The organism is Bdellovibrio bacteriovorus, from assembly GCF_001592745.1.
In the GTDB taxonomy this organism is placed as follows: Bacteria; Bdellovibrionota; Bdellovibrionia; order Bdellovibrionales; family Bdellovibrionaceae; genus Bdellovibrio; species Bdellovibrio bacteriovorus_B.
This window is the reverse complement of the sequence record NZ_LUKD01000006.1, coordinates 115,122-230,119: the sequence shown is the minus strand read 5'-3', so window position 1 is coordinate 230,119 and position 114,998 is coordinate 115,122. Positions and strand designations below refer to the sequence as shown.

Genomic DNA, 114,998 nt, shown 5'->3' with positions numbered 1-114,998 from the left:
AGATAGATAGATAGATAGATCGGGCAGTAGAGCCGCACGTCATTCAGAGTAAAACATTTCTAACAGAATGTTACTCGGTCGAAATTCTTAGCGACCTGTTTGACGCAATTGCGTACTGCCACGATGGCAGTATAACCATTTATTACAAACCAAGATTTAGTCGAAATGCTCTTGACGAGTTTCCCTTGTCCGTAAAACGACCATGGTTACACGAATCCACTAATTTATTTTAAAAATGAATCTTGAATCAATATTGCACAGCCTGGGCAATGTGGAAGTGTTTGAAGGGTGGTTCATTTGTTCTCGAGGAATACGTCTAGAAAAGCAATTTAAAACCCATGATATGTTCTGCGCATTGGTGAGGTGTTGAATGTCGATTTCAAAAATGACAAACAATGAATTGGATTCAAGAATAAAAACTCTTGCGAGCAATGAACGCAAGCTTTTGAAATCTATTCTTTTCACTATATCCGAGATCGACGGTCGACGTTCCTATTTAGAGCTGGGATACCCCAGTCTTTTTGATTATCTCACCAAAGAAGTCGGTTATAGTGGAGGAAGCGCGCAAAGGCGAATTGATGCTGCTCGAATTCTTCGTGAAATTCCTGAGACAGCAGAAAAAATTGAATCTGGTGAGATAAAGTTGAACCAGATTTCGATGCTACAAAGAGCGGCAAGAGAAGTTGCTAAAGAACGTAATGTGGAAGTGAGTGCACACGATAAAAAAGAACTTTTGAGTCAAATTGCCAACCGGGGACACGAAGAGACGCAAAAAGAGATCGCCAGTTATTTTGATTTGCCCGTAATTGAAGCTCCCGTATCTAAAGTACAAGCTGACGAAAGTGTTCGCTTAGAATTCACATTGACCAAAGAACAATATGAAAAGCTGAAACAGGCACAAGCCCTTCTTGCACACTCATCATCTTCGTCTGATATTCCAAATTTTATTGAACATATTTGTGATAAAATTATCACTCAGAAAACTAAAGTTAGGCCTTTGAAAAATGAAAACGCGGATGGGTCGAGTAATGATGCCAGTGTCGAAAATTTTGTTACTGCCACCGTGGCAGTAAGCAATCGCGTCAAGAAGTTAATGCTCGCAAAACAACCCTGCTGTCAGTTCAAAATCCCATCAACAGGAAAAATCTGCGGAAGTACTTGGCTGTTGCAAGTAGATCATATTCAACCGCGCTGGAGTGGTGGTGATAATTCGTTAGAAAATCTCCAGGTACTCTGTGCCCAACATAATAGGTTGAAGTACCGTATGGAGTCTGGCCTGCGATTTAGATAAATCCAAGAGTTGATAGCGTATAGGTATATCTTGAGTACCTGTAGGAGTGAAAAATAAGAGAAAAGCCAGGACTGCTGCAATCGGAGTCTTGGCAATAGCACCTAAACCTCTTAAACAAACGCCTACTTCCCCCTCAAAATCTCCTTCGCCTTCACCCAATACTTATCCTTATCATCCATGCTCAAAGAGCCCCAATCAACCCCATCCGCAGCGGCCAATTCGACCATCTTATTAAACCGCGTCTCAAATTTCACATTCCCGCGACGTAGAATCTGTTCCGGTTCTAAATCCAAATGGCGACTCAGCTGCGCTAAAGAAAATAAAACATCCCCGAGTTCCGCCTGCACCTGTTCATCGGTGCCCTCATCGATCGCTTCACGAAGTTCGGCGAATTCCTCTTCCACCTTATTCATAGCACCTTCAGCATCTTCCCAATCAAATGCCAACTTCTCAGTGCGTTTGCCGATTTTGTAAGCGCGTTGCAAAGCGGGAAGGGGAGGCACATTCAAAGCATAAGGTGAAACAGGCGCCGCACCAGTTTGAGTAGCCGCCTTCTCAGCCTTTTTTATCTCATCCCAATTGCGAACAACTTCAGCAGAGTCCTCCACCTTGGTGTCACCAAACACATGCGGATGACGGCGTAAAAGCTTCTCTGCAATGGATGAAATCACATCTTCTAAAGTGAAAGCTCCACGTTCTGAAGCCAATTGCGCGTGCAAAACCACCTGGAAAAGCACATCTCCCAGTTCTTCCTTCATCTTTTGATCTTTTAAAGCGCCACTCGGATATTCAAGGACCTCCACCAGTTCATGGGTCTCTTCGATTGCGTACTGAGTCAAAGACTCGTGAGTCTGCTCTTTATCCCAAGGGCAGCCGTCGGGACCGCGTAGACGCGCCACGATCTCGACTAAGGACTCAATTTGACGTAAGTTAGTTGGAATTGCAGCCATAAGGAGCCTCGACTTTCTGATGGAATCTCTTCATAGCTAGCACAATTACAGAGTGATTTCGACAATTTTCGCAAAACAGGATACGGTAGAAAACTGGATATGCAGCGAGGTAAGCAAACTAAAAAAGGCGAGAGTCCTACGACTCGTGTTAACTATGAGGATCACAGTCTTAAGTTCTTAGACTGGGTGGATTCCATTGGCCTAGAGAAAACCTTCTTTGGTCGCATCGTTCAGGTGATGGAAGAAAAATTCTTCATCCGCCGTGCTGCCTTGATCTTCCTTTACTGCGTCCTTCTTTCTTACACGATTTTCTACCAATTTGATGTTCCTTATAATTTCAATGTCGGCGATGTCGCAAAATTCGATGTGGTTTCGCCAATCGGTTTTGAAATGACCGACGAGGTCACCACCGAGGAAAAGCGCTTTAAAGCCGAATACTCCGTGCCGATCGTTTACGATTACGACACAAGTGTCTTTGAAAGAGTTTCCGTCAATTTGATTCACTCTTTTAGAACCATGCGCGCTTACTATCGCGAAACGAAATGGTCATCGACACCGGCCGAGCACCGCCGTCAGGTGAAAGAGTTCTTCCAGCACAAAAAACAGTTCGAAAAAGAATTGGGAGTGGTGGTTTCTGACTTCATGTTCGAATGGCTTATTGACCTTAAATTCACTCCCAGAATTGAAGCTGTCATCATTCGTAACTTGGAAAGCTGGTACGATAAAAAGATCGCGGAAGCCCCAGATCGTTTTATCCCGGCCAATCAGGCTAGCGTTCTAGCCCGCGTCGTGCATAAAAACAACTTGGGTAAAGAGTTCCCCATCCCGCGCGAAGAAATCCAAGACCTGCAAGCGCCAGAAAATTTCGAGTTCGATTCAAAAAAAGACCTGAATAGATTTTCTGAAAGTGACCAGGCCAATCTTCTGTATTTTGCGAGATCGCTTTTAGTTCCGAATCTGACACTGAACAAACAAGAGACCGCCTCCCGCAGACAAGCCGCTCGCGATGCGGTGATTCCGGTAACCATCACGATTAAAAAGAACCAAGCCATTATTTCTCAAGGTTCCGTCATTCAGCCGGGTCAGATGGCCGTCATTAAACAAATCGAGAACATTCGCGCAGACAAACGCAAAGACATCATGGCGCTTTCAATGGCCTTGATGCTTTCCGTGGCGATTCTAGTTTTCTTCTCGTACCTAAAACGTTTCACGATGAACAAAGTGAAAATCGAGTTTAAAGATGTGACCGTGATGATGCTCATCGCGTTTGGCGCGATTCTTTTCACGAAGATCTACATGTTCATCACGGACGCGGCCTTCGCTTCAAAAATGGGGCATATCATTCCTCCGGCGATCTTCTTGTATGCGGCTCCGGTCGCAGCGGGACCTATGTTGGTGGGGCTCCTTATTTCCTACGGTGAAATCGTGTGGCTCTTCACGGCCTTCCTTTCGGTGTGCCTAGGTATCATGGTCGACTACAACTACAGCTTCATGTTTGTCAGCTTGGTCGGTGGTATCGCGGCAGCTCGCGGGGTTTTCAACTGCAAAACTCGTAACGACATTTACTTCGCTGGCGTCAGAACGGGCGTAGTCAATGCCCTGATGATCGCGTTCATTTTAACGATGACGAAGTTTGATCAAGAGGGCGGACTTAAGGAAATCCTTCTTTCAATCCCGGCGGGGTTCTTGGGTGGTATCTTCAGCGCGCTCGTCACGATGATGTTCATTCCGTTATTAGAATCTATCTTCAATTACACGACGGACGTAAAACTTCTTGAACTCAGCAATTTAAATCATCCGCTACTGAAAGAGATGATCGTCAAGGCTCCGGGAACCTATCATCACTCCATGATGGTGGGTTCGATGGTGGAGGCCGCAGCTGAAGAGATCGGCGCCAATCCGCTCTTAGGTAAAGTCATGTGCTACTACCACGATATTGGGAAGATGGAACACGCGAACTACTTCATCGAAAATCAAAAACCAGGACACAATCCTCACGATCATATTTCTCCGTTCATGAGTAAGACTTTGCTAGTGGCGCACGTGAAAGACGGTATCGAGATGGGGATGGCTTATAAATTAGGTAAGCCGATCTTAGACGGTATCGTTCAGCATCACGGAACGACGTTGATTTCGTATTTCTACAACAAAGCTTTGGATCTAAAAAAAGAAGACGACCCAGAAATCAGCGATCAAGACTTCCGTTATCCAGGTCCTAAACCTCAATTCCGTGAATCCGCGCTCTGCATGCTTGCTGACAGTATCGAAGCGGCAGCGCGTTCCCTCGATGAACCTACGCCCGCACGTTTGCAAAACATCGTCCGAAATATCATCCAAAGAAAATTCTCGGATGCACAGCTGGACGAGTGTAATCTGACCCTGAAAGATATTTCCAAAGTCGAAGCCGCCTTCGTGCGCATTCTTCTAGGTATTTACCATCAACGTATCGACTATCCGCGCAGCGCGGGTGGTGGATTGGGCGACACCAATGCAACTTCTGATCGTTAATGAATCTAAGCACGCCGTGCCTCGAAAATTTATCACCGAGTGGATGGAAGAAGTGGTCGGTGAGCTTAAAAAACGTCGCATTCTTAAAGCCGCTCACGCGAAAAAAGAACTGACTTTGGTGTTCTTAGATAAAAAGCCCGCGCAGAAAATCAATTTCGAGTTCCGCGGAAAAGACTACGCCACAGATGTTCTTAGTTTTGACTCGATGGACCCGATTTCTTTCGGGGAACTTGTCATGTGTCCTGAAGTTCTAAAGCGCCAGGCAAAGGAACATAAACTCAGCTTTCAACATGAATTGGGATACATGCTTTTGCATGGAGTTCTTCATTTATTGGGCTATGACCATGAGACCAATGAAAAGGACGCCAAAGAAATGTTCGACCTCCAGGACGCTGTTTTCGAAAAGCTTTTGAAAAAACTTTCTGCCTAAATCAGGCTCAATTCTTCTATATTGCTGCTTAAGATCAAAAAATAAAAGATCCCCTCGGAAAGGACACTTTGCGCTCCTTGATTTGATCAAGTTTTAAGCGAAACCGGGGTGGGTCCATCAGTTTCCGCTCTGAAACTTGTATATTTCGCAATTCGTCGAACGAGTACACCCTGGCATCGAGATTGTAATAGGGAAGTAGTGTTCTCCCTTGTCGCCTCCGAGAGCTTTCCCCTCCCTGCTCGCGGAGGCGTTTTTCTTGACAGACTAGGTCCCCCAGATACACTGGGGCCTATGTCTATCGTTACTGAATCATCGGAAATCAAAAGCAGAATCGGCGCTCTCGAAAGTTTCTCGACGGAACTTCGGGGGTATCTTTGACCTAGATAAAAAGAAAAAGCGTCTTGACGAGCTTGCGATCCAAGCCGAAAACCCCGCGCTGTGGGAAAAGCCTGCAGAAATGCAAAAACTCAATAAAGAAAAGACCCTGCTTGAAAGAGCCGTGGGAGAGTTTGATTCTTTCGCCAATCGCCTGAGCGATGCCAAAGTTCTTTTGGAAATGGCAATGGAGGCTCAAGATGAGGGCAGCTTCAGTGAAGTGAAAGCCGAAGTCGATTCGTTAGAAAAATACGGCCAAGATTTAGAATTAAAACGAGTTCTCAACGGCGAACTTGATACCAACAGTGCTTACTTATCGATCAACTCTGGCGCCGGCGGGACCGAGTCCTGTGATTGGGCCGAGATGCTGCTTCGTATGTACACACGCTATGCCGACAAGCACGGCTATAAAGTCAGCGTTGTCGAGATGACCGAAGGCGAAGGCGCGGGCATCAAATCCTGCACTCTTTTAGTCGAAGGACCTTACGCCTATGGTTACTTGAAAGCCGAATCGGGCGTTCATCGTCTGGTGCGTATTTCTCCGTTTGACTCCAATGCTCGTCGACACACTTCTTTTGCGTCCGTGTTTGCATGGGCCGAGGTCGACGACGACATCAATATTGAAGTTCGTCCGGAAGACACGCGCGTTGAAACTTTCCGCTCTAGTGGAGCCGGTGGACAGCACGTGAATAAGACCGACTCTGCCGTTCGTATGTATCATATTCCGACAGGCATCGTAGTGTCCTGCCAAATGGAACGTTCGCAAATCCAAAATAGAGAAAAGGCGATGAAGATGTTGAAAGCGCGCCTTTACGAATTGGAAATTGAAAAGCGCAACGCGGAAAAAGACGCGATGAACTCGCAGAAAAAAGCTAATGAATGGGGATCGCAAATCCGTTCGTACGTGATGCATCCTTACCAAATGGTGAAAGACCACCGCACGGACTTTGAAACCAATCAAGTGGACGATGTGATGGATGGAGATTTAGATGGCTTTATCATGGCTTATCTAAAATCCCAAATCACCACAGAGGCGAAACCTCAGTGAATAAGTCCTTAATGTGGATTGCATGGCGACTTTTGATTTCTCGGAAAACTCTTTTCGGGGGATCAGCACCGTTATCTCTTTTGGGACTTGTTTTAGGAGTGGCGGCTCTAGTGGCATCGATGGCCGTGATGAGTGGTTTTGAATCCACGCTGAAGCATGCGATGGCCGATGTTTCCGGACACGCTCAAGTTGTAAAGCGCTCGCGTTTTCCTGATGACTATAAAGAACTTGAAGAGCGGATTAAAAAAGCAGAGCCCACATTGGTGGGGTCTTCACGCTTCGTCTTTATTGAAGCGGTTCTAGCTCATCAAGGAAAAATCTCTGGAATCCTGATTCAGGGTGTGGACACTCAAGAAGTTGGAAAAGTTTTAAATTTCAAAAGTCGTGTGATGAGTGGCTCAGTCGATTTAAGTTCTTCATCCGAGGCCGAGGTTCCGTTGGTTTTGATGGGTAAGGGCCTGGCCGCAAAAATGAATTTAAAAGTCGGTGATCGTTTTCGTGTGGTCGTTCCTGTTGCTGACGCCGTAGATCCGTCAAAATTCCAGCGCCGTGTGGGGGAATTCCAACTGCAAGGCATTCTGGATTTAGGAAAATACGATTGGAACGAAAGATTCATTCTCAGCGATCTTGCAGCGACACAAAAACTAGCTGACATTGGTGATCGCTATTCCGGTTTACTTCTGCGATTTGAAGACGTGGACTATGCACGCCAAGCTGCTTTCAATTTAAGTCATGTCTTGGGTTCACCATACTGGGTGCGCGACTGGAGAGACTCTAACGAAAATCTTTTCGAAGCCGTCAGCGTAGAACGTCCCGGAATTTTCTTTGTTGTTTTGATTATCACTTTGGTGGCGGCGTTCAACGTCTCGTCCACGTTGCTGGTGAACGTTGTTCGTCGCTATAAAGACATTGCGATTTTAAAAACCGTCGGTCTTTCGCGAAAAGACATTATTAAGATCTTCGCCTTCCAAGGGCTTTTCATGGGCGGGATTGGTTTGTTCTTTGGGTTTATCTTAGGATTTATTCTTTGCCTGCTCTTCAACTTCGCGCAAAGTCGTTTAGGGCTTGTTGCCGGTGAAGTTTATCGTCTGGATTCTATCGACGTGAACATCCGTTTTGTTGATTCCATCGCGATTGTTATCGCTACACTTTTGATTTGTTTCATCGCCACATTGGCGCCAGCTCGTCGCGGCGGCCGATTGAACCCAGTAGAAGGGCTTCGCAATGAATGACACTCATGTATTTTTAAAAGCCGTTGATATTCACAAATCCTACAGCCAGGGCACGGGGGAATTAGAAATTCTTCGTGGAATCAGCCTAGAAATCAAAGAGGGCGAAGCTTTGGCCATCCTGGGATCCTCAGGAGCAGGTAAAAGTACGCTCCTCCAAATCATGGGAACTTTGGATCGTCCAAATAAGGGCGAACTTTTTTGTGAAGGCCGCGATCTTTTGGCGATGAGTGATGATGAGTTGTCTCGTTTTCGTAACGCAGAAATGGGATTTGTATTCCAGTTCCATCATCTGTTAGGCGAGTTCACGGCCTTAGAAAACATCATGATCCCTTGTCGCGTGGCGGGTGAAGCCCCGAAGGCGGCACGTGAAAAAGCTTTGCATCTTTTAGAGTTCATGGGTCTTGCTGAGCGTCGAGAACATTATCCCAATCAACTTTCCGGCGGGGAGTTGCAGCGGGTCGCGATTGCGCGTGCCTTGGTGCGACATCCGAAGATTCTTTTCGCCGACGAACCCACAGGAAATTTGGATTCGCAGACGAGCGGAAAGATTCAAGAGTTGTTCTTCCGCCTGAAGGAAGAAATGAAGCTCGCGTTGGTGGTGGTGACGCATGATTTGACCTTTGCGACAAAGTTTCCAAAAGTATACCGAATGAAAGATGGAGTGTGGGTCTGAGTGCGGAGGCGCCTAACTGCGCGCTTTTCCTTGGAAGCGCGGCGCGTCTTCTTTGACAGGACCTTGGTCTTAAGTTACGATTCCCCAATAAATTTGTAAGTACGCAGAAATCTTATAGATTTTCGAAAAACGCCTGGCGGGGAATAGACTTTGAGTAAGCTTCTTTGTGCATTGTTAATCACTTCGTTATCTTCGACGGTTTGGGCAGCCCCAGCTAAGAAGAAAACCGCTAAAAATTCTAAAGCTCCCGTGCAAGCGGCAGCTCCAGTTTCTTCAGGTCTGACGATCAAAAATATTGAAGTCACTGGAAATCGTAAAATCGAAAAGGATGCGATTCTAACCAAGATCACTTCCAAAGTGGGCGGAGAGTATTCTGCACTCAGCCTGCGCGAAGACGTCGAAGCTCTTTTTAAACTAGGATTTTTTAACGACATCGAAGTGGACCGCCAAGTTTCTGGTAAAGACGTCACTCTGACATATAAAGTTTTAGAAAAACCATCCGTCGTCGAAATCACCTATGAAGGTAATAGCGAAGTAAAATCAGAAGACATCGCCGACGCGACAGGAATTAAGCCCTACCAGCTTTTGAATATGGCGAAAGTAAAAGAAGCCGTTGAAAAAATCCAAAAGCTTTACGAAGACAAGGGTTACTTCTTAGCAAAAATCGAAGCTGAAGTACAAAACATCAACAAAGACGAAACCGTTCGTTTGGTGTTTAAGATTCGTGAAAACGACAAAGTAAAAGTAAAAAAGATCACGTTCCTGGGAAATCAAGCCTTGGGTGATGGCCAGTTGAAATCAAAAATGCTCACCCAAGAGGGCGGATTCTTCTCGGGACTTTCTGGTTCTGGTCAATACAAACAAGAGATGTTCGAGCGTGACGTGCAAATCCTTCGCTTCCTTTACTGGAATCAAGGTTACGTGCAAGCCAAAGTCGACCGTCCCCAAGTGACGGTGACTCCAGATAAAAAGAACATCTACATCACCATCCGTATCGAAGAGGGCGAGCAGTACGATGTTGGTGAAGTCGATTTTGCTGGCGACATCTTGTTCCCAAAACAAGAGCTTTATGAAGCGATCAAGATCGATGACAACGGCGTCTTTGCTTACGATGTTCTTCAAAAAGACATCAGTGAGTTGACGGCGAAATACGGTGATCTAGGTTATGCCTATGCCAACGTGATTCCTCGTACGGCGTTTAATGCTAAAGAACGTAAAGTGAATTTGATCTTTGAATTCGACAAGGGATCTAAAGTTTACTTCGGCAAAATCAACATGATCGGAAACTCCAAGACGCGCGATAAAGTCATCCGTCGTGAATTAAAAATCCACGAAGGGGAGCTTTACAACGAAACACGCCGTCGTCAGTCTTTGGAAAACATCCAACGCTTGGGATACTTCGAAGAAGTGAACTTCAAAACTTCGATCGATCCAGAGCGCACAGAAGTGATGAATGTCGACATCGCCGTGAAAGAAAGAAACACCGGACAAATTCAATTGGGTGCTGGTTACGGAACATCACAAGGTTTCACTTTGCAAGGTTCGATCAATCAGGCGAACTTCTTGGGTAAAGGACAAAACTTAGGTGCGTCTTTGAACCTAAGTAATACAGGAAGCTATTACAGTCTTTCTTTCACCGAGCCTTACTTCAACGACACTCTTTGGTCTGTCGGTGGAGACCTTTATCAAAGTGCCAACTCCGCACGTGCCGACTACGATGAAAAACACACCGGTGGAGCCATCCGTTTCGGTCACCCGTTGGCCGAGTTCACGCGTGGATACTTGCGCTACAAATACGATGATACTCAGCTGGAAGAAAAATTCGATAGTGAAGAGCAGTCTTTAACGGACCGCGATTTATTCCCTCTAGAAACAGCATCGGGTGTCACTAGCTCTATCACGGCAACGATTGATTATGACACTCGTAACGACCGTCAAATGCCGACGAAAGGGATGTATGCGAGTGCGTCTTATGAGTACGCAGGTCTAGGTGGAGACTTGAAATTCACTCGCATGAACACGAATTTCCGCTACTACAAAAACCTGTTCTGGGATGTGGTGTGGCGAAATAACATCAGTTACGCGCGCATTGATTCTTTAGAAGGCCAAGACGTGCCGTTCAGTGAATTGTATCTTCTTGGTGGTCCTTATTCTCTGCGTGGTTACCGTTCGTACCGTGTGGGAAAAATGAAACTATCCAACAAGATCAAAGCTAAGATTATCGCGGACAACCCAGGTATTAGTGACGAAGAAGCCACAAAACGTGCGATGCGTTTCTACGGTGGTACTCAACAGGCGATGTACCAGACGGAATTACAGTTCCCTTTAGTTAAAGATGCTGGCATCATGGGTGCTGGATTCTTCGACGTCGGTGCTGCGGATGATATCCTATCAGAGGATAATTTCTACGCAGACGTTGGCTTCGGTATCCGCTGGTACTCTCCGATCGGGGTCTTGCGTTTCGAATGGGGCTTCCCACTGAACCGCGATCCGCTCTACCACGACGCAACAGTGTTCGAGTTCTCGATCGGGCCTAGTTTCTAGCGCGCGAACGCGCAGGAGGTCGTAGCGCCTCTGGCGCGGAGACTGGACTAGCTCGGCCTCGCAGAGAGTAACAAAGAATTTAGTTTTAAACCTTTAAGGAGGATTGATGAAAAAAATGTTGATCGTGCTAAGCATGCTTATGACGGCATCCTTCGCACACGCGGAAGCAAAAGTAGGTTACGTGGATATGCAAAAAGCTATTCAATCTACTTCTGCAGGTAAGAAAGCAAAAACGGAACTTGAAGGCGAGTTCAATAAAAAGAAAAAAGAACTCGAGAAGAAAGAAGCTGATTTGAAGAAAATGGGCGAAGACTTGGAAAAGAAAAAGTCTGTTCTTTCTGAAGATGCTCTAGGTAAAAAACAAGCGGAATTCCAAGAAGAAATGTTGAAGTACCGTGATGTTGTTGGCAAAAGCCAAGTTGAAATCCAAAAGAAAGAGCGTGAACTCACAGCTCCTATCTTGGAAAAAATGAAAAAAGTCATCGCTAAAATCGCGAAAGACAAAGGCTACACAATGGTGATTGAGAACTCTCAGATGGTGCTTTATGCAACACCTGAGGCGGATTTAACACAAGAAGTGATCGCGGCCTTCGAAAAAGAAAAGTAGATCTCGGATAAAAACGAAAGGGCCTGCAAAGGCCCTTTCTAGTTTAAGGTAAAGTACTCATGGCAAATTATAAAGTTCATCCAAGCAGTGTCATCTCTCCCGAAGCTGAAATAGCAGACGATGTTGAAATCGGTCCTTACTGCTTGATTCAAGGTAAAGTTAAAATTGGTAAAGGCACGTTAGTAGAAGGTCATGTGACCTTGGGTTCTCGCCACGGTATTCTGGAAATCGGCGAAAACAATCACTTCTCTCCAGGTGCCGTTATCGGTGGTCCGCCACAAGACGTTTCTTACAAAGGCGAACCGACAAAATTGGTTATCGGAAAAAATAACACCTTCCGTGAATTCACAACGGTGAATATCGGAACTCCTAAAGGTGGCGGCGTCACTTCCATTGGCGACAACTGTCTTTTGATGGCTTACACGCACATCGGGCATGACTGTCATATCGCGAACAATGTGGTGATCGTGAATGGTTGCCACTTGGGTGGTCACTGTGAAATCGAAGAAAACGTAACTATCGGTGGGGTTTCCGCTCTGAACCAGTTCACAAAAGTCGGTCGTGGTGCTTTCATCGCGGGTTCTTCGATTGTGAACAAAGACATTCTTCCGTTCTCTCGCGCGCAAGGTAACTACGCGACGATCCGTGCGACAAATAAGATCGGTCTTTCTCGTAAAGGCTTCCCACGTGAAGAAGTCGCGAATGTCCACAAAGCCATTCGTATCATCATTATGGGATCTCACACGGTGGACGAAGGTATCGAGCGTATCAAACAAGAATGCGTTATGAGTCCTAACATTGAATACTTCATCAACTTCATTAAGTCTTCGAAACGCGGTATTGCTGTAGATAGAAGCCCTAAAGGATGGCAGGACGATGACTAGTCAGAAATTGCGTGCCGCTGTGATCGGCGTGGGTTACTTAGGTAATTTTCACGCTCAGAAATATAAAAACAATCCCCACGTCGAACTTGTGGGAGTCTGTGATCACTTCCCCGCACAAGCAGATAAGATTGCGGCAGAGTTGGGAGTTAAAAGCTTTCATCGTCCGCAAGATTTGCTTGGACAAGTAGATCTGGTGACTGTAGCTGCTAGCACCTTAAGTCACTACGAAGTGGCAAAAATGTTTTTGCAAAACGGCGTGCACGTGAATGTTGAAAAACCAATCACGGCGACAGTACCTCAAGCCGAAGAGCTTGTGGCTTTAGCAGAAAAAAATAATTTGAAATTAGCTGTGGGTCACATCGAACGGTTCAATCCTTCTGTGGTGGAAGTGAAGAAAAATCTTAAAAAACCGCGTTTGATCGAACTGACTCGCATGGCGACTTACAAAGCGCGCGGCGCCGATGTCAGTGTGTTGCATGACCTGATGATTCACGATATCGACATGTTGTTCTTCTTAAGCGGTACAAGCGAAATTGAATCTATGATTGGAACGGGTTCTAAACTTGTTTCCAAAGAACTCGACACGGCCTCGGTAACTATCAAGATGAAAAACGGTGTGGTGGGCGTGATCAACGTCAGCCGTGTTTCTTCGACGATGACTAGATCCGTGCGTGTGATCGAAGACGATTTCACTCTATTCGCCAACACGGGAGTTCATGAGCTTGAAAAAGGCGAAAAGGGACCCGGCGGAGACGAACTTGTAAAGTACACGAAGTGGACTTTAGAAAAAGCGGATGCTCTTCAAAAAGAAACCGACGCCTTTGTCGATGCTGTTATCAATAATAAAAAACCTGTGGTTACAGGAGTCGATGGTCTGGTTGCTTTAAAAGCAATTGAAGACGTGCAAAGAATGATCGAGGGCTAATGGATCAGGTTCTGTTTGTCGCGGCGGAAGCCTCTAGCGTCACCTATGCTCAAAGAATTCTCGAAGCTTGGAAAAAGCAGGGACGTCATATTCATGCTTTCGGTGTCGGCAGTCAGGACATGGAAAACATTGGCTTTGAACGTTTAGGAAAATCGGAAGAGATGGCAGTCGTAGGGGCGGCAGAAATCATCGCTCAATACAGCCACCTCAAAGGTGTTTTTGATAGCCTTGTCGCCGAAGCTGAAAAACGTCGTCCTAAAGTCGCCATCGTGATGGATTACCCAGAGTTCAACTTGATGCTTTCTAAAAAGCTTCATGCGATGGGCATTCCGGTTGTGTACTATATCTCTCCGCAAGTGTGGGCGTGGCGCAAAGGTCGTGTAAAGACGATCAAGAAGTACTGCAAAGAAGTCTTCGTTCTTTTTCCATTTGAAGTTCCGTTCTATGAAGAGCACGGTGTTCCGGTTGAGTTCGTAGGGCATCCTCTATTGGATGAGCTTGATGACAAACTTCTTAACGACAAAGAGTATCTCAAAATTCATCGCAATCAGTGTGGTATCCGTGATGATGAAATCGTTTTGGGTCTGATGCCGGGAAGCCGTCGTTTAGAATTAAAACAGCACTTTCAAATTCAGTTGGATACAGCCCGTGTGCTTGCTAAAAAATATCCGAACCTGAAAGTCGTGATCTTGACGGCTCCGACGTTCACGAAAGAAAAAATGCAAGAGTACCTGGAAGACTTCCGTCTGCCTTACGTGCTTTTGAAGGACGAACCTTTCCGTATGATTCATCTTGTGGACATGATGCTCGTGGCTTCGGGAACAGCGACACTGCAAGTGGGTATTTTGAAAAAACCGATGGTCATCATGTATCGCATGAAATGGCTGACGGGAGTTTTCGCCAAACTCGTGGTGCGCGGAACGAAGTATTTCGGTCTCGTGAATTTGATTTTGAACAAAGAAGCCGTGCCGGAAAGATTCCAATCGGAAGTAAATCCAGAACATCTGGCTTCTTTGTTAGAAAAATATATCGTGGATCCTGCTTACAAAGCGCAGGTCATTCATGACTTGGAAGAGCTTAGAAAATATCTTGGCGACCGCGGAGCCACTCAGCGTGTTGTGAAAGCATTGGATAAATATTTAACAAAATGAAGTATTACTTAAAGCCTTTTTCTTTTCTGTATAACCAAGTTGTCGGAGTCAAAAACTCTCTGTACAGCCGTGGAGTGATCAGTGTCTACAAAGCACCGGTCCCTGTGGTGAGTATCGGAAATCTGACAGTCGGGGGCACAGGAAAAACGCCTATCACCGACTATTGCTTAAAAGCTCTGGTCGCTGAAGGGAAAAAGGTGGCTGTCATCAGTCGGTCTTATCGTGCGGATGTCGAAAGCCCGTCGCAAGTGGATGTCGGTCATCCGTTTGCAGCACGTTATTACGGTGATGAGCCGGTTCTGCTTGCTCAAGCCAATCCTCAAGTGGCTGTCTTTGTGGGCCCCAGTAAATGGCAGACGGCGAAGTACGCTGTCAGCAAAGACCAGTTCGATTTACTTATTGTCGATGACGGTTTTCAACATCGCAAATTGCATCGCGATCTCAATATCGTGATTTTGGATGCGACAGAAAATATCGAAAATTACGCGGTTCTTCCAGAAGGCCGTGCCCGTGAATCTTGGGCGGGAGTGGACCGAGCAGATGTCTTGGTTCTTTCCAAATGCAATTTGGCTCCCGATGCCGATTTGAAAGTTCTGGAAAGCCGCCTGCCTAAAGATAAAGAAGTTCTTTATCTTGGTTATCAAATCAATCATCTGAAAAATGTCGCTACCAAAGCGGTGATCGCTCGCGAAGAACTTCAAGGAAAATCCTTATTCCTGGTGTCGGCGATCGCTCGTCCGGATGTTTTTGAAAAAATGATGAGAAATATCGGAGAGGTTTCTAAAAAAAGTCTGCACTACCGAGATCATCATCAGTATACGGCAGCCGATGTGGCACGCATTGAAGATGAGTTCCGCAAATCCAAGGCTGATTATCTTATCACGACCGAAAAGGACGCGGTGAAACTGCGCCAGCTTTTCTCAGACTCCTCGCTGCTATGGAGCGCCTCTTTAGAGGTGGCCGAGCAGGGAAAGAAGGGACGTCTTCATGAACTTATTAGTCAAATTCTTCGTTAGTGTAATGAGCTTTTTTAGCTCGATGTTTCCTCGCACCTGGCTTCGTAAATCGGGCTCATGGGTAGGGTTTCTTTGGTTTGATGTCTTCGGTTTTAGAAAACAAATCGTGCTGAATAATTTGCAGATCGCCTTCCCCGAATGGAGTGAAGAACAAAAACTCAAGGTCGGGCGCGAGTCCGTTTATAATTTGGGCTATAATTTCGGGGAATTTTTCTTCATCCCATCTTTGTCGCAAAAATGGCTGGATAAGAACGCCGTTTTTGAAGGCTGGGAAAATATTGAAAAGGCCCGCGCCGGTGGGAAGGGAATGTTCTTCCTGACGTTGCACTTAGGAAACGGGGACCTGGCGGCAAACACGCTGGTCATGAAAGGTCAGCCGACTTACATCATCACTAAGAAATTTAAAACTCAGTGGTTCAACGATTTGTGGTTTGCCACTCGCGGAGCTAAAGGTGTTCAGTACATCGACGCTCACGGCCCGAACAATGCTTTTGAGATTTTAAAAGCGCTTAAGAAAAATGCCGCAGTGGTGTTCGTGTTAGATCAATACATGGGAAAACCTTACGGAGTCGCGACGACGTTCTTCGGAAAACGCACGGGCACCGCCTATGGTCTAGCTCTGTTTGCGCAAAAGACGAAGGCTCCTGTTCTGCCGATTTACACCTTCGAGGGCCCTGATAAAAAACTGCATGTAGTTATTGAACCAGCTATAGACACATCTCAAAGTGTGTCCGAAGATAAAGATCAGACTATCTTGAACCTGACACAGTCCTTCAACAACAAATTGGAAGAGATTGTGCGTAAGCACCCTGAACAATGGATGTGGGTGCATCGTCGATGGAAGGATTTTTAGTGAAAGTGCCAAATCTTCTGGGATCAATCGTTGCGGTGATGTTTTTGGCTTCTTGTTCATCTTCGGTTTTGAAGTATGAAAAATCCGAGAATCTAAAAAAGAACGACGAGTTCGAAAACGCAGTCTCGATTGTAAAACCAGAAGCACCGGCTCCGGCACCGGCGGATCCGACTCAGCCGGCGGAAACGGCGGCGGCTCCGGTGACCACGGCTCCAGCTCCAAAGACTCCCGAGAAATCTTCAAGTAAGTCTACGGCGTCTTCTAGTAAAGGCGCTACGACAAAATCAAATTCATCGAAGGCTTCTTCCTCTGGAGCAGCTTCGGCGTCTGCGGTCTCTACCAAAAAAGACTCAAAGAAGAGTTCAGCAAAATCTGCGAAGTCTGCTAAGGCTGAACCTGCAAAAGCAGAGGCTCCTGCGACTCGTCAGCCAGACATTGAAGACTCTGTGGGATTTGAAGGCGCTAGCCGCCGTCCATTGAAAGATCCCTTCCGCGTGGGTGAAGAAGTCGTGCACGATGTTCACTACTTCAAAGTGTCCGCAGGTGAGCTTCGTTTAAAAGTTGAGCCCTTTGCGATGGTGAATAATCGCAAGTCCTATACATTCGCTATCGAAATCAAAACAAGTAAGTTGTTCAATAGTTTCTATAGCGTTGATGACCGCGTAGAAACTTTTGTGGATTTTGAAGACCTAGTGCCGCGTGTTTTCCAATTGCATGTCAAAGAGTCGAAGCAACTTCGCGAAGCCAAGATGCTTTTTGATACCGAAAAGAACACCGCGACTTTCTGGGAAAAGAAAGTGACTAAAGAAGACGGAGAAGAAGAAAAGCGCCAACAATGGGACATTCTTCCATTCACCCAGAATGTGTACAGCGCCGTCTACTACATGAGAAACTTCCAATGGGAGACTGGAAAAGAATATTCCTTCCGCGTCGCCAACGATAATGAAAATCTCGTTTTTTCCGGTAAAGCCATTCGCCGTGAAGTTCTCGACACTGAACTGGGCCCCATGAAGGCGATCGTGATTCAGCCCAATATCGTCCTCAAAGGGAAGTTCAAACCTATCGGCGATAACTTCATCTGGTTGTCCGACGACGACAGAAAATACGTGTTACGTATCGAATCCAAAATCAAAATCGGAACCTTGGTTTCCGAAGTGGTCTCAATCAATCCTGGCAAGCCGTAGCTGACTCGGAGCTGTTCGACCCATTCGGGTAGTCACAATCGATCTCGGATCGTCTCCATTCTTCGGACAAACCGTAGTGGTCTCTTGATTGCCGCTCGATCAGTAAAGATAGCTCTTGATTGGATTGGAACCCTCTAAGGTTTTACATTTCTCAGTGCATTTTGAAGAGGAGCCGTGTGGAATTTCCATAACGCTGATGCTTACTGCCATCGGGGCAGTAGATTAAAATACCAACGCAGCTGGTGAAATGCTCACCCCGCTAGGTCTCTTTCACTTCTGCCAGCGCTTGACGTTCCAGCTCAATCAACGACGGATGTTTCAACATCATCTGACGATATTCTTCAGCGGTACCCGAAAGCGTCACGCCGTAACTTTGAAAACGGAATACCACCGGCGCATAAAAGCAATCCGCAATCGACCAATCGCCAAAAAGATAGGGTCCGCTTGCGGCATGAGCGCTTCGGCATTCACTCCAGATTTGTTCGATGCGCTGAATGTCGGCAGAAATATCCGTGGCATCTTTCATGATTCTTTTTGCGATATTGCCTGGCATCGCTTTACGAAGTTCGGCAAAACCGGAGTGCATTTCCGCGACCACCGATCGTGCCCAAGCACGAGACTTCAGCTCTTGCGGCCACATTCTCTTTTCAGGATATTTTTCATTCAGATATTCCAAAATTGCCAGCGAATCCCAGATCGTTAAATCTCCATCGATCAAACAAGGAATGCGTCCTGACGGGGAGTACTTCAAAATTTCCTTCTGTGTCGAAGGCTTATCTAAAAGCACCACAGTCTCGACAAACGGAATGTTGAAAGAGTGAAGCGCCAGCCAAGCGCGCCAAGACCAAGTGGATAGATTTTTATCACCAATAATTAATTTCATAACAGTCCTCGAGTTGAAATACCGGGAACACAGACTCATCCCATATTAAATGAATAAGTTAGGCAGATGTATCAAAATTTTCGGAATAGATCTGCTGGATCTATGAATCGCCCTACACAAAATCTTTACTTCCTCAGCGCATCACTCTGCAAACGCTGATGTGCCAAAGTTTCGACTTCCTTCGCTAAGAACAGATTTTGCGCAAGCACACGATAAAAATTCTGCTGGCCGATTTCCAAAAAAACAGAATCCTGCTGCGTCGTCACGGTGGCCGTTCGTTGGCCGCCACTCATCAACAAAGAAATCTCGCCAAAGCAGGAACCTTGCCCAAGAACGTTGATGTTTTTTCCGCGCTGACTGATAACGACATTTCCTTGGACCAAAATATAACAGGCATTTCCCGGTTGTCCCTCTTGGAAAAGGGTCTGATGCGCTGGGGCCTGTTTCAATGTCCCGGAAAAAATCAAACTGTCCAAACTTTCATTCGGCAGATCTTTAAAGAAAGGGGATGAGGCCAAAGCCTGCAGTACCCAGAAACGATGCTGTAGACTTTGTGCTTTATCGGTCTTAATAAGTTGATCAAACTCTGGTAAGTGACGAACACGCAGGACTTCGCAGCCCATCGTGGTGATCACATCAGCCGTGCGAGGCTGATTTAAAAGAAAACTTCTTTCACCGAAGATGGAACCACTGCTTAAAGTCGCCACCAGTTGCCGACGTTTCTCGTCTAGCACGCGATAAATCGAAGCATGGCCTTTTAAAAGAATGTACAGATCCCGATCGTGCTGTCCCGCTTGTGTGATGCGAGTGTTTGCAGGAACTCGCAGACGTTCGGATTTTTGCAAAAGAAACTGCGCCAGCTGCGGTTCTAAAGATCGAAAGAAGGGGAGATCCTCGGCTCGTACGGACGTCGCTGTGCCGGGAGCAAAAGACGCCGATTGAAAACGGACCTCTTTTGGAGCAAGGCCTGAAAAGTAATTTTTAAAGGAGGCATTCATCAGAATTCCTTCCTCCACTAAAAATTGCAGCAATGAATAAAGCTCTCGAAAACTGACAAGCCATCCTTGTCCCAGGAAGAATTGAATCATCCCCTCGATGGAGCCTGAGTTTCTTAAAACATCCAAATATGAATAGTGCAGCGAATGCAGCCGGTAACTTTGACGGGTTTCAAGCACTGTCAGAGTTCCGCCGTCACCGGAAGGGGAAAGCTGCAAAGGTTTTAACTGGACCATTTCTTTTTCAAGCTTCATGCAACAGTCGTATCGGATAAAAACAGCTTTTAACTTACCGAACTTAAGTCTTGAAAGCGGATCCAGACTCGAGTCGATATGAAAACTCATCATACAATAAATTATGGCCATTACTGACTGTCGACATTTCTCGGGATACAAGCCCTGTGCAAAAAACTCAGACTGTACTCACAGTTGTCCTAAGAAAGACATTCCGCAAATATCTTTGCTGATCGTTCACTTGGGGGCTCTTGGCGCCGTCGTTCGCAGCACTTCGCTTTTAAAGGCCCTGAAACGTAAGTACCCAAGTTCGATGATCACCTGGGTGACAGATGCTCCGGCTCATCACTTGCTTAAAAATCATCCGGCTATTGATCGCGTGCTGACGACTGGTGAAGCCGATCTTTTGCAGTTGGGCGCTCTGGAATTTGAAGTCGCCTTCGTGATTGATAAATCTTTAAAAGCCGCGGGCGTACTGAAGCGCACCTCCGTAGATCAGGTTTTCGGATTCAAAGTCGATACTAGAAATGGGGCTATTCTTCCCGCGACAGAAGCAGCGACGGAATTGTGGGAGCTAGGACTTAACAATCACAAAAAATTCTTTGAAAATAAAAAACCCGAAACTCAGCTGATGATTGAGGCCCTGGAACTGGGACCTTATCAAAGAGATGACTACTGGCTGCCTTTGACGACGGACGAAGAAAATCTTCGCCAGCAGCGACGGTCTGCGTTCCTCGCGAAAAATAATAAAAGCTACGTTATCGGGTTAAACACGGGTTGCAGCAATGTGATCTCGTATAAGAAACTCACCGTTGAATATCACCGCGATCTGATCCGCCGTCTTCATCAGGAATTTCCCGAAGCGGAAGTGGTTCTTTTAGGTGGACCTGAAGATACGAAACGAAACCAAGAAATTGCGCAAGATTTAAACGTCATTTCCACCGCTACCGAGTCGGGCCTTAGAGATGGCTTGGTCAGTGTTGCCGCTTGCGATATCGTGGTTACCGGAGACAGCCTTGGAATGCACATGGCCATCTCCCAAAAAGCGCAAGTGATCGCATGGTTCGGGCCGACTTGTGCTCATGAAATAGACCTTTACGATCGGGGAGTTCACATTCTGACGAAAAGCCCTTGCAGCCCGTGCTGGAAGAGGACTTGTGAAAAAAGCATTATGTGCTACGATCAAGTGTCTTTAGAGGAAATAGTGAATGCCCTTAAATCTAGTCGTGCAAACAGCCTTTCTTGGAGATCTTCTGCTCTCCATTCCGCTGCTGAAGAAGTGCCGGGAGCAGTGGCCCCAGCATAAGCTTGCACTCGTCTGTCGTAAGGGATTTGGCGATTTTTTTCTTAAAACTCATCTCGTAGACCAAGTTTTTGAAATCGAAAAAGGAAATGCGGACTCCTACGCCAAAATCGTAGAGCATATTCGTTACGTGGAGGTCGACAATTTGATTTCTCCACACGAATCCTTAAGAACGGCGTTCTTTAACGCCAAGATCAAAGCCAAGCACAAAATCAGCTTTCAAAAATCCTGGAACTTTCTGATTTATTCAAAACGCACGCAGAAAAATGCACAGCTTCCCGATGCGATGAGACAGCTCAGTCTTCTCGCACCGGAAGACGCCAATTTGGCGAAGGATCTTTCCGATTACACGAAAGAGGCGAAACCTTTCACGGCGCAAGAATTTGGTAAGCTGTCTGCACCGCCAAAGTGGGCGTCGATGAGTTTGCGTCATCAGGTTTTAGAACTCACGGACGTCTATTCTTCGCTGAAACAGCGTTTTGACCTTCAAGGATTTGATGAAGGTAAAGCCGTTTTGATATTCCCTGGCAGTGTGTGGGCGACCAAACGCTGGACGGAAGAGGGCTTTATCAACACGGGAAAAGCCCTTCAACAAAAAGGTTTTAAAGTCTATGTGATGGGCGGGCCGGGTGAAGAAGAGCTGGCTGAAAAAGTAGCCGCAGCAATTCCGGGTTCTCAATCTCTTGCTGGAAAAACCAAGATCATTGAATCGGCTCAGTTGATTGCTCGCGCGGCTTTATTGATCGGCAATGACAGCGCATCGACACATCTCGCAGCCGTTTGTGAGACACCGTTGATAGCGGTATTTGGTCCCACGATTTTAGAATTTGGTTTTCGCCCTTGGTCTGCAGAAAGTTATGTCGTACAAACGGAAGGTTTGCCGTGCCGGCCTTGCGGCAAACACGGGCATAAAGTCTGTCCTATCGGCACCCATGTCTGTATGAAAAACATTTCTGCCGAAGACGTTCTGCGCACGGCAGGTTTTATTCTTCGGTCGTAAAATCCTTGACGTTGATACCGTACTTACGAATCTTACGCAGCAGCGTATTCTTAGGAATATTTGCCTGCGCCACTGTTTGATTGATGCGGCCGTTGTTGGCTTTCAAGGCACTCATGATAAATTCCTTTTCCATCTCTTCCTTGAAAGCATCAAAATCCAAAGGACCCGAATAACCAACGCTCGCTGTTTTATCAGGGCTTTCTTTCGGAGCTAGTTTCAAAGATTCTGGCAAAGAATCCACCGTAATCTGGTGAGAGTTCTCTACAATGAAAGCGCGTTCAATCACGTTTTCAAGCTCACGAATATTTCCAGGCCAACGATAAGCCTTCAACAAAGTTAAAACTTCGTCCGTTACGCCGTTGATAGTGCGACCGTGTTGTTTTGAAAACTTCTTAATAAAGTTTTGTGTTAATGCTTCGATATCATCGATACGTTCACGCAAAGGCGGCAGGAAAATAGGCATTACATTCAAGCGATAGAACAAGTCTTCGCGGAATGTGCCTTCTTCCATCATTTTTTCTAAATTTCGGTTTGTCGCCGCGATAATACGAGTCGTGGTCTTCACCTCGCGAGTCCCGCCGACCGGAGTGAATTTGCGCTCTTGCAGAACACGCAAAAGTTTTACCTGCATGTCCGGGCGAAGCTCTCCGATTTCATCAAGGAACAAAGTTCCGTTGTTCGCCATTTGGAACTTACCAATTTTTCTTTCTACCGCACCGGTGAAGGCGCCTTTTTCGTGACCAAAAAGTTCACTCTCCATCAAGCTTTCAGGAATCGCACCACAGTTGATGGCCACAAAACTTCCGGACTTGCGAGGGGAGTTGAAGTGAATGGCTTTTGCGACAAGCTCTTTTCCTGTCCCGTTTTCTCCGCGCACTAGAACTGTCGTGTCGACTTTGCACAGGCGATAGATCAGATTAAAGACCTCTTTCATCTTCGAGGAGCCGCCTACGAATTCACTTTCAATATCATCGTCAAAAACCGGGTTAGAAAGAGCCAGGCTAGAAACCAAGTCACGGGCTTCCTGAGACTTACGTACAATCTCCGTCAACTGTTGCGGGTTGACCGGTTTTTCAACGTAATCGTAAGCGCCTTCTTTAATCGCCACAACAGCGTCATGAAGATTGGAGTGCGCCGTCATTAAAACAACAAACGTACGAGGGTCGTGTTCTTTGATCGCCGTTAATGCTTCAATTCCATTCATCTCTGGCATCTTCACGTCCATTAGAACCAGATCCCATTGCTGTTGTTTTACTTTTTCTAGCGCTTCCTTGCCGGTGGAAGCTTCATCGATTGTAAAATCGATTTCCGGCATCGTAGATTTTAAAATCGAAATGACAGAGCGGCGTAACTCAGCTTCGTCGTCAACAATCAGAGTGTGGAGTTTGTTCATCATGCGATCACCTCGGTTTCATTTTCCATTGCGATTTCAGAGTCGAGCGGCAAAGTGAAGGACACCGTGGTTCCGTGTCCAACAGTGCTTTCCATTTTTACTTTTCCGCCATGCAGTTCAATAAAGTATTTAACTAAGTAAAGGCCTAGGCCGGTCCCTTTGGTTCGTAAATCCTGATCACTTCCGCGAGTGAATTTGCCCCAGACTTTTTCCATGTCTTCGGGTTTAATGCCTTCGCCAGTGTCTTTCACAATCACGTGAACCATGTCATCGGCCTCTAGCGACACCACTTCGATTTGACCATCGCGAGGGGTGTACTTAATCGCGTTTTCAACAAGATTAATGACCACCTCTTTAATCAGGGTGGTATCAAATTCTAAAGAAAACATAGGCTCAAGTGCCGTGTGAATTTGGATATTCTTTTCACGCGCCAAAGGACGAAGTGTTTGCAAAGCCTCTTCAATCACTTCGTTAATATCGCCTACTTCAGTGTGAATTTTAAAGTCACGGGATTCCACGCGCAGAACTTTTAAGATGGACTGAATATAGCGGTTTAGTTCGTCGCCATAAATACGCAGTGATCGTAAATCCTGACCCAATTCATTATCAGCATTCTGGGTTAACAGACGATCGACAATGGCTTGGATTTTCGCAATCGGAGTTTTCAGATCGTGAGAAATCAAGCTGACGAAATTATTCTTAAGCTGCTCTAGCTCTTGCAAGTACTGCTGTTCTTGTTGCAGGCGGAAGTTTTTCTTTTCGATCTTCGTGGCTTGATAGCCGATGAAAATGATCCAACATGCACCTAAAAGCACAAATGGAGAAAACGCCGGGGACCAGAAATAGAAACTATCAAAGACCCATGCTGAAAGAGCGGCTAATAAAGTTCCAATCCACAAAATACAGAACAGAGCTACGGATTGCGGATAAGTCGTAATTAAGAAGACCGCCATCAGCATCAAAACGAAAAAGCCCGCCGCATACCACCAGAATGAAAGGCGTTTGATCCACTTATTGCCTAAGAGCGTGTCTGTGACGTGCGCTAAGATCTCTGTGCGCGACAATGTTCCAACGGGGGTCATGTACACGGGGGCGGCGGACGTCTCGGCACCAATCAAAACGATCTTGTCGGAAAAAGCATTCGAGGGAATTTCGTCATACATGATTTCACTCAAAGTGTATTGAGTGAAGACCCGGCTTGTTCCCGCATAGTTGATCGGAAGTCCGGCCAGAGTGGTCGGAAATTTCTTACCCGTTAAACGCTCCACCAAATGAGGCATTTCCGCTCGTTGCGGGAAGACTCGGCGAACAACGCCGTCTTCATCGCGACGAACTTCATTGTTCCCCAAGTTGTCATGTTCACGGTTTGCAAATGCCGGCGTCAAAACACGCTCTAAGCTGTTCGTAGTTGAAGCCCATACAACGCGTTTATCTAAAAACAGACGTTGCTCTTCGGGATTTAAGCGCACGGTTCCGATGTTATCGCCAAAGTACAAGGTCACACCGACAGAGCGGGGATTTTGGCGCAGAATTTTTAGAAGCAGCTCATTCCAAACAGGTTTGTTCCAGAAAAAGCTGTCGGTGATATCTGTGACCTCAGACATGTTGTCCAGGAAGTTAGTCCTGCTGTCATAGATCGTTGCGAAGTCAGACTGACGGATGGTGATAAGGACGATCTGCTTTGAGGCTTTTTGGTCTCCGCGCAGTTGAAAGCGTTGGTCGTAGGATGTGATCTCGTCGTTAGAAAGGGCCAGGCCTCCGATGCTCCAACAAAGAAGGCAACGAAGCCAAAATCCGCGGCGTCGGGAAAAGAAGCGAAGCAGGACTTCGAGACGGATTCTGAGGTTTTGAAATGAGGCCTTTTGCACGCGTCGCAACATAGCAAATTTATTAAAAAATTCAACTATTAAAAGCACTTACCGCCGAGCCCAGAAAGAGGTATATTGAAAAATATGCATATCCTTCAAGGCGTTAAACAGTTGAGCTCCCCACTAGAGGCCTCTGTAGTCACTATAGGGAACTTTGACGGTGTTCATTTGGGCCATCAGCAACTCGTGGAAAATGTGGTCCGCGAAGCTCAGTATTTTGGTGTTCCTTCCGTGGTGTACACCTTCCATCCTCACCCTGTAAAAGTTCTGCATCCAGAGCGTGCGACGTACCGTCTTTTTGATTTGAAAGACCAGCAAGAACAGTTTGCTCAACGGGGGATTGAGTACGTCATTATCGAGGATTTCACGAAGGACTTTTCTAAAGTTTCTCCGCAAGATTTCCTAGAAAAATACATTGTCGAAAAATTGCATCCAAAAACTTTGGTCGTCGGCCATGACTTTTCTTTCGGCGCCGATCGTGCCGGGAATATTCCGTTTTTAGAAAAGTTCTGCGCCGAAAAAGGCATTCGCTTAATCATCATTCCGCCATTCCAATTTCAAGGGGCCGTGGTTTCTTCGACCCGCATCCGTGAAAAACTTAAGGACGGGGAGGTCGAAAAAGCCAATGAGCTTTTAGGCCGGACTTACTATGTGCGAGGTCATGTTGAAAAAGGATTTCAGCGTGGTCGCACCATTGGTGTGCCTACGGCGAATATTCACCCGGATGTTGAGTTCACTCCGCGCAAAGGTGTGTACTGCACTTTGACTAAAATCGGCAGTCACATGCATCCTTCGGTCACGAATATCGGAGTAAATCCGACGTTTCAAGAAAATGGCAAAGGACCGATCAAAATCGAAACTCATCTTTTTGATTTCGATGCTCATCTTTACGGCATGGAAGTGGAAGTTTATCTCTTGCACTTCATCCGCGACGAAATGAAGTTTTCTGGTATCGAAGAATTAAAAGCACAGATTCAAAAAGACATGATTGAAACCCGCAGGTATTTCGATGAACACCCTGAAGTTCGTTGATATTCGCCCGGAAGGGCCTAGCGTTTTTGCGAAGTATCTGGATTTTTTGTCTCGGCAAAAATCTTGGGGTTGGGTCGTTGAACATCACGCGACATTTTCAGCCGAAGTCATGGAAGGTGCAACGGCCGTGAAAATAGCGCCGTCGTTATCTGATGAAATTCTTCCGCAATTAAGAGTATTACCAACTCAAGTTCGCACTTCTCAAGTTTTAGATTCTTTTTTCCAGGACGAGGGAGGATGGTATCCGCGTCTTATTTTGCACGAAGCGATTCGCAGTGTTTTAGTGCAAGAAGCTCGGGACTTAGACATTCGTGCCCCGGGCTTTGTCGTTGGTGAAAGCAAAGAAGCTCGTGTGGCTGCTGGTGTGCTTGCTGAGATGGGAGTCTCTGAAATTTTTCTTGTCGGGGATCCCGCAGTTTTAGAACCTCAAAAACATGTTCTATCTCGTCAGCAATTGGGCATTCGCTTTAATATCCTCAACCCCGACGATCTGACTCTGCAGGCGGTGAGCGCCGGAGTGATGATTAACACCATGGATTTGCGTCAGAACAAAAGTTTGCTAACAGATCTGTCGTATTTCAATTTCATGAAGCGTGCGGGCTATGCACTGGATTTGAATTTGTTCCCTCTGGAAAATCTTTTATTGGAAGAAGCGGAGCGTGCGGATTTGAAAGTCTTGCCGCCTGTTTTAGTGGCAGAAACTTTCACGCGACTTTGGTTTCAGCGTTTGAAGTTGAGTGATGATATTTCAAACGATGAAATTCGCGCGACTTGGAATACATTTTTGAAAGAAAACTCTTCTTCGGTCTAGTTACAAAAAATGGCACCCTGTATTAAAGTAAGTCTAGTGACAGGAGCCATATGTCTTCACTCAAAATTGGTGAAATCTTAGTTAAGCAAGGTCTGCTGCGCGCAGATCAGTTGTCGCTTGCAATTGAAGAACAGAAAAAAGCCGGAAATAAACTGACGTCTGCCATCATTCAATTGGGTTTCCTTAAAGAAAATCAAATCCTTCGTGCGCTGGAAAAGCATTTCGCGGTTCCCGGCGTGGAAGTGAACACATTTGAAATTGATCAGTCGGTTATCAGCCTTATTCCTAAAGATGTCTGTGAAAAGAACACGTTGATTCCCTTGCAGAAGGCGGGAACCACACTGGTGGTCGCTTTTGCCGATCCTTCCAATATCATCGTTAAAGAAGACTTACGATTTATCACTCGCTGTCGTATTCAGGCCGTTGTAGGAACGGAAAGTGCGATTGCTTCTGGTATTGAAAAATACTATGGCGGTAGCATCAGTACGAAGTCTTTAAATGTGATCGGATCTGATGGGTTTGACGAAGAATTCAGTGTCAACAATCCTACGGCCGAAGTTATTGACCAAGACGGCGTGACAGACGATGCGCCTATCGTGAAGTTCGTGAACTCGATCTTAACGGATGCCATTCGTAAAAGAGTTTCAGATATTCACTTTGAACCCTACGAAAAGAAATACCGCGTGCGTTTCCGTATCGACGGTAACTTGCAAGAAGCCACGGCCCCTCCTGCGGGAACGGGTGCGGCTATTGCCTCTCGTATTAAGATCATGTCTAAGCTCGACATCGCAGAAAAACGCCGTCCCCAGGATGGTCGTTTGAAAGTCCGTACTTCCAAAGGGAAAGAGATGGATTTCCGTGTGAGTGTCTTGCCGACACTGTGGGGTGAAAAAGTTGTTCTGCGTCTTTTAGATAAATCGAATTTGCAGCTTGATATGACGAAGCTGGGATTTGAAGAAGACGATTTGAAACTTTTCAAATCGCAGATCAATCTTCCTCAAGGCATGGTTTTGATCACAGGTCCTACGGGTTCCGGTAAAACAAATACGATCTATTCAGCGCTTTCAGAGCTGAATCAGCCGGATGTAAATATCTCGACAGCAGAAGACCCGGTCGAATTCAACTTAGAAGGTATTAATCAGGTTCAAATGAACCCGGATATTGAGCTGACTTTCGCAAGTGCCTTAAAATCTTTCCTGCGTCAGGACCCGGATATCGTTCTGGTGGGGGAGATTCGTGACTTAGAAACAGCCGAAATTGCTTTTAAAGCGGCGTCAACAGGTCACTTGGTTGTAAGTACCTTGCATACCAACGATGCTCCTTCGACGGTGATTCGTCTGACAGAAATGGGCGTGGCTCCTTATATTATTACTTCCACCGTGAATCTTATCGTCGCTCAACGTCTGGTGGGTAAAATCTGTGAATCGTGCAAAGCTCCGGTCGATGTGCCCGCCCAAATTCTTTTGAACTTGGGCGTACCTCAAGCCGAAGTGGGTGATTACAAAGTTTTCCGCGGCAAAGGCTGCGCGAACTGCAGTAACACAGGAATCAAAGGTCGTACTGCCATTTTTGAACTTATGCACATGACCGAAAAGATGAAAGAGGCGATTCTTAAAGGAGCCTCGACAGGACAGCTTCGTTATCTAGCACGTGAACAAGGTATGAGAACTCTACGTCGTAGTGCCTTGTTAAAATTGAAGCGTGGTTTGACGACGATTGAAGAAGTACTCAATGCATCAGTGAAGGACACATAATGAGTTTGACGGAACTTCTTTTGCAGGCAAAAGCGAAAAAAGCTGAAGAGTTTTTATTTGTAGTGGGCAGTGAACCGCGTGTTCGTTTGTCTTCAGGGTGGGCGAGTCTTCGCACTTCTCCCGCATTAGTAACGGAATGGAATCTTCTGCAGCAAAGTCTTTTATCTAATCAGCAAAAGGCCGTTCTGGATACGACGGGTGTTGTTCAAGGCGAAGCCTCTTTTGAAAATGTTCGTATTGGTTTTTCTTTCTTTCAACAAGACACAACAATGAAAGCCGTCTTGGATATGGACTTAGACGGTGGACGACAGGAAATTTCCTTACCGCCTTCACTGATGGAAAGCTGCGCGCGCATGAAAGGCCTGGTTCTTCTGTCTGGTCCCGGTGAAGCGGGGCAGGTGTGGGCATTGCATAAAATCCTGCAAAAGCTCAGTGAAGAAAAAGCTTTTGTCGGCGTTGTTTTTTCTCGCAAAGCTTTTCCTCAAGTGAAGGAAGCGAAGGCTTGTTATCTTTACCACAACGGTGACTTTTCAAAACCTGAAGAACGCGAAAGCCTGATGGCGGGCGTAGATATGGTGGTCTTTGAAGGGTTCGCTGATGATGAATCGTTGCTTGAGGCTATGACATTGGCGGAGCGCGGTCTTTTTGTTATTTATTCGATGAAGGCTCCATCTCTTACGAATGCTCTTCGTCGCTCTTTATCAGTTCTTGGAGAAAAATATGGAGAGCATGGCGCGCCACGCTTTTCTGAGATTTTAAGTTTGGCGGCGGGACAATACGCTGTCAGCGGACTTGCCGGAGACAAAGTTTTTGCACACGAAGTTTTACTTATGAAGCCTCAGGTGCGCAGCCTCATTGAGACGGAGGACTTAAAGGGCTTAGACTCTTTGATGAATCACGCCCAAGAAAATTCCGGCATTTTAACTTTGAATCAGTCTTTACTTCAGCATCTTATTCGTCGTCGTGTAGACCTAAAAACAGCATTTGAAGTTTCTCGTGATCCCGACAATCTTGATCAGCTCTTGAAAAAGGTAGGTATCTAAGATGGCAAAGTTTCAATACCAAGCAAAAAACGCCTCGGGCCAAGTGGTTCAAGGTGAAATCGAAGCCGCCAACCAACAAGAGGCGATCATTCGTTTAAGAGCGCAGCAGCTGTTGCCTGTTCGTGTCGTGCAATTTGGTGGCGCGCGTGCGGCCGCAGGAAAAAGCAGCACGGGGCTTTTTGCTCCGCGTGTGAATGGAAAAGATCTTCAAGTTTTCACTCGACAGTTTGCTACTTTGATCAATGCCGGTATTCCCGTCGTGGACTCCTTAAAAATTCTTTCTGAAGGTCTGCGCCCAGGGCTTTTAAAAGAGGCCTCTGCTCAAGTAAAAACTTCGATCGAAGGCGGTCGTCGTTTGGCTGACTCTATGGCGCAAGTGCCGAATGTTTTCGATAAACTTTACGTGAACATGATCCAAGCGGGTGAAGAAGCCGGTATCTTGGATAGCATTCTGCAACGTCTTGCCAGCTACATGGAAAAATCTGAAAAGCTGAAAGCGCAAGTCAAAGGAGCCTTGGTGTATCCGATGGTCATCATCGTCGTTGCGATGATCGTTATCGCGGGTATCCTGGTTTTCATTATTCCAAAGTTCATGGAATTCTTTGCGTCTTCAGGAAAAGAACCACCTGCTTTAACTCAAATGGTGGTGAATCTAAGTAACTCGATGATTAATAACTGGTACGTATACCTGGTCGTTCTGATTGTCGGTCCTTTCGTGTTTGCGCAGTGGATCCGCACTGATGCGGGTAAAGACGCGTTTGATCGTTTCATCATGAAAGCACCGGTTTTTGGTGAAGTGGTGCAAAAGTCTGCGATCGCCCGTTTGACTAGAACACTTTCCACCTTGTTGTCTTCGGGTGTAGGGTTGATCGAGGCCATTGATATTTCTTCAAAAACTGCGGGCAATATCGTTATCGAGCAGTCTTTGCTTCGCTGTAAAGAGTCCGTAACCCAAGGTCGTACTTTTGCGGCACCTCTAGGAAAAGAAAAAGCCTTCCCCGAGATGGTCGTACAAATGATCTCGATTGGCGAACAGTCGGGTACTTTGGATATCATGTTGGGTAAGATCGCCGACTTCTATGAAGATGAAGTCGAAACCGCAGTAAAAGCTATGACCTCACTTCTAGAGCCTCTTTTGATGGTTGTTTTGGGTGGTATTATCGCCGTTCTTGTCGTGGCGATGTATCTTCCGATCTTCAATATGGCGGATGTGGTTCAATAGATGCGCCTAAGTTTTGCTTTGCAGAACAATAAAGAACAAGGACTGATGGTGGAGTTTGGCCGCCTCAGTCTTTTTGTTCTTATACTTGTTATCAGTGTTATTTCCAGCATCGTTCAAGAAGGATTCGTGAACTGGTCCATCTTAGGGCCGTTTTATTCCATTCTGACAGTGGCACTGGGACTTCATTTGATTTGGTTTTCCTTCTGGGACCAGTTGCTGCAACGTCCGCTTCTTTTGTTTTTGGGTTTTGTCGCCGACTCGCTGCTGATTTCACTTTTGATTTATCATTCGGGAATCAGTCAGTCCTTGTTTCTATTTTTGCACTTAGTAAATATCTTATTAGCGGGTATCGCGTGTCGCGGCGTGGGCGCGGTGACGTTGGCTCTTTTTACGAGCATCTTTTTTTCTGGGGCAGCTCTGTTTTCGCCAGAAATGAAAGCCCTGAATTTCTTTTTTCTTTTAGCTTTAAATAATATCGCGTTCTTCTCGGTCGCGGGATTGTCGGGATATTTAAGTGAACAGCTTCAATTTGTTGGTAGCGAACTTAAAAAAACCGGTCTAAGCCTTCGTTCTGCGCAAGAACTTAACGAAGTTTTGGTTGAGAATATTCCGACAGGAATGGTCTCATTCACTGAAAACGGAGAAATTGTAAAAGCAAACTCTTCGGCGCTCGAGATTTTAGGCATGCCCGATGTTTCGTCGGCGAACTTTTATCAGCTTTTTCCAGACGTTGATAAGGCAGAGTCTTTAGTCAAAAAAGACGTGAAGTACGCACCGTCGCCAGAAGCTCAGGCAAAAATCCTAGGTCTGACGGTATCCAAAATCTATAGTCCTGAGCTTCAATCACATCTTTCTATCGCGCTTTTTGATGACTTAACTAAAATTCGTCAATTGGAATACAACGCCCGTCAAAATGAAAAGTTGGCAGCGGTGGGCGGCTTGGCGGCGGGGATTGCCCATGAAATTCGCAATCCGTTAGCCGGTATCAGCGGCAGTATAGAGATGCTGACTCAAACAGTGACGAACGAAGATGATCGTAAACTGATGAAAATTGTTCTTCGGGAAATTGATCGCTTGAACAACCTAATCACTGAATTTCTGGATTACGCGCGCCCCGAAACGCCGCCGACAGATCCGGTGGATTTGTCTTCGCTTGTGACGGAAGTTTTGGACTCTATGCGTACCAACAATCAAGTGCGCGCCGATGTCGAGCAAGTCAGACAGTACGATGCCGGGTTAAAGATCTTAGGTCGTCGTGATAAATTGAAACAGGCTTTTTTAAATATCATTATCAACTCATACCAAGCGATGAATGAAAGTCCGCAACCGAAAATTTCCGTTCAAGCCGTGACGAAAGGCAATGAAGTGGAAGTGCGCATTCGTGATGCCGGATGTGGAATGAGCGAAGCGACGAAGAAGAAAATGTTTGAACCCTTCCACACGACGAAACCTAAAGGCACGGGCCTAGGTCTAGCTGTGACTCATAAGATTTTGGAAGGGCATGGAGCACAAGTCTTTGTCGAAAGCGAAGTCGGCGTAGGTACTGAGTTTATTTTGACTTTTCCCAAAGCAAACTGAGAGAATGAATAGAACACAGGACGTGGGAGCGTATACATGAAGTCGAGAATTCTTGTTGTCGATGACGAAGAATCCATTCGCGAGTTTTTAGAGATCATGCTTAAAAAAGAAGGCTATGAAGTGACTTTGGCTGAGGATGGCCAAAAAGCGAAAGACCTTCTAACGAAAAAAACTTTCGATATGATCATTTCGGATCTACAGATGCCGCATGTGACGGGTATCGAGCTTCTGAAACACGTCAAAGAATCTTACCCTGATACGGTCTTCATGTTGATCACGGCTTTCGGTACAACCGAAACTGCGGTTGAAGCCATGAAGATGGGTGCCTACGATTATTTGACGAAGCCGTTTAAGATTGATGAAGTTCGTTTGAACATTCAAAATGCTTTACGTTCTCGCAACTTGGAAGTTGAAAATAGATCTCTTAAAAAAGAACTCGTTAAAGAATACTCTTTCCAAAACATGGTCGGAAACTCTCCGGCGATGCACGCGATTTACGATATGGTTAAGCGTGTCTCTCAAACTCCAACAAACGTTTTGATCACGGGGGAGTCGGGAACAGGTAAAGAGGTCGTTGCAAAAGCGATTCACTACAATGGTCCTTTGAAAGACCGTCCGTTTGTGACTGTCAACTGTGGTGCTATTCCTGAAAACTTGATGGAATCTGAAATGTTCGGTCATAAGAAGGGCTCTTTCACAGGCGCTGTTTCAGATAAAGCGGGTCTTTTCGAAGTGGCTGATTCCGGAACTCTGTTCCTGGATGAGGTCGGTGAGTTGCCTTTGACGATTCAGGTAAAGCTTCTTCGTGCGATTCAAGAGCGTGTAATTCGCCGTGTGGGTGCGACGGAAGACATGAAAGTCGAAGTGCGTATCATCGCGGCGACAAACAGAAATCTTGAAGAGATGGTTCAAAAAGGAACTTTCCGTCAAGATTTGTTCTATCGCTTGAATGTTATCAATATCAAAACTCCGGGCCTTCGCGAACGCCGTGAAGACGTTCCTTTGCTCGCAAATCACTTCCTTAAAAAGTACAACGAGCGTTTGGGTAAAAACATCGGCGCAATCAGCGCAGAAGCAATGGAGATTTTAAAGAAGTATGACTATCCAGGTAACGTGCGTGAGCTTGAAAACTTGATCGAGCGCACAGTGGCTTTAGAAGGTGGCGCAACCATCCTTCCTGAATCTTTGCCACCGATGGTGAATACGGCATCGGGCCGCAAGATGGCCTCGTCCAATGAAATCGAAATCGGTGATGACGGTGTTGATCTTGATAAGGTGATGGGACAGATTGAAAAAGAACTTTTGGTGAAAGCGATTCACGCCGCCGGCGGAGTGAAAAAGAGAGCTGCCAAGCTTCTTCATATTTCATTCCGATCTATGCGATATCGCATAGAAAAATACAACCTCGGTGTTGTTGGTGATGATGAACTAGATGATGAATAAAATCTCAACAGATTTTAAAAAAAAGGGGAGTAAGAAGACTCCCCTTTTTTTATGGGAGCCGCGGAGTTTCGATTGAAAAAAGTTTTGATGCCTTTACCAAAAAAAGATTTTGATCCAACTGAAGCCGCGGTTCCCTGGAGAACTCTCTCCCGCGCGGGCGTGCAGATTTACTTTGCGACTTCGGATGGAGGCAAGGCGACTTGTGATGATCGCATGATCAGCGGTGACGGTTTGGGAGTCCTGGCTCCACTTCTTGTCGCCGACAAAAATGCCCAGGCGGCCTATGAGGATATGATTCAGTGCTCGGAATTTCGATCTCCGTTAAAGTGGGAAAATGCACGCGAAGTCGATTTTGATGGCCTTATTTTGCCTGGTGGGCATGCGCCGGGTATGAAAGAGTATTTGGAATCTCCGGTTTTGCAAAGCCAAACGGCGGCTTTTTTCGAAAGAGGAAAACCGGTGGGTGCAATTTGTCATGGTGTCGTTCTGGTGGCGCGAAGCAAATGTGGCAACGGTCAGAGCGTGCTTTATGGTAGAAAGACAACCTCACTGTTACAATCGCAAGAGTTGTTAGCTTGGAATCTGACGCGCTGGTGGTTAGGAGATTATTATCGAACCTATCCGCAGACAGTAGAGGCCGAAGTGCGCCAATCTTTGCAAGCTCCCCAGGATTTTTTAAGAGGCCCTTTGCCTCTATCCCGTGATAGTGACAGCAGTCTGAGTGCAGGCTTTGCCGTGTGTGATGAGAACTATGTTTCAGCGCGATGGCCCGGGGACGCCCATCTCTTCGCACGTAAGTTTTTAGAAAGACTTCTGACCTAAGGCTGGGTATGGGGTTTTCACTTGAGACTCTGTCCTGCCAATGTTCTTCTTAGAACTGTTTGGAGGCCTGCATGTCTAATGAAAATCAAAAAGTTGTCGCTTTACTGAATGAAATTATCGAGATGGAAATTTCCGGCGTAGTTCGCTATCTGCACTATGCATTGATGATCAAAGGGCCTAACCGTATTCCAATCGTTAAATGGTTCCATGACCAAGCGAATGAAGGTTATCAGCATGCTTCCATGGTCGGCGAAAAGATCACAGCTTTAGGCGGTCACCCTTCTTTGAAGGTGTCACCGGTTCCAGAAACTAAAACTCACAAGGTTTTGGATATTTTGAAAGAAAGCTTAGACTTCGAACAAAGCGCTTTGGCAAAGTATAAAGAAGTGCTTAAACACTGCGCAGACGACGTTGCTTTAGAAGAGATGATCCGCGGGATGATTCGTCTAGAGACCGAGCATATTGAAGAAGTGGTGAAGATGCTCGATGTGAACACTTAATCTTCCTATTTAAGTGAAGAGAAGAAAAGGCGGATAGTTCATCCGCCTTTTTTATTTACACTTTAACGCCACGATGAATTCATCCGCGTAAGAATATAAAATATCTTCCTCACCAATGTATTCGGGGCGACCCATCATCATTCCCACCAAAAGCTCACGTGGTAAATAACGAAGTTTTACGAACTCCGTCAGATCTTTGTCTTCAATAAGAATCGTGGTTCGTTGTTTGCCAAAAATTTTAAGCTTTCCCTCTTTGGGGTTGCTAAGGTCTGAGTAGCGTTGCAGCTTTTTATCCTCTAATGTCGCTTGGATGTCCTGGCCCACTTGATCGAACTTGAAGATATGGGTGTTGGTAATAGCTTCGCAGCTTTTCACTGGAAGAGTGTTCGCTACGGCCGATAGGGATGTGATTACAATCGCACAGATGGCGAAGATGTGTTTCATAGAAACCTCCGATGCGAAAGTTCTAGCAGAAAAAGTGAAGCGTCTTTAAATTAACAAGCTGTCATGATGAGCTAGTAACAGACGAAATCGGACGAGGCATGACCTCAAATAAAAAAGGCGCTGGGGGACAGCGCCTTTGAGTATCATTTTTTACTGCGATTAAAGAGTCGTAAATACCGCGCCAAAATCAGTGAAAACGGCGATAGTGCCATCTTCATAAGTCACCGTGGCGCTGCTGCTGTAAGGACGGTTTTTCTGACCACGAACCACGACACTGATGCGGCCTTCTTCGTTTTCCAAAGTCAGTTGTTCGGCTGTATAAAGCGGATTGATGCCACCATTGATTTTTGCGCGATGAACGATTTCATAAACTTCAGTTCCGTGTGCGGAAGAAAGAGAGGCGTAAGCCGTTGTGAAACCCACGCGGCGACCGAAGCAGAAAGTTTGAATTTCGTTGTAACCGCAAACAGAAGGAACGAATGTTCCCACAGGTTTTAATTCTGCCATTGCAGTGGACCCGAACAAAGCGACAAAAAGAACCAATGCTTTCATGATAACATCTCCTAAGAATGATTTATTATTTTAATGTTGATGTGTCTGTGCCAAAACCATGCCTGCTCATAAATAGCTTATGAGTCTTGAGCCTCATCCACAGGAAAAATCTATCTTAGGCAGTTCCAAAACGGATTCAATGTCTTCCTATTGTATTGCAAGAGTTTAACGACTACGTGCAACCACGAATGAGGAATAACACAATCAAAACTGGAACCGGAATGCCGATCGCCCAAAGAAGAATCCAACCAATTTTACCAGACTGATTCTTTAGATCCATAATTGCCCCTCTTGTTAAGACAGTAAGTGGCAAGAGTCCTCAAAAGCTTGAAGACTTTGCCCGTTCTTTTATAAGGAGCAAAATCAAAGCCACGAAGTATGGCTTTGCAGCAAACTGATGAATTACAAATTTCTTTGCAGGGGAGACTGTAGAACGGGCCAGGTGCTTTTTAAAACGGCAGGACGCCCTTTAAATACCAAGATACCAAAAGTCCCGTAGTGCGTGAGGCGCGACGCCCATTCGACAGGATTATTGTCCTTGCTCCAGCGCACCCACACTACTGTTTGCTGCGGATTGGATTTCAATCTTGTCACGAACACAGTGCTGGTGTCCGCAAGTTGGAATGTCTGTGAGTCGATGCGAACTGTCGTGTCAGTCAGTTCAAAATTTTGATCTTCCAGTTGCGATTTCATGAACTGCGCAAAGAGATCCTTTTCGCCAACAAAAACCAGGGCGCCTTGCGTAGGTAGATTCAAGGTGTCTGCCACGGAGTGAAAGCTGTCTTTTCCTTCTGTGGAGGCCGCCCAAGACTGCGCGAACTTTTCTGCCGTCGTTTGAGAGGGATCGAAAAAGAAATGGACCTCAGGGCTTCCAAATGCCGAAGACAACGTCGCGGGGCGTTCTTCAACGAAGAGCTTTCTAAAAACATGATAATCAGGATCCACCGCGACCTTGACGGGACGTGAGTGGCTGACAAGTGAAAAGACCTGAGATTTATCAAAAAGACGAGCGATCTGACGAACCACCTGGCCATTTTCTAAGGTCCATACCACCGGGATGTGCAGCTCGTAAGGGGGAGCGTTTTGGGTCTGAGCCAACACATAAGTGGTGCTGTAAGAACCATCCAACCAACGCATGACTTTCACATCAGGAAGTTCGATCTGCGGAGCTCCATCGCGGTCTAACCACTGCGTGAAAAAGCTATTTAAGTTCTGATTCGTGATTTTTTCAAAACTCTTTTGGATCTCGAAAAAAGAAACTCGCTGATACAGATTTTCCGTGTAAAAATCCTGCAACGCTTTTTTGAAAAGGTCTTTGCCGAAGCGGAACTCGAGCATATGGAAAATCATCATGGTCTTGCCATAACCCACGGCTTGCGAGCTGGAGTTGTGACGTCCACGGAACTGGCGCACTGGGAAATCGTTTTTTGGATTGGCCGCGACGAAGTCAGAGTAGGTGATGAGAGTATTTAGGCGATACCCGCGGTCATTTCCAGCAAGTTCTTGTTGCCAGTGATCGGCCATGTAGGTTGTTAAGCCTTCACTCCAGTTGCCTTTGTCATAGTCTACGTAAACGCTATTCCCCCACCAGTTGTGCAAAACTTCATGCGGCAGGGAAGAATTTAAGATGAACGGCAGGCGAATCACGGTAGGACCTAAAAGCGTAAAGCTCGGCATGCCGTAGCCGGTTTCCCAAAAATTCTCGACAACGGTGAAGGAAGAATACGGATAAGGAGCGATGCTCGAAGCATAGTGCTCAATAAAGCCCGGAACTAAAGAAATAAAACTTTGCGCTAAGGAGGGATCTTCTTTGCGCAAAAGGACCTGCACCTTTTTTCCGTCTTTCATTTCTTTTTCGTAGAATGAGAAGGGACCGGCGACCAGATAGATTTCTTCTTGGGGATAGATTTCAACAAATCGTGTCGTGCGAGAGGTGGAGTCCACCTCGGTGCTTGTGATTTGACCTTGGATTAAGGATCTCCAAGCCAACGGGGTTTTGACGGTGATATCGAAACTTTTTTGCGTGTCGAGGAAAGACGGGTACCAATAAGTGCTCCCGAAGAGAGTCGCTCCTTCCGGGGCAATCAAGCCGTTGGAGTTGTCATTCACGACAGCATCAAAGATCACACCTTGATAATACAAGGACACTTTGTTGTCCTGGCTTCCTAGTTGCAATCCGTATTCAGCGTAGGGTGCTTCCTTGGTTGCCGCATGCAATAAAATAAGGCTGTCGTCCGCACTGGTGACAGACACTTGAAGGTCTTTGTGAAGAACGAAGCTGAGCTTGCGAGGAGAATCCTTCGCAAAAGTCAGAGTGTCTTGGGCTTTAAGCATCTTAAGACCAGGAAGAAGTTCCACCTGCATCTTGTGATGCACAGGGGCTGCGTGAGACTGCATAGTCACAAGTAGAATTAAAAGAAGAGCCACCACAATCATGAGTTTGTGAAGAGCTTGCGCCTTAGACATTTTTTACCTCTGAAACGGCGGTCTTTTTACGCCTGTCTCAGAGGGAGGTCAAAGGGATTTCAGAAGGGCTTATTCCCCCTTGTCAGGAGCAAACAAGTTTTGAATTTTATTCCATTTTTCGCAGGGAGGAGCTTCGATTGTGACTCTTTCGCCACTCCACGGGTGGATGAACTCCAGGCGCAATGCTTTTAGACAAAGCCCCTCAATTCCCACATCATTGCGGAAAAAGCGGTTGTGGTGCGAATCGCCATGAACGGCGTCCCCTAAAAGAGGGTGTGAAATGCGATTAAAGTGACGGCGGATCTGGTGATAGCGACCGGTATGGGGAGTGACTTCCACCCATGAATAGCGTGCTGTTGGAAATTTTTTCCCGACAGCGACGGGGAATTCTTTTGTACCTAAGCGTTTAAACGAAGTTTTAGCGTCGACCAGTTCGCCCGTGGAATCGAGCTCTAAGGGGAGCTCAATCACGCCTTCTTCTTTGACGTAACCACGGACCACAGCTTGATATGTTTTCTGAGTGGCGCGGTCGGTGAAGAGTTTGCAGATCTCGCGCGCCGATTCGGATGAAAGAGCGAAAAGAAGGACACCGCTCGTTGCGGCATCCAGACGATGAACAGGATATACATGTTGTTTCATCATGCGACGGGCATGATAAAGACAGATTTTATCTCTTGAAACACGATGCTGGACATTTTCATGTGGATGAACGTGAAATCCCGACGGTTTATTGACGGCGATAAAGTAGTCATCCTTGTACAGCAGTTCCACTAAAAAATCCTAAGGTTGTCCCGCCCAAATATAATAAACACTTCCGCCTTTAAGCTGACTGACGACGGTGTTGATGTACTTTTGTTCCACCGCCGGACAGCCTTCACTGCGACCCAAGGGCTTATATTGAGGGTCAACATACCAGGCACCATGCACAACAATCGCGCGACTCATCGCTTGATCGTTGGTTTTTTCTAAACCCACTAGGCGCATAGAGCGGCCATGTTTACCACTGTATTCCGCCCCGGTCACGTACATACCGATGGATGACATCTTAGAGCCTTCGATATTGGAAAATTTCTTTGCCATTCCAGTGTGGCTGGGGTCAGAGCCGCGGCCATGCGAAACCAAGTAGCGAGTGACCAGCCCCGTTTTCATATCTATCAAGTACATACGTTTTTGATGTGACGCCTGGGTGAAGTCGATCACGGTCACATAGTTTTTATTGGCGATTTTATTATAATAAACATCGTAATAGGTGAGTGCTTTAGCCAGAGCCACCGTGGGCACTTCTTTTTTCGGATCAACATAATCATACTTGGATAAATCCACCTCGGGCGTCTGTGCAAAGGCAGAAGATATAAAGAAAAAACTGAGAAGAGATAAAATACGTAACGTCATAGTTGCTCCCGATAATTCCAGAAATGATGTGTTGATGATCAATCGGAGTTCGACGTCGGGACTTGACGCTTGGACTTGGCAATTTGGACTAAAGCCGAGTCGCAGTTTTTTCACACATGGCTGGTCAAGAAATTGAGTTCTGCTGAGCGATCCCTCATTCTGAATTAACACCTGCAAGGAGGACTTTTTATGACGAGTAAGAAGGTACTTTTTGTTTTAACCAGCACGGATCGTTTGGGGAATTCGGGGCATCACACCGGGGCATACCTGTCAGAAATCACCCATCCTTATGACGAACTTGTTCGTGCCGGCTATAGCGTGGATATGGTGAGTCCTAAAGGCGGTAAGGTGCCCCTAGATGGCGTCAAGATGGACGACCCCATCAATGCGACCTGGATGAACGACGAAGAGTTTCTAGAAAAAATCGAAAGTTCATTAAAACCATCGCAGATCAATGCCGCCGACTATGCCGCCATTCTGTATGTGGGTGGGCACGGGGCGATGTTTGATTTGCCCGACAATAAAGAGCTGCAAAATATCGCGATCGGTATTTTTGAAAATGAGGGTGTCGTGGCCTCTGTCTGTCATGGGGCTGCGGGGTTGGTGAATGTCCGCCTTTCTAGCGGACCGTATCTAGTGCAAGGTCATGAACTTGCAGGTTTCACAAATGATGAAGAAGAAACTGTGGGTATGGAAAAAGTCGTTCCATTTCTTTTGGAAAGTAAATTGAAGGAACGAGGGGCTTTATTTTCATCAGCTCCTAAGTTTACTTCGCATGTTATAAAAAGTGGCCGGCTTGTCAGCGGGCAAAACCCGGCTTCGGCGGCCGAGGTAGGACAGGCCTTGGTTGAAGTCTTAGATTTTATTTCTGAAGGAAGATCGGTACCTGAAAAGAATTGGTGTGAATGGGGGCATCCGTAATGTCGACGACAATGGAATCACAAGTAATCGCACACAGTCCGCGCTTTTTAAAAATCATTGAAATTGCAAAAAAAGTTTCTGCCAGCTCTGCCAATGTGCTTATCACTGGCGAAAGTGGGACGGGGAAGGAAATCATCGCACGCATGATTCATGATCTCAGTCCCCGCCGCAAAGAAGCTTTTGTGCCGATCAACTGTTCGGCCATTCCAGAACAACTCTTAGAGAGTGAACTTTTCGGTTATGCCAAAGGCGCTTTCACCGGGGCCTCCAATCAAAAAGCCGGACTTTTTGAAGAGGCTAACGGGGGGACTCTTTTCTTGGATGAAATCGGCGATCTGGATTTGCACTTGCAAGCCAAGCTCTTACGAGTGCTCCAGGAAAAAAAAGTCAAAAGAGTCGGCGAGAATCATTATCGTCCACTGAATATTCGCATTCTTGCGGCCACTCACAATGACTTGAGTGAGGATGTGCAGCAGAAAAAATTTCGTGAAGATTTGTATTTTCGCTTAAATGTCGTACCGATTGAAGTGCCACCGTTGCGGGAACGCATGGAAGACATTCTGCCTTTGGCTCAATACTTTCTGAAGAAATTTTCGCTACGTCATCATTCCGTGGAAAAACATTTCGCATCGGATGTGGGAAGTTATTTGCTGTCACATTCCTGGTGGGGAAATGTGCGTGAACTTGAAAACACAATCGAGCGCGCTGTTGTTTTAAGTTCTGGAAATGAAATCACCGTGAATGATTTGGATGGAAACCAAAAACGGTCCATCAGCATGGAGTCGGTTTTTGAGCGCCTTTGTCACAAAGAGGGGCGTTTGCTTTCGTTGGAAGAAATGGCTCGGCAGTATATCGAGTACGCCCTTCAAGTGAATAAGGGCGCACGAGAGAAAACTGCAAAAGACTTAGGGATTGACCGAAAAACTTTGTACCGCAAAACTCACCATCCGCATCAGCAACGTGCTTAGTGCACGTGCGAGCGGGGAGTTTCGCGGTTCGGTGCTGTGGTGCCACCAGCCACATTTTCACCGGCGTATGCCGATGTTTCGGGGCCTCGAGCTGCCCGACGGATTTCACGCTCTTTTACATAATCCATCACCAAAGCGGATAGAGCATGTTCTAAAGAGGTTGGACGTTTGCGATCCATTTCTTCTTCTTCCTGCTCGTGTTTATGCTTTCGTTTGATTTGTTGTTTGGCTTTTGTGGCTCCCGGCCATGCGCGCAGGAATACGACGGCAAAGGCTGCCGAGGCGAGCAAAATCAAACCGACGCCCGTGCTGAGGGTTGCGGACCAAACAATAGAACCTGTGCGATCCCACTGCATCGACAGATCCAAAAGAGAAATAAAAAGCCCACCGGTAAAAAAGATGACGGAGGCAACACCGACAAGAATAAGTGTCACCATGCGGCGACTGCGGAAAGAAACCTCATCAAAAATTTCAATGGCGGCATCCTTAAAGCCGCGGGGTCTCATGTTTAAGCGACCGAAAACGAACGACAAGACTAAAGCTAACCACTTCATTGGGACTCCCTGCGATGTTGAGGAGGTCTCGAAACCGGGACCTCCTAATTAATTATTATTTTGAATTATCTACGACGGATTAGCAGACCGGCCACCAGACCCACTGCAGCTGCGCCAAGGACTGTGTAAAAGGGATGAGCCTTAACAAATTCCTCCGAAGCGTCCATAGCTTCACGGGCTCTGTCTTGGGCCATATTGTAAGTGTCAGTCCAGCCACTTTTATCAAGTTCTTGCTTCACACCTTGTTTCACATTTTCTTTGATGTTGCCAAGGTTGCTTCTGAAATCGTTTGGGGTCGTTTCCATGAATCCACTCCTTTTTGTGTTGTTGGTAACCACTAATCAATGCAAAGCAGGAAGGATGCCAACTCGAAATCCGGTAGAGGCGATTTTGAGTTGCAGACGGAGGTAATAATCCCTTTTTCCTCTGGGATTCTTGCCCCATTTGACTTTTGTCGTTCGCCGGTTGACGATGTCGTGATGAAAAAAGCCCTAGTCCTTTTCGCGCATCCCTTTTCGAAACAATCCCGAGTTAATCGCGCCATCATGGATCAGCTTCGCGAACTAAAACATGTTCGTGTCCATGATCTTTATGAAGAGTACCCGTACTTCCATATTCAGGTTCAAAAAGAGCAGGAACTTTTGTTAGAGCATGATCTTGTAGTTTGGCAGCATCCTTTCTATTGGTTTTCGATGCCGCCTTTGATGAAGCTCTGGTGTGATGAGGTTTTACGCCGCGGCTTTGCCTATGGACCGGAGGGAAATAAACTTCACGGGAAAGATTTCTTTTTGTCGATTACGACGGGCGGTTGGGGGGACCCCTCTTCTCCTGGCTCTGTGGAAGATTTCTTCCCGCCTTATCGTCAGACGATTGAGCAGTGCGGAATGAAATGGCACAAACCTGTTGTGATGACCGGAACAGGAAGGGCTACAGAAGAACAAATCCTTCTTCATGCCGAAGCCGTTCGCCGAAGAATGATTGATTATTGTGCCACCGGTGTGTGTAAAGATATTTAGGAACAAAGACGATGGAATCTGGTTTGTTTTATATTTTAGTGTTCTTGGTTTCGGCTTTGATCTGCGTGCCGATTTGTAAACGCTTAGGGTTGGGATCGGTTCTGGGGTATCTCCTGGCGGGAATGATCATCGGCCCTTATGGTCTTAAGGTTATCGCCGGTGTCGAAGACATCATGCACATTTCCGAATTTGGTGTGGTGCTTTTGATGTTCCTGATTGGCCTTGAGCTTGAACCCAAAAAACTGTGGGACATGCGGGTGTCTATTTTTGGGTTGGGCGGCTTGCAGGTTCTTTCAGTAAGCGTTGTGATTGGCTTGATCGTGAAGTTCTTTTTTGCGCAAACCACGGCTGTCTCTATTCTCATCGGAATGGCCTTTGCGCTTTCATCGACAGCGATCGGTCTGCAGATCCTGTCTGAAAAGAAGCTTTTAGCTACAACTTCAGGCTCTTCTGCTTTTTCTATTTTATTGTTTCAAGATATCGCCGTCATCCCGATGATTGCGATACTTCCTCTTTTGACTGTGAATGCGGCAGCTTCTGAATCCACCGGAAATCCGTGGGCAAGTGTTTTAGAGGTGGTGATGGTTCTAGCGACCATTATTGTTTTAGGTCGCTTGTTGCTCCGTCATCTCTTGCGTTGGATCGGAGCTTTGCACTTACGAGAGATCTTCACGGCTTTTGCCCTGTTTCTTGTGATCGGGATGTCTTTTCTGATGCAAAGATTGGGAATCTCGATGGCCTTAGGTGCCTTTATGGCCGGGGTCCTTTTAGCGGATAGCGAGTATCGACATGCTTTAGAAACTGATATCGAACCCTTCAAAGGTTTATTGATGGGTCTTTTCTTTATCTCTGTGGGTATGAGTGTCAATCTGCTGCAGATACTTGAAAGCCCTTTGCAGTTTATTCTGTTGGTTCTTCTAGTCTTCCTAGTTAAAACAGCCGTGCACGCGGGATTGGCATTTTTATTTAAAACGCCGCGAGCGCAGATCCCTTTCTTCGCCATTATTCTTTCTCAAATTGGGGAGTTTGCATTTGTGTTACTAGGTGCGGCTCAAGGTTTGAAGGTCTTAGATACGAATACCGTAGGAACTTTGACGGCCGTAGTCGCTCTTTCAATGTTGTTCACTCCCTTAACCGTTCTTCTTTACGACAAAGTCTATCTTCGTTATGTCGCCGGTGCTTCGACAATGGAAGAAGATAAGATCGAGGACGAACACAGTCCGGTTATCATTGCAGGCTTTGGCCGTTTTGGTCAGATCATTGGTCGTCTTCTTTATGCCAATCGCGTGAAGGCCACGGTCTTAGATCATGAGCCCAGTCAGATTGAAATGCTTCGTCGTTTTGGATTTAAAGTTTATTATGGAGATGCCACACGCATGGATCTTCTGGAAGCTGCGGGAGCTCAGCATGCAAAAATTCTGGTTGTCGCCATTGATGACATGGATGACGGGCTGAAGCTGATCGATTCAGCGCGCGAGGCCTTTCCGCATTTAAAAATCTTTGCTCGTGCCCGCAATGTTGATCACGTGTACCGCTTGATGGATCGCGACGTCTTTAACTTTGAACGCGAGCTTTACGAATCTTCGTTGCGTATGGGATCTTCCGTGTTAAGAGCTCTGGGATGGCCGGCGTACCAAAGTGTGATCGCTGCGAATATTTTCCGGGACCACAACAATCAAATGTTGGAAGAGCTTCACCGTCGTCGTGACAACCCGGATGAAATGGTCTCTCGTTCTAAGCAGGCTCGTGATGATTTAGAAAAAATGTTCCAGCAGGAAAACCATTATTTAGAGCGCACAGAGGCATGGAGCAACGAGCCATGAAAAAATCAATCCTCATTTTAAGCCTTTTCTTCAGTGCCAGTTTCGCTTTTGCAAACAATTGTGAAGAAAGAAGGGGTGCTCTTGATTTTGGATCGGGAACGACAAAGGCCTTCGCGGCGGTAGTTGATATTTGTGCGAAGAAAATCGTCTCTGTGCTGTATGAAGACCGTTTGCCTTTAGCTTTAAATGAGGCTCTGGAAAAATCTTCTACAAAAGAAATTCCAGCAGCGACAGTTCAAGCCGCCTATCCAAAAATTAAAAACTTCGTCGCAAAAATGAAAGAGCTTCAAGTCACGCGCATTGAAGGCGTGGCCACTTCTGTATTCCGAGTCGCTAAAAACGGGAAGACGACAGCAGAAAAGATTTCGGAAGAAATCGGTATTCCGGTGCAAGTTATTTCTCAAGAGCGCGAGGCAGAACTCGGGTATTGGTCGGCCCTGGCACAAAAGAAGATAGAACCGACAGAGCTTATGGTTGTATGGGACATCGGTGGTGGATCTATGCAGATGTATTCTCGCGATCACGGCAAGGTTCACATCTATCAAGGTGACCTGGCTTCGGTGACTTTTAAGAATAAAATTTTGCAAGTTCTGCAGTTTAAAAATCCTGCAGAGGTGTCTTCGCCGAATCCCCTGGGAATGCAAAAAGAAGCCGCTTTGCAGCTAGCCAAGAATCACGCATACTTGAACGTTCCGAAGTACTTTAAAGAGATCGCATCGAAGGCTCGTTGGATTGGCGTAGGCGGCGTGTTGTCAGCGTCCGTACAAAGACAGGCTCATTCCGGCGCCCACGAGTTTACGTCTGGCCAGCTTGGGGAGGCTTTAAATAAACGCGCTCAACTGAACGACAGCCAGCTTGAGGGCGATTATAAAATTTCGGATGTGTCTAACTTAGCTTTGGTTTTGGGATACATGCAGGCCTTAAAGATTTCAAAAGTCGAGACGGTGCAAGCGTCTTTAGGACAAGGACTTATTTACCAGAGCCTTCAATCGAAATAATTACTGAAGATTGAGAATCGCCGCAGCCGGTGAAGATGTCGGCATGTCCTTATCATTAAGGACAATGACTTCTCCTCCGTGGCGGATGACTTCACAGGCGATGTCATCAAGAATATCATCGTCTTTGGCATCCTGCTGTTTTTCATGGAAAGTGATTTCCGCGCTGCCTCGATGCAACTGCCCCCAGATCTCACTGTTATCGCGAATGAAAAGAGTTCGTACTTTTCCACCTAAAGCGGCGCGTGAGATTTTCACCAAATCATCGATAACCCTTTTTTGACGGGCCATCTCATCAATGTCCATCGTCGAAACATTGCGCTGTTGGGACTGATTCTTTTGGATATGTAAATTCGCTTGGTGAGTGATGGCCTCGATACGAGGAATTCCCTTCGTCGGGTCCACTTTACACAAAACAGGCTCCGCGTGAGCCGACACTTCTTTGTAAGCGTGAAATATAATATCGCTAGTAAATACGAACAGAGGTAAAGTTTTATAACCGGTCTCTTTAGAGATTTTCGATTCAATCCATTTCAAGAATAATTTCCCGCTGGATTTTTTCTTGAGGTGATTGTCCTGAGTACCGCGACCACGCGAATGAGATTTTAAATGCGGTATTTGGAAGGTTTCAGTTTCATCCTGATATTTCCAGTGCATGCTATTGCTGTGCTGGCCATGATGATAAAGGAAGGTGTGGATCTCGCTGCCCCGGCTGCCGTCGCAACTGAAAAGCACCGCTTCAGACGGCGTTAATACCAAGGCGTGATAGGTGTTGTGTCCTTGCAAATCCTCGATCAGAGGTTTTAAGTGGAAGGATTCCGCCACGACGACTTTCGAAGGCAACTCGTGACCTGCGACGTAGTACCCGGTCCAATGCTTATTAACAAAGATCGCCAGACCTTCTTTTTCAGATTCCAAAAATTCAGCCGGATTAAAGTTATAAAGAGCGTCGAGAAGTTCTTGGTGTCGTTCTTTTCTTTGGTCGTAAGAAAGCAGATGCACGGCACGACGGACCAGTGCCTCGTATTCCATTTGCAAAGTTTTCGACGGCATCGCCGGAATGTAAATGGAGATACAGGGACCATCCTGGACGGATGTAAGACGTAAAAGATCATCGTGTGTCATCTTTTCAATCATGTGTCCATTATCCTCTCAACCGACAAGGAACACAAAAAGTCATTTGACAGTCCAGTGTGAGGAGTCATGTGGGGAAAAATTCCCAAGTTCACTACAATGAAAGAAGGCCCTCAAACTTACAGCAGAGAGGATGAACATGAAAACTTGGATTTGTGTCGTCAACCGTTCTGAAGCTAAGATTTTTGAACATGGAAACAACCGCTCCGCAGATGTGCAATTCGTCACAAAACTGTCGAATCCTCGAGGCCGATTAAAAGCGCAGGATATCAACGCTGATAAGCCTGGAAGCTTTGTTTCTGGCTTTACCACTCACGGAATGGGGCGTGAGAAGATTGATTCTCCGACGGAACACGTCGCCCAAGAGTTTGCCAAACAGGTTTCGCAATTCTTGTACGATTCTTGCCAGCAGCACTTGTTTGAAGAACTCGTACTTATTGCCGAGCCCCAGTGCCTCGGTCGCTTACGAGGACTATTAAGTAAGGAAGTACGGCAATGCATTGTTCAAGAGATTCCCAAAGATCTTGTGACCGCTGCGACCACGACGGACTTAAAAGAGCGCCTGTGGCCGATGTCTGATTTACGCTCTGCAACTATCTAATTAGCTGACTAAGCGGCCGATGATCTCGTCGTCGACCGCTTATCCGCTCCGCGTGCCGCAGTGAGGCCATAAAAAATCTTTGTTTTGAAAAATTCCAGCTCTAAGTAAGAATGGGGCCATGTCAAAACATGCACTTCTATCGTTGATAATTCCTTTTTTAACAATAAGCCCTGCATTTTCAGCCACACTTCAAGAAGCTTATCAGTCAGCTTTACAGAAGAACGAAACTGTTGGCTTGCAAAACGCAAAAGTCACGCAAGCGAAAGAACGTGTTTCGCAATTGCGCGGCGGTTTGTACCCACAAATCTCGGCCAAAGCGACTTACTTCATGCAACCGGAAGCCAAAGATCCTTTAGCCCAAGAGATCTTTCCGGACCGACAAACAACGGTGGCGCTTTCTGCGAATCAAGTTTTGTTTCGCGGCCTGCGCGAGTTTGCTGGGATTCGCCAGCAAAAAGATCTTTTAGAGTCCCAGGAAGAGGCCCGCAATCAGGCCCTTTTGCAGCTTTATCAAGATGTGGCAAATTCTTATCTGAACATTCTAACGCTTGAGCAGGATTTAAAAAACCTGGAAGTGCAAATCAAGCTCTATGACGAACGTGTGTCTGAGTTGAGCGGACGTGTACGTCGTGGTGAATCCAACTCTTCAGAGGTTTTGACGGCACAATCCAGCCAGGCTGGCTTGAAAGCGGAATCGCAAATCGTCAGTGGAAACCTAAAAATGGCCCGCGAACTGTTCGCGTTTATCACCGGCCTTCCAGCGAATGAGACTTTAACGGACCCTGCGCTGACGAAGAATAAGAGCATCAATTCTTTGGATTATTATTTGAAACGGATTGAAGAACGCTATGACGTGAAGTCGGCGCGCGAATTGTATACTGCCGCCGAGGAAGAAGTGAAAATCGCTAAAGGTGGACACTGGCCTTCTTTGGATGTTGCCGGGAATTATTACCTGAAGCGTCCTGAAGGATTCAGTGAAGACTTAAAGTGGGACGTGCAGTTTACGTTGACCTTGCCGATTTTTGAAGGGGGCACGACTCAAGCCAAAGTGCGCGAGGCCGCCTCTCGAAGAATTGAAGCGGATTTAACTTTAACCCGTTTGCGTCGCCAAGCGGATCAGGAGATTCGCGCCTACTATGAAAATTATCAATCGCGTTTAAATCAGGTGGCGGCTTTAGAAAAAGCCACCAGCCTGTCCGAGAAGAACTACCAAGTTCTTCAGCGTGATTATCGTCGCGGCCTGTCCCGTAACGTCGATGTGCAAATCGCGTTGACGGATTTCCGCGTGGCTTCGCGCGCTTTAGACCAAGCGCGCTTTGCGGCTCAATCTGAACTTGTACGTTTGCAAATTGCCGCGGCTGAAATGATAGCGCCGGCAGTGAAGGAAGACTAGACAATGACTTTATCCGATTTATCAATCCGTAAGCCCGTATTTGCTTGGATGTTGATGTTTGGCTTGATCGTATTCGGGGCGATCAGCTTTATGCGCATGGGGGTCAGTGAACTTCCAGATGTGGACTTCCCAGTCATCTCTCTTTCAGTTCGATACGAAGGGGCGGCACCAGAAGTGATGGAAGCCGATGTGATCGATCCGATCGAAGATGCCTTGATCAGTATTCAAGGAGTGAAAAATATCACGTCGATTGCTCGAAACAGTACGGCCGACGTCACTATTGAGTTTGATCTTGAGGTCAATATTGATGTGGCCTTCCAGGACGTACAGGCGAAGATGGCGCAAATCCAAGGCGCCCTTCCTCAGGATATGGATCCTCCGACCGTGATGAAAATCAATCCGGAAGATTTCCCGATCATGTGGCTGTCGGTTTCGAGTAACCAAATGCCTTTGCAGGATATGATGGTTTACGTGAACGACCAGATTCGCGATCGCTTAACCACAGTTCCTGGAGTCGGAAATCTGTGGATGCCTGGTTATTTAGAGCCGAACCTGCGCGTGTGGGTGCGTAATGAAGATTTGCATAAATATGCCCTTTCTGTTTCCGATGTCGTCACGACCTTACGTAACGAACATGCAGAACCACCGGCGGGTCGAGCAGAGTATAATAAGACGGAATACAGTCTGCGCACCTTGGGTGAAGCGAAAAAGCTAGATCAATTCCATAATATTCTAGTGAATTCTCGCGGCGGGGGACCCAACTACAGTCCGATTCCTTTAGAGCGCGTCGCTGACTTTAAAGAAGGCACCGTCGACGTTGTCCAGTTTGCACGTGCCAATGGAAAGTTTGCCGTCGGTCTTGGCGTAGTTAAACAACGTGGATCAAATGCGGTGTCGGTCGCTCACGCGGTGAAAGATCGTATCGTCGAGATTCAAAAGACTTTGCCTGAGGGCATGCAAATTGTCGTGAACTATGATGGAACGAAGTTCGTTGAAGAGTCCGTTCACGAATTGGTTCTGACTTTGATTTTGGCCGCAATTTTAACTTCTTTAGTGTGTTGGCTATTCTTAGGATCTTGGTCTTCGACGTTCAACGTCTTGTTGGCGATTCCGACTTCCGTTTTAGGAAGTTTTATCATTCTTTATTTTGCGGGCTTTACGCTGAACATCTTCACGTTGATGGGACTTAGTTTGGCGATCGGTATCGTTGTCGACGACGCGATCATGGTCTTAGAAAACATCATCCGTCACTTAGAGATGGGAAAAAAGAAAAAGGATGCGGCGCTTGTCGGAGCTAGGGAAATCACATTTGCGGCGATGGCGGCCTCTGTGTCTTTAGTGGCGATCTTTTTACCAATTGCCTTCATGGAAGGTCTGATCGGTCGCTTCTTATTCCAGTTCGGTGTCACGATGAGTGCGGCGGTGATGATTTCACTTCTGGAAGCTCTGACGTTGACTCCGATGCGTGCGTCGCAGTTTGTTGAGTCGGGTGAAAGAACAACTAAAATTGGCAGAACTTTCGAAGCGGGTTATCAACGCCTGCATGATCTTTACACCCGCTCATTGAAGGTCTCTTTGAATCACCGTTGGAAGGTGATCTTCGCCTCTTTGATCTTCTTTGTTCTAAGTTTTGGCTCTGTGGCTTTCCTCAAAGGGGAGTTCCAGCCCGCCCAAGATCAAAGCTCTTTGATGATTCAAATCAGCAATCCGCCGAAGTCGGCGATCTCTTTTACAGATGAAAAAGTAAAGATCATCGAGGACTTCCTTCATAAAAGAAATGAAGTGAAATCGACATTCGTTGCGGCGGGTGGTTTTACGGGTGGTGAAGCGAATAACGCGATCATTTTCGTGGACCTAAAGCCTAAAGGCGAGCGTGGGAAGGATCCAGAAAAAGGAAAAGAGCTTTCACAGCAGCAGTTCATCGAAGTGGTGCGTGAATACCTTAATAAAACCATTCCAGAGGCAAAGCCTCAGGTGCAGGATCCATCGACACAAGGATTCGGTGGGGGCGGTGGTAAGGGCTTCCCCGTTGAATTCAGTATTCAAGGGCCGAACTGGAATGAGTTGGGTAAGTACTCAGAAACCATCGTTGAGGAGCTTAAGAATAAGAAAATCATGACCGACGTAAGTTCGGACTATCAAGCCGGTGCTCCAGAAATCCAAGTCATCCCGAATCGCAAAAAGGCTTCCGACCGTGGCGTGAGTGTTATCGCTATCGGTGAAGTCCTCAATGCGATGATGGGTGGGGTTGTTGTGGGCAGCTACGAAAAAGGGGGCCACCGCTATGATATTCGCGTGAAGATGGCAGAAAACGGACAAGCACCTCACGAACGCATTCGTCAGTTGAAGGTCCGCAACAACCGTGGCGAGCTTGTGCCCATTGCGGATGTTGTTGATATCAAAGAAGCGTCGGTGGCTTCGACGATTTCTCGTAAGAATCGTCAACGTTCGATCATCATTTACGGAAATATGGGACCGGGGCTCAGTCAGCAGCAGGCTTCCGATCAAGCGATGGCGGCGGCTCGAAAAATTCTGCCGCAAGAATATAAAGTCATAATCAGCGGGTCGGCTGAAGAGTTCCAGCAAAGCTTTATCAGCTTGATCTTTGCTTTGATCATGGGATTTGTTGTCGCCTACATGGTACTTGCGTCGCAGTTCAATAGCTTTATTGATCCGATCACAGTCTTTATGGCGTTGCCGTTCAGCTTCTCGGGTGCTTTCCTAGCGCTCTTGATCGGCGGTCAGTCGCTCAATATCTTTAGTATGATTGGTTTGATTTTGCTCATGGGTATCGTGAAAAAGAACTCGATCTTGCTCGTGGACTTTACGAATCAACGTCGCGACACCGAACATGTTTCGGTTCATCAGGCTTTGATCGAAGCCTGTCCGACACGTCTGCGTCCTATCTTGATGACTTCATTTGCGACCATTGCCGGTGCGGTGCCAGCAGCACTCAGTCTTGGACCGGGAGCGGAAGCTCGTCAACCGATGGCCATCGCGGTGATCGGGGGCGTTTTTGTTTCGACGTTCCTGACTCTTTATGTGGTGCCTTGTGTGTACAGTCTTTTTGCACGCTGGGACCGTCGTGAAAAACATCGCGATGAAGTCGAAGCATAAGCCTTAGTAGATGCAAAAAGTCAGAAGGGCTCTTGAGAAATCAAGAGCCTTTTTATTTTGCCCCAGGTCGAGTGGACATTTCGCCCCGTCAAATCACCGACGCCTCAGTGATATTCGTCAGGATTTTTGGGAGTCTTGCTCCATGCCGGAGGATCACTGGCCGGAAATGACTCCATCGAACTTTCGTTGACCTCGTCATATTCGTCCTCATCGCGAAATGCTTCTCTTCGTTTGCTCAAAGTCGCTTTTTTAGCCATCGTCATCGAGGCTGCGGCCCCCAAACAAACACCCAATGATAGTATGAATAGTCCTTTTAGTGTGCTCATGCTTTGAATCGATGCAAGATTCGGCCCACCGTTAATTAACACGTTACTTTTTTGTCAATTGAGCTTCTTTAACGAAACCTTGAGCATGGGACCACTAACAAAAACCAACAAGGAGAACTCATGAATACAAAACAATGTGTATCGGCTTTATTGCTAGCGACTTCATTCACTTTCGCAACAGCGCATGCGGCGACTTATACCGACGGTGAGATCATGGAAATCATGAAAGTGGCAAATGAAGCGGAAATCGATGCGGGCGATGTGGCTGAAGATAAAGCGAAGAATTCCGAAGTGAAAGACTTTGCTAAGCATATGATGGATGAGCATAAGAAAAATAAAAAAGAAGGAAAGTCCGTCTCTAAAGACTCTAAGATTAAAATGAAATCCAGCGCAAAAAGTAAAGAGATGGAAAAAGACGCGAAGAATAAGTTGAGCGGTCTTAAAAAAATGAAGGATGAAAACTTCGATAAGACTTACATCACTCAACAAATCGAAATGCATCAAACTCTTTTGACAGAGTTGGATTCAAGTTTGATTCCTTCAGCGCAAGATCCAAAGTTGAAAACTTTCTTGGAAGAGACAAAAACGCACGTGCAAGAGCACTTGACGAAAGCTCAAGAGATTCAGCAAAAAATGGCCCCCACAAATCAGACTATGTAATGGGAATAAAAGAAGGTCCGTCCTTGAAAAGGGACGGATTCTTTGTTCTAGCTTTTGAAGAAGCTATAGTATGCGGCGACCGCCAGAATAATTCCGATAATAAATAGCCAAACAGAGTGAGCCAGAAAAAACTTAAAGGGTGCAGGAACATCTTTTCGGTTCTTATCTTTTTCTTCAGGCATGCGTCCTCCGATGCCGTCAGTATCTCGCGAGGAAGAGGCCTTGTAAATTTGTAGGTTCGCAAATGAAAAAGGCTCTTTGCAGAGCCTTTGTTACAATCCAGATTTTAATAAGGAATCGGGGTGAAGGATTCCGTTTTTTCGTTGAACTCTAAGAGCTCACCTTTTTCGATATCGAAGTAAATCCCTAACAGTGTCAAACCACGTGTTTCAATGGCCTCCGCCACGAAGGGGAAGGATTTGAGATTCTCTAGCGATGTGCGAATACTTTCGTGCTCGCACAGTCTCCACAAAGGAACGGAGTCATCGGAAGAAGCCAAGGCAATAGCACGCTTTTTCGCCGGCTCCGCAATCTTCACCCATTGGTGAAGGAAGCCACCCGCTATGATGTTTTCCGGATTTAAAAGGGCGCGAATGCCGCCGCACTGACTATGCCCAAGAATGATCACCGTTTCTACGCGCAAATTGACGACTGCAAACTCAATCGCCGCACTCACACCGTGACGACCGCCATCGGGATCACAAGGAGGAACAAGATTCGCGACGTTACGAACCACAAAAAGTTCGCCTGGTCCTGCCGATGAAAGAATCGCAGGATCCACGCGTGAGTCCGAACATCCGATGATCAACGTCTTAGGATTTTGGACATTTTGCAGTTTGCTGTAAACAGAGTCTTCCCCTGCATAGAATTTTTCTTTGAATTGTCGAAAACCAGTAAGAAGGCGGGCAATTTCTTTTTTCAACATGTTGGTTTTATACGATAGATAGAATCTTGCCTCAAGCTCCACCCTCGGTCCATTGCGTCACAGCTAAGTGGTTGTTTCTGCTGGAAAACAGCTACTTCTGAGGACAATGAGTAGCGAAAATATCCTGTGGAAAGAATCAGAGCCATTGATTTAGCACGAGGAATTGCGGTCGTTCTTATGATCCTAAGTCATGGGATTAAAGGGCTTGTTCCATTCGAAGAGTTCCCCTCATGGGGGCTCGTTCCAATTCATCTTTTAACGAAAGGAGCTTCCACGTGTTTTTTTCTGGTTTTCGGAATCACTTTGGCAGTGGCATTTGTTCCGGCCGTGGATCGCGAAGACTGGCCCCAAAAAAGAAAGAGGTTGTTCTTTCGCGGGCTGAAAATTCTTTTTTGGTATAAGGTTCTATGTATCGTCGAAATGTTTTCTTTGTATGAACGTCAGGAAATCCTCGACGTTCTTTTGTATCGCGCCTTCGCCGTTTATTCAGAAATTCTGGGGTTCTATGGGATCGCTTTATTATGGATTCCGTTCTTCCTTCCGTTGTGGAAAAAGCTGCGGTGGTGGGGGCAGTTGATCTGTATAGGCTTTACAACGTACACCGCGATTTATCTTTTCAACAATTTTGATTTCGGCAGTGTGGGACTTAAAGCCATTCTGGTTGAGCACGAGGATTTTTACACCTGGGGACAGCTGACACGTTTACCGATTGTGATGGTCGGACTGATGTTAGGTGAAATGACTCGAAAATGTTATGAAAGCATCAAAAGAAGAATGATACTCGCGGCTTCAGTTTTTGCGGGAGGCCTTCTTCTGGCGGTCGCTTTCGTCTTGCATGCGCCAGAAAATCTGCAAGAAACTTTGATTTCGTTAGCTATGAACGAAGGCAAACATCCTCCCGACGCTTCATTTATGTTATTCAGCATGGCGTTGGCATTTTTCATAGTGTCTCTCAGTTTAGCGGGAGGAAATCTTCTGGCTTTGGTCTTGAAACCCGTGACCATCATCGGGTCTGATGCGTTGGGCGCCTTCGTCTTTCACATCTTTGTGATCTTCGTTTTCTATAGGTATTTATTCGATTATTGGCATAAAATAACCTATCAACACGCTTTGAATCTCACCTTGTTATTAATTTTACTAACGGCCATTTGGATAAGGGTAAAAAATTGGATTTCAAAAGAATCTTAAGAGCCATAACCTTTGCTTTGACTGTGACATTGGTGAAAGCGCCGGCATGGGCGAGTTCGAAGACCTTTGAAGAAAGTTTGAAAGAGCTTGAGGCAAAACAACCAATTCAATTGGGCGTCTTTGTCAAAAATCTAAGCACCGGAGAAATTCTTTCCTATCGTGGTGATGACTTGTGGTATGTGGCTTCAGGAGTGAAGCTTCCAATTGTATTGGAAAATCTTCGTCAGGTGGATCAGAAGAAGTACACTTTGGATTCGCAGATTGAACTTCGCAAAGAGGACTTCGTGGATGGCGCGGGTTACACGAACTCAAAAAAAGCCGGAAGCAAACTCTCCGTAAAATTTCTAATGGAGCAAGCCATTATATATAGCGATAATACCGCGAGTGATCTTTTGATTCGCCAGGCCGGATTAGAGTCTGTGAACAGCTGTGTTCAGGATTTAGTTCCTGGCGGATTCACCGCGATCACCACATTAGCCGATGTTCGCCGCCGTCTTTATTCCGAAGTGCATCCGTCGTCAGAAAAACTTCAAGGGCCGGATTTTATTTTGCTAAAGCGTTCACAAGGGGATGAAGTGAAATTTCGTCGTCTGTCACAAATGCTAGGTGTGGATACGAAAGAGTTTAAATGTAAAACCTTGGACGAGGCTTACGACAATTACTATTCTAAGAAACTCAATTCCGCGACCTTGAAAGCCTATGCTGAACTTCTAGAGAAAGTGGCTGAAGGAAAAATATTGGGGGATTCCACACAGAAGTTTCTGATCGATACGATGACGAAAGTGCAAACCGGTCAACGTCGCATCAAAGCAGGACTTCCCAAGAAATATTCCTTTGCTCATAAAACGGGGACACAGCATTCGCGTATTTGTGATTTCGGCATCGCCTGGGATAAAAAATCCGAACTGAAAACAGGGATTGTGATCGCCGCTTGTGTCAAAGACTTTGAATCCTTGGACATGGCGGAGTCCGCTTTAAGAAGTGTCGGCACGGTTTTACATAAGGCGGGCATTCTATGAAATTCGCCGTCGTTTTTCTGACATGGCTATTGGCCTTTCCTGCGGTGGCTCAGAAAAATTGGACGGCTTCTTGTTTGACGAATATGTCGCAGCTTGATGACTCCTTTCCGGGAGATCTCGGGATTTTCGTAAAATCTTTGAAGGACGGATCTATCTGCGAATTTCAAGCTGATAAAAGATGGTATCTGGCTTCGACCATCAAGATCCCGGTGGCGATTGCTCTGCTTAAAGAAGTGGAAAAGGGACACATAGATCTGCAAAAAAAACTGACGTTAAAGCAAAGTGATTACGTCGACGGCGCTGGAGACTTACTTTGGCAGGATCCCGGAAAAAGTTTTACCGTGCAACATCTGCTAAGAAATATGCTGGAACAATCCGACAGTACGGCGACTGACATGTTGATCAAATTGATGGGAATAGAGACTCTCAATAAGACCACCCATGAATTAGCGCCGGACTTTGCTCCTTTAACCACCATTCTGCAAGTGCGTTATGATGCCTATTCAGAAATTCATCCCAAAGCGCGCACACTGTCCAACATAGATTTTATTGAGCTGAAGAAATTTCCCGTTTCAAAACGCTATGAAGCTTTCGTTAAACGGATTCAAGTTCCTACTAGTGAATTAAAAGCGACCAGTATCGAAGAGGCTTTTGAAAAATATTATGCGCGTGGATTGAATTCGACAAGCTTACGAAGTTTCGGGTCGTTGTTAGAAAAGCTTTCCCAAGGACAAATTCTTAATAAAAAGCACACAGAGCTTGTTTTAACTTACATGCAAAAAATGAAAACGGGCGAAAATCGACTGAAAGCCGGCCTTCCGAACGACATCCTTTTTGCACAAAAGACGGGGACTCAGGTCGCTCGCATGTGCAATGTGGGAATTGTCACTTCCAAAAAGAATGCGCAACAAAAGACAGTGATCGTGGCTTGTGCGGAAAAGTATCTTGATCAGGCGGGGGCAGAAAAAGCCTTAAAGAAAATGGCAGACGCCCTCACTGAGGAGGGCGCCTTTAAGAACTTCTAACTAGATTGGTGAAGGAATAAGCTCTCTGTCACCATGCTGATGCCAGTACGGATAAATAGGTTTTACGGCACTGACTTTATCAAGTTTTGCTACGTGCTCTGCTGACAACTTCCAACCCAAAGCTCCGAAATTGTGCTTGAGTTGTTCTTCGTTGCGCGCACCAATCACAATGCTTGTCACAGAAGGGCGATTCATCACCCAGTTTAGCGCCACTTGGGGAATCGTCTTACCGGTTTCTTTGGAAATTTCATCCAAAGCATCGACGATATTGTGTAAAGCATCTGATTTCGCAGACACCACAAAATCAATTTGTGAGGAACGGCTTCCTGCGGGAGGAGGCTGATTGCGACGGAATTTTCCTGAGAGAGCGCCTCCAGCTAGTGGACTCCAAACAAATGTCGACACTTTTTGATCTAATGCAAGTGGCATCAATTCCCATTCAAATTCACGGCCGGCTAAAGAGTAGTAGGCTTGGTGAGCTACATATTTGCTCCATCCATAGCGTTCTGAAACCGTCAGTGATTTCATTAAATGCCAGCCTGAAAAATTGGAGGCCCCAATATAGCGAATTTTACCCGCAGTGATCAGATCATCCAGCGCGCGCAGAGTTTCCTCCACGGGAGTATTCGCATCAAATCCATGCATAGTATAAAGATCGATATAATCCGTTTTCAAACGGCGAAGGCTGTCTTCGCATTCCTTCATGATGTTCCAACGAGTCGATCCTGATTTGTTGGGACCTTCTCCCATCCTGAAAGTTGACTTTGTTGAAAGCAAAACTTGATGGCGCTTACCTTCAATGGCGGCACCCAAAATTTCTTCGGACATGCCTTGAGAATAAACATTGGCGGTATCAAAAAGGTTCAAGCCATTGTCTAAGCAAACTCCGATCAGCCGTTGGGCTTCTTTGAGGTCCGTACTTCCCCACGCTTTAAAAAACTCATTGCCGCCGCCGAAAGTCGCTGTTCCAAAGCTCATCACAGGTACGTCAAGACCACTGCCTAATAATTTTCTGTATTCCATAGCATCTCCTAACGGTATTTAGCCTAGGTTAGTTTTGAACCAGAAACAATCCGGTAAAAACCGAATTGAGTTTTTCCTTTCCGGAAACAATTCGAATGAATATGAGACGGTCATGGAAGTTCACGGACTTGATTCGCATCCCTAGGCGGTAACTTCGTATTTTTACCTATAAAAGGGCTCACTTTTGACCGATGAGCCCCTGGATGGAACATTGTGGAGGCCTTTTGAGATGAAGAGGAGCGTTTTAAGACGAACACTCGCGGCGGGACTTTTGTGTCTGCTAACGGGGTGTGGACAAATGCGCGCTGATTTTTTTGGTCGGATGACGAAAGAGATTCTTCCGTCGACGCCTGCGTTGCCTCCCGTTCCTAAAGTGACCAAAGTAGATGCCGACACCGCGGGAGCTTCGTCAGTCTCGGCTTTTTCAGTTCCTCGATTTACGACGGCGCAGATCGTCCCCATCCAGGTGCATTTTTCTGGGCCTGTGAATGTTACGGGCGTTCCTAGTATCGAGCTTGAAACGGGTAGTGTGAAAAGAACGGCCTATTACGTTTCCGGTACGGGCACTGACATTTTAACTTTTGAGTATTCTGTCGTGGCGGGTGATTCAGCGCCGACTTTGGATTACACCAGTTCCACCGCGTTGTCTTTGAATGGCGGAACTATCGAGCCGGCCCAAGAAGTCCAAGGTACGACCGAAGATTTCAATAATTTGACAAAGCTGCCAGATCCGGGCGCGGATGAGTCGCTGTCGAAAACAACGCCGATTCTGATTCGTACAATTCCCGAAGTAAAAAAACTCAGCGCCCCGCAAACAGACGTCTATCTAGATGGAACAAGTTTAGAGATCATTGTTAAATATGACCAACCGATCACGGTGACAGGATCGCCGCGCATTCCGGTGAAGGTCGCGGGCAACACACGCTTAGTGAATTTGATTTCACAAATCTCAGATTCAGAACTTTTATTCCGTTATGAAGTTGTCGTCGGAGACAACGACACAGATGGAATTGAGCTTCCCACGGCAATTGATCTGAATGGCGGTTCCATCGTAAACCCAGCCAATGAAACTGCGGTGATTGATCTTCCCGTTAAAGATACAACGGGTGTTTTGACTTACACGACACCTTTAACGGCGTCCTTTCTTTCCAGTACTCAAATCGTCAGTGAAAACGTGGGGAGCATCAACGTACCTATCAGTTTAAGTGCGCCCGCACCGATTCCTTTTAAAGTCAGTATCAGTGTTTTGGGTGAGGCCGATAGCGGCGACTATGTTTTATCGTCTCGCGAAGTGCAATTTGCCGTCGGCGATCAACTGAAGTATCTGACTGTGCAAATCACCGAAGATACTGTGCCAGAAAGTGAAGAGCGCCTGCGTTTAGTGCTCTCAAGAAACTCTTTAGGCAATGGCGGAGATGTCTCTTTCCATGAAATTCATATTAAAGACAATGATAGTGGTGTCGCTCCCGCCGTCGTGTCGATGAGCAAGGGATATGATTTTAGTTGTGCCCTTTTTTCAAATAAAGATTTGAAGTGCTGGGGAGATAACTCTTCTGGGCAGTTGGGAAATGGGACTTACACTTCCACCTCTTCTGTGAGTTCGGTTGTCATCAGTGACGTCGAACATTTTGAATTGAGTCACAGTGTGGCTTGCGCCTTAAACTCCAGTGAAGAGCTGTGGTGCTGGGGAAAAGACAATATGGGTCTTTTGTTCCCGGGATCTTCGGGCGGCAAGCTTCATCCTAATCCTGTCAAAGTCATCGCATCGGGAGTTTTGACCTTTACCTTACATCCCAATGTCATTTGCTATGTTAAAAATAACGCCACAAAAGATTTGATGTGTTGGGGATATGAATCGACCGGAATCATGGCGCAAGGGAACACCGCTCAGAACCGCCCTTTCGCCAGTGCTATAAAGGTGACCGACCAAGTGGCGAAAGTGAAAATCATGTCTGGAGCAGTTGAAAGTATCTGCGTGATAAAAACGAACAAAGATCTTTACTGTTGGGGGCACAACGGCACACAGACGGCGTCGGCGACCCAAATCAAAACTTTTCCTGCGGCCCCTATCGATACAAACGTCACGTCGTTCTTCATGAATAATACCAATATCTGCACCCAGAAGGAAGAGGGCGCTCCGTTGACCCGCACGAACTATTGTTGGGGTTCCAATTACAACGCACAACTCACTCCCGGTACGGCGACGCCGACACATATTTCCACACCGGTGCAGATGCCGACGGATTACGTTCAAACCATGCCCGTGGGTTCGGCTATTTGTGGGATTAAAACAGATGGATCTATGTGGTGTTGGGGATGGGGCGTGGATGTGCCCAGCTATAACAGCTTGGCAAATTTGGCGCCCACTAAAATTATTCCTGAAGGAGTTTCGTCCTTCTTAGATGTGACCTATCGTTTAAGCCCTCCTAAATGTGTGTTGATGAGTGATTCCAGTGTGCGTTGTTGGGGAGCCAGCAGCGAGAGCTTGACTCGCAAGACGCCGGTGACCGTGATTCCCTCGGGTGTTGCGAAGATTGCCGTACATGGAAACGGTCTTTATCGTCATATCTGCGCTTTACTGGCTACCGGCGAAGTTCAATGTTGGGGACGCAACAATGGGGGGCAAATTGGAGATCGCACGATCATCAACCGTCTGGTTCCGACGCAGGCTCTGGCACGCAACCAAAGTCAAATCATCACAGATCGCGAGCGCAGCTGTGCGATTTCCACTTTCGGTGAACTTCGTTGTTGGGGACAGAACTCGGCTTTAGGAAGTATGGGCATGGGAGCGATGGCAAGTTATAAATCGCCAAAACTTCTTATTGATAAGAACGTAGAAAAAGTCAGCCTGAATGAAGACGGTGGTTGCGCAGTCCTCAAAAGCGGTGAGCTTCGCTGCTGGGGTGCCAATAGTGACGGGCAAGCTAAGCCGGGCTCTACGACTTTTCAGCCGACACCAGTTGTAGTTAAAGCCAGTGGAGTTCGCGATGTGGAAATGGAGTACAGCAGTGCCTGTTACGTTTCCATGGATGACAAACTTTATTGCTGGGGAAAAAATCAGAACAACCAACTGGGTAACGGAACGACGACAGCGCAAAACACACTGCCGACAACACCGACTTTAGAAGACGTCAGCAGTGTGATTCTTGGTGGAGGATTTTCCCAACCCATCGGCTGTGCTCTTCAGAAGAATGGCGACCTCAGTTGTTGGGGGGCAGGACAGCCGGCATGTCTTGGAACAAACTCATCGACGCCTAAGTTTATGATGGCAGATGTTCGTAAGTATTCAGTGGGCCCTTATGCTGTGTGTGTGATCACGGGAGATGAAGGTAAATTGCAATGCTGGGGTACGAACTCAAGTGGTGAACTCGGTGTGGGCCATACATCCAATGTCTGCTGGTCGGGAGGTCCTGCCACCGTAGTTTCAGCAGGAGTGGTTGACGTAAGTACCGGAGCAAATGCCACTTGCTTTGTGTTAAGTACGGGAGAACTTAAGTGCATGGGCGATAATTCGACCGGAGTTCTGGGAACTGGCGATACGTTGGTGCACCCTCGCACTGTTTTTGGTCTCACTAATTAGAACTAGAACGTGAAGCGAGAAAAAACATGTTCCCATTCGGGCGCTGACAGCGAATGCTGTTAAAGAAGACCACGAAAAGGGAGAGCCTTGCCACTGCACAAAGTGAATAATTCCTTTTACGAAAGCTACGGCGATCGCTGGTACACGGCATTTGATGACCCAGTCGCACTCTTGCGAGCTGAGTCTGACGTCAAAATTCCGTGGGCTCTTGTAAGAATTCGCCAGCACTTTTCTCAAGCCCATATTCTGGATGTGGGGTGCGGGGGAGGTTTTGTCAGCAATGCTCTGGCTAAAGAGGGTTTCACAGTCACGGGCATTGATATTTCAGAAGCCTCTTTACAGATCGCTAAAAAGTATGACGTCACTCAGAAAGTCCGTTACTTGAAGGCCGATGCGTTTCATTTGCCGTTTCCCGATGAACATTTTGAAGTCGTAACGGCCATGGATTTTTTGGAGCATATTGAAAATCCCCAAGTTTTCATCAAAGAGGCCTCACGGGTTCTTAAGCCCGGCGGCTTGTTTTTCTTTAACACTTTCAATCGTCATTGGCTTTCGTGGTTTCTCGTCATCAAAATGATCGAGTGGATGGTGAAGAACACCCCCAAAGATATGCACGTGATAGAATATTTTATTAAGCCTGATGAATTGCGAGACTACTGCAAAAGGGCTGACATGAGAGTTGAAGAAATGACGGGTTTAAAAATGGATTTCTCAACGATTCCTTTAAAAAACTATTTTTCTGGCGTCGTTCCGGAAGGGCTGAAGTTTAAACTGTCGTCTTCATTGCTCTTATCTTATCTGGGCTACGCTAAAAAATAAGTTTAGTTCATTTCGAAGCCTGAAAAGGGATTGCGAAGGGTGTTTGCCTCATGGAAACCTCAGAAAGAAGCCTGGTTTTTAGGCAATATTGGCTTAAATGCGGGCTTTTTTGGGTTTTCGCGGCAGATTTTAAAAAAAGATCTTGAGTATTTGGGGTAATTTCTTTAAAAAATATCCCTCTACGCGGGTGTGGTGTAATGGTAGCCACGAGAGACTCAAAATCTCTTGGATTCACGTCCGTGGGGGTTCAAGTCCCTCCACCCGCACCAAATCTTCCCCATCAAAATTCTTCGGACAGTCCTCGCTCTTTTTTGTTTCTCTTTGTTTAGGGTTTCTTTGCTTCGTCGTGGTTTTTCGGCTTCGTGTTGGTTTTGGGTTGCTGTGGAACTTGAATTTTGATGGGGAAGATTTGGTCGCTCTTTTCTGGGCTTCGCCGGAGGGGGAGAGATTGGGTAGTTTTTTGTGCTTCTTCTTTTTTCTTGGTTATTGTTCTTAATTGTTTGTAAGGGTCCTTTCTTATTTTCGTGGTGTGGGCTTCTGCTGTTGTGGTGTTTGGTTGAGTTGTTTATATCCTTTCTCATTGGAGGATTTTATGCGACTTTTGGGTTTTGTCTTTTTGTTGGTTTTGAATTCTGGTTTTGCTTTGGCGGATCAGGTGGCTACTTTGACTTGCACTGGAGAGCGCGTCGTTCTTACGGAGAAATCTCCTTATTTGGGAGAGGATTCTCGTTATTCTCAATCGCTTTTTGTGCTTTCTTCTAAGGACGGAGATGAATCTTCTTATACGGCTTATTTTTTGGACGTTGAAGAAGACATTGGTGGGGTTCGTCATGGGGGCGCGGGGACTTTGGTTTTTACTGGGGCTAACTCGAAGGGTGGTTCTTTTCAACTTATTATCTCACCTTGGCAAGATGTGGGTGACGGGACTGTGATACATGAAACTTCTCGTGGGGTGATTACTTATAAACATGGGCCTCTTCTTGGAAAGAGCGAACCTGTTGAGTGTGTTCGTCAGTAGAGTAGGCCCTTCAAAGCAGGTCCCTCAAAAATAAAAAACCCGAGTGCTCATGCCTCGGGTTTTTTATTTTTATTCGGAGCGATGGCTCTATTTCATCGCTTCCATTTTTTCGCGGATCCACGTTAGGTTTTCGCGAACGTCAGCAAAAATACCGACGCCATGACATACGCGGGAATCCTGTTCTTTTTTTGCGCGGTTGTCGATGCCCATAGAGGTGATGCCTACTAGAGTCAGGCCGTCTTTGGTTTTCGCATAAAGCGGACCGCCAGAGTCTCCTTTGCAGACACCGTTTTGAACTTGGTCTAAAACTAGAGTGTTCGGGATAGATACTGTGTTGTTGATAAGCGCTAGGTGAAAACGGGTTGAAACTCTTGTTGCCGATGCTGTTGTATATCTTAGTACACCTGAGTCTTTGGCTTTTTCTGACGTCACTCCGTAGCCCGCCATCACCATCTCATCTGTTTGATTGATCGTGAAACCTGCGCTTGGAAGAGCCCGCACTTTATATCCTGGAGCTAAGCCACCTTTAAATTTGAGGATGGCTAAATCATATGTTGAGTTGTCCCAGTTGGTATTTTTAGAGTAGCGGTATTCGTTGGGAATCGCTCTATCTGTTACCAAACGCAGAGTTCTTTTTGGGGCATTCACAACGCAATCGACATTGTTTGAGAAAGCTACAACCGTCGTCCCACCAAATCTTTCAGTACAGTGGGCAGCTGTCAGGACTTTATCATTATCTATAAGAGTGCCGGTGCAAATGCCTTCATTTTTTTCGTCATCTATATGGACAACTAAGACGGTGCTAGAGCTGAGCTCGTTGCCGGATCCCAAAGTATTTCCGCCGACGATGCCATAAGAGTGTCCTGAAACTTCGCACGCAGAAGGTTCAACGGTGTTCGTGAGATTTTCTCCCCCTCCGCCGCCACCAGAGCATGCTGCTAGAGTCGAAAGAGATAAAGCCAAAGAGCAAATACGGAACAACGGCTTAAACATGAAGGGGTCTCCTTAATATATAGTGGGTAGTTTTATCAGAATCCTTCCACACTCAGTGACCAAATGGCTCCGTTTGCAAGAATTTCAGAAACCGTCTTGTAAGTTGTCACATTTGTGGTCAGGGGACGGGGCGCGGGTTTTCGGGGGAGTTAGGCACTTACTTTAGATATCAATAACTTAGACGCCGGGGACGATTTTCGGCCAGGTTGGCATCCGGCTTGCTCTACGCCTGAATGACTTAAAAAGGTTTTTTAAACCAGTACCACGAGGAGACCCTATGAAAAAGTATTTCTATATCCTTGCGGCCTTGAGCATCGCGCCTACTTATTCGCTTGCTCAGAGCCTAGAAAGTGATGTTGATGCGGAGCTTGATCAAATGTATTCAAGCCAGCAGGCCGCACCAGCAGCAGCTTCTGCTCCACAGGCAGGAATTGCGAACACAGCACCTGTAAGCGGACAGCCTATCTATATCTTGAATCAGGCGACTCCGACTTCCAATGCTCAGTTGCAACAATCACAAATTCAAAAACAGCCTACAACTGTGATTGAAGCTTCTCCATTGACAGAGTCTCGCGCGGAACAAATCCGTCGTGCTCGTCAAGATGCTGAGCTGCAAACAGAACAAAGAATCGTCGAAAAACTTGAGCACTCTCGTATGGAAGACGAGAAGAAACGTGCCGGCGTTCTTTTTGGTGATAAATTTAATCAGTTGGATCAATCCCAACAACAACCTCAACAGCAGTATCAACAGCCTGTCGCTGTTCAACCTGTTCAGGTTCAACAAGTTCAAGAGCCTAAAGAAAACACGCGCGACATCGTTCGTGAAGAAATCGCAGCGGCGATGAAAGTGGAAGAAGAAGCTCCTTTAGCTCCTCTTGAAACTAAATACGTAGCAGGTATCCTTGGTATCGGTGACTATCCAGACACTCGCCAAGTAAAAGGAAACTATGCTCTGGGTGTGGCTTTCGGTACTAAGTACGATAACTTCATCGTAGAGGGTTCATTCCTTTACTCTAACTACACAGTAGAAGGCCAAGGTTACTACACTGGCAACTACGGTTATGGTTACGGATATCCTTACTCTGGTGGAACTTACATCCCAGACACTATCGACGTACAACAGTACACAGGTTCTTTGGCTGCCAAAGTTCAATTGTTCTCTGGTATCATCAAGCCTGTATTCGGTGGTGTGGTGGCTTACTCTTACCGCGGATACTCTTGGGATAACAAGAATCCATATGGATACGTGAACGATACAAAAGCCAACTCTCACGCTATCGATATCGGTACTGTGGTGGGTGCGGACTTGGAATTCTCTCCGAAGTATTCTTTGGGTGTGGATTTCAGATACATGTGGAATCTTTCAAGCCGTGTGAATGCGGATGATAACACATGGATTTCTAGACCTGAGTACAGCAACTCACTCGAAAAGTTGCAGTACTATGTGATGTCTCTTGTCGGACGCGTAAATTTCTAATCTAATAGAAAAAGTTAATTATTAATTCCTCAGTGGTTTACAAGCCCCGCCCTTAAAAGCGGGGTTTGTTTTTTTGGTCTGCTGGACTTTAAGTTCTTCTTGGCTCATAGTGACTCTATGAGATTTCTTCTTTCTCTTTTATTTTGTATTCAGGCTTCGGCGGCGACCACAGTGGTGACTGAAACGGTCGGGCAGGCGGCAGATCATGTCGTGACGTCGCGGGAAGTTCAGATCTCAATGGTCATTGAAAATATTCTTTATCCTCCCAAGACTCCTTTAAAAGGACTTTATGAAGTGCGCCCGGGCCAGCCGGAGTTTCGTACGGCAGTGACGGCGGTTTTGCTGGAGTCGGTTTTGGCTTTAGAGGCTGAAAACTTCAATGTCGCCGCGATTTCGGAAAGCGAAATTTCAACGGCATTAACGAAAGTTGAAAAAGCCACGGCGGGGAAGCCTTATTGGGCCCAGCTCGAGGTCTCGCCCGTGCAACTTAAGAAACTTGTGACCCGCAAAATGACGGCGAAAAGTTTTTTGGCGTTTAAGACCAGTTCAATGACGGGAATTATCACGGACCAAGAAGCGCAGGCTTATTACGATAAAAACCGTGTGAAGTTTGGCAGTCATCCGTTTTCGTCCTTTAAAGACAATATCAAATCCTTCCTGGCGCAACAGCAGCTGGAAGAGCGTATTCGCTCTTGGTTTGAAGTGATTAAGCGCAAATATAAAGTGCGCACTTTTATTTCGGAATAATATGGATATTCGAATTCTTCAGGGCTCAGATAAACCGGCAATGCGAGCTTTGGTGGAGGCCGTTCACTCCGATCAAGGGTTGCTTCCGCAGTTTTACTGGCCGGCGGATCTTTTAGGTGCGGAGCTTGCGACAGCTGAGGCCTTCGGAGTTTTTGAAGGCGAGGATTTAGCGGGTTTTGTTCTTTATCGTGATTTGCCGGATGCTTGGGAGATCTCTCTGGTGGCGAGTCATCCTCGATTTCGGCGCCGAGGGTATATGGAGAGACTGTTTGCCTATATGGTTGCTGCGAAGGGTCAGGACAAACAGCTCTGGCTTGAGGTGCATGAAGAAAACGTCTCAGCACAAAAACTCTATGAAAAACTGGGGTTTAAAGAGGTTCGTCGGCGTCCCCGCTATTATGGTGACGGGGCGACGGCTATTTTGTACTCATTAGCGTAGGAACCTTGCCTCGCTCGAGGGAAGGTCAGATAAACCCTTGCATTGTCTGGATTTTCTTGCTAGTTTCAGAGTCGTTCTCATGGGCCCAGCAGGCCCATTTTTTTTTGCCGCGGCGGCGGCTGGTTGAAACATCGACGGGTGGTCAGCCAAAGCAATTCCCTCTTACAGTTGGATTTTGTTGCTCGCGTGCGCTGCCGTGAACTGGACTCGTGCGTGCTGAGAAGTATGCTATATAAGGATTGCTGTAAATGTCGAAAACCCCATCTTGGATGGATAAAGTAGAAAAGATTGCCAACGAAGTGGCGGACCGCGAAGGTTGCCTTCTTTATGACATCGAATTCGTTGGTGTGGGTAAGGGCAGAACATTGCGCGTTTTCATCGACAAAGAAGATGGAAACGTTTCGCTGGATGATTGCTCCAATGTCTCCAAAGGTCTGAACGCCATTTTAGATACTGATGAAGATATTATTCCTGGTGAAGCCTATAACTTGGAAGTTTCCACTCCAGGTTTGGATCGCCATTTGAACAAGCCTTGGCATTTCCAAAAAGTCGTGGGCAAGAAAGTGTACATCAAAACTTCCAAAGCTTTGGAAAGTGTTGGGGTCACGGATAAGAAATGGAAAGCGACTAAAACTGTCGAACAGGTTTTAGAGTCAGCAGATAATGAGGGTGTTCGATTTGTCGTAGATAACGTCGAGATCAAAATCCCGTACGCGCTCATCGACAAAGCTAAATTGGTGTTTGAATTTACTAAAGGTCAAAAAAAGTAACGAGAGAGGAAAGTCATGGCTGAAAATATGTTTTCAGATCTTTCTAAAGTGATTGATCAGGTCGGAAAAGACAAAGGTATCGACAAACAAGTTGTTATCGATGCAATCACTCAAGGTATGTTGGTAGCTGCTCGTAAAAAATACGGTACTTACCGTGAAATTGAAGCCGCTTATAATGAAGAAACTGGCGAAGTTGAACTTTTTGAGTTCAAAGAAGTCGTCCCTCGTGAAAAATACATCGATGAGGAAGTTGAAATTCCTTACGATGAAGCGCAAAAATTGGATCCAAATGTGCAACTGGATGACTCTATCGGTATCAAGCTAGAGGCTTCGGATTTGGGTCGTATCGCAGCTCAAACTGCGAAACAAATCATCATGCAGAAAGTGCGTGATGCAGAACGCTCTATCATCTTCAATGAGTTCGAAGAGCGTAAAGGTGAGATCGCATCTGGTATTGCTCGTCGCGTGGAAAAAGGCGCTATCGTTGTCGACTTGGGTCGCACGGAAGCTTACATCCCGCCTCGTGAACAAATCCCAGGTGAACAATACAAGCCAGGCGATCGCATCCAAGGTTATTTGTCTGAAGTTCGTCAAACAACGCGTGGTCCGCAAATCATCATGTCTCGCGCGGACGAGCGTTATTTGATGAAACTTTTTGAAATGGAAGTTCCAGAGATCTACGACGGTGTTGTTGAGATCATGGCGGCGGCTCGTGAGCCCGGCCAACGCGCAAAAATCGCGGTTCGTTCTAAAGACAATTCTGTAGATCCAGTGGGCGCTTGCGTAGGTATGAAGGGTTCTCGTGTACAAAACATCGTACAAGAACTTCGTGGCGAGAAGATTGATATCGTTCCTTGGGACGAAGATATCACTCGTTTTGCGTGCAACGCTTTGGCTCCGGCGGAAATCTCTCGCGTGTTCCTAGACGACGCGAACAGAGAGATGGAAATCGTAGTTCCAGATTCTCAATTGTCTTTGGCTATCGGTAAACGTGGTCAAAACGTGCGCTTGGCAGCGAAATTGACAGGTTGGAAATTGGATATCATTTCTGAATCTTCAGCTGCTTCTCGTACTGCGGAATCCATCTTCAACTTGATGTTGATCCCAGGTATGAACGAGACAATGGCACAAAACATCTTCCAATCCGGCTTCGGTTCATTCCAGGCTGTGGCAGCGGCGGGTGTAGACGAATTGATGACAATTCCTGGTTACGACGATCCAGATAAAGCTGAAAAATTGTCGAAAGAAGCGAAAGCTTTGGTTGCGAAATATGAAGCTGAAGGTGTTCCAGTTCCAACAGCTCCAACAGCAGCTAAAGACAACAAATCGAATGTTTCAGCGAAAGCTCAAGCAGATGCACTTCTTAAACAAGAATTGCAAAAACTTGATGCGCAAGAAGCGGACGAGGAATAATCCGGCGCAAGTCGGTATAGCAGTGGCGGCCTGAGCCGCCGAAGCTGAAGCAGTAAGCAACATTGAATTGGATTAAAAGAAAACAGGGAGACTGAGTGAGTAATCCAAAGGTTTTTGAATTTGCAAAAGAGATCGGGATGACCCCGCTAGCCCTCATGGATAAAATCCGCGAGTGGAATTTGCCTGTGAAAAGTCACATGGCAGAGCTGGATCCGACAGTTCTAGAGCAAATTAAAATTAAACTCTCAGGCGGCGATAAACCGGCTGAAGAGGCTAAACCGAAAAAAGCAGCAACTCGTAAAGCGGCACCAAAAAAAGCCGTAGCTGCTTCAGAAGGGGAAGCGCCGGCGGCAGCAGCGCCAGCAAAAACCCCTGTTATTCGTCGTAAAAAAGAAGACGAAGCTCCAAAAGCGAAAGTCGTCGCAAAAGCAGAAGAGGCTGAAACAGAAGAATCAGCAGCTCCCGCTAAGACAACTCGTGTGGTGGTGAAGAAGACAGCCGCGAAAGCAGAAGCTGAAGAAGCTCCTGTTGCAGAAGAAGCGGCTCCTGCGCCAGCACCGGTTGTTGAAAAACCGGCTCCAGCGGCAAAAGTCGTGGTAAAAGAGGAAGCTCCAACTCCTGAGGTGAAGGCGAAACCTGAACCTGTGGTGGCAAAAGAAACTCCGGCAGCTCCTCCAGCGCCAGAACCGGCGGCTCCAGCTCCAGCAGCCCGTAAAAAAGAGGTTGTTGTGGGCACTAGTGGCGTATCCAGTTCTTCGACTCCAGCGACGACTGTAAAAAGAAATATTATCGGTCGTATGGACCTTTCCCGCGTGCAACCGCAAACTCCGCAGCGCCAACAAGGTGACAGACCGCAAGGTGGTTACCAACCTCGTGGCGCCGGTGGTGGCGACCGTCCTCAAGGCGGTGGCGGATATCAACCTCGTCCGGGCGGTTTCAACCGTCCTTCAGGTGGTGCTCCAACACGCAATATCCGTACGGGTTTCGTGGCTGCGAATCAAACACCCGAGCCAATGCCGGATGTAAATGACTTTAAGAAAAATGATTTCGACCGCCGTAAAAAAGTCGGTCCGGGAACGGGTGCAGGATCTGCAACCACTCGTGAAAAAGAAAAAGAGAAGGAAGAAGAAGTAGCGGTATTCAACGCGGTTGAATTCCGTAAGCGTGAGATGGTCTTCCAGCCTAAGAAGAAAAAAGGCATGTTGGATCGTGAAGCGCAAAAAACTCAGATCACGACTCCTTCTGCTCACAAACGTGTAGTTAAAGTTAACAACACGATGAAGCTAAGCGACCTTGCCATGGAGATGGGCTTGAAAGCTCCTCAATTGGTGAAGGTTCTTATGCAAAACGGTGTGATGGCGAACATGAATACCGATCTGGATTTCGATACGATCGCTTTGATCGTTCCGGAGTTTGGGTGGGAAGCGCAAAACGTATTTAAAACAGCCGACGCAGTGGCAGAAGAAACAGCGTTTGGTGATTTGAGTGCGGAAGCCGTAATTCGTCCTCCAGTTGTGACAGTGATGGGTCACGTCGACCACGGTAAAACATCTTTGTTGGATGCCATTCGCAATGCGGATGTAGCCGCAGGTGAAGCCGGCGGTATCACTCAGCACATTGGTGCTTACAGTGTTAAAATCGACGACGGTTCTTTGATCACATTCCTAGATACTCCGGGCCACGAAGCCTTCACGGCCATGCGTGCGCGCGGTGCGAATGCGACAGACATCGCGATCATCGTGGTGGCGGCAGACGACGGTATGATGCCTCAAACTCAAGAGGCGATTAACCACGCCAAAGCGGCGGGTGTACCGATGATCGTAGCGGTGAACAAAATGGATAAGCCAGGTGCAAATCCAGACCGTATTAAACAGCAATTGACTGAGCTTGAAATCGTTCCAGAAGAATGGGGTGGAAACACGATCTTCTGTGAAGTTTCAGCTTTGAAGAAAACAGGTATCAAAGAACTTCTTGAGCAAGTGAAACTTCTTGCTGAGGTTGCAGAACTTAAAGCCAATCCAAAACGTTCAGGCACGGGTATCGTGATTGAAGCGAAAATGGAAAAAGGCAAAGGACCGGTTGCTACTCTTCTTGTTAAAGATGGAACTGTGTCTGTAGGTCAATACATCGTAGCGGGTACAATGAAAGGCCGTGTTCGTTCTTTGGTGAACGATCGTGGTGAAAGAATTGAATCCGTAGGACCTGGTTTGCCAGCAGAGGTTTTGGGTCTTGAAGCCGTTCCAGCTGCGGGCGACAAATTTGACATCGTCAAAGATGAAGCGACAGCGAACGAAGTTTCTACTCTAAGAAAAGAGCAGGCTGAAAAAGCCGCGACGACGCCAGCGTCGAAAATGTCTTTGGAAGATATCTTCGCGAAAGTGAAGTCCGGAGATGTGAAAGAGCTTGCGATCGTTCTGAAAGCAGACGTTCACGGTTCTTTGGAAGCTATCAACGGCATGTTGTCGAAATTGTCGACTCCAGAGGTGAAGGCGAAAGTCATCCACTCTGCAGTGGGTGGTATCAATGAAGGTGACGTTGTTCTAGCTCACACCGCTAAAGGTATCGTTCTTGGTTTCAACGTACGTCCTGACTTGGGCGCACAAGCCAAAGCGAAACAAATGGGTGTGGATATCAGAACTTACTCGATCGTGTATGAATTGATCGACCAAATGAAAGCAGCTATGGCGGGTCTATTGACTCCGGATGTAGTTGAAGAAGTTATGGGTCGCGTGGAAGTTCGTAATACCTTCAACGTACCTAAAGTGGGCACGATTGCAGGTTGCTTCGTGATCGACGGTAAGATCCAACGTAATAATATGATCCGTCTTCTTCGTGAAAATAAAATCGTTTACGAAGGTAAGATCGCTTCCCTTAAACGTTTCAAAGACGACGCCAAAGAAGTGGCTCAAGGCTACGAGTGCGGTATCGGCATTGAAAACTACAATGACGTTAAAGTCGGCGATATGATGGAAGCTTACGTGAAAAAAGAAGTTGCTCGTGAATTGGACGGGAGCTTGCAGTAATGAAGAACATGGGTGATGGGCGCCGAGTCGCTCGCGTAGAACGAGAAATTCAAGCTACTATCGCTCAGTTTTTGCTTCGCGGTTTTAAATCACCGTTACCAGGTTTGGTGACGGTGGCTTCCGTAAAGATGCCAGCCGACCTTCGCGCAGCCAAAGTTTATATCAGTGTATTAGGTTCCGACGCTCAGAAAACTGAGGCGTTGGAGCTTCTTCAAGAAAGAGCTTTTGAGATTCAAAACTTTATCGGTAAAGAACTCAAAATGCGCTATTGCCCGAAGCTGACTTTCTATGCGGATCACGCAACGGATCAGGTTTTGAAGGTGGAAAAAATCCTTCATGAACTTGAGTTAGAGAGAAAAGCTAAAGGCGAAACTTCCGACGACGAATCTGATGACGAATAATCCAACAATTTTTAATGGTCTCTTGTTGGTTGATAAACCTTCAGGGATTTCCAGCCATGATGTCGTGGCAAGGCTTCGACGTATTCTAAAAACAAAGGCCGTAGGTCATTCAGGAACTTTGGATCCGATGGCGTCAGGCTTGATGGTGTGCCTTGTGAATGAAGGTACAAAGCTCAGCCAATATATTCTTGAAGGCGATAAGGGTTACCGCGTGCGTGCTCAACTGGGTGTGCGCACAGACACTTTGGATACGACGGGTGAGGTTTTAGAAAAAGTCTCTGTCGAGTTTCCTAAAGAACGTATTTTAGCCGAAGCCTTTAAGCTTCAGGGAGAGATGGAACTTGAAGTTCCGATTTACTCTGCGATTAAAGTTCAGGGTAAAAAACTTTATGAATACGCTCGCCAAGGTCAGGAAGAACAAGTCGTCATCCCCAAAAAAATGATGAACTTCTGGGATGTGGAAGCGGTTGAAATCGGTCCCGATTGGGCCGAGTTTGATATTAAATGCAGCAAAGGCAGTTACATCCGCACCTGGGTCGACCTTTTAGGAAAGGCTTTGGGATGCGGAGCCGCGATGAGTTCTTTGCGCAGAACGTGGTCGGCACCTTATCATTTGCCTCAGGCACAAACCCTGGAACAGATCGAACAGGCTTATACGGGAGCCCCTCCTTGGGGGACGGCTTTTGTGGGGATGGATCATGCCTTGCCTCAGATCAAACGTATTCGTATTAAAGGGCAGGACAAAGTCCTTTTGGGGAACGGACAGATCAGCCATGACTTGCGCTCCCAACTGATCACGGCCTTTCGGCCTTCCGAGGACCAATATGTCCAAGTTTTAGCTCAAGACACCGGGCATTTATTGGCGCTGGTGGGGCTTGAAGAGGGACGCGGTTTTGTCCTTAAAAGGGTCTTTAAATATTAGGCCTGCGTCCTCTTTGCCTTGACCGGGGTGGGGATGCGGGGTAGAACCTTAAAACTTATAAACAACACTCTACAGATCGACAGCCATGACGACTGCGGGGTTTGTTCGAAAACTAAGCAATTTTTAAAAGAACAGGAGACTTTAATGGCAGTCACTAAAGATACAAAAAACCAAATCGTTAAGAAATTCCAAACGAAAGATCTAGATACTGGATCTCCAGAAGTGCAAGTGGCGCTTTTGACAGCAAAAATCAACGATTTGACTGTGCACTTCAGCACTCACAAAAAAGATCACCACGGCCGTCGCGGTCTTGTGACTTTGGTTAACAAAAGAAGAAAACTTTTGGACTACCTACATCGTAAAGATGTGAAACGCTACCAAGACCTTATCAAGGCTCTTGATATCCGTAAGTAATCTGACATTCCTGAAGGGGCGAAGAGCCCCTTCAATCTTTTCCTCGACAGGAAATTCTCGTACACTCAGAGCATAAGGCTCTGGCATCAATTCAAGGAGATTTAATGAAAACGACTGTAACTACATCGGTGGGCGGAAAACAAATCACCATCGAAACAGGCCGTTTGGCAAAACAAGCAGATGGATCTGTTCTAGTCTCTTGCGGTAACAACATGGTTCTTGTTACGGCAGTATCTAGCAAAAAAGCCTCTGAACTAGATTTCTTCCCACTGACTGTGGAATATATCGAAAAATTCTACGCTACCGGTAAAATCCCAGGTGGCTACTTCAAGCGCGAAGGTAAACCTACGACAGACGCTGTTCTGATCGCGCGTTTGATCGACCGTCCGATCCGCCCTGTGTTCCCAGAAGGATACAGAAACGAAACTCAAGTTGTGGCGACGGTTCTTTCTGCAGACGGTGCATTCCCTCTTGAGATTCTTTCAAGCTTGGGTGCTTCTGCAGCTCTTCATCTTTCTGACATTCCATTCAACGGTCCAACAGCAGCGATTCAAGTAGGTCGCGTTGATGGTCAATTCGTTGCGAATCCAACTCCTCAACAAATGGAAAAATCCGACATGGATATCATCGTTGCGGGAACTCGCAATGGTTTGTTGATGGTTGAAGGTGAAACAAAATTCATCTCTGAAGCAGACGTTTTGGCGGCTTTGAAATTCGGTCACCAATCCATGATGCCACTTTTGAATGCGCAAGACGAATTGCGTGAAAAGTTTGGTTCGGCGACAAAACGTTCTTTCACTCCAGCGACTATCGACGCTGATTTCAAAGGACAAGTAGAGTCTTTCTTGAAACCAAAAATCGCTGCGGCTCTTGGTATCAAAATTAAGCAAGACCGTTATGCAGCGGCAGCGGCTGCTCAAGCTGAAGCAGAGGCGATGTTCCTTGCTTCTATCACTGACAAAGATCTTGCTAAACAACGCAAGAAAGAAATCGGCGCAATCGTTGAAGAGCTTAAATACAATGAAGCTCGTTCGATGATCCTGGACCGCAAAGTTCGTATCGATGGTCGTGACGTGAAAACGGTTCGTTCTATCGCGAATGAAGTGGGTCTTCTTCCTCGTGCGCACGGTTCTGGTTTGTTCACTCGTGGTGAAACTCAATGTTTGGGCACAGTGACTTTGGGAACAGGTGATGATGAGCAAATGGTTGACGCGCTTTTGGGAACTCAAAAACGCAAATTCATGCTTCACTACAACTTCCCTCCATACTCAGTCGGTGAAGTGGGTCGTTTCGGTGGTCAAGGTCGTCGTGAAATCGGTCACGGTAACTTGGCAGAGCGCGCTTTGAAAGCCGTTCTTCCTGATCACGAAAAATTCCCATACACAATCCGTATCGTTTCTGAAGTTCTAGAGTCTAACGGTTCCTCTTCAATGGGTTCTGTTTGTGCGGGAACTTTGGCGATGCTTGATGCCGGTGTACCTATCAAAGGGAACGTTGCCGGTGTAGCAATGGGTCTAATTAAAGAAGGCGATCGCGTAGCCGTTCTTACAGACATCTTGGGTGATGAAGATCACTTGGGTGACATGGACTTCAAAGTAGCTGGTACTCCAACAGGTATCACAGCTCTTCAAATGGATATCAAAATCGACTCTGTTTCTTTCGACGTGATGGAACAGGCTTTGGCTCAAGCTAAAGAAGGTCGCTCTCACATCTTGAATGAGATGGAAAAAGTGATCAAAGTAGCTCGTGGTCAAATCTCTGAATTTGCTCCTCGTATCGAAACAATCAAAATCAAACCAGATAAGATCCGTGAAGTGATCGGTTCTGGTGGTAAAGTGATCCGTGGTATCACGGAAGCGACGGGCGTTAAGATTGAAATCGAAGACGACGGTACAATCCACATTGCCTCTGCAGATCCTGAAGCAACTAAAAAGGCGATCGCTATGATCAACGACATCGTTGCTGAAGCTGAAGTTGGTAAGACTTATAAAGGTCGCGTTGTGAAGATTGCTGAATTCGGTGCTTTTGTTGAAATCTTGCCGAACACTCAAGGTCTATTGCACATCTCTGAAATCGCTAACGAACGTGTACGCGCAGTGACTGACGTACTTAAAGAAGGCGAAATGATTGATGTTAAAGTTCTTGAAGTGGACCGTGCAGGCCGTATCAAGCTTTCTCGTAAGGCTCTTCTTCAATAGCCGCGGACGCTGGCAGAGCGAGGCGGCCTAGGGCCGCCATGCTGAAACAGCATCTTTAAAAGAGAATCAATGACAAATACTAAGTTCAAAAAATCTGAACTTTCTAACGGGATCCGAGTGGTGAGCGAACTTCATCCAGGGTCCCGTGCCGTTTCTATCAGTATCTGGGTTTTGACCGGCACTCGAGATGAGTCGCCAGAGAATGCGGGCATCTCGCATCTTCTTGAACACTTGGTGTTTAAGGGGACTAAAACTCGGTCTGCCTATCAAATCGCAAAATCTTTAGAAGCCTTGGGTGGGGATTTAAATGCCTACACCACGCGTGAATATACGTGTTACCACGCTTTGGTTTTAAAAGATCACTGGGAAAAGGCCTTGGATGTTTTGGCGGATCTAGTATCCAACATGCATTTGAACAAGAAAGAATTCGACCTTGAAAAGGGTGTGATCTTGCAAGAGATCGCAATGTCCGAAGATAGCCACGAAGAAATTATTTATGATGTCTTCTATGAGCAGGTGTACGGAAAAAATCCGCTCGCTCGTCCTATCTTGGGAACTCCAAAGTCTATCGCCACGATGAAACAGAATCAGGTGATGGATTATTACAAGAAAAACTACACTGGAAAAAACATCATCGTCAGTGCGGCCGGTTGCTTGGACCATGACGAATTGATGGCTGGTATTGAAAAGCGTTTGGGAAAGAAAAAGCAGTCGGTGCTTAAAAACTCTCGTAAGTTCCCTCGCTGGTTAAAACGTCGTCACGTCGTTGAAAAGCAAGCCGAACAAGTGCACATGCTGATGGGCTTTCCGACAGCAAGCTTCAAGGATAAACGTCGTTTCGAAGCCGTGATCGCGAACACCCTTTTGGGTGGGGGCATGACCTCCAAACTTTATCAAAGTGTTCGTGAAAAAAGAGGCCTGGTTTACACAATTCATTCGAGCCTCAACACCCACATTGATTCCGGGATGCTAACTATTTATGCGGGAACGGAAACTAAGAATGTCAAAAAAGTGGGCGATCTTATTTCTAAAGAACTGCAGAAGATTCGTAAGCAAGGTGTCTCTAAGGCCGATGTGGAGATGTTTAAGACTCAAGTTATTGGCAGCATTTTATTAAGTTCTGATGATATCGAAAATCGTATGACGTCTTTAGCGGTCAACGAGATCGTTTTTGGCAGCTTCCGTTCTGTGGAATCCGTGATAGAGGAAATCAAAGCGGTGACGGTCGACTCGGTGAATGAATATATTCGCGAAGAGCTTGATTTAAACGCCGCATCCGGGGTTTTATTAGGGCCGGGCGTGACCGAGTTGAAAACTTGGTTTGAAGAACTGACTCTGTAATCGAAAAAGGATTTGAAAATGCAAAAGCTCACAGTCAAAGTAAAGAAACTTGAAAACTTCCACGGTGAACTTCCGCAATATCAATCTTTGGGTGCTAGCGGCTTCGACGTTCGCGCGCAGCTTGCGGGTCCGGTGATTTTAAATCCGGGCGAAAGAGCTTTGATTCCAACAGGTTTGTCTTTTGAAATTCCACTAGGTTATGAAATCCAAGCTCGTCCCCGCAGTGGATGGGCCGCAAAAAGTGGTTTGACGGTTTTGAATACACCGGGAACCATCGATGCTGATTATCGTGGTGAGGTGAAAATCATCGTGATTAATTTGGGTAATGAAGCTGTGACAATCAGTGATCAAGAGCGCTGTGCTCAATTGGTGATTGCTCCGGTTCTTCAGGCGCAATTCCAAGTTGTCGATGAATTGGGAACTACCGAGCGTGGTGCAGGTGGTTTTGGTTCTACGGGACGCGCTTAGTTTTTTTATTTTTAAGTGGGGACGTAGCTCAGCTGGGAGAGCGCAACGCTGGCAGTGTTGAGGTCGTCAGTTCGATCCTGATCGTCTCCACCATCTTCTTTTTTCTTCTTTATTTTGTCGTTTGAAAATTCTTTGTAGAGACTTTGGACGATCAGGATGCGAGCCTGACGACGTCGCAAAATAATCCGCCTTCGCGGATTGTTTTGCTCCATGCTCCGCACTAAAACGCGCCCACTCGGCGCGTTTTACCGCGGGCACAAAGTTCGACCCTGACTGTTTGGCAGTTGTGGTTGGTTTATTTTAGTAGGTCTTTGTTGGTCCAGCCTATTTCTAATCTATGTCTGTTAGATCCAGAGGGAGTTCGAATTCTTGGACCTCTAGTAGCGGAATCTGATTTTGGAAAACTATGATTGAGAAAACCAGTTGGCTGCTATTGTTCTTATAGGGTTGGTTTGCCTTGAAAAAGTTTTCAACGGCGTCGGCCATCGCGGCGGCGTCCGCTTTGTCGTATTGTTTTGACGGAGCTAAGAAGACGGGTTGGACGATCCATGGGACTTTAGGGCCGACGGTGTATTCGTAAGAAACACGGAATGAGTAAGTCAAATTAGGTCCTACCGCTGCGGTCTTTGTAAGAAGCAGATCGATCCACGATTCTAAATCTTTTTTGTCTTTCGAGTTTAAAATTGCGGGAAGAGAAATTTCTTCCTGATGTATTAGCAACGGTTGCAACGTGTTTTGGAATTGCACCCAAAGTGTGGTGTTTGGGCCATTGACATAGCGGTAACTGATTTTCGGATTTCCATTTTTAACGATATGCCACTGGGGAACTTGGATCTGCACTTGATCTTCCAGAATCTTTACAGTCGGTAGCGCCAGATCCTTTGGATAGCTTTTATCGGCGATCACGTTAAAGCTCTTTGGATTCTTTGATGTGATTTTGACTGTTGAGGAATCATTGATTTTCATTTCAACGGTGGTTCCGTCCCAGTCAATCATGCCCAGCTTGTTTTGCACGGTGATGATAAAAAGATCATCGGCATTGGCGACTTTGTCGTCATAGAAGTAAGTCTGGCTGATGAGCACAGGAGGTGCTACTTCCTTGGCGTGAGCCGCGGTAAAAGGAGCCAACAAAAGTGAAAGTACAAAAGTTTTAAAGCATGATTTCGTCATACTTTTTCGTATCACGAAACTTTCACTAAACTCAATCAGCCTTGCATTACTTCTTTAAAGTAAGGCGCACAGGGCAATGATCGGATCCCATAACATCCGGCAGGTGACTGACGGCTTTTAAGCGGTCGGAGGCTTCTTTATTTACTAAGAAATAGTCCAAGCGCCAACCCACGTTTCTTTCGCGGACTCCGGGGCGATAGCTCCACCAGGTGTAGTGACCTGCGCCTTGTTCGAATTTGCGGAAGCTGTCGACCCATTCTAGCTTTTCTAAGAAGTGAGTCATCCAGGCGCGTTCTTCCGGAAGAAATCCGGCATTTTTGGTATTTGTTTTCGGATTTTTTAAATCAATTTCTTTGTGGGCGATGTTGAAGTCACCACAGATGACGACTTCGCGGCCTTTCTTACGAAGGGCTTGCAGACGCTTTTCGGCAGCGGCACAGAATTCGAGTTTAAAGGGAAGTCTTGCGTGATCGCGTTGGCTGTTGGGCCAATAGCTGTTCACGACTGTGATGGAACCAAAATCAGCTTCCAGCCAGCGGCCTTCGCGATCGAATTTTTCAATGCCTAAACCTCGGCGAACGGCATCAGGATCTTTTTTAGAATAAAGTGCCAACCCCGAATACCCAGGCTTTTCAGCAAAGTTCCACGTGGAGTGATAGCGAGCCGGGTGATAGAATGTTTCGTCTTCTTGAATAGCTTCTTCAGAAATTTTGATTTCTTGAAGGCAGACGATATCGGCCTTCTCATTTTCAAACCATTCGCGAAAGTTTTTACGTTGAACCGAGCGAAGACCGTTAACATTCCATGTGATCAATTTCATGTTTTTACAATAGGCAAGGACGTCTTAGAAATCAAGTCAGGTTCCGGTGATGCGAGGACGTGTCAGGTCCTTCTAGACGATATAGTCCCGCATGATTTCGCTCACCCAATCCATAAATACCTGAACACGTTTGGCAACGTGACGACGATGAGGATAAACGAGAGAGACCGGCATAGGCTCACTTTTTAAGGTCGGCAAAATCTCAATCAGGGATTTATTTTTCAGATACTCTTTCAATCCCGCTTTAGGGGCTTGAATAATTCCCAGTCCTGCTAGACATGCCGACAGATAATTTTCGGCATTATTCACCGTGATCTGACCCCGCATTTTTTTGATCTGAAATTTTTCTCCGTCAAAGTATTCAAAACCGTCAGGCTTCGCTCCAAGGGTTTGTACATAGTGGACCAGAAAGTGCTCTGATAAATCTTCCAGATTTTTAGGACGACCGTGTTTTTTGATATAAAGGGGACTCACACAGTTTACGACCGTGAACTTTCCCAGAGGTCTTGCAATAAGTCCCGAATCCGTCAAATTTCCTACCCGAATAACACAATCAAAACCTTCACGGACAAGGTCCACTCGACGATCCGTGCTGCTTAATTCGATCTCAATACCCGGGTGGGCTTTCAAAAATTCCGGAATCCGCGGGACGATCAAATTTTTTGCTATACCTGTCGACATATCGACGCGAATTCTTCCTGACAGGCGACCCGCGTCTTTCTTAAAGAGAGCATCTAGTTCCTCAATATCCGCCAGAAGATCTTTGCATCGTTCATAGTAAGTCATTCCGTCCTGAGTCATCTGAACGCGACGGGTGGTGCGGTGAAGAAGTCTGGTGCCCGTATCCGCCTCAAGCTGTTGGATGATGTTAGAAATATGGGCCTTGGACATTCCAAGGCTTTCTGCCGCTTTTACGAAGCTCGATAATTCGCTTACGCGCATGTAGACTTTCATAGCTTCTATACGGTCCATCCCATCCTCGATTGTTCAGTAATAGTGAACAGTGTATCAAAAATATCGGTGTTTATCAATTATGGCAAACTTCCTAAAATAAAAATGTAACCAGCACTATTTAAAAGGAGTTTGTTATGAAAATCGCAATTATCACTGGTGGCAGCCGAGGGTTGGGTAAGAATACCGCTTTGAAGCTAGCTCAAAAAGGGAACGACGTTATCTTGACTTATCATTCTAAGAAAGCCGAGGCAGACCAAGTCGTGGCCGAGATTGAAAGGCAAGGACGTAAGGCCGTGGCCATGCCTCTTGACGCTGGGGCGGTGGAGAGTTTTGAAGCCTTTGCCGTGGCAGTTCGTCAGGTTTTAAAAGAAAAATGGAATCGTACGGACTTTGACTTTCTTATTAATAATGCAGGCACTGCTTTAGAGGCTTCGATCATGGAGACCACAGCAGAGGACTTTGATAAGTTGGTCAATGTTCATCTGAAAGGTCCTTTCTTTTTAACTCAAAAGCTTCTTCCCCTTATGAAAGACGGCGGACGCATTGTGAATATCTCTTCGGGGCTAGCTCGTTTCGCCTTACCAGGTAAAGCGGCTTACGCTTCGATGAAAGGCGCGATCGAAGTTCTGACTCGCTATATGGCGAAAGAATTCGGAGCCCGTGGCATCGCTGCCAATGTCGTAGCACCTGGAGCCATTGAGACTGATTTTGGTGGCGGCGTGGTCCGGGATAACCCTGAAGTAAATAAATTCATCGCATCTCAAACGGCTTTAGGACGAGTCGGCGTTCCTGAAGATATTGGAGGTGTGATTGCCTCTCTTCTTTCTGAAGATAATGCCTGGATCAATGCTCAACGAATTGAAGCTTCCGGTGGGATGTTTCTTTAATTAATCTGCACACGGAGCAGGTGTCATGGTGAGGTTGCGATAAGCGACCTCACCGGTTGAACAACCTTCGTCAGCGGAATTGACTTCTCCGGCCAAATAGTCGGAAGTTAAAATCAAAGAGCTTGATTCTTTAATAAGCGAGGTCTTTCCTCCATCACACTCCACCAAGAAATCGCCGCCATTTTCGAATTGATAGGCGACAGTCGAAAACTTCAAAGTCTTGGATTGGGCGCGAAGTTTTATATGAGGAGGCGTTTCTACGCCTTCGCTATCAACGGTTTTTTCATCTTGATAAACCAACTGTGCGCCGCTGGCCTTTTCCGATTTTCCGTTTTCAGTTTTTATTGTGATGCTTTGCGGATTGGAAGCTTTGTAGCACGCGACTTTGCCGTAAGAGATGCTGGCAAACAGAAGCACGAAAGCGAAAAGTGATTTCATAAGGCCTCCTTGGGGGACCCATTTAGGCTAGTAGCGAAGCTGTAGGAAGTACTGCAGATTCTTTCGCGGCTATCAAATGACAAAGTTTTTGAAAGAATGAAGACGGGAGGTCCCGTCCTCACTTATTCGTCTAAGATTTTAATTGTACCTGCCTTGGCATCAATGCGAACGCGCATGCCGGATTTAATTCGTTTTGTTAATCCTGGGATGCTGACGATCGCAGGGATTCCCATCTCTCTGGCAACAATGGCCGAGTGAGAAAGCAAGCTTCCGCGCTCTACCAAAAGCCCTGAGATCGCTGGATAAAGAGGGACCCACCCTGGATCGGTACGAGCTGTCACCAGAATCTCGCCATTCAGTTCCAAGTTATCACTTGGATTTAAGATAACCTTGACGACACCTTCAAGAACTCCTGGGCAGCACGGCAGACCTTTTAAGTCATAGTCGCCAGATTCAGCCACCTGAGGAATCTCTTCTTTAATAAACGTGTTGTCCCAATAGACCGCTCCTCGAGTCATCACGCGCGGGTCCGTTTCTTCAGCGAATTGACCATAATCTTTTTTGCGTAGCTCGATAATGCCCTTCAGGTTGTAGGAGGGCAGAGTGCCGTTGTAAATCCCAAAGACTTCTTCGATGGTCAGCCAGAAGATATCGCGGGGTTGCTCAAGCGCGTTCATTGTCGCCAAATCTTCACCAATAGTTTGGAAGATCGTGCGGGCAATACCGTAAATACGTGTGCGCGCAAAACGCGTGTTTTCGCGGTTCTTCACGGCTTTACGGGCGTGTTTAAGGACCCAGAAATAAAATTTCTTTTTAAAGCCAGTCAGATGCGAAGCCACTTTGGCTTCGGCTTGAGTTCGCAAAGACTTTTCGTGAGAGTCATCGTGAACCTCCGTCTGACCTGACTTCAAATAGTTTTTCAAACAGACAAAGAGGTAACTTGGATCTGTGAGAAGATCGATCTCCTCAAGTTTCATCTCACTCATACAGCGGAATCCGTACTTGTCGAGATAGTCTAAGACGGACTTATAGAATTCTTGGTAAGGTGATTGATTTAAAGCCTCCAGACCCTCGGCGGGATCGATGGTCTCGATCAGTTTGCGTAAGTCTGGATTTTGGGCGGCTTTATTTGCTAAGCGCAGTAAAGCCTTTGTCGGCTCGGCACTTTCCAGTCCCCCTTCACCCGCAAGAAGGTCATTTTGGATGGTCGAATCCAAATCTTTGAGCCACGTGGTTGTCAGCTTACGCAAAAGGCCGAAGTGAACCATGCACAAGAAGTCATTGATGATGGGAGCCTTCCAGCGGCCCAGCATGTTTCGCTCAAGCTCCATGTAAATGCGGATCAGTTGATCGCCCCGCATCCGCTTTAACGGCAGACTTCGGTACTTGTCGTAGTCGCGATGGAAAGTCGCCAAAAAGTCATCCACGGTGCTTTGAATAGTGAAATGATATTTAATAAAATTAAATCCGGTGATGGCTTTACGGATACGACCGCTGAACGTGTCCCACGAAGGGTGAGGTTTGATACGATCCGCGATTTCTTCGCTGAGTGCCTCAGAAACTCCCATCATGGTTTCCATGAACTCGCGATTCTGTTTAAAGCCCGGAAGAACGCCGACAAGTTTGTACCAATTGAAAAGATTGTAGTACACACGGCCATTCAAAGATCCCAGCATGTATCCTAAGTAAGAGTCCATGTCTTTAATGATCTCATTCGGAACACCTAAAACTTCACAGAACTGCACATACACGGCTTTATAGTTTCTAAGGGCGAAACTAAAACTCAAAGGTGAGGTCAAACCTCCATAGGATTCAATGATGTTTGAATTGTCCCAAAGATTCGGATAACCAATCAAGTCGGCCTGCAATGTCGTTACGGGACGAGTTTGTAAAATATAGATCTTACCGCCTTCAATCGCCCATTCAATATCTTGCGGACGATGATACTGCTCTTGAATTTTGTGCCCGAGACGATAGAGCTTTGAAAGCTCTTCCTGGGTCAAAGAGGCCGTGTTTACAAGATTGCTTGGGACAGGCAGAGTCGAGCAGTGACCTGAAGAAGATTTCTTCATCATCTCTTTTTTCTCGACGACTTCTTCTTTTAAAAGCTTTCCGCTGTGCGCTTCAAGCCAGAAAGAATCTGCATCCAAAGTTCCTGACACCAGTCCTTCACCAACGCCATAGACGGAAGAAACGACATAGCGATCGATTTTCTTTTCGACCGGATCACAAGTGAAAAGAACACCGGATTTATCTGGATCAATCATGCGCTGTAAAACCACCGACACAGAAATCTTCTGAAGGTCGATGCCATTTTCCAAACGATAGACCAAGCTTCGCTCGGAAAAAGCGGAGATCCAGCATTGACGAATGTATTTAAGAATATCTTCTTTGCCTGAGACATAAAGATAGCTTGAAAGCTGACCCGCGAAAGAATGCGAAAGACTGTCTTCGTCGGCGGCTGACGAACGCACTGAAAAAACATTGTTTGCGCCCAAATCCTTCAATGCTTTGTCCAAGGATTCTGAAAGATTTTTGGAGAGATCGGTTTTTTCAAAGAGAGCTCGAACTTCCGCCTCCGCTTGAAGAGGCGTGAGTTCCTTAGCCGAAAGACGTTGCATAATCAGCGATAAATTTGTTTTCACCGAAGGCGACGCCAGAAACTCTTGGAAGAATCTTTTACCGAACACGACCCATTCGGGAACGGGAAGTCCTGCTTGCGACATGAGGTAAAGATTAAAGCCTTTTCCTCCGGCTTCGTTTTTAGCAAAGAACAGTGTTGATTTTGGAGTTACAAGCATAGTTAGGATCTCCACATATAGATCACTAGAGCATAGTGAAGCAGCAAATAGACCCCGGAAATCGCACGGAAGAACTGCGCGGCAGGGGCGGTTTTTTTAATAATATAAATCGAACTTAGAACGACATAAGCTGACAAAGAAACCAGCCAAATCCAGTGGGGCTGAAGGTAGTAAGCGACCCCCACTCCCAGGATTGCTTGGCTCAAAGAAAGGGCTAAGGCTCCTTTGTCCGTAAAAATATTGGAATAAGAAGGCACATGCGGTCTTTCTTCGGAGCTCGCGAACGTTTTTCGAGCGAACTCAAAAAGATTGAAGAAGGCCCAGTTCATAAAAATAAATATCAAAAGCGGCAATGTGATTTCTTGAGGATTGACACCTGTCATGGCGACACCGCTAGAAAGACCTAAGAGAACGCTCACAAAGGTGTGAGTAACCGCGTAGGTCGTTAAATGCGGCCGCAAGGAGTCGCCGATAAAAAACTCCTCATACATCAAAAGACTGTAGCCGATGGCCGCTGCGTGAATCAGAAGAGAATAAACGCCTAGATTGCTGGCAAGACCAATCTCGAAAATAATGAGGAAAAGAAGGGCCACCTTGACTTGTCGAACCGTCAAAATTCCGCGCGCTAAAGGACGGGTGGGATTGACTTTCAAATCCACTTCATAGTCTTTGATCTCATCAAAAAGACGCATGCGAAAAAAGAACGACAGCATCAAAAGGAAGACGCAAGCAAAGCGTCCCCAATTCCATTCCAACCCTAAAGTGGAAGAAAAGAAAAGCCCGTTGGCCCATGAAAAAAGAAATATCATGGGCACATAAGAAGCGGGGCTGAATCTTTCTTTAATTAATATCCACCAATTACCCAATAATCACCTCGGGATCATTCAACTGATCGCGCAGAACTTTGTATTCCACCTTCGAGTGATGGCGAGGATCCATAGGGATCTTTTTAACAAACTTAATCTGATCCACGGGAATTTTATTTTTTTCAAAAACCCGGCGGATTTCTTTTTTGGCCGCCTCAAAGTCAAAACTTTGGCTGTTGATTTCTTGTTTTAATTCAACGACGGCGTAAGTCGCTTGTCCCAGAGAGGAGTCGGGAACCCCTAAGAAGGCACAGCGGTAAGTAAAATCAAAACGCTTCAAAAGAACTTCGGAACGCACCGGGAAGTAGTACTTTCCCGCTCTTTCGATGGCGTTATTCACACGGCCCACGATCCAAAGATTTTTGTCGGAATCAATATAGGCCAAATCCCCGGTGCGATGCCATACGCGGTTCTTTTCATCCAAGATCTTTGTGGTTTTAAAGGCGTCGGGGTTGTTATAGTAGTCGCGGCAGACATGGTCGCCCGTACAGATAAACTCTCCGATTTCTCCATTCGGCACTTCGATTTTCTGCCATGAAGAGTCTTTCAAATCCACGGGGCCGTCTTTGATACGGATGAATTTAAAATCGATGTCTTCACTGATGTGGCCGACGTTCACACCTTCCTCGATAATCTCTGGATCGGTGATTTTGCTTTCTTTCAGCATATCCCGGCCTTCAATGTGAGCCATAGGTTCTGCTTCTGTCGAGCCGTACAAAATCCAAAGCTCAGTTTGAGGAGCGATGTCATAGAAAGCTTTCACATCGTCTTTAGAAATCGGAGCGCCGCCGGTCACGACGCGACGAAGTCCTTTTAAGATGATATTCTTTTCTTTGCAGTACCGAGCCAGTCCCACAAGCATGCTTGGAGATAACGTCGTGCAATTAATATTCTCATTTAAAATCTGACACGCCAAAATGGCCGAATCTCTTTCTGATGGGGCCGCTAAGTCCAATGCTGGTAACACCGTGGTCACCCCAGAAGCCAGGTTGTTCAAACTGAAGATCGGGAAGGCCGGCATGTCTTTGTCGACTTCTGTATAAGGTATCACATGCGAGAGCGCGTGATGTTGCGCTGACAGAAATCGATGCGTGCGATTGGCTCCTTTGGGTTTTCCCGTTGAGCCCGTCGTAAATGTGATCAATGCCGTGAACTCGCTTTCTACGGCCGCGATCGGCGACGGATCTTTTTTCAAAAGTTCCTCGAAACGGTGAGTGCACTTGTCGCCCGGTCCATACATAATTCGAATTGGCATGGATTGAAATTCAGGAACCTGATTCACAAGTTCAAAAGCCATATTGAAACTAATCATAGCTTTAGGGCCCACGCACTCTGCCGAAGCTCCTAAGTGATGGCTGCGCGCCCAAGAATCCAAGAACACGGCAATAGCACCAATACGTTGTACAGCAAACATCGCCGTGTACATGTCAAGGCTCATCGGCAGGAAGATGATAACACGATCTCCTTTTTTAATACCGATATCTAAGAGTCCGCGCGCGAAAGAGTTGATTCTTGCGGCGAAATGTTTGTAGGTGATTTGATCATGCTTTAGAGGCGTGTGCGGATTGCCATCCCACTTTGCCAAGGTTTCGCGTGAAACCCACGAAAGTGCGACGCGGTCAGGGAATTCGCGTAAGTGTTTTTCCATGTAGCTGATCACGTTATTACGTTCATCAGCACCCGGGTAGTAACCAATTTTTTCAGAAGGGTGGGACATTCCTGGTTTCTCCTGCAAAACTTTTAAGATGTCTTGAATATGCGACCACAGAAGACTATGGCCGGCCTTAGATGCTTTCACGATTTTGTGGGATGGATATTGAGTGACGATTTGATTTTGAATCGACTCGTCCGTAATTTTGTCGTCACTTCCATAGACCACGGTGATAGGTATTTTAACGACATCTTTGGCAGTCCACGGATTGTCCTGCATTTTAATTTTATTGAAGGCCGTTTTCTGCCAAAGATTCCAATCAAAACGATCTGTGATCTTTTGTAAATAGGGGTGGTCCGCCAATGACCATGGATGGAAAAGATCTTTTAGAAATGTGTCTTTGGATTTAGCAAAGTTCGATTTAATAAGAGCGTCGCCCAAGACAGGAAGCTTTAGCAAAGCGCCCGCTATCGGTGAAATCTCGCGTTCGGGTTTTAAATAAGGTGTGACTAAAATCACTTGCTCGACATACTTTTCGTAAGCAGGCAAAGTTTTTAAAATGCGGTAGCCACCCCAAGAGTGGCCAAGAAGAATTTTCTTTGACGAGTCTTGAGTCAGAAGATTCAACCACTCCTCACTGTCGGCTTTCACCGCGTGAAGGGTATAGCCCAAAGGTTGAACGGCTTCTTTAAGCAAAGTCCAATCGTCGGGATGACCGGGGTTTCCATGCAAAGCAATGATGGTTTTCATATCTTTATTCCTCGCAGGCGTAGCTTGTAAAAATCGATGAGACCGGGGTTAGATCGGTACACGGTCTGGTCTGTTTTTGCGTTCTCAAGGCCTTGAATTTTCCGGGTGCGTGCAATTTCCTGCAGCACCTCCGTCGCGGCTGACGTCTCTAGTTGAGCGGCATTTTTTAATGACTCCAGATAGTTCTTTTTGTCGGAAGGCACTTCGACCACTTTAAGCAGTGAGCCGTCATCTAGTTTCGAAGTCATTTCGTGAATAGAAAAACCAAATGAGGTGCCGAAAAGATGCGCCCAAAAATCGCACATGAGTCCCCGTTGATGCGGAAGCAACCCATGATGGATGTTGATGCAGCCGATTTTTGGGATCGCTAGAAGGCGCTTTTTGAAAAAAGAGCGAGTTCGCGCATTTAAAATCACATCGGGTTCCAACGAAGAAAGAAACTGAATAGTTTCGTCAGAGTTGACGTCCTTAATGACCCACACTTTTTTACCCAAAGCTTCGTAGCGCTTTTGTTTTCGATCTAAGGAGTTGTCTAAGCTGTTTTTAAGAAGATGCCATCCCATCAGGGGGCCCGCTCCAGAAAGCATCAAAAGAAACGCTTTAAGGTATATATCAGCACTGCGGTTATCAATAACGACGAGCCCTTGTACGTAAGGGTTGTCGGCCAGGCCGAGCGTTAAGTCATCATAGTTATCCGGCACGAATGTCACGGCCGAAGTGATAACTAGGGTTTTCATGAACCTACCTCGATGCGTTCCAGAAGTTAAACAAACTGTGTTCCTGGACTTATATCGACAGATTTCGACCAGACCAAAAGAGAGTCGGTGTATTTACCGACAAAGGTCCAGTTGGCTCACATCTAAGATTGAGACATCAAGGCTGTATTCGAAATTAGGAAGGTTAAGGGGTTTAACCGAGTCTTTCCAAGCGCGAAATATCAATACGATTCCAAAGCCAAAGAATGAAAACAATGGCAAAAAGAATCGTAACCAGACGAAGTGCGCGACGCTTGTCCATCTGGAAATTTTCCGTCAGGCCCACGGCCATCAGTAAAGCGGTGAAAGCAAAACCCACTAAAGTAATCGGGGGAATGATCTCTGAACCCACTTGAAAAACAAAGAAAGGAATATTGGCAAAAAGAATCAGGGTGAAGATCTTTCGCAAAGAGCAGGTGCGTTTTTCATAAACCTGGAAGTAATAATAAATAAAAAGTGCGCCGATAAAAGTCGTCGTGACACCCACAAGTGGAGAGATGATGAATCCGCCCATCAAACGAAAAAAGTTCGGTGGTACTAATCCCGTTAACACGCCGGAAGCCATTGATAGAACCACTAAGGTCACGATCAACGTAGTCCAACTCCAGTCCGGCAGGTTTTTGATTTTTTCAATCGGGTGACGAAGGTAGTTCACGATGTAACGAAGAACTTCTTTGGCATTGTCGGAGTGAGCACCGGGAGTAACGTCTCTATAGTCTGTCATATCGTTATTGCATCATTTGCGCAGAACTTACGCAAGGGGATTTACAGAGACTCTCTTAAGTCCATCTCTGCCAATGTTTGCGCGCGGGTTAACAGGCGATGACTGTTTTCCAAGGCGGTTTTCGTATTGGCACCTAGCACGTTCAAGGAAGCGAGCTTTTTGTTTTTAGCCGACTGACGATGAAGTGAATACGAAAGCTCCAGCAAAAGAGAGGCTGAGTTTGTCGGAATTTCGATAATTTCTTTGGGTATTGGGTAAGCCTTCAATGACTGGATTCGAAGGTCCTCCGCTCCGGCATCCGCGAGCTCGGTAATGCTGATGACGCTGACTGACCGGCGCGAAGCTAGAAGGTCTGAAAATTCGTCCATGGTGGGAGCATCTAATACGAGATGAAAGCGGCGCTGACTTTTTTCTTGTTGTTCCAAGAACTGGCGAAAACGTTCTTTGCGCTGCTCAGAGTTTTTCCAGGGAAGATGCAAAGTGAAAACTTCATAACCATGTTCCGCTAGAAAGACAGTATAGATATTCCAGTACTTGCTAAAGTAAAAGAGCGAACGCGGCCCGGTTACAAAAAGAAGAGGCCAACGGGTGAGCAGACAGTTGGGTTTGAGCTCAAAAGGAATTTCTTGGCGAGCACGGGCGCGATTTGAAAAAATCGCCAAGCCCAAAATGAAAACTAAAAGACTTAAAGAAAATACTACGACATCCACGTCCCCATTATAGGGACGTAGTCAGGCGAAAGGCAAAGTCAAAGGAGTTTTTGTCTGCCGTACGGTTTACCATAGCCGAGCGAGCGCTGAGTTCCGCCCCTAAAGAAAGATTCTTGTGCACTTGCGCCGCGAAGCCGGAAGAAACCACCAATGAAGGAGTGGTGTCATTCACGTCGATATTGCGAGTAGGGTCGGTGAAGCGCATAAAACGATTGGAAAGACCCGCGCTCAAAGAATAGTTCCAAATACTTTCAAGCTTGTTCGTGTAGCCCATCTTCAGATCGAACTCTTTCAAAGAGAGCTCTTCAGCTCCCGAAGAGGTGACACCATAATTTCTAAACACACCTTCGGAATACCAGTTCGGAGAAAACAGGTCCATTCCCATCGACAGTTGAATGCCGCTAGCATGGCGATTGAAATTTTTGTTCTGAGTCGCGATGTTCGTGAAGGTGTTCACGTAGCCAATCCCGGCATGTAAGCGCACGTCATCAAAAGAGCTCGTTTGCTTAGCGGCCATGACATTTTTCTTAGAGCTGAGCTCATCTAGAAGCTGGTCATAGGAAACTTCTTCATAGTCAGAAGAGGAAGCCGCCTGGACTAAAGTGGAAGAAGAGAACACCGAAAAAACGATCAAAACGAATTGGAGTGCTTTTGATATTTGCATTCCTTGATTCTAGCAAGGCTTTGTCATTTTTCATAAAATCATCTTTCGTTCTAGACCTCTTTATTGGCACACTAGAAGTATGTTTCCGAGTTTTCGCCAACATCACAATTGTTACTGCGCTTTTTGCAAATCGCCTCGTCGCATTTATCGTAAGAAAAGTATTTCTTTGATGAACGTGTTGGGAAGTGCACTAGCGTCGGTCGTGATAATGTTCGCCATCTGGCAGCAGTTTGATCCTCGTGTGATGATTGTGTTTGTGGTGTGTCTGGCTTTTTCAGAAGTTTTCGTGAAAATCCGCTGGCGTCTTTCTGTGGTGTGCAGAGCGTGTGGTTTTGATCCCGTTCTTTACACCAAAGATCCACAGGCTGCGGCGGACAAGGTTCGTTTTCAATTGGATGTTCGCAAGCAAGATCCTAAATACCTTCTTGCCAAGCCGTTAAATTTGCCCGCAATCCCTGCAGAGAAAGCGAAAGCTCTTCAAGAAAAGGGAAAAGGGCGTTTAGTCTCTCGTTCCATTTGATCTAAAGATTGCCAGGTCGGCCGGTTTATGCCAGTTTAAGGGGGCATGAAAACACTGATCGTTATTCCTACGTACAATGAAAAAGAAAACATCCAGGCGATTGTTCCCGCCGTCCTTGCACAAAATTTAGGCGTTGAGATCTTGGTAGTTGATGACAACTCTCCAGATGGAACGGGTGCCATTGTTCGTGAGATGCAAAAGAACATTCCTCAGCTTCACTTGTTATCACGTCCTGGTAAGCAAGGTTTGGGAAAAGCCTATATTGCGGGATTTCGTTGGGGTATGGATCATGGCTTCGATGCGATCACAGAAATGGATGCCGACTTTTCCCACCGCCCCGAAGATCTGGGACCGCTTCTTAAAAAATTAGAAACTCACGATTTCGCTGTGGGTTCTCGCTATGTCGAGGGAGGTCGCACTGTGAACTGGGGCCTCTTGCGCAAAATTATTTCCCGCGGTGGTGGTATTTACGCGCGCTTGATCCTGGGATTTCCGTTGAACGATTGGACCGGTGGCTTTAACGCTTGGAAAAAAGAAGTTCTGCACGCCATAGACCTTTCCACGGTTGAATCCAATGGATATAGCTTTCAAATCGAATTGAAATACAAAGCTATGAAAAAAGGTTTTAAAGGAGCCGAGTCACCGATTGTGTTTGAAGACCGTCGTGTTGGACAAAGCAAAATGTCTTTAAAAATCGTCATTGAGGCCTTCTATCGTGTATGGCTTATGCGCTTTAAGTAAGAGTCTTGCGGCTCTTACTCTTCTGCTTTTTCTTCCTCTTTTTTCCTGGGCTCAGGCGCAACAGGCCACAGTCATTCTTGATGGGGCGCTGGTGTATCAAGATGCGGATTTTGATGCTCCCGTTATCGCGACTTTAAAACGTGGCGCTGTTCATAGTATTTCCAAAGGTAAAAAAGGTCCGTTCTATAAAATCCGTATTAAGCCGGGTTCTGTCGGGTGGATTTCTGATACCGACATCAAACCTGGAGTTTATAAGTTAGAAACTCCCAAAGAAGAATCGCGAGCCGAGAAAAAAGACGAAAAAAGAAAACCTTTCTTTGCGACTCGCTATCGTGGACCGGCCTTGGATTTTATTAATTATACTGAGGACACTTTAGGTCAGGAGCGCTCGGAGTTTCTTCCTTTTTACGGTGTGAAGTTTGCCGGATTTAATACGATCTTCACGGGAGAAATCTACACTGAAGGAAATATCCTTTTTCACGTGGGAGCCCCGAAATATTATTCAGATTACACTGGAAAAGGCTCTGACGGTTTTGTTTTCCTCGCGGATTTTTTATTTCAAACCGTTCTTCCACAAGGGAAAAACGCGATTTTCTTTTACGGGTTTGGCCCGATGTTTAAGTACTCTCACTTCACTTTGGAAGTTCCAAATGGAACAAAGACACTCAGTTATTCCGCAGATGATATGTCCTTGGGGGCGGTTTTTGACTTGGGCCTTTCATGGCGTTTGGGGCGCTACTCTATACGAACAGATGCTAAATACTATTGGGAACGAACGAAGTACTATGGCTTCGGTCTCAATTTTGGCTGGGAATTCTAATCTCACAATAACGCATTGCAAATATACTGGCAGGTGACACGAGGGGTGTTACATCGTGACGGCGTTGAGGGGGATTTTCGTGCGTTTTCTTTTATTTTTCGCGTCCGTTTTGTTTTCCATCTCTGCATTTGCTGCTGACACCGAGGCTTACTTCGAAGCGTTGAAACAATCAGGGATTAACTATGAACCTGATGGCGCGATCTGCGAACAAGTGGCGAAGCTCCACTACAGGGAAGAATATCCCGCCGGTCCGTTTCTAATTACTACTGGTGTTGAATACAGCACCGGGGTGCTCACCCTCGGAGAACTTGATATCGTTGTTATTGATCGCGCCACTCAGAAGGTGGTCTTAGTCAGTGAAGTAAAGTGCTGGAGAAACCTCCAGCAAGCGTTGGATAAAGCAAAGTCTCAGCGTCTGCGCTTTCAATGGAACTTAGAAAAACATTCTCAGCAAATGCAGTTTGACTCTTATGAGGGTCTTCCATTTAACGTAGCACAGTTTGACAGTTCCACGCAGTACCGCTCCCTTTCTCAAGCCGGCGGCGTCAAAAAAGGCTTTGATGCAGAGCTTGAATTGACGCTTTCAGAGCTGAAGCAACTACGCATGAGGCTACTAAAATGCCAGGCTTGGGGAGAATGCCGCCGCCCTGAATAAGGACGGACGATTTTTACCCAATGCGCACCGCGCCAGAGTGGACTTGCTGGCGCTCCTCATGCACATTCTCTCTCTATGTCCATTCAAGTTTTATCTCCTGAAGTCGTCGACCAAATTGCCGCAGGCGAGGTGGTGGAGCGTCCTGCTCACTTAGTTAAAGAGCTTGTTGAAAACAGTATCGATGCGGGGGCCACGCGCGTGCACGTTGAGTTCTTTGACGGCGGTCGCATTGTTAAGGTGATCGACAACGGGAAGGGTATGGCACCTGAAGATTTGCCGAAAGCGCTTGAGCGTTTTGCCACCAGTAAAATTTCAAAAACAGATGACCTGTGGCGCTTAAGAACTTTTGGATTTCGTGGCGAAGCGCTTGCAAGTATCGCCGCTGTCAGTAAGCTGACGCTGACGTCTCGTCGTGCGGATGATGAACAGGCTCATCAACTCATTTCAGAATACGGCCGCAAAAAAGACATCGATAAAGTGGGCGGCTCTCAAGGGACGACGATCTTAATTGAAAATCTTTTTGATAATACTCCGGCGCGTTTGAAGTTTTTAAAATCCGACGCCGCAGAAAACACAGCGATCAAAACGACGCTTAAAGCTATGGCCCTGTCTCACTACGACGTGGAATTCCGCATTCAGGAAAACGGCAAGCTTGTCAGTTTTTGGCCTGCTTGCAGAAATCGCAAGGATCGTGTTGAGCAAATTTTAGAAATCAAACCTCTTTTCGTCGGCGAAGCTTCGCGTGAAAACGTGAAAGCCTATGCCGTGTTCGCGGATCCTCACAATGTGGCGAAGACGGCTAAAAATATTTGGCTCTTTGCGCAGAATCGCTGGATTCAAGATCGCAGTTTGCAGGCGGCTGTCAATGAAGCTTACCGCAGTCTTCTTATGCACGGGGAATATCCTATTGCCGTTGTGTGGGTCGAAACAGATCCCGACTGTGTCGACGTGAATATTCATCCCACAAAATCGCAAGTGAAATTTCAAGAACCTTCATTAGCTTTCCGTGCCGTTGCGGGAGCTTTGCGCAGCACTTTAGAGCAAGCGCCTTGGTTGCCGGCTCAGCAGAGACCGCAGCCCGTGGCACCCCTTTCGGACGTGTCTTCTGCGGATTATCCCTCGACTCAAGGGCTTCCGAATTTTCTGAATTCACCCTCTGCAATGCCGGCGATGCCGAAAGAAAATCTGGCCTTCGATGATTCGTCACTGAAAGCCACGAGCTTTCAAAAGAAGGACTTTTCTTTCCCAAGTTCTTCCGTGAATCAACCGAAGGTCAGCTATCAGACTTTGGCAGAAGCGGCGTCCTCGCGCGAAAGCTTAGGGCCGTCCGCGGTGGCCGAGCCGGAAGCGCCTCGTGGTTACTGGTCGTCACTTGAAGTTTTAGGTCAGGCGAATCTCACTTATATCGTGACTCAAGCCCGCGACAAAATTGTTTTCGTGGACCAGCACGCCGCTCATGAAAGGGTGGTTTACGAAAAACTCATGAATGCGTGGAAGGGGGGCAAGGTCGATGTGCAAGACTTCCTTTTCCCACTGGCTATTGATATGTCTCCCGAAAAAGTGGAAGCGCTTTTGACATTAGGTAAAGACATAGAGCGCCTGGGTGTTTTCATCGAGTCGCTAGGACCGGGAACGATCGGCGTGAAAGCTGCACCTTTAATGATCAAAGAGTCCATCTTAAGCACCGTCCTTGATAAAATGGCTAACGAAATAGTCGAGCAGGGCGGCAGTTATTCTTTAGAAAGAGTCGTCGGAGACATCTGTGCCACGATGGCCTGCCATTCCGTGGTGCGTGCCGGACAAGCTCTAGGGGTGGATCAAATGAAATCACTCTTAAGAGACATGGATCAATTCCCTCTTTCTAGTTTCTGTCCTCACGGTCGCCCGGTGAGTGTGGAGTATCCGTTCTATAAGCTTGAAAAAGATTTTGGTCGCATCGTTTGATGAATAAAGCAAAGCCCGTGATTTTTGTTGTTGGTTCAACGGCCACCGGAAAGTCCGAGTGGGCTCTTCGACTTGCGCAGGAATTTAAGGGCGTTATCGTCAACTGTGACTCTATTCAAGTTTACAAAAAGGTCGATATTGGTGCTGCAAAGCCCACGAAAGAAGAACAGGCCTTAGTGCCCCATTATCTTCTGGATTACGTGAGTCCCTCGCAAGAAATGACCGCTGGTCAGTATTGCCGCGACTTCTATGAAGTCATGGAAAAAATCCCCGACGGCACCCCGGTTTTTGTCGTCGGAGGAACGGGCTTTTATTTCATGGCCATTGAAAAAGGCATGTATCCCGTTTTGCCTGTGTCTGAGGCCGTGCAAAAGCAAGTGGCCGAAGAGCTTAAAACCGAATTGGGTGCCCAAAAACTTTATCAGGAGCTGTTGGAAAAAGATCCCGAATATGGCGCCAAAATTCACCTGTCTGATCATTACCGTATAGGTCGCGCAATCGAATTGATTCGCACGCAAGGGAAAAGCGTGACGGCCATCCAAAAAGAATTCGAAGAATCGCGGGCGCCTTTTCCGTTTCCTCTTTTGAAGATTGGGCCTTCTTGGGATCGCGAACTCTTAAAAGAGCGCATTGATCTTCGCACTCGCAAAATGCTCGAGGCGGGTTTGGTTGAGGAAGTGAAAGAGCTACTCGATGAAGGTCTAGAGTCATGGGCTCCGATGAGTAGCGTGGGCTACAAAGAAACCATCGCCTACTTGAAGAATGAAATCTCCAAAGAGCAGCTTCTTGAGGACATTTCCACCAATACAAGGCAGCTCGCTAAACGGCAAAGAACTTGGTTTCAGCGAGACAAAGACATTCAGTGGTTCGACGGAAAAACAGGCTTTTCCCAAGCAAGATCCGTGGTCGAGGAATTCCTAAATCCTTTTGACCCCACGAAAGGGAAAGCTGGAGAATGAGGTTACTATGAAAAGCATGACAGGGTACGGCACCGCAAGAGTTCAAACCAAAGACGTCACCGTAGAGGTGAGCATTCGTGCGGTGAACGGCCGTTTCTTAGAGCCAAGATTCCATCTTCCTCGCGAATTCGTATCGCTGGAATCAGAACTAAAAAAAATCTTAAGCCAAACTTTATTGCGTGGAACGATTGATATCTTCGTTTCTCGTCGTGTTCGTAATACCGCCGCCAAGGCGCAAATGACGGTGAATGATACTTTGGCGAAAAAGTATATGACCGCATATAAGCATCTTTCCAAAGAGTTAGGTGTTCCATTTCAAGTGCATCTTGAAGCTTTGGCTCGTCTTCCAGAGATCATCAAGGTTGAAGAGTCGTACGAGATGTTTACGGGCGAAGATAAGATTCTTAAAAAAGCTTTCACGGCGGCTTGCAAGGCTTGCAACGCAGAACGCACACGTGAGGGGAAAGCTCTTCGTCGTGATTTAGAGAAGCTTCTTTTGTCGTTAGAAAGACAAGTTAAAGTAATCAGTGAACTGCGTGGCGAAGCGAACGCTCAGCTGCAAGAGAAGTTCGAACAGAAGATTCGTGCTCGTCTTAAAGGCAATGATATTGATCCGACTCGTTTATCCCAAGAGATCGTTATTCAGCTTGAAAAAGCGGATATTAATGAGGAACTCACGCGTTTGAGCGAGCATATTAAAAACTACCGCCAACTCGTGATATCTCAGCAGGCCGAAGGAAAGAAATTGGATTTCTACACCCAAGAGCTGCTCCGCGAGGTGAATACGATTGGTTCCAAGTCTCAGGTAGCCAAGATCACTCAAGCCGTGGTAGAAGCAAAAACCCTTATTGAAAGACTTAGAGAACAGGTACAAAACGTTCAATGAAGACGCGTCTTATTATTGTCGCCGCTCCAAGCGGTGCTGGAAAAAGTAGTTTTGTCGAAAAGATCAGCCAGGAAGATCCTCGCTTGGTCGACATTATTACTTTTACGACGCGCTCTATGCGTAAGGGTGAAAGTGAAGGGCATCCTTATCACTTTATCAGTTCCGAGGACTTCCAGAAAAAGATCGAAGAAGGTTTTTTCGTCGAGTGGGCTCGCGTTCACACGAACTATTACGGGACTTCTTATGACAGCATTGAGACGTCCTGGAAGCACGGCAAGTGCGCGATCATGGACATCGATATCCAAGGCGTTGCGACCTTTAAGGCTAAATTTCCGGATGCAAAGACCGTTTTCATTCTTCCTCCCTCAATTGATGAGCTGCGTCGCCGTATTGCAAAACGAGACGGGGGTATGCCGGCCGATATCGAAGTGAGAATGGCGAACGCGGAAAAAGAGCTGCGAGAGGCCTCTAAATTCGATTATCAGATCGTGAACGACGTCTTTGAACATTCCTACGCTCAATTTAAAAAAATCGTTGAAGAATTACTAGCTTAGCGGTAACTTGGCCGGATCAGTATTTTCCTTTATTAGTCCCTGGAGGCAGAATGGCTCGCGTAACCGTTGAAGATTGCTTGGAAAAAGTTCCTAATAGATTTGCTCTAGTGCTTATGGTTGCTAAAAGAGCGAAGCAGCTTCTTAAAGGTGCCGAGGCGACTGTGTCCACTCGTAGCAATAAATACATTGTGAGCGCGCTTCGCGAAGTGGCTATCGGAAACGTAGGTTACACTGAGGCTATGGAAAATGCGGAAGCTATCCGCCAAATCGAGAAAGATTTGAATAAATAGGACCCTACAATCTAAAGGGGATCTAAAAAGGAGGCTCAACAGCCTCCTTTTTTCGTTTTAGGCCCTTCCGTCAAAACCTAAATAAATCCAAGACCTTATTGAAAAGGTAGTTGGAACTCGTTCTGCAACTCAGGTAAGCTTATTACAAGTATGTTTGAGACTCTGAAAGAGACCGGTGTCAGCCATAAACCCGTTAAGACCTTAGATGATCTTCTAAGTCGTATTCGTAGTTTTTACCCGAATGCTGATTTAAAGGTGATCGAGAAGGCCTATTCTTTTTCAGAAAAAGCTCACGAAGGGCAGATTCGTCGCAGCGGTGAGCCCTATATTTCTCACCCCCTTTCTGTAGCCGCCATTCTGGCGGATCTTCATCTGGATTTAGATACGATAGCGACGGGACTTCTTCACGACACCGTGGAAGACACACATGCTACTTTGGATGATATTCGCCGTGAGTTTGGTGATGTGATCGCTCATCTTGTCGACGGTGTTACTAAAATCGGTCAGATGAAATTTAAAAACAGCCACGAAAAACAAGGCGAAAATATTCGTAAGATGATCGTCGCCATGGGTAAAGATGTGCGCGTGGTTTTAGTGAAGCTTGCCGATCGTTTGCACAACATGCGAACACTGAACTTCATGCCTTTTGAAAAACAAGAGCGCATTGCTTTAGAGACTTTGGAAATTTATTGTCCTCTTGCGGGCCGTATGGGTATTAGTTCTCTCAAGATCGAACTTGAGGATCTGTGCTTCCGTTACTATCGCCCGGACATGTACTACCAACTTGTTCAGCAAATTAAAAAAAGCGAAGCCGAGCAAACACGTTACATTGAGGACGTGAAGAATCTGATTTCAAAAGAGTTGAACAAAGCCGGCTTCAAGTACGAAGTCTTCGGTCGTTCAAAACACTTGTGGTCTATCTATCGTAAGATGCAATCACGTAACATCGATTACGATCAAGTCTATGACATTCTGGCGTTTCGAGTGATCGTTGATAGTGTGGCTGAGTGTTACGCCGCTTTGGGCTTAGTGCACTCTTTGTGGAAGCCAATTCCAGGTCGTTTTAAAGACTTCATCGCGATGCCGAAGGCCAATAACTATCGATCCCTGCATACGACAGTTGTTGGCCCGGGCGGGGAGCGCATCGAGATCCAAATCCGCACTTCAGAAATGCACTTGGTCGCTGAGCGCGGTATCGCCGCCCACTGGAAGTATAAAGAGCGCGGTAAAATGATTGATGATTCGGACGTGCAGCAAGCAGATTGGCTGCGCGACCTCGTAACATGGCACCAAAATGTGCGCAGTTCGGATGAGTTCCTCGATACGGTTAAGACCGATTTATTTGAAACAGAAATTTACGTCTTTACTCCGAACGGAGATGTGCGTGAGTTCCCTGAAGGGGCGACTCCGGTTGACTTTGCCTATGCCGTGCATACCGAGCTTGGAAATCAGTGTGTCGGTGCGCGCGTGAATGGCAAGATGGTTCCTTTGAAGTATCAGCTTCAAAATGGGGACTCTGTTGAAATCATGACTTCTAAAACCCAGATGCCTTCCAAGGACTGGTTGAAGTTTGTTGTCACGAACAAAGCCAAATCCAAAATCCGCGCCTTCGTAAAAGAAGAACAGCGTCGTCGCGCGATCATGTTGGGTAAAGAACTTTTAGAAAAAGAATTCCGCAAGTTCGGTATGGCTGCGGCGAAATACCTCAAAGGACCGGCCTACGAACAATATCTGAAAGACCATGGCATTGCGGACCTCGATGAGCTTTACGTCACTGTCGGCTACGGGAAGCTTGAAACACGTATTTTAGTTGAAAGACTGTCCCCAGAAAACATCGCAAAAGAAGCGGCGAAAACTGAAAATACGACTTTCATGGAAAGAGTCATGCGCGCGGCGACTCAGAAAACGCGTAAGACGAATTCTTTGATCAGTGTGGATGGCATGGATGATGTTCTGGTTCACTATGCAAAATGTTGCCATCCTATCCCTGGAGATCCAATTGTTGGCTTTATCAGTCGTGGTCGCGGTATCACCATTCACCGTAGTGACTGTCGTAAGGCTTTTGAGTTCGATCAACTTCGCAAGGTCGATGTCACTTGGAATGTGAAACAGGCCGGTGACGGCCAAGAGCGCATTGTCCGCTTGAAAATTATTTCTCAAGATACGCCAGGTCTTTTAAAGCTGATGTCAGAAGCTTTTGCGCAACAGGGAATCAATATCCAGTCCGCGCAAATCCGTACGACTAAGGATAAAAAAGCCGTCTGTCATTTCGAAGTCAGTGTGAAAGACGCAAGTCAGGTCAACCAAGCTATCTACGAGATCCAAAAGATCAAAGGTATTATTGGTGTCACTCGTGTCATCCAATAAAATTTCAAACCGCCTGCACCTAATATTTGCTTTCGTAACCTTGGCTTTAGGACTCATGGTCATGACGGGATGGTGGATAAAGAATCTAACCATCGTGCAAATTCATGCCGACTTCGCGCCGATGGTTTTTAATACGGCTTTTTGTTTTGCCGTAATTTCTTTAGGTTTTCTTTTTTCAGACCGTAAAGATCAAACTATTTCCAAGACCTGTTCCGCAATAGTATTTCTTGTATCAGGTTTGACGCTGGTGCAGTACCTAACAGGTGTCAGCTTAGGAATAGATAAACTTTTTGTAGATCCTTTCGTGAGCGTGGGCTCTGTGATCTCCGGGCGCATGGCGATCAGCACGGCGATTTGTTTCATCATGATTTCGCTATCGCGTTTTTTTAAAAAACGTGATTTTTCGTCTCACATCATTATCGTGACGGTTTCTTCATTGGTTATCGGATTTTCCCTGATCGGAATTTTTGGTTACGCATTTGGCTTTAATTCTGAATACGGCTGGGGAAGTTTTTCTCGTATGGCGGTTCATACTTCCATCGGGCAAGTGCTTCTTGCGCTTGCAATGCTTTGGCAGCTTCGCGTGGAAAACCGCCAGTTACCCGAGGCCCGCCGTCGTACTTCGGTGCCATCCTATGTTCTTATCGTGGGAATTTTGACATCCATTTTGATTTGGCATCTTTTAATTCTGCGCGATCAAGACAGAAATCGCCGTGTGGTGCAGATTCAAGCAGAAAGCATTAAAGCTAATATCACAAATATTTTTGCGCCTCTAGAAAAAGCCTTGCAGCACATGGCTCGTCGATTTGCTGCGGGTGCATACGAGAATGAAAAAATGTGGTACGCGGATGCAGAAAGTTACTTCACCGAGTTTGAAGGATTGCGTCGTCTTCTGTGGGCAGATGAAAAACACATCGTCCAGTGGGTGTATCCGTTAGACCGGGGAGGAAGCAAGCTTATTAAAGCCAATGTTTCGACAGATGCGGCGGTGAAAGAACGCATGGCGATTGCTGAAAGTGAACACCGCGCTTATCTTTCTAAGTTCATGGAACTTAGAACGGGCGGCAAAGGCTTTGTGATGTTTGCCCCGATCTACAACAAGGATAAATATCTTGGGACCATTCGTGGAGCTTTCTTAGCAAAACCTGTATTTGAAAAAATCATCGACCTCAGTGGTTATCACGTGACGATTTATGAAGATGGTCACGAAGTTTTTTCCACTGGTACGGCTGACGCGGTTTTCGCGCGCGACTGGAAAACAAAATCCCGCTATCACTATATGGGAGCGGAATGGGAGATTCTATTAATCCCATCCCCTGAAATCATTCGTGAAAACACGTCTTCATTACCCAACCTTGTTCTTTTCTTTGGGGTGAGTATTTCTGTTCTTTTGGGAATCGCTTTGAGCTTTTTCACGCGCGCTCGTGATTCAGAAAAAGCAGCTAAAGAGGCCTTCGAGTGGAAGCAAGCCGGGATGAACAGTGTACCGCTTTTGATGATCTCTTTAGATGAAAATACGTTCATTCGTGAAATGAACTCGGCGGCGGAACGAATTCTTGAATACTCGACAGATGAAGTGAAAGGGAAAGAAACTCCAGCTATTTTTCACGACCTCAATGAAGTCGTCGCTTTCCGCGATAAAATGGCCTTGCAGGTCGGAAAGACCATCGAACTAGGGCCTGAATACTTCGAATACTTTTTTAAGCTTGGCTACAATCGTGCTTCCGAGTGGACGATTATTTCGAAAACGGGCCGAAGATATTCAATGGTGCTTTCGTTAAGTAAAATTCTGGATGAGCAAGGGCGTATCACTGGTTATTTAGGTATTCTTGAAGACGTCACACAGCTGCGTGAAAAAGAAAAGCTGTTGAAAGAACAAGAGCTGAAAATTCTGGCGTCGTCTCGTTTGGCTTCACTCGGTGAGATGGCCGCAGGTATCGCTCACGAAATCAATAATCCTTTGGCTATTATCAATGGTCACGTCAGTGTTCTTCGTCGCGTCCTAACTCAAAAAGGGGTGGCGCAAGATGGAGATGTGACGAAAAAATTGGATGCGATTGAATCGGTGATTCAACGGATTGCTAAGATCATTCGCGGAATGCGCAGCTATGCTCACGAAACGGATCTGACAAATGAAGAAGTGATTGCCGTGGAGTCCTTGGTTGATGACACTTTGGCATTCTGTCACGAGAAATTTAAATCTGAAGGCGTTGAGCTGGCCGCGCAAATTCAGCCGGACTTAAAAATCCGTGGTCGTCCTTATCAGATTTCTCAAGTTCTTTTAAATTTATTGAATAATGCCATGGATGCCGTGGCGGTAAGTCCGGTAAAAAAGGTCTCTTTAGAGGCGTCCCTGCGTAACGGTGGTGTTGAAATCACTGTTTCCGACACCGGCCCGGGTGTACCTTATCATCTGCGATCTAAAATCATGGAACCTTTTTTCACAACGAAAGAAGTCGGTAAGGGCGTAGGTTTGGGATTGAGCATCTCGCAAGGAATTGTGCAGTCTCACGGGGGTAAATTCTATCTTGACGATAATTCGACCAAGACACGTTTTGTGATCTGGTTGCCTCAAGAAAAGGCCTAGAGATTCCAGGCCCATCCTGCTTTAAGTAAAATCTGACTGGCTTTCACAGTGCTCGAAGCAGGAAACATATTGTATTCAAGACTGACAGGGATATAAGTTTTGCGATCCATTTGGATATCAGTTCCAAAGGCCGCTGTAATTACCGAGTTGGTCGAAATCTGAGACTGATTTAAGGCTGTGCTGGATTTTGAAACTGCCAACAAATAACCCATTCCGCCGCCGATCCAAGGACGGTACTTCCCGATGTAGGGATACCATTTCGCAAGGCCGTACACAGAGAGATAGTTGATCTTAGCATCACAGTTTGTTGAACCAGAGCAGGCCGCAGAAGAAGCCGTGCCCGCAACATTGAACTGTTCAATGGCGGCGTATCCTCTTCCCACAAAAGAAGGGCTGAAAACATAGTCATAAAATCCACCAACGCCAAAACCGGAACCACTCATTTTGACGGCGGCTTTTTGTGTGATGCCAAAGCCATCTTTATAACTGACATCTGCATCCATAGAGTTCATTAAATAGCCACCGAGAATGCCGTAAGAGTCTTTTAATACACGAGAAATATTTGTAGTCGGACGAGGAGTGTTCTCTTCGCTCTCTTCGGTGGGCGTGACGTCGGCACTCATTTTCGAAGCCGCTTTGGCTTGCAGAGTGTATCCGCTAGCAGCACGTCCTTTTAAGATTTCGCCCAGGGCTTTATTGCCTTTAACTTGTTTGACGCGAATGATGGCCGTGCGTTTTGTCGTGCCCGGGTTTACCAGAAAGAACTCATCGCCTTCCATGACGGATTCACCGTCCAGAGTAATTAGAACTTTTTGTCCTTTGACGGCGGAAACCGAAGCGGCGAACGCGGAAGAACATCCTAGTAAAAATACAAGTGCAGCAAAGAACTTTCTTCCAAACATCAGCGCTTCCTATTCAAGAGTCATCACGTTGTCTTCAAGCTCGCGGATAAAAGAATCTTTATAAAGGTTCCAGACGATGTCATTCGCGAATTCATAAATACAAGAATGAACAGAGGTTTCTGATTTTTGAATGGCTTTGATTTCAACTTTAGAACCACGGTGCGTGCGCCAGATTTCCAGATCATTTTCCATCACGACCATTTCGTAATTGGATGACGGAAACTCTTCATGAAACCAAGTTTCAATGCGGCTTTCTTTTTTGCAGCTTTTAAGTTCGAAGTTGGAAGAGGTAGAAACTTTACCGGGAGCTTCAGATTCAAATTGCTTACGACCTTCCGAACGGTAGATCGTACAACCACTTAAAGTAAGAACCATGAATGCAGTAAATAAAGCACACTTCATAGATCTATAATTATAGGGGAGACTGGACTAAATAAAAAGCCCCGATATTTCTTCGGGGCTTTTGACCTGCAATAATTTTTTAAAAAATTAGAACGGAATTTCGTCGTTCGAATCAAAACTTGGTTCTGGTCCGAAATCTTGGAAATTGTAATCATCACCGCCACCAGAAGATGAAGAAGAACGGCCAGAGCCAGCTTCCGCACCTGCAGAGCCCAAGAATTGAACTGTGCTAGCAACGATCTCCGTCGTGTAGCGTTTTTGACCTTGTTGATCTTCCCACTGACGAGTTTGCAATTTACCTTCAACGTAAACTTGGCGACCTTTTGAAAGATGCTTACCGCAGATTTCTGCAAGTTTGCCCCATACCGTTACACGGTGCCACTCTGTACGTTCTTGTCTTTGACCGTCTTTCACCCATGATTCGCTTGTTGCGATGTTAAGGCGAGCGACAGTGCTCCCACTTCCGATTGCTTTCACTTCTGGATCAGCACCTAAACGACCTACAAGAATAACTTTATTTACTCCAGACATTTTCCCTCCAATGACCACTTGGTTTTTTGTCAGATTAAGAGTGAAGTCAATAAGGACTTCGGCTCTCTATTATTTGCTGTGGAGTGTGAGCAATTCTTAGGCAGACCCCTTGCTCAGTTTAAATATAGCAGGGGTCACTTGAAGGGAACGGATCTCGACTAACGCGCGGCGCCGAAGCTGGGCGGCATCATGGGATTTGTCGCTGAAATCTTGAATTTATACTGAGCGCCTTCTGGCGTTGGCGTTTTATAGCCATCAATGAAGCCTAAGAATAAAGCGGCGCGATCTTGAAAGCTGCGCTTTGCTCTTAAATCGATTTCAAAATTATAAGCACCAATTTGCTGACCGAAAGAACCTCCGCGGTTCACGATATTAAGACCAATATTGCCTTTAATCGTGCCGTAAAGCTCATCGCCCGGCTTCCCAATAGTTCCCGTCTCGATCACGAAGCGACCCGCCGCCAAGCGACCTTTAAGCTCCACAGAAGTCAGTTTTAAATCCGGCAACGTCAAAGGACCCATCGGTGTATTCACATTCGACGGAGGAAGCTCAAACTTACTGATCGTCATGTCGATCTCGACATCCGGTTGTTCTTGAAAAGAAAGATCGGCAAGGGCTGTCGTCTCTAAGTTCAACTGACCTTTTAAAAGAATGGGAAGGTTTGCAAGCTCACGCAAATCATGCAAAGAGACTTTTTGCGCTTTCACTTCAATCTTCTGTCTTTCAATGCCGTTGTCAGACTTCGCACCTTTACCCACGACCAAGTCAACATCGCCTTTTAAAAGGCCCTTGGCAGAAACATGACCGTAAGGTTTTTGCGCGATCAATCCAGAAACTGACGGAGTGATCACAAGTTCTTGTGCAGAAAGAGCAGGGGTGCGAAGAGATTCAATGTAGACTTGATCCATTTGCACACCCGGTTGCGGAAAGACACTCATCTTCAAGCGTTCAAAAGTCAAATACACAGAGTTATTTGTCAGACGAGATACTTGCGAAGAAATAAGATCACTTAAGTCATCAAACGGAAACAACATGAAAAGGAAAACAAACGCTGAAACCACCATGACGGCGATCTTGCCTTTGCTTTCGCGAATCAGTTTCAGAAGCTGACGGAACTGTTCCATGATTACTCCTCGTCCGCCGGTGGGGCGTTACGATTGCGAGAACCTGGACGAGTCGGCGCTTCAGCGGGAGGTTCTGGTGGAGCAGGGACCGCTAAAGCAATCAATTTGTAAGTCACATCGAAATAGCGAGGATCTTCGGCGTTCGCCGTCATCGCCATGTCTTTTAGTTTCACGCTTGCATTGATGCTTTGAAACTGATGTCCCAAATCCAAAGCTTGGCGGATATTCAATTTCGCCAGGCTGACCTGAAGCATGCCTTCTGTCAGGTTTTGCGGAACGATTTTAGAATCATTCGTCAAAACTTCGGTGCCTTTCATTTGCTCAGGCAACAGATTTGCGGCAGTGAGCTGGTTTTGGATATTATTACGAATCATATCCATGCTAGGGGCTTGCGGGATTTGTGGAACATCGGCAGATTCGCGACTGACTTTTAAAAGTTCACGAATCGTCATGCGTTTGCTTTCAAATTCTTCCACATAAGTTTGGGACTGATTGAAGGCGCCATAGGGGATGCTAAGAATCATAAATGCGATTAAAGCGACAACGCCAACGACGGTTAGTTTTTGCGTAACAGGCGTCATGTTTTCATAACGGTCGCGCAACTGGTTGTAAGCCGCGCTATCTTGGACTCGTTCCCAAGTTTGACGGGCATCACTGATAAATCTGTCCTTTAAATCGTCTAAATTCATCTTGTCACCTTTTGGATTCCGCGATCGACATTAAAGCTGAATGAAAAAGCTGTACGTCCGCTCATGGGTTTTAAGGTAGAGCGTTGAGTTCGTACTTGGCCATCGGAAGTGATGTTCGTCAAAGACTGCTGAAGTAAAGACGCCTCTTGCGGTGTATTTACATAACCTTGCATTTGCACTAAAGCATCTGTCACCGAAAGCTGCTGCACATCTAAAGTCACTGCGGTCTTTGCTGGAGTCGCATCATTCACCTTTTTAATCACATCCAAAGCAGAGTTCATATTAGCCACGCTGGCCAATGTTTTTAAATCTGCGGCACGTTTTTTATTGTCACGAATGTACTTGCGGATGCCATTTTCAGAGGCGTTTCTTCCACGAAGTCCGGCAACCGTCTTTGCTTGATCTTTTAAAACTTCTTGAGTGCGGTCCGCCAAACTGACAGAGAAACTTTCACGCAAGGACGTGTAGACAAAAAGAACTAGAACGGCGGCAGTTAAAACTTTTGCAGTGTGGCCCCATTTTTCCCAGAACATTTTCATCTGGTGATTTTCTTTCGCGAACTCACCGCGAAGGAAATTCACCGGAGGGTTTCTTGGCTTTTTAAAGCCTTCAATAGCTAAGCCCAAAGCCACGCCAGCCTTAGCGCCGTTGTAAGCCGAGCGTTCAAAGAGGACGTTGGGAATAAGATCTAAAGTGGAAGCACGATTCACCGGAACTTCCAAAATTTGAGTTAAAAATGGTCCGATGTTCTGGATTTGCGAAACACCCCCAGTTAATCCGATAGAGCCGATCTGAGCATTAAACTCACTCTTCAATTCCAGGATAGAAAGCTGAAGATCGCGGGCCAGCTCACGAACACTTTTAGCAATCGTGTCTGAGAACGTGACTTGATCAAAAGTCGCACCTTGTTTGTTTGTTAAGATGAAAGCTTTTGTCTGCAATTCTTTGATGGATTCTAAGAAAGGGATTTCGTATTTTTTTGAAATCGCTTCCGCAATATTTTTACCACCCCAAAGAACCGAGCGCACCGCGATCAGAGAGTTTCCTTCAAACGCACTGACCAAAGTGCGCGAGTGACCGATATTTAAAATCAATTGCACATGACGAACGGGACGGTTGTCTTCGTCATTCAAAGCGATTGTCGGAGGAAGAAGAGCTGGAGGAGCTTCATTCCATTTTTCAAAAACGTTCGCAAGTGCTGTGCCTTCTGCCGAAACAATCGCGGGATCAATGCCGGCATCTTGGCCACGTTGAATGCAATTTTGCACGTGAACTTTCGGAGCCGCACAGGCCAGAACTTCAGCGCCGCCACCGACCGTGCGAACGATCTTCGCATCAAACACGGCGTTTTCAGAAGAGAAAGGAAGATCTTCTTCCAACTCAAAAGCCAAGCTTTTGGAAATTTTAATTCGATCATTGAACGGGAAGAACTTATTGCGAATCGCCACACGATCTTGACGAAGCGCTAAAACAAACTTCGTTTGATTCGGATCGTAAGTCGCCGTGAAGTTTCTTAAAAACTCGATGACCTCAAGCTCTTGGTCTGCGCCTGGAGCGATATTCAAGGCATGTTCAATGAATTGAGTGACCTGAAAGCCTTTGGACGAGCTGGTCATCTCGACAATTTTGATACTGCTAGAGCCTATGTCTATGCCTACTGACTTCACCGTGAATTCCTCCATGAATCCTTGACTTTAGTTTATGCGAGGTTCGGCTTGGTGTATAGCATTTTAAGTTAGCGGCACGCCTTCCGGGCTCGGTCGGTGCCGAAGCTTCGCTTCGGTTCGCGCCATCGTGGCGCCACCGAAGGCCGCTAATTTAAAATGCTATACACCAAGCCTAATCGATAAACTAAGAGTCGCGTCCTCGGTGTTTTTTGGGCGCCTTGGCGGCGCCGTGGGAGCGAATTTTTCAGAGGGAAAATGGACGTTGGTCTAGGTGATTAGCGTTCTTGCCAGAAGACTATTCTTGGAGGGCCTTTTTGGACTTGATTGGTGTTGGCGTTGTTATTGCCGCCCGTCGGAGTTTTTGGTTTGTTAGGGTCCTCGGGCGGGGCATTGGGATCCTGTTTTTCTTTGTCTACGAAGGATTTGATTTTCGTAGCGGCGCGGTTCAAGTCCATCACTATTGCTGTGATTTCTCTTGTGGCGCCGGCGAATTCGCCTGTGCTTCTGATTTTGAAGTTCATGACGGTGTCGCAGGTCATGGGGATGTCTTCGGGGTTACCCATGATGCGGATGCCTTTTTGTTGTACGAAGCTCCAGAAGTCTTGGCTGCCGCCGTTTTGGTCGCACTTAAAGGGGCCGCCTTCTTCTTCGGTTTCGCGGCGTTTGATAATTTCGGCTACGACTTCGTCGGTCATTGCGGGGTCTAAAGATTTTAAAACTTCTTTGGTTGCTAAATTTGGATTGATGCCCTTCATTCCGTAGATGGTGATTCTGGGTTGAAGAAGATCAAAAAAAGTATCATTCATTCCTGGAACCATGTGCAGTTCAGCAATCGTGCGGAAGGCGCGGTTCGGTGGGTAGTAATCGGTTTGGGACAGTTGATTGAGTTCGGCGTAGTTGGCTCTTTTGTCGCCGCCGTTCAGGGATTGAGATTTTGGGCTCATCCAGTCGGCGATGTTGTTGATCAACTCTTCAAAGCGGACGTTGCTGTATTCGCGGGCGAACTCTTCGTCTTCTTGTTTCTTTTGTTCAAAGATGTTTAAGAGCTGCTTCTTAGTCATGTCCTGCAAGGTCTTTGAAGGAGAGTTCAAATCATTCAAGTCGATTTTTGAACCTTCGTCTTCAATCGTGACGATGTAGCTGGAATCCATCGCAGATTCTTTAAAGATTTTTTTGAAATTATCTTTGTCGACGGCGTTCAACTCATCAGGGATGGGCATCGGCCAGGCGAAAGGAAATTTCCAGATTTGATCTAGCATGGGGCTATTGCCTAATTGCGCGCCGAATTTGCTTTGTGCTTGCTGATAGATTTTGATGCGCAGAAGGCTTAACTGCATTCCGGATTTTGCCGCGTAATAGGCTTTTACTCGATTCAAGCTTTGCGAGTTCACTAAATATTCCACGTTGGAGTCATAAGAGACTTCCATCGCGAAATACATGATCAGCATAATACAAGCGACGGCCACCATCATGGCCACGCCCCTTTGATTACTGAGTGGCGCCGCCAGATTGCGGCCAAGAACCTTGATTTCCTTGCGCATTTGCTGCCTCCTCAGGATTGTTAGGGAAGTGGATCGGGACTATCGCTTGCATAGAGTATTTTTTAGATTTGCCTTTTTCTTTTTTCTCAACCGTTAAAGAAACTTCCACGGCCTGCGGGAACTTTCCTTTGGTTGCGCCGTCACCTTGGGCATCGGTGCGCCAATCGCTGACCCAGTCTTGCTTGCCTTTACCCATGTAGCGAAGTTTGAATTCAGAGACGTTTTCTAGAAGAACGACTTCGTCGCCGCCTTTAGTGACATCAAGATCCACATAGGGCGTGCTTCGTCTCCACAAACATTTTGATGACGTGGAATCATTGCGCAAGTTTTTGCAGTCTTTCACGGAATAACCGACTTCAAGAAAATCGGCTTGGGCGGTATTGCGAGTGGTGCGCGCATTGTTCATCGTCACTAGATTTAAACTTTCGCCGTTGCCGACAAAGTGAGTTGCGGGATCGCGGCGAGGGACTTCACGGCGGTTGTTGGGATCTTGGTTAGGATCGGGAATCACAGACGGGTCCATCCCACCGTTGCCACCGCCATTAGCATTCGTGGAGTTTTTCTTCTTTAAGATCTGCTCCATCTCTTTTTCAAGATCGCGATAGTGATAAGCTAAATTGATATCTCTTTCCACCAAGCGCATAGCATCGCGCATGCGGGACACATCGTCGATTTGATCTTGCAGCTTACCTTTGGCTTTGATGGCCTGAGTGATCGACTGCGCCGTTAAGACGGTGAGGGTTGCAAGAATTGCAACCGTGATCATCAGCTCAATCATGGTGAAACCTTTATTGTTTCTCATGACTAGCCTCCGGCACCCGGGATGGAAGGAAGTGGCAATTGTTTATCGTAATCGACGAAATATTGAGTGGCAGAAAATTCTAAAGGCTTCTTCGCGCCTTTGTAGATCACGGTGACTTTGACTTCTTTGATGGATTTTCCTAAGTGCTCGGCCAAAGTTTTCATGATCGTCAATGTCAGCTCGTCTGCGCCGCCAGATTGCGCCGTCAGAGTTGCGGAAAAATCCGGTACTTCAAATTCTTTTGAAGTCATGCGCCAAGAGTACTGCGGATATTCGGAACCGAAGTCGTCTTCTTTTTCTTCCGGGATGGAGTCTAAGGGCTTACCTTGATATTCCATCTCCACTTCAACCATTTTGCGTTCAAGGAGGGCTGAAACTTCCGTGGAAAGCTGGGTTTTACGAACACGCATGAAACTGCCGCTCCAAGAATTTGCTAGCAAAAGCAAACCTGAAGACAGGATGACTAACGCCATCACCGTTTCAATAAGCGTAAAACCTCGTTTATTTCTCACCGTTGGACATCCTTTAACGAAGAAGCTTTTTCTATAATATCAGCTTGACCCGTTAAAGGATTAAAAACAAGAGTCCAAGTTAAATTATTTCCGTTCGTGATTTGCACGGCGGCGGCTTCCACAAAGCCTTCAGGGAAGAAGTGAATATACGCGAGCCCCGAAGTAATCGGAGACTTCATATTGATAGTTTCCACAGAGCCAAAACGCAGGCCGCTGGGAAGTTTTTTTTCTGATTTTGTGAGGGATTTATCCATCTGAAAAAGGGGCGGTGGGGCGTCCTCTTTCTTTTCGGAGTCTTTCTTTAAAGCCTCTTCGTACATCTTAGGATCAACAGGTTGAGGACCATTGGCTCTTTCGACCCAATAAGCTTCATCTTGCGTGTCCATATTGATAACTAAGCGATACGTGGAATTTGTAAGGCGGGCTTTGTTGCGGATTTCCTTGCTCAGAACAATGAAGCTCCGAGCCACGGCTTTGATGTTTCCATCTCTTTTAACGAAACGGGGGGCTACCAACGCTACGACCGCGCCAAGAATTGCTAGCACGATCATGATTTCAATTAGCGTGAAGCCCTTTTGCGAACGCATGAAATTACTGAACATCCTCTAAAGTGATGTCTTTGTCGTTACCAGAACCACCTTCACGGCGGTCTTTACCCAAAGATTTCAAGGTGTATTCAGAACCTTCGCGCTCATAAACCAGTTCATTTCCAAATGGATCTTTAAGATCTTTTTTGTAGTAAGGCTCAGGACCCCAGTTTGAACAATCTGGATCGGCCTTCGCCAAACCTTCCAAAGATTGAGGGTAGTGACCACAATCTGTGTAGTACATAGAAAGAGCGTTCACAACTTGAGTCAGCTGAATTTTAGCTTCTTTCACTTTGGACTTATCAAGCTGTCCTGTGATGTTAGGAAGAAGAAGAGCTGCGATACTACCGATGATCGCAAGGACGATCATGATTTCGATCAACGTCATACCCTTGCGGTTTTTGAGAAGAGACATTACTTACTCCTTATGTTTAACAGATGTTGAGGATAGCAGAGGTCCTATCCCAGGTAAAGCACACATGCGGCTTTACCCAGAATGAGATCTGACAGTGATCTAAAATATTTTGGACCCGACTTAAGAAGAGATACAGACTTTAGTTGATGTTGTACTTTAAGTTTATCCGGCGATGTTTGCCATTTCAAACATAGGCACCATCACAGCAACTACGATCATGCCGATGGCAAAACCCATCATAACGATGACAACGGGGCCCATCAGACTTGTTAAGCCTTCCAACTTTGTTTTCACTTGGAAGTCATAGGCGTCGGATACTTGTGACAACATGTTTTCTAGTTCACCGGTCTTTTCACCAATGTTCACCATGTGAATTACGATCGGTGGAAATTGACCCGATTTTTTCAAAGGACCCGCGATGGATTCACCCTCAGAAATGTTAGAGCGGGCTTCGTCAATCGCCTGCGCCAATACGTGGTTATTCACAACGTTACGAACGATGTCTAAAGCTGCTAGCATTGGAACGCCACCGGTTAAAAGTGTCGCCAAAGTTCTCGTAAAACGAGAAACAGCCACCATGCGAACAGTGGGGCCTACAATCGGAAGCTTCAACGAGATCGCATCCCATTGATTGCGTCCTGCTGGCGTGTTTTTCCAGTTTTTGAATAGAAGATACAAAATCAAGGCACTTCCGACGAGGAGGTACCAGTAGTTTACAACAAACTGACTGGCATCAATCAAAGTGACCGTGTACCAAGGAAGTTGCAGATTCGGCGCGGATTCAAAGACAGTCACCATTTTTGGAATCAAGAACACAAAAAGGAAGCCCAATAGACCCAAAGTCACGACCATCATGATGATCGGGTAGGTCATGGCACTACTGACTTTCGCACGCAAATCAGCTTGCGCTTCGGTGAATTCCGCAAGACGCATTAAGATAACATCCAAACTTCCTGACATTTCGCCGGCTTCAACCATTGAAATATAAATATTTGTGAAGATGTTGGGATATTTTGCCAAGGCTTTGTGAAACGGGGAGCCTTCATTCACCATGTTTTTGCAATCTGCAATGGCTTCAGATAGAGCCGCATTTTCAACTTGCTCGGAAACGGCAGTCAGAGCATCCACGAGAGGAATATTGGCTTTGATTAACGTCGCTAACTGACGAGTCATAAGCGCCAGTTCTTTAACGCCCA

The 114,998-nt window shown here is 46.3% G+C and carries 105 protein-coding genes and 2 tRNA genes (1 of these 107 only partly in view); 66 read left to right on the top strand and 41 right to left on the bottom strand.

Annotation, left to right across the window (positions count from 1 at the left end):
- The first annotated feature begins 370 nt into the window (after window positions 1-370).
- Window positions 371-1,291 (top strand): HNH endonuclease, encoded by a 921-nt coding sequence (locus tag AZI87_RS14135; RefSeq protein WP_063208447.1) that lies wholly within the window; start codon window positions 371-373, stop codon window positions 1,289-1,291.
- A 122-nt stretch (window positions 1,292-1,413) separates the two neighbouring features.
- Here AZI87_RS14135 and mazG read toward each other — a convergent pair whose 3' ends face one another.
- Window positions 1,414-2,241, bottom strand: coding sequence for a nucleoside triphosphate pyrophosphohydrolase (mazG, locus tag AZI87_RS14130; RefSeq protein WP_063208445.1), 828 nt, complete (start codon window positions 2,239-2,241; stop codon window positions 1,414-1,416).
- Window positions 2,242-2,340: 99 nt separating this feature from the next.
- On the opposite strand from mazG, the gene AZI87_RS14125 reads away from it, so the two are divergent.
- The 13 genes from AZI87_RS14125 to AZI87_RS14065 all read left to right on the top strand — a co-directional run bounded on the left by AZI87_RS14125 (window position 2,341) and on the right by AZI87_RS14065 (window position 17,671).
- On the top strand, window positions 2,341-4,749 hold the full coding sequence (locus AZI87_RS14125) for an HD family phosphohydrolase (protein ID WP_063208444.1): 2,409 nt from the start codon (window positions 2,341-2,343) through the stop codon (window positions 4,747-4,749).
- Window positions 4,730-5,179 carry an rRNA maturation RNase YbeY gene (gene ybeY, locus AZI87_RS14120; protein WP_063208442.1) on the top strand — a complete coding sequence of 150 codons (450 nt, stop codon included), beginning with the start codon at window positions 4,730-4,732 and terminating at the stop codon, window positions 5,177-5,179. The genes AZI87_RS14125 and ybeY overlap by 20 nt, the downstream gene beginning before the upstream one ends.
- A gap of 304 nt (window positions 5,180-5,483) precedes the next feature.
- Entirely contained in the window at window positions 5,484-6,602 is a 1,119-nt protein-coding gene (prfB, locus tag AZI87_RS14115) for a peptide chain release factor 2 (protein ID WP_081111057.1), read from the top strand.
- Window positions 6,599-7,834: an ABC transporter permease gene (locus AZI87_RS14110; protein WP_253696833.1), complete on the top strand. Its 1,236-nt coding sequence runs from the start codon at window positions 6,599-6,601 to the stop codon at window positions 7,832-7,834. The genes prfB and AZI87_RS14110 overlap by 4 nt, the downstream gene beginning before the upstream one ends.
- Window positions 7,827-8,507, top strand: a complete 681-nt coding sequence (locus tag AZI87_RS14105; RefSeq protein WP_063208436.1) for an ABC transporter ATP-binding protein — start codon at window positions 7,827-7,829, stop codon at window positions 8,505-8,507. Before AZI87_RS14110 ends, AZI87_RS14105 begins: the two co-directional genes overlap by 8 nt.
- A gap of 150 nt (window positions 8,508-8,657) precedes the next feature.
- A complete protein-coding gene (gene bamA, locus AZI87_RS14100) occupies window positions 8,658-11,051 on the top strand; it encodes an outer membrane protein assembly factor BamA (RefSeq protein ID WP_063208434.1) in 2,394 nt (797 codons plus the stop codon).
- Between the two features lie 106 nt (window positions 11,052-11,157).
- A complete protein-coding gene (locus tag AZI87_RS14095) occupies window positions 11,158-11,658 on the top strand; it encodes an OmpH family outer membrane protein (protein WP_063208432.1) in 501 nt (166 codons plus the stop codon).
- Window positions 11,659-11,717: 59 nt separating this feature from the next.
- On the top strand, window positions 11,718-12,542 hold the full coding sequence (gene lpxA, locus AZI87_RS14090; protein ID WP_063208430.1) for an acyl-ACP--UDP-N-acetylglucosamine O-acyltransferase: 825 nt from the start codon (window positions 11,718-11,720) through the stop codon (window positions 12,540-12,542).
- Window positions 12,535-13,467: a Gfo/Idh/MocA family protein gene (locus AZI87_RS14085; RefSeq protein WP_063208428.1), complete on the top strand. Its 933-nt coding sequence runs from the start codon at window positions 12,535-12,537 to the stop codon at window positions 13,465-13,467. The genes lpxA and AZI87_RS14085 overlap by 8 nt, the downstream gene beginning before the upstream one ends.
- A complete protein-coding gene (lpxB, locus tag AZI87_RS14080) occupies window positions 13,467-14,618 on the top strand; it encodes a lipid-A-disaccharide synthase (RefSeq protein ID WP_063208427.1) in 1,152 nt (383 codons plus the stop codon). The genes AZI87_RS14085 and lpxB overlap by 1 nt, the downstream gene beginning before the upstream one ends.
- Complete coding sequence (gene lpxK, locus AZI87_RS14075; RefSeq protein WP_063208425.1) at window positions 14,615-15,634, top strand: tetraacyldisaccharide 4'-kinase; 1,020 nt, start codon at window positions 14,615-14,617, stop codon at window positions 15,632-15,634. Before lpxB ends, lpxK begins: the two co-directional genes overlap by 4 nt.
- The gene (locus tag AZI87_RS14070; RefSeq protein WP_063208424.1) at window positions 15,606-16,487 is read left to right on the top strand and encodes a lysophospholipid acyltransferase family protein; all 882 of its coding nucleotides are present in this window, start codon (window positions 15,606-15,608) and stop codon (window positions 16,485-16,487) included. The genes lpxK and AZI87_RS14070 overlap by 29 nt, the downstream gene beginning before the upstream one ends.
- Window positions 16,472-17,671 carry a DUF3108 domain-containing protein gene (locus tag AZI87_RS14065; RefSeq protein ID WP_253696830.1) on the top strand — a complete coding sequence of 400 codons (1,200 nt, stop codon included), beginning with the start codon at window positions 16,472-16,474 and terminating at the stop codon, window positions 17,669-17,671. The genes AZI87_RS14070 and AZI87_RS14065 overlap by 16 nt, the downstream gene beginning before the upstream one ends.
- Before the next feature lie 259 nt (window positions 17,672-17,930).
- Here the strand turns inward: AZI87_RS14065 and AZI87_RS14060 are convergent, their stop codons facing one another.
- Window positions 17,931-18,554 carry a glutathione S-transferase family protein gene (locus AZI87_RS14060; protein ID WP_063208420.1) on the bottom strand — a complete coding sequence of 208 codons (624 nt, stop codon included), beginning with the start codon at window positions 18,552-18,554 and terminating at the stop codon, window positions 17,931-17,933.
- Window positions 18,555-18,679: 125 nt separating this feature from the next.
- Entirely contained in the window at window positions 18,680-19,897 is a 1,218-nt protein-coding gene (locus AZI87_RS14055) for a cyclic nucleotide-binding domain-containing protein (RefSeq protein WP_172795528.1), read from the bottom strand.
- Window positions 19,898-20,009: 112 nt separating this feature from the next.
- Between AZI87_RS14055 and AZI87_RS14050 the strand changes: the two genes are divergently transcribed.
- Both AZI87_RS14050 and AZI87_RS14045 read left to right on the top strand, forming a co-directional pair.
- Window positions 20,010-21,089: a glycosyltransferase family 9 protein gene (locus AZI87_RS14050; protein WP_063208416.1), complete on the top strand. Its 1,080-nt coding sequence runs from the start codon at window positions 20,010-20,012 to the stop codon at window positions 21,087-21,089.
- Complete coding sequence (locus tag AZI87_RS14045) at window positions 20,992-22,086, top strand: glycosyltransferase family 9 protein (protein WP_063208414.1); 1,095 nt, start codon at window positions 20,992-20,994, stop codon at window positions 22,084-22,086. The genes AZI87_RS14050 and AZI87_RS14045 overlap by 98 nt, the downstream gene beginning before the upstream one ends.
- Here the strand turns inward: AZI87_RS14045 and AZI87_RS14040 are convergent.
- Together AZI87_RS14040 and AZI87_RS14035 are read right to left on the bottom strand one after the other, a co-directional pair.
- A complete protein-coding gene (locus AZI87_RS14040) occupies window positions 22,070-23,482 on the bottom strand; it encodes a sigma-54-dependent transcriptional regulator (protein WP_063208411.1) in 1,413 nt (470 codons plus the stop codon). The two genes, AZI87_RS14045 and AZI87_RS14040, sit on opposite strands and share 17 nt — an antisense overlap.
- The gene (locus tag AZI87_RS14035; protein ID WP_063208409.1) at window positions 23,479-25,359 is read right to left on the bottom strand and encodes an ATP-binding protein; all 1,881 of its coding nucleotides are present in this window, start codon (window positions 25,357-25,359) and stop codon (window positions 23,479-23,481) included. The genes AZI87_RS14040 and AZI87_RS14035 overlap by 4 nt, the downstream gene beginning before the upstream one ends.
- 72 nt (window positions 25,360-25,431) lie before the next feature.
- On the opposite strand from AZI87_RS14035, the gene AZI87_RS14030 reads away from it, so the two are divergent.
- From AZI87_RS14030 to AZI87_RS13990, 9 genes are all read left to right on the top strand, one after another.
- The gene (locus AZI87_RS14030) at window positions 25,432-26,379 is read left to right on the top strand and encodes a bifunctional riboflavin kinase/FAD synthetase (RefSeq protein ID WP_063208407.1); all 948 of its coding nucleotides are present in this window, start codon (window positions 25,432-25,434) and stop codon (window positions 26,377-26,379) included.
- Window positions 26,357-27,190, top strand: a complete 834-nt coding sequence (locus tag AZI87_RS14025) for a hypothetical protein (protein ID WP_063208405.1) — start codon at window positions 26,357-26,359, stop codon at window positions 27,188-27,190. Before AZI87_RS14030 ends, AZI87_RS14025 begins: the two co-directional genes overlap by 23 nt.
- Before the next feature lie 50 nt (window positions 27,191-27,240).
- Complete coding sequence (gene pilB, locus AZI87_RS14020) at window positions 27,241-28,944, top strand: type IV-A pilus assembly ATPase PilB (RefSeq protein ID WP_063208403.1); 1,704 nt, start codon at window positions 27,241-27,243, stop codon at window positions 28,942-28,944.
- Window positions 28,944-29,987: a hypothetical protein gene (locus tag AZI87_RS14015; protein ID WP_063208401.1), complete on the top strand. Its 1,044-nt coding sequence runs from the start codon at window positions 28,944-28,946 to the stop codon at window positions 29,985-29,987. Before pilB ends, AZI87_RS14015 begins: the two co-directional genes overlap by 1 nt.
- A 1-nt stretch (window position 29,988) precedes the next feature.
- On the top strand, window positions 29,989-31,209 hold the full coding sequence (locus tag AZI87_RS14010) for a type II secretion system F family protein (RefSeq protein ID WP_063208399.1): 1,221 nt from the start codon (window positions 29,989-29,991) through the stop codon (window positions 31,207-31,209).
- Window positions 31,210-32,787, top strand: coding sequence for a two-component system sensor histidine kinase NtrB (locus AZI87_RS14005; RefSeq protein WP_063208397.1), 1,578 nt, complete (start codon window positions 31,210-31,212; stop codon window positions 32,785-32,787).
- A gap of 36 nt (window positions 32,788-32,823) precedes the next feature.
- Window positions 32,824-34,230: a sigma-54-dependent transcriptional regulator gene (locus AZI87_RS14000; RefSeq protein ID WP_063208395.1), complete on the top strand. Its 1,407-nt coding sequence runs from the start codon at window positions 32,824-32,826 to the stop codon at window positions 34,228-34,230.
- Between the two features lie 87 nt (window positions 34,231-34,317).
- Window positions 34,318-35,052 (top strand): type 1 glutamine amidotransferase domain-containing protein, encoded by a 735-nt coding sequence (locus AZI87_RS13995; RefSeq protein WP_437435076.1) that lies wholly within the window; start codon window positions 34,318-34,320, stop codon window positions 35,050-35,052.
- Between the two features lie 71 nt (window positions 35,053-35,123).
- Complete coding sequence (locus tag AZI87_RS13990) at window positions 35,124-35,552, top strand: ferritin-like domain-containing protein (RefSeq protein ID WP_063208391.1); 429 nt, start codon at window positions 35,124-35,126, stop codon at window positions 35,550-35,552.
- Between the two features lie 51 nt (window positions 35,553-35,603).
- Here the strand turns inward: AZI87_RS13990 and AZI87_RS13985 are convergent, their stop codons facing one another.
- The 5 genes from AZI87_RS13985 to AZI87_RS13965 all read right to left on the bottom strand — a co-directional run bounded on the left by AZI87_RS13985 (window position 35,604) and on the right by AZI87_RS13965 (window position 40,406).
- On the bottom strand, window positions 35,604-35,996 hold the full coding sequence (locus AZI87_RS13985) for a hypothetical protein (protein ID WP_063208389.1): 393 nt from the start codon (window positions 35,994-35,996) through the stop codon (window positions 35,604-35,606).
- A 159-nt stretch (window positions 35,997-36,155) separates the two neighbouring features.
- A complete protein-coding gene (locus AZI87_RS13980; protein WP_063208387.1) occupies window positions 36,156-36,548 on the bottom strand; it encodes a hypothetical protein in 393 nt (130 codons plus the stop codon).
- A gap of 402 nt (window positions 36,549-36,950) precedes the next feature.
- Window positions 36,951-39,014, bottom strand: coding sequence for a M1 family metallopeptidase (locus tag AZI87_RS13975; protein WP_063208385.1), 2,064 nt, complete (start codon window positions 39,012-39,014; stop codon window positions 36,951-36,953).
- 69 nt (window positions 39,015-39,083) lie between these two features.
- Window positions 39,084-39,785, bottom strand: a complete 702-nt coding sequence (locus AZI87_RS13970) for a pseudouridine synthase (protein WP_063208383.1) — start codon at window positions 39,783-39,785, stop codon at window positions 39,084-39,086.
- Window positions 39,786-39,794: 9 nt separating this feature from the next.
- Window positions 39,795-40,406: a murein L,D-transpeptidase catalytic domain family protein gene (locus AZI87_RS13965; RefSeq protein ID WP_063208381.1), complete on the bottom strand. Its 612-nt coding sequence runs from the start codon at window positions 40,404-40,406 to the stop codon at window positions 39,795-39,797.
- Window positions 40,407-40,595: 189 nt separating this feature from the next.
- On the opposite strand from AZI87_RS13965, the gene AZI87_RS13960 reads away from it, so the two are divergent.
- On the top strand, window positions 40,596-41,327 hold the full coding sequence (locus tag AZI87_RS13960) for a type 1 glutamine amidotransferase domain-containing protein (RefSeq protein WP_063208379.1): 732 nt from the start codon (window positions 40,596-40,598) through the stop codon (window positions 41,325-41,327).
- Window positions 41,327-42,295, top strand: coding sequence for a sigma-54 interaction domain-containing protein (locus tag AZI87_RS13955; RefSeq protein ID WP_063208378.1), 969 nt, complete (start codon window positions 41,327-41,329; stop codon window positions 42,293-42,295). The genes AZI87_RS13960 and AZI87_RS13955 overlap by 1 nt, the downstream gene beginning before the upstream one ends.
- Here the strand turns inward: AZI87_RS13955 and AZI87_RS13950 are convergent.
- Window positions 42,292-42,849, bottom strand: a complete 558-nt coding sequence (locus AZI87_RS13950) for a hypothetical protein (protein WP_063208376.1) — start codon at window positions 42,847-42,849, stop codon at window positions 42,292-42,294. The two genes, AZI87_RS13955 and AZI87_RS13950, sit on opposite strands and share 4 nt — an antisense overlap.
- Window positions 42,850-42,914: 65 nt before the next feature.
- Window positions 42,915-43,154, bottom strand: a complete 240-nt coding sequence (locus AZI87_RS13945; protein ID WP_063208374.1) for a DUF883 family protein — start codon at window positions 43,152-43,154, stop codon at window positions 42,915-42,917.
- Window positions 43,155-43,328: 174 nt separating this feature from the next.
- Here AZI87_RS13945 and AZI87_RS13940 point away from each other — a divergent pair, with 174 nt between their 5' ends.
- Genes AZI87_RS13940 through AZI87_RS13930 form a run of 3 tightly spaced genes read left to right on the top strand, consistent with a single transcriptional unit; the run spans window position 43,329 to window position 46,686 of the window.
- Window positions 43,329-43,865 carry an NAD(P)H-dependent oxidoreductase gene (locus AZI87_RS13940; protein WP_063208473.1) on the top strand — a complete coding sequence of 179 codons (537 nt, stop codon included), beginning with the start codon at window positions 43,329-43,331 and terminating at the stop codon, window positions 43,863-43,865.
- An 11-nt stretch (window positions 43,866-43,876) separates the two neighbouring features.
- Window positions 43,877-45,688 carry a glutathione-regulated potassium-efflux system protein KefC gene (kefC, locus tag AZI87_RS13935; protein ID WP_063208372.1) on the top strand — a complete coding sequence of 604 codons (1,812 nt, stop codon included), beginning with the start codon at window positions 43,877-43,879 and terminating at the stop codon, window positions 45,686-45,688.
- Complete coding sequence (locus AZI87_RS13930; RefSeq protein ID WP_063208370.1) at window positions 45,685-46,686, top strand: Ppx/GppA phosphatase family protein; 1,002 nt, start codon at window positions 45,685-45,687, stop codon at window positions 46,684-46,686. The genes kefC and AZI87_RS13930 overlap by 4 nt, the downstream gene beginning before the upstream one ends.
- Here the strand turns inward: AZI87_RS13930 and AZI87_RS13925 are convergent, their stop codons facing one another.
- Window positions 46,687-47,820 (bottom strand): baeRF3 domain-containing protein, encoded by a 1,134-nt coding sequence (locus AZI87_RS13925; RefSeq protein ID WP_063208368.1) that lies wholly within the window; start codon window positions 47,818-47,820, stop codon window positions 46,687-46,689. It abuts the gene before it with no gap.
- Between the two features lie 136 nt (window positions 47,821-47,956).
- Between AZI87_RS13925 and AZI87_RS13920 the strand changes: the two genes are divergently transcribed.
- The 3 genes from AZI87_RS13920 (at window position 47,957) to AZI87_RS13910 (ending at window position 52,928) form a co-directional block, all read left to right on the top strand.
- The gene (locus AZI87_RS13920) at window positions 47,957-48,418 is read left to right on the top strand and encodes a baeRF12 domain-containing protein (protein ID WP_063208471.1); all 462 of its coding nucleotides are present in this window, start codon (window positions 47,957-47,959) and stop codon (window positions 48,416-48,418) included.
- 118 nt (window positions 48,419-48,536) lie between these two features.
- On the top strand, window positions 48,537-49,811 hold the full coding sequence (locus AZI87_RS13915) for a TolC family protein (protein ID WP_063208366.1): 1,275 nt from the start codon (window positions 48,537-48,539) through the stop codon (window positions 49,809-49,811).
- A gap of 3 nt (window positions 49,812-49,814) precedes the next feature.
- A complete protein-coding gene (locus AZI87_RS13910) occupies window positions 49,815-52,928 on the top strand; it encodes an efflux RND transporter permease subunit (RefSeq protein ID WP_063208364.1) in 3,114 nt (1,037 codons plus the stop codon).
- Between the two features lie 104 nt (window positions 52,929-53,032).
- On the opposite strand, the gene AZI87_RS18165 is transcribed toward AZI87_RS13910, so the two are convergent.
- Entirely contained in the window at window positions 53,033-53,254 is a 222-nt protein-coding gene (locus AZI87_RS18165) for a hypothetical protein (RefSeq protein WP_155722575.1), read from the bottom strand.
- A 120-nt stretch (window positions 53,255-53,374) separates the two neighbouring features.
- On the opposite strand from AZI87_RS18165, the gene AZI87_RS13905 reads away from it, so the two are divergent.
- Window positions 53,375-53,914 (top strand): DUF4142 domain-containing protein, encoded by a 540-nt coding sequence (locus AZI87_RS13905; protein WP_063208362.1) that lies wholly within the window; start codon window positions 53,375-53,377, stop codon window positions 53,912-53,914.
- A 47-nt stretch (window positions 53,915-53,961) separates the two neighbouring features.
- Here AZI87_RS13905 and AZI87_RS18375 read toward each other — a convergent pair whose 3' ends face one another.
- Window positions 53,962-54,096: a hypothetical protein gene (locus AZI87_RS18375; RefSeq protein ID WP_301335619.1), complete on the bottom strand. Its 135-nt coding sequence runs from the start codon at window positions 54,094-54,096 to the stop codon at window positions 53,962-53,964.
- 104 nt (window positions 54,097-54,200) lie between these two features.
- A complete protein-coding gene (locus AZI87_RS13900) occupies window positions 54,201-54,839 on the bottom strand; it encodes a carbonic anhydrase (RefSeq protein ID WP_063208360.1) in 639 nt (212 codons plus the stop codon).
- Window positions 54,840-54,965: 126 nt separating this feature from the next.
- Here AZI87_RS13900 and AZI87_RS13895 point away from each other — a divergent pair, with 126 nt between their 5' ends.
- From AZI87_RS13895 to AZI87_RS13885, 3 genes are read left to right on the top strand one after another with little or no spacing between them, the layout of a single operon-like run.
- Window positions 54,966-56,027, top strand: coding sequence for an acyltransferase family protein (locus AZI87_RS13895; RefSeq protein ID WP_063208358.1), 1,062 nt, complete (start codon window positions 54,966-54,968; stop codon window positions 56,025-56,027).
- The gene (locus AZI87_RS13890) at window positions 56,006-57,046 is read left to right on the top strand and encodes a serine hydrolase (protein ID WP_063208356.1); all 1,041 of its coding nucleotides are present in this window, start codon (window positions 56,006-56,008) and stop codon (window positions 57,044-57,046) included. Before AZI87_RS13895 ends, AZI87_RS13890 begins: the two co-directional genes overlap by 22 nt.
- Window positions 57,043-58,071, top strand: a complete 1,029-nt coding sequence (locus tag AZI87_RS13885; protein ID WP_063208354.1) for a serine hydrolase — start codon at window positions 57,043-57,045, stop codon at window positions 58,069-58,071. Before AZI87_RS13890 ends, AZI87_RS13885 begins: the two co-directional genes overlap by 4 nt.
- On the opposite strand, the gene AZI87_RS13880 is transcribed toward AZI87_RS13885, so the two are convergent.
- On the bottom strand, window positions 58,072-59,094 hold the full coding sequence (locus AZI87_RS13880) for an aldo/keto reductase (RefSeq protein ID WP_063208352.1): 1,023 nt from the start codon (window positions 59,092-59,094) through the stop codon (window positions 58,072-58,074).
- Between the two features lie 298 nt (window positions 59,095-59,392).
- Here AZI87_RS13880 and AZI87_RS13875 point away from each other — a divergent pair, with 298 nt between their 5' ends.
- From AZI87_RS13875 to AZI87_RS13860, 4 genes are all read left to right on the top strand, one after another.
- Window positions 59,393-62,674 (top strand): Calx-beta domain-containing protein, encoded by a 3,282-nt coding sequence (locus AZI87_RS13875; RefSeq protein ID WP_253696826.1) that lies wholly within the window; start codon window positions 59,393-59,395, stop codon window positions 62,672-62,674.
- A gap of 87 nt (window positions 62,675-62,761) precedes the next feature.
- Window positions 62,762-63,493: a bifunctional 2-polyprenyl-6-hydroxyphenol methylase/3-demethylubiquinol 3-O-methyltransferase UbiG gene (gene ubiG / locus AZI87_RS13870; protein WP_063208348.1), complete on the top strand. Its 732-nt coding sequence runs from the start codon at window positions 62,762-62,764 to the stop codon at window positions 63,491-63,493.
- Window positions 63,494-63,676: 183 nt separating this feature from the next.
- Window positions 63,677-63,762 (top strand) — tRNA-Leu (locus tag AZI87_RS13865).
- A gap of 323 nt (window positions 63,763-64,085) precedes the next feature.
- Window positions 64,086-64,511: a hypothetical protein gene (locus AZI87_RS13860; protein ID WP_063208346.1), complete on the top strand. Its 426-nt coding sequence runs from the start codon at window positions 64,086-64,088 to the stop codon at window positions 64,509-64,511.
- An 87-nt stretch (window positions 64,512-64,598) separates the two neighbouring features.
- On the opposite strand, the gene AZI87_RS13855 is transcribed toward AZI87_RS13860, so the two are convergent.
- Complete coding sequence (locus AZI87_RS13855; RefSeq protein ID WP_063208344.1) at window positions 64,599-65,504, bottom strand: S1 family peptidase; 906 nt, start codon at window positions 65,502-65,504, stop codon at window positions 64,599-64,601.
- A gap of 277 nt (window positions 65,505-65,781) precedes the next feature.
- Here AZI87_RS13855 and AZI87_RS13850 point away from each other — a divergent pair, with 277 nt between their 5' ends.
- From AZI87_RS13850 to AZI87_RS13790, 13 genes are all read left to right on the top strand, one after another.
- Window positions 65,782-66,981 (top strand): hypothetical protein, encoded by a 1,200-nt coding sequence (locus AZI87_RS13850; RefSeq protein ID WP_063208342.1) that lies wholly within the window; start codon window positions 65,782-65,784, stop codon window positions 66,979-66,981.
- Window positions 66,982-67,098: 117 nt separating this feature from the next.
- Window positions 67,099-67,728: a hypothetical protein gene (locus AZI87_RS13845; protein ID WP_063208340.1), complete on the top strand. Its 630-nt coding sequence runs from the start codon at window positions 67,099-67,101 to the stop codon at window positions 67,726-67,728.
- Window position 67,729: 1 nt separating this feature from the next.
- Window positions 67,730-68,167 carry a GNAT family N-acetyltransferase gene (locus AZI87_RS13840; RefSeq protein ID WP_063208338.1) on the top strand — a complete coding sequence of 146 codons (438 nt, stop codon included), beginning with the start codon at window positions 67,730-67,732 and terminating at the stop codon, window positions 68,165-68,167.
- A 248-nt stretch (window positions 68,168-68,415) separates the two neighbouring features.
- Window positions 68,416-68,937, top strand: a complete 522-nt coding sequence (gene rimP, locus AZI87_RS13835; protein ID WP_063208336.1) for a ribosome maturation factor RimP — start codon at window positions 68,416-68,418, stop codon at window positions 68,935-68,937.
- A gap of 15 nt (window positions 68,938-68,952) precedes the next feature.
- Complete coding sequence (gene nusA, locus AZI87_RS13830) at window positions 68,953-70,350, top strand: transcription termination factor NusA (protein ID WP_063208334.1); 1,398 nt, start codon at window positions 68,953-68,955, stop codon at window positions 70,348-70,350.
- Between the two features lie 95 nt (window positions 70,351-70,445).
- On the top strand, window positions 70,446-73,373 hold the full coding sequence (gene infB / locus AZI87_RS13825; protein ID WP_063208332.1) for a translation initiation factor IF-2: 2,928 nt from the start codon (window positions 70,446-70,448) through the stop codon (window positions 73,371-73,373).
- Complete coding sequence (gene rbfA, locus AZI87_RS13820) at window positions 73,373-73,774, top strand: 30S ribosome-binding factor RbfA (protein ID WP_063208330.1); 402 nt, start codon at window positions 73,373-73,375, stop codon at window positions 73,772-73,774. Before infB ends, rbfA begins: the two co-directional genes overlap by 1 nt.
- Complete coding sequence (gene truB, locus AZI87_RS13815; protein WP_063208328.1) at window positions 73,764-74,696, top strand: tRNA pseudouridine(55) synthase TruB; 933 nt, start codon at window positions 73,764-73,766, stop codon at window positions 74,694-74,696. Before rbfA ends, truB begins: the two co-directional genes overlap by 11 nt.
- A 144-nt stretch (window positions 74,697-74,840) precedes the next feature.
- The gene (gene rpsO / locus AZI87_RS13810) at window positions 74,841-75,110 is read left to right on the top strand and encodes a 30S ribosomal protein S15 (RefSeq protein ID WP_063208326.1); all 270 of its coding nucleotides are present in this window, start codon (window positions 74,841-74,843) and stop codon (window positions 75,108-75,110) included.
- A gap of 104 nt (window positions 75,111-75,214) precedes the next feature.
- Window positions 75,215-77,308: a polyribonucleotide nucleotidyltransferase gene (pnp, locus tag AZI87_RS13805; RefSeq protein WP_063208324.1), complete on the top strand. Its 2,094-nt coding sequence runs from the start codon at window positions 75,215-75,217 to the stop codon at window positions 77,306-77,308.
- 69 nt (window positions 77,309-77,377) lie between these two features.
- A complete protein-coding gene (locus tag AZI87_RS13800; RefSeq protein ID WP_063208322.1) occupies window positions 77,378-78,649 on the top strand; it encodes a M16 family metallopeptidase in 1,272 nt (423 codons plus the stop codon).
- An 18-nt stretch (window positions 78,650-78,667) separates the two neighbouring features.
- Window positions 78,668-79,117 (top strand): dUTP diphosphatase, encoded by a 450-nt coding sequence (dut, locus tag AZI87_RS13795; protein ID WP_063208320.1) that lies wholly within the window; start codon window positions 78,668-78,670, stop codon window positions 79,115-79,117.
- Window positions 79,118-79,134: 17 nt separating this feature from the next.
- A tRNA-Ala gene (locus tag AZI87_RS13790) sits at window positions 79,135-79,210 on the top strand.
- Between the two features lie 237 nt (window positions 79,211-79,447).
- Here AZI87_RS13790 and AZI87_RS13785 read toward each other — a convergent pair.
- The 3 genes from AZI87_RS13785 to AZI87_RS13775 form a co-directional block, all read right to left on the bottom strand.
- Entirely contained in the window at window positions 79,448-80,287 is an 840-nt protein-coding gene (locus AZI87_RS13785) for a hypothetical protein (RefSeq protein ID WP_063208317.1), read from the bottom strand.
- A 46-nt stretch (window positions 80,288-80,333) separates the two neighbouring features.
- Window positions 80,334-81,107 carry an exodeoxyribonuclease III gene (locus AZI87_RS13780; RefSeq protein ID WP_063208315.1) on the bottom strand — a complete coding sequence of 258 codons (774 nt, stop codon included), beginning with the start codon at window positions 81,105-81,107 and terminating at the stop codon, window positions 80,334-80,336.
- 72 nt (window positions 81,108-81,179) lie between these two features.
- The gene (locus tag AZI87_RS13775; RefSeq protein ID WP_063208313.1) at window positions 81,180-82,079 is read right to left on the bottom strand and encodes a LysR family transcriptional regulator; all 900 of its coding nucleotides are present in this window, start codon (window positions 82,077-82,079) and stop codon (window positions 81,180-81,182) included.
- Window positions 82,080-82,195: 116 nt separating this feature from the next.
- Here AZI87_RS13775 and AZI87_RS13770 point away from each other — a divergent pair, with 116 nt between their 5' ends.
- On the top strand, window positions 82,196-82,948 hold the full coding sequence (locus AZI87_RS13770; protein WP_063208311.1) for an SDR family NAD(P)-dependent oxidoreductase: 753 nt from the start codon (window positions 82,196-82,198) through the stop codon (window positions 82,946-82,948).
- Here AZI87_RS13770 and AZI87_RS13765 read toward each other — a convergent pair whose 3' ends face one another.
- The 8 genes from AZI87_RS13765 to AZI87_RS13730 all read right to left on the bottom strand — a co-directional run bounded on the left by AZI87_RS13765 (window position 82,949) and on the right by AZI87_RS13730 (window position 92,307).
- Window positions 82,949-83,386, bottom strand: coding sequence for a hypothetical protein (locus AZI87_RS13765; protein ID WP_063208309.1), 438 nt, complete (start codon window positions 83,384-83,386; stop codon window positions 82,949-82,951).
- 122 nt (window positions 83,387-83,508) lie between these two features.
- Complete coding sequence (locus AZI87_RS13760) at window positions 83,509-86,187, bottom strand: phosphoenolpyruvate synthase (RefSeq protein WP_063208307.1); 2,679 nt, start codon at window positions 86,185-86,187, stop codon at window positions 83,509-83,511.
- Window positions 86,188-86,189: 2 nt separating this feature from the next.
- Complete coding sequence (locus AZI87_RS13755) at window positions 86,190-86,996, bottom strand: UbiA family prenyltransferase (protein WP_063208469.1); 807 nt, start codon at window positions 86,994-86,996, stop codon at window positions 86,190-86,192.
- 49 nt (window positions 86,997-87,045) lie between these two features.
- The gene (locus tag AZI87_RS13750) at window positions 87,046-89,454 is read right to left on the bottom strand and encodes an alpha/beta fold hydrolase (protein WP_063208306.1); all 2,409 of its coding nucleotides are present in this window, start codon (window positions 89,452-89,454) and stop codon (window positions 87,046-87,048) included.
- Complete coding sequence (locus tag AZI87_RS13745; protein WP_063208304.1) at window positions 89,451-90,191, bottom strand: formyltransferase family protein; 741 nt, start codon at window positions 90,189-90,191, stop codon at window positions 89,451-89,453. Before AZI87_RS13745 ends, AZI87_RS13750 begins: the two co-directional genes overlap by 4 nt.
- Window positions 90,192-90,363: 172 nt before the next feature.
- On the bottom strand, window positions 90,364-90,933 hold the full coding sequence (locus tag AZI87_RS13740) for a Yip1 family protein (RefSeq protein WP_063208302.1): 570 nt from the start codon (window positions 90,931-90,933) through the stop codon (window positions 90,364-90,366).
- Window positions 90,934-90,974: 41 nt separating this feature from the next.
- Window positions 90,975-91,643, bottom strand: coding sequence for a hypothetical protein (locus AZI87_RS13735; protein WP_063208300.1), 669 nt, complete (start codon window positions 91,641-91,643; stop codon window positions 90,975-90,977).
- A gap of 7 nt (window positions 91,644-91,650) precedes the next feature.
- Complete coding sequence (locus AZI87_RS13730) at window positions 91,651-92,307, bottom strand: hypothetical protein (RefSeq protein ID WP_063208298.1); 657 nt, start codon at window positions 92,305-92,307, stop codon at window positions 91,651-91,653.
- Window positions 92,308-92,386: 79 nt separating this feature from the next.
- Between AZI87_RS13730 and AZI87_RS13725 the strand changes: the two genes are divergently transcribed.
- From AZI87_RS13725 to AZI87_RS13675, 11 genes are all read left to right on the top strand, one after another.
- Window positions 92,387-92,827, top strand: a complete 441-nt coding sequence (locus AZI87_RS13725; protein ID WP_063208296.1) for a hypothetical protein — start codon at window positions 92,387-92,389, stop codon at window positions 92,825-92,827.
- A 45-nt stretch (window positions 92,828-92,872) separates the two neighbouring features.
- Window positions 92,873-93,568, top strand: coding sequence for a polyprenol monophosphomannose synthase (locus AZI87_RS13720; protein ID WP_063208293.1), 696 nt, complete (start codon window positions 92,873-92,875; stop codon window positions 93,566-93,568).
- On the top strand, window positions 93,543-94,388 hold the full coding sequence (locus AZI87_RS13715; RefSeq protein ID WP_063208292.1) for a hypothetical protein: 846 nt from the start codon (window positions 93,543-93,545) through the stop codon (window positions 94,386-94,388). Before AZI87_RS13720 ends, AZI87_RS13715 begins: the two co-directional genes overlap by 26 nt.
- A 79-nt stretch (window positions 94,389-94,467) precedes the next feature.
- Complete coding sequence (locus AZI87_RS13710; protein WP_063208290.1) at window positions 94,468-95,043, top strand: hypothetical protein; 576 nt, start codon at window positions 94,468-94,470, stop codon at window positions 95,041-95,043.
- A gap of 75 nt (window positions 95,044-95,118) precedes the next feature.
- The gene (mutL, locus tag AZI87_RS13705) at window positions 95,119-96,987 is read left to right on the top strand and encodes a DNA mismatch repair endonuclease MutL (RefSeq protein ID WP_063208288.1); all 1,869 of its coding nucleotides are present in this window, start codon (window positions 95,119-95,121) and stop codon (window positions 96,985-96,987) included.
- Complete coding sequence (gene miaA, locus AZI87_RS13700; protein WP_063208287.1) at window positions 96,987-97,946, top strand: tRNA (adenosine(37)-N6)-dimethylallyltransferase MiaA; 960 nt, start codon at window positions 96,987-96,989, stop codon at window positions 97,944-97,946. Before mutL ends, miaA begins: the two co-directional genes overlap by 1 nt.
- 7 nt (window positions 97,947-97,953) lie before the next feature.
- Window positions 97,954-98,832: a YicC/YloC family endoribonuclease gene (locus AZI87_RS13695; protein ID WP_063208285.1), complete on the top strand. Its 879-nt coding sequence runs from the start codon at window positions 97,954-97,956 to the stop codon at window positions 98,830-98,832.
- Window positions 98,829-99,386: a guanylate kinase gene (gene gmk, locus AZI87_RS13690; RefSeq protein ID WP_063208284.1), complete on the top strand. Its 558-nt coding sequence runs from the start codon at window positions 98,829-98,831 to the stop codon at window positions 99,384-99,386. Before AZI87_RS13695 ends, gmk begins: the two co-directional genes overlap by 4 nt.
- A 50-nt stretch (window positions 99,387-99,436) precedes the next feature.
- Complete coding sequence (rpoZ, locus tag AZI87_RS13685; protein ID WP_063208282.1) at window positions 99,437-99,676, top strand: DNA-directed RNA polymerase subunit omega; 240 nt, start codon at window positions 99,437-99,439, stop codon at window positions 99,674-99,676.
- A 150-nt stretch (window positions 99,677-99,826) separates the two neighbouring features.
- Window positions 99,827-102,043 carry a RelA/SpoT family protein gene (locus AZI87_RS13680; RefSeq protein WP_063208280.1) on the top strand — a complete coding sequence of 739 codons (2,217 nt, stop codon included), beginning with the start codon at window positions 99,827-99,829 and terminating at the stop codon, window positions 102,041-102,043.
- The gene (locus AZI87_RS13675) at window positions 102,030-104,630 is read left to right on the top strand and encodes an ATP-binding protein (protein ID WP_155722574.1); all 2,601 of its coding nucleotides are present in this window, start codon (window positions 102,030-102,032) and stop codon (window positions 104,628-104,630) included. Before AZI87_RS13680 ends, AZI87_RS13675 begins: the two co-directional genes overlap by 14 nt.
- Here AZI87_RS13675 and AZI87_RS13670 read toward each other — a convergent pair.
- The 12 genes from AZI87_RS13670 to gspF all read right to left on the bottom strand — a co-directional run.
- Window positions 104,627-105,532: a hypothetical protein gene (locus AZI87_RS13670; RefSeq protein WP_063208277.1), complete on the bottom strand. Its 906-nt coding sequence runs from the start codon at window positions 105,530-105,532 to the stop codon at window positions 104,627-104,629. The two genes, AZI87_RS13675 and AZI87_RS13670, sit on opposite strands and share 4 nt — an antisense overlap.
- 9 nt (window positions 105,533-105,541) lie before the next feature.
- Window positions 105,542-105,934, bottom strand: coding sequence for a hypothetical protein (locus AZI87_RS13665; protein WP_063208276.1), 393 nt, complete (start codon window positions 105,932-105,934; stop codon window positions 105,542-105,544).
- An 87-nt stretch (window positions 105,935-106,021) separates the two neighbouring features.
- Window positions 106,022-106,465, bottom strand: coding sequence for a single-stranded DNA-binding protein (locus AZI87_RS13660; protein WP_063208275.1), 444 nt, complete (start codon window positions 106,463-106,465; stop codon window positions 106,022-106,024).
- A gap of 158 nt (window positions 106,466-106,623) precedes the next feature.
- On the bottom strand, window positions 106,624-107,589 hold the full coding sequence (gene gspN / locus AZI87_RS13655; protein ID WP_063208274.1) for a type II secretion system protein GspN: 966 nt from the start codon (window positions 107,587-107,589) through the stop codon (window positions 106,624-106,626).
- Between the two features lie 2 nt (window positions 107,590-107,591).
- Window positions 107,592-108,278, bottom strand: coding sequence for a hypothetical protein (locus tag AZI87_RS13650; RefSeq protein ID WP_063208272.1), 687 nt, complete (start codon window positions 108,276-108,278; stop codon window positions 107,592-107,594).
- On the bottom strand, window positions 108,275-109,945 hold the full coding sequence (pilM, locus tag AZI87_RS13645; RefSeq protein ID WP_063208468.1) for a pilus assembly protein PilM: 1,671 nt from the start codon (window positions 109,943-109,945) through the stop codon (window positions 108,275-108,277). The genes AZI87_RS13650 and pilM overlap by 4 nt, the downstream gene beginning before the upstream one ends.
- Window positions 109,946-110,220: 275 nt before the next feature.
- The gene (locus tag AZI87_RS13640; RefSeq protein WP_253696824.1) at window positions 110,221-111,486 is read right to left on the bottom strand and encodes a general secretion pathway protein GspK; all 1,266 of its coding nucleotides are present in this window, start codon (window positions 111,484-111,486) and stop codon (window positions 110,221-110,223) included.
- Window positions 111,434-112,288: a type II secretion system protein GspJ gene (locus tag AZI87_RS13635; RefSeq protein ID WP_063208270.1), complete on the bottom strand. Its 855-nt coding sequence runs from the start codon at window positions 112,286-112,288 to the stop codon at window positions 111,434-111,436. Before AZI87_RS13635 ends, AZI87_RS13640 begins: the two co-directional genes overlap by 53 nt.
- 2 nt (window positions 112,289-112,290) lie before the next feature.
- Window positions 112,291-112,800 carry a prepilin-type N-terminal cleavage/methylation domain-containing protein gene (locus AZI87_RS13630; RefSeq protein ID WP_253696821.1) on the bottom strand — a complete coding sequence of 170 codons (510 nt, stop codon included), beginning with the start codon at window positions 112,798-112,800 and terminating at the stop codon, window positions 112,291-112,293.
- Window positions 112,797-113,387: a pilus assembly FimT family protein gene (locus AZI87_RS13625; protein ID WP_063208464.1), complete on the bottom strand. Its 591-nt coding sequence runs from the start codon at window positions 113,385-113,387 to the stop codon at window positions 112,797-112,799. Before AZI87_RS13625 ends, AZI87_RS13630 begins: the two co-directional genes overlap by 4 nt.
- 4 nt (window positions 113,388-113,391) lie before the next feature.
- Entirely contained in the window at window positions 113,392-113,802 is a 411-nt protein-coding gene (gene gspG / locus AZI87_RS13620) for a type II secretion system major pseudopilin GspG (RefSeq protein WP_063208268.1), read from the bottom strand.
- A gap of 162 nt (window positions 113,803-113,964) precedes the next feature.
- Window positions 113,965-114,998, bottom strand: partial view of a type II secretion system inner membrane protein GspF gene (gene gspF / locus AZI87_RS13615; protein WP_063208266.1) — the 3' portion only. It continues 184 nt past the right edge of the window; only the last 1,034 of its 1,218 coding nucleotides appear in the window; its start codon lies off the right edge, out of view; its stop codon occupies window positions 113,965-113,967.

What these genes read in the sequence shown, in the direction of transcription:
- AZI87_RS14135 (WP_063208447.1), top strand. Translation starts at nt 371, where the DNA reads ATGTCGATTTCAAAAATGACAAACAATGAATTGGATTCAAGAATAAAA.
- mazG (WP_063208445.1), bottom strand. Translation starts at nt 2,241, where the DNA reads ATGGCTGCAATTCCAACTAACTTACGTCAAATTGAGTCCTTAGTCGAG.
- AZI87_RS14125 (WP_063208444.1), top strand. Translation starts at nt 2,341, where the DNA reads ATGCAGCGAGGTAAGCAAACTAAAAAAGGCGAGAGTCCTACGACTCGT.
- ybeY (WP_063208442.1), top strand. Translation starts at nt 4,730, where the DNA reads ATGCAACTTCTGATCGTTAATGAATCTAAGCACGCCGTGCCTCGAAAA.
- AZI87_RS14105 (WP_063208436.1), top strand. Translation starts at nt 7,827, where the DNA reads ATGAATGACACTCATGTATTTTTAAAAGCCGTTGATATTCACAAATCC.
- AZI87_RS14095 (WP_063208432.1), top strand. Translation starts at nt 11,158, where the DNA reads ATGAAAAAAATGTTGATCGTGCTAAGCATGCTTATGACGGCATCCTTC.
- lpxA (WP_063208430.1), top strand. Translation starts at nt 11,718, where the DNA reads ATGGCAAATTATAAAGTTCATCCAAGCAGTGTCATCTCTCCCGAAGCT.
- AZI87_RS14085 (WP_063208428.1), top strand. Translation starts at nt 12,535, where the DNA reads ATGACTAGTCAGAAATTGCGTGCCGCTGTGATCGGCGTGGGTTACTTA.
- lpxB (WP_063208427.1), top strand. Translation starts at nt 13,467, where the DNA reads ATGGATCAGGTTCTGTTTGTCGCGGCGGAAGCCTCTAGCGTCACCTAT.
- lpxK (WP_063208425.1), top strand. Translation starts at nt 14,615, where the DNA reads ATGAAGTATTACTTAAAGCCTTTTTCTTTTCTGTATAACCAAGTTGTC.
- AZI87_RS14070 (WP_063208424.1), top strand. Translation starts at nt 15,606, where the DNA reads ATGAACTTATTAGTCAAATTCTTCGTTAGTGTAATGAGCTTTTTTAGC.
- AZI87_RS14065 (WP_253696830.1), top strand. Translation starts at nt 16,472, where the DNA reads ATGGAAGGATTTTTAGTGAAAGTGCCAAATCTTCTGGGATCAATCGTT.
- AZI87_RS14060 (WP_063208420.1), bottom strand. Translation starts at nt 18,554, where the DNA reads ATGAAATTAATTATTGGTGATAAAAATCTATCCACTTGGTCTTGGCGC.
- AZI87_RS14055 (WP_172795528.1), bottom strand. Translation starts at nt 19,897, where the DNA reads ATGATGAGTTTTCATATCGACTCGAGTCTGGATCCGCTTTCAAGACTT.
- AZI87_RS14045 (WP_063208414.1), top strand. Translation starts at nt 20,992, where the DNA reads ATGCCCTTAAATCTAGTCGTGCAAACAGCCTTTCTTGGAGATCTTCTG.
- AZI87_RS14040 (WP_063208411.1), bottom strand. Translation starts at nt 23,482, where the DNA reads ATGATGAACAAACTCCACACTCTGATTGTTGACGACGAAGCTGAGTTA.
- AZI87_RS14035 (WP_063208409.1), bottom strand. Translation starts at nt 25,359, where the DNA reads ATGTTGCGACGCGTGCAAAAGGCCTCATTTCAAAACCTCAGAATCCGT.
- AZI87_RS14030 (WP_063208407.1), top strand. Translation starts at nt 25,432, where the DNA reads ATGCATATCCTTCAAGGCGTTAAACAGTTGAGCTCCCCACTAGAGGCC.
- AZI87_RS14025 (WP_063208405.1), top strand. Translation starts at nt 26,357, where the DNA reads ATGAACACCCTGAAGTTCGTTGATATTCGCCCGGAAGGGCCTAGCGTT.
- pilB (WP_063208403.1), top strand. Translation starts at nt 27,241, where the DNA reads ATGTCTTCACTCAAAATTGGTGAAATCTTAGTTAAGCAAGGTCTGCTG.
- AZI87_RS14015 (WP_063208401.1), top strand. Translation starts at nt 28,944, where the DNA reads ATGAGTTTGACGGAACTTCTTTTGCAGGCAAAAGCGAAAAAAGCTGAA.
- AZI87_RS14010 (WP_063208399.1), top strand. Translation starts at nt 29,989, where the DNA reads ATGGCAAAGTTTCAATACCAAGCAAAAAACGCCTCGGGCCAAGTGGTT.
- AZI87_RS14005 (WP_063208397.1), top strand. Translation starts at nt 31,210, where the DNA reads ATGCGCCTAAGTTTTGCTTTGCAGAACAATAAAGAACAAGGACTGATG.
- AZI87_RS14000 (WP_063208395.1), top strand. Translation starts at nt 32,824, where the DNA reads ATGAAGTCGAGAATTCTTGTTGTCGATGACGAAGAATCCATTCGCGAG.
- AZI87_RS13995 (WP_437435076.1), top strand. Translation starts at nt 34,318, where the DNA reads ATGCCTTTACCAAAAAAAGATTTTGATCCAACTGAAGCCGCGGTTCCC.
- AZI87_RS13990 (WP_063208391.1), top strand. Translation starts at nt 35,124, where the DNA reads ATGTCTAATGAAAATCAAAAAGTTGTCGCTTTACTGAATGAAATTATC.
- AZI87_RS13985 (WP_063208389.1), bottom strand. Translation starts at nt 35,996, where the DNA reads ATGAAACACATCTTCGCCATCTGTGCGATTGTAATCACATCCCTATCG.
- AZI87_RS13980 (WP_063208387.1), bottom strand. Translation starts at nt 36,548, where the DNA reads ATGAAAGCATTGGTTCTTTTTGTCGCTTTGTTCGGGTCCACTGCAATG.
- AZI87_RS13975 (WP_063208385.1), bottom strand. Translation starts at nt 39,014, where the DNA reads ATGTCTAAGGCGCAAGCTCTTCACAAACTCATGATTGTGGTGGCTCTT.
- AZI87_RS13965 (WP_063208381.1), bottom strand. Translation starts at nt 40,406, where the DNA reads ATGACGTTACGTATTTTATCTCTTCTCAGTTTTTTCTTTATATCTTCT.
- AZI87_RS13960 (WP_063208379.1), top strand. Translation starts at nt 40,596, where the DNA reads ATGACGAGTAAGAAGGTACTTTTTGTTTTAACCAGCACGGATCGTTTG.
- AZI87_RS13955 (WP_063208378.1), top strand. Translation starts at nt 41,327, where the DNA reads ATGTCGACGACAATGGAATCACAAGTAATCGCACACAGTCCGCGCTTT.
- AZI87_RS13950 (WP_063208376.1), bottom strand. Translation starts at nt 42,849, where the DNA reads ATGAAGTGGTTAGCTTTAGTCTTGTCGTTCGTTTTCGGTCGCTTAAAC.
- AZI87_RS13945 (WP_063208374.1), bottom strand. Translation starts at nt 43,154, where the DNA reads ATGGAAACGACCCCAAACGATTTCAGAAGCAACCTTGGCAACATCAAA.
- AZI87_RS13940 (WP_063208473.1), top strand. Translation starts at nt 43,329, where the DNA reads ATGAAAAAAGCCCTAGTCCTTTTCGCGCATCCCTTTTCGAAACAATCC.
- kefC (WP_063208372.1), top strand. Translation starts at nt 43,877, where the DNA reads ATGGAATCTGGTTTGTTTTATATTTTAGTGTTCTTGGTTTCGGCTTTG.
- AZI87_RS13930 (WP_063208370.1), top strand. Translation starts at nt 45,685, where the DNA reads ATGAAAAAATCAATCCTCATTTTAAGCCTTTTCTTCAGTGCCAGTTTC.
- AZI87_RS13925 (WP_063208368.1), bottom strand. Translation starts at nt 47,820, where the DNA reads ATGATTGAAAAGATGACACACGATGATCTTTTACGTCTTACATCCGTC.
- AZI87_RS13920 (WP_063208471.1), top strand. Translation starts at nt 47,957, where the DNA reads ATGAAAACTTGGATTTGTGTCGTCAACCGTTCTGAAGCTAAGATTTTT.
- AZI87_RS13915 (WP_063208366.1), top strand. Translation starts at nt 48,537, where the DNA reads ATGTCAAAACATGCACTTCTATCGTTGATAATTCCTTTTTTAACAATA.
- AZI87_RS13910 (WP_063208364.1), top strand. Translation starts at nt 49,815, where the DNA reads ATGACTTTATCCGATTTATCAATCCGTAAGCCCGTATTTGCTTGGATG.
- AZI87_RS18165 (WP_155722575.1), bottom strand. Translation starts at nt 53,254, where the DNA reads ATGAGCACACTAAAAGGACTATTCATACTATCATTGGGTGTTTGTTTG.
- AZI87_RS13905 (WP_063208362.1), top strand. Translation starts at nt 53,375, where the DNA reads ATGAATACAAAACAATGTGTATCGGCTTTATTGCTAGCGACTTCATTC.
- AZI87_RS18375 (WP_301335619.1), bottom strand. Translation starts at nt 54,096, where the DNA reads ATGCCTGAAGAAAAAGATAAGAACCGAAAAGATGTTCCTGCACCCTTT.
- AZI87_RS13900 (WP_063208360.1), bottom strand. Translation starts at nt 54,839, where the DNA reads ATGTTGAAAAAAGAAATTGCCCGCCTTCTTACTGGTTTTCGACAATTC.
- AZI87_RS13885 (WP_063208354.1), top strand. Translation starts at nt 57,043, where the DNA reads ATGAAATTCGCCGTCGTTTTTCTGACATGGCTATTGGCCTTTCCTGCG.
- AZI87_RS13880 (WP_063208352.1), bottom strand. Translation starts at nt 59,094, where the DNA reads ATGGAATACAGAAAATTATTAGGCAGTGGTCTTGACGTACCTGTGATG.
- AZI87_RS13875 (WP_253696826.1), top strand. Translation starts at nt 59,393, where the DNA reads ATGCGCGCTGATTTTTTTGGTCGGATGACGAAAGAGATTCTTCCGTCG.
- AZI87_RS13860 (WP_063208346.1), top strand. Translation starts at nt 64,086, where the DNA reads ATGCGACTTTTGGGTTTTGTCTTTTTGTTGGTTTTGAATTCTGGTTTT.
- AZI87_RS13855 (WP_063208344.1), bottom strand. Translation starts at nt 65,504, where the DNA reads ATGTTTAAGCCGTTGTTCCGTATTTGCTCTTTGGCTTTATCTCTTTCG.
- AZI87_RS13850 (WP_063208342.1), top strand. Translation starts at nt 65,782, where the DNA reads ATGAAAAAGTATTTCTATATCCTTGCGGCCTTGAGCATCGCGCCTACT.
- AZI87_RS13845 (WP_063208340.1), top strand. Translation starts at nt 67,099, where the DNA reads ATGAGATTTCTTCTTTCTCTTTTATTTTGTATTCAGGCTTCGGCGGCG.
- AZI87_RS13840 (WP_063208338.1), top strand. Translation starts at nt 67,730, where the DNA reads ATGGATATTCGAATTCTTCAGGGCTCAGATAAACCGGCAATGCGAGCT.
- rimP (WP_063208336.1), top strand. Translation starts at nt 68,416, where the DNA reads ATGTCGAAAACCCCATCTTGGATGGATAAAGTAGAAAAGATTGCCAAC.
- nusA (WP_063208334.1), top strand. Translation starts at nt 68,953, where the DNA reads ATGGCTGAAAATATGTTTTCAGATCTTTCTAAAGTGATTGATCAGGTC.
- rbfA (WP_063208330.1), top strand. Translation starts at nt 73,373, where the DNA reads ATGAAGAACATGGGTGATGGGCGCCGAGTCGCTCGCGTAGAACGAGAA.
- truB (WP_063208328.1), top strand. Translation starts at nt 73,764, where the DNA reads ATGACGAATAATCCAACAATTTTTAATGGTCTCTTGTTGGTTGATAAA.
- rpsO (WP_063208326.1), top strand. Translation starts at nt 74,841, where the DNA reads ATGGCAGTCACTAAAGATACAAAAAACCAAATCGTTAAGAAATTCCAA.
- pnp (WP_063208324.1), top strand. Translation starts at nt 75,215, where the DNA reads ATGAAAACGACTGTAACTACATCGGTGGGCGGAAAACAAATCACCATC.
- AZI87_RS13800 (WP_063208322.1), top strand. Translation starts at nt 77,378, where the DNA reads ATGACAAATACTAAGTTCAAAAAATCTGAACTTTCTAACGGGATCCGA.
- dut (WP_063208320.1), top strand. Translation starts at nt 78,668, where the DNA reads ATGCAAAAGCTCACAGTCAAAGTAAAGAAACTTGAAAACTTCCACGGT.
- AZI87_RS13785 (WP_063208317.1), bottom strand. Translation starts at nt 80,287, where the DNA reads ATGACGAAATCATGCTTTAAAACTTTTGTACTTTCACTTTTGTTGGCT.
- AZI87_RS13780 (WP_063208315.1), bottom strand. Translation starts at nt 81,107, where the DNA reads ATGAAATTGATCACATGGAATGTTAACGGTCTTCGCTCGGTTCAACGT.
- AZI87_RS13775 (WP_063208313.1), bottom strand. Translation starts at nt 82,079, where the DNA reads ATGGACCGTATAGAAGCTATGAAAGTCTACATGCGCGTAAGCGAATTA.
- AZI87_RS13770 (WP_063208311.1), top strand. Translation starts at nt 82,196, where the DNA reads ATGAAAATCGCAATTATCACTGGTGGCAGCCGAGGGTTGGGTAAGAAT.
- AZI87_RS13765 (WP_063208309.1), bottom strand. Translation starts at nt 83,386, where the DNA reads ATGAAATCACTTTTCGCTTTCGTGCTTCTGTTTGCCAGCATCTCTTAC.
- AZI87_RS13760 (WP_063208307.1), bottom strand. Translation starts at nt 86,187, where the DNA reads ATGCTTGTAACTCCAAAATCAACACTGTTCTTTGCTAAAAACGAAGCC.
- AZI87_RS13755 (WP_063208469.1), bottom strand. Translation starts at nt 86,996, where the DNA reads ATGATATTTCTTTTTTCATGGGCCAACGGGCTTTTCTTTTCTTCCACT.
- AZI87_RS13750 (WP_063208306.1), bottom strand. Translation starts at nt 89,454, where the DNA reads ATGAAAACCATCATTGCTTTGCATGGAAACCCCGGTCATCCCGACGAT.
- AZI87_RS13745 (WP_063208304.1), bottom strand. Translation starts at nt 90,191, where the DNA reads ATGAAAACCCTAGTTATCACTTCGGCCGTGACATTCGTGCCGGATAAC.
- AZI87_RS13740 (WP_063208302.1), bottom strand. Translation starts at nt 90,933, where the DNA reads ATGACAGACTATAGAGACGTTACTCCCGGTGCTCACTCCGACAATGCC.
- AZI87_RS13730 (WP_063208298.1), bottom strand. Translation starts at nt 92,307, where the DNA reads ATGCAAATATCAAAAGCACTCCAATTCGTTTTGATCGTTTTTTCGGTG.
- AZI87_RS13725 (WP_063208296.1), top strand. Translation starts at nt 92,387, where the DNA reads ATGTTTCCGAGTTTTCGCCAACATCACAATTGTTACTGCGCTTTTTGC.
- AZI87_RS13720 (WP_063208293.1), top strand. Translation starts at nt 92,873, where the DNA reads ATGAAAACACTGATCGTTATTCCTACGTACAATGAAAAAGAAAACATC.
- mutL (WP_063208288.1), top strand. Translation starts at nt 95,119, where the DNA reads ATGTCCATTCAAGTTTTATCTCCTGAAGTCGTCGACCAAATTGCCGCA.
- miaA (WP_063208287.1), top strand. Translation starts at nt 96,987, where the DNA reads ATGAATAAAGCAAAGCCCGTGATTTTTGTTGTTGGTTCAACGGCCACC.
- AZI87_RS13695 (WP_063208285.1), top strand. Translation starts at nt 97,954, where the DNA reads ATGAAAAGCATGACAGGGTACGGCACCGCAAGAGTTCAAACCAAAGAC.
- gmk (WP_063208284.1), top strand. Translation starts at nt 98,829, where the DNA reads ATGAAGACGCGTCTTATTATTGTCGCCGCTCCAAGCGGTGCTGGAAAA.
- rpoZ (WP_063208282.1), top strand. Translation starts at nt 99,437, where the DNA reads ATGGCTCGCGTAACCGTTGAAGATTGCTTGGAAAAAGTTCCTAATAGA.
- AZI87_RS13680 (WP_063208280.1), top strand. Translation starts at nt 99,827, where the DNA reads ATGTTTGAGACTCTGAAAGAGACCGGTGTCAGCCATAAACCCGTTAAG.
- AZI87_RS13670 (WP_063208277.1), bottom strand. Translation starts at nt 105,532, where the DNA reads ATGTTTGGAAGAAAGTTCTTTGCTGCACTTGTATTTTTACTAGGATGT.
- AZI87_RS13665 (WP_063208276.1), bottom strand. Translation starts at nt 105,934, where the DNA reads ATGAAGTGTGCTTTATTTACTGCATTCATGGTTCTTACTTTAAGTGGT.
- AZI87_RS13660 (WP_063208275.1), bottom strand. Translation starts at nt 106,465, where the DNA reads ATGTCTGGAGTAAATAAAGTTATTCTTGTAGGTCGTTTAGGTGCTGAT.
- gspN (WP_063208274.1), bottom strand. Translation starts at nt 107,589, where the DNA reads ATGGAACAGTTCCGTCAGCTTCTGAAACTGATTCGCGAAAGCAAAGGC.
- AZI87_RS13650 (WP_063208272.1), bottom strand. Translation starts at nt 108,278, where the DNA reads ATGAATTTAGACGATTTAAAGGACAGATTTATCAGTGATGCCCGTCAA.
- AZI87_RS13640 (WP_253696824.1), bottom strand. Translation starts at nt 111,486, where the DNA reads ATGCGCAAGGAAATCAAGGTTCTTGGCCGCAATCTGGCGGCGCCACTC.
- AZI87_RS13635 (WP_063208270.1), bottom strand. Translation starts at nt 112,288, where the DNA reads ATGAGAAACAATAAAGGTTTCACCATGATTGAGCTGATGATCACGGTT.
- AZI87_RS13625 (WP_063208464.1), bottom strand. Translation starts at nt 113,387, where the DNA reads ATGCGTTCGCAAAAGGGCTTCACGCTAATTGAAATCATGATCGTGCTA.
- gspG (WP_063208268.1), bottom strand. Translation starts at nt 113,802, where the DNA reads ATGTCTCTTCTCAAAAACCGCAAGGGTATGACGTTGATCGAAATCATG.